Genomic DNA, 114,658 nt, shown 5'->3' with positions numbered 1-114,658 from the left:
GCTGATCTCCCCCAAGAGTCCACATCGACGGGGAGGTTTGGCACCTCGATGTCGGCTCATCGCATCCTGGGGCTGTAGTCGGTCCCAAGGGTTGGGCTGTTCGCCCATTAAAGCGGTACGCGAGCTGGGTTCAGAACGTCGTGAGACAGTTCGGTCCCTATCCGTCGCGGGCGCAGGAAATTTGAGAGGAGCTGTCCTTAGTACGAGAGGACCGGGATGGACGCACCGCTGGTGTACCAGTTGTCCCGCCAGGGGCATCGCTGGGTAGCTATGTGCGGAAGGGATAAGCGCTGAAAGCATCTAAGCGTGAAGCCCCCCTCAAGATGAGATTTCCCATCGCTAAACGCGAGTAAGATCCCTTGAAGATGACGAGGTAGATAGGTCCGAGGTGGAAGCGTGGTGACACGTGGAGCTGACGGATACTAATCGATCGAGGACTTAACCAAGAAAGAGCATCTATTCGTGAAAGAAACGTTATCTAGTTTTGAAAGAATGACATTCCGATGTCATTTGACAACAGGAAGGAAAACAGAAAAGGCTGCTTGGTGGCAATGGCGAAGAGGTCACACCCGTTCCCATCCCGAACACGGAAGTTAAGCTCTTCAGCGCCGATGGTAGTGAGGGTTTGTCCCTTGTGAGAGTAGGACGCTGCCAGGCTGCCTTTAAATTCTTTTTGAAAGCTGGGCTTATTGTAGAGAACCATACAAGAGTACATTCTTTTGAAGTCATTTTGATATACTGATTGAGCTGTATGTGAACCAAAATATGGTTTATTAAAATATTCCGCAGTAGCTCAGTGGTAGAGCATTCGGCTGTTAACCGAACGGTCGCAGGTTCGAATCCTGCCTGCGGAGCCATGCTTCCATAGCTCAGTTGGTAGAGCACTTCCATGGTAAGGAAGAGGTCACCGGTTCGAGCCCGGTTGGAAGCTTTGATGAAAAACGTTGAAATAACAAGGTTTTCTCGATGTGCGAGGGAGCCTTTTTTTGTTTTTATATTATTCTTCAACAACATTTTGACGGCAATAAGATCTTTTATATTATTTTTAAAAAAATATAAAAGACCTCGATAAAATTTATGTCGGCCAAAAGGATGATGTATAAAATTTTGTGTAAAGCATAAGGTAGGGTATTTTCTGATTTGGCCAAATATTCCAGAGAACCCTACCTATGTCTAAAAGAATACCGAATGGTGACTGGGCTAATCAACAGGAAAGTGCCATTCGTCAGTTTGTGAATGAAAAATTAGAGCTGATTAATGTGGGAAGAAATGAAACATTCCTCGAGATTGAACAAGCTGGAACATCGAATATGAGAAACGGCTACTATTAACGAAATCCAGATACACAATAAGGTCGGATCACCGGAACGGAGAATTTCAAACGCATTTGTTCCCCCTTACCAACGCCATACCGGCTGGCTCGAGGAAGCGATCATCAAGATGTATCAAAGTGACATGAGTACACGTGAAATTGGCAAGTTTATCGAACGAATTTTAGGAAATGCCAATCGTTTTGACTTGAGTTCCAAAGAATTCGGTGACATCTGCCGTTTAGCCATTGAACTGTCTTTTCAAGTGCTTCAAGTAGCACGTATGAATTCAACCCTTTTTCGGAATGACTGATTAAGTGAAATCTAGAGTTTATTTACTTCCACAAGTGTTTTATTATCAAATTCGTACACTTTATCACATAGTATGTGAATATCCTCACTGATATGACTCGCCAATAAGATGGTTGTCCCCTGTTTTTTCAATGACAACAGCAATTCTCTTATCTGTTTGACTCCTGTTTTATCCAGACCGTTCATTGGTTCATCTAGTATGAGTATTTTCGGCTTCTCCATAATTGCTTGTGCGATACCCAATCTTTGTTTCATACCTAAAGAATATTTTTTCACACTTTTCTTGCTGTTCGGATCTAGACCGACACTTTGAATTGCTTCTATAATCTCCTTATCACTAATCTTATTGCGTATAGAAGCTAAGTATTTTAAATTTTTAAATCCGGAGTAATCGGACAAGAATCCTGGTGTCTCGATAACAGCACCAACTTCAGTGGGAAAGTCAATATCCTTCCCTAAAATATTTCCAAAAATTTTTATTTCTCCTTGGTCTGGGAGTAAAATGCCGCAAAGTATCTTAAAGAAAACTGATTTACCACTCCCATTATGCCCGACAAACCCGTAAATCTTTGCTTCTTCAATATCAAGATTTATATTATTAAATACTTTCTCCTTTTTAAATGTTTTGCTCAAGTTCCTTACCTGCAATACAACTGCCATAGTTTATCACCTTTCCTTGAAAATTCAGCAATCTAACGTCGCGTCATAACGCGATACGACAAATAAATGAACAGAAGAATCCATAAAACATGAAAAAAGACAAAACCAGCGATTGAATGACTCCCGCTACCTGGAGCCAACACGTCATAGTTTACAAGTCTGCCATGGCTTCCAATCCATAGATTCACATTCCCAAAAATGAAAGGAATGATGTACATTAAAGCAGCAGAGAAGTACCCGTAACCGCTTTTTTGGGTAAGGAGGTTGATATATACTTGCCACAAACTAATACTAAAAGAGCCGATTAGCTGGATAATCCATGAAAGGAATAGAAATAACCATTGTGAATATACATCTTTTGACGACAATTTACCTGCCCAATACTGGACTGTAATATCACCTGACTTATAAATAGAATGCAAAATGAACCAGGACAGACTGTAATAAAAAAATAGGTACACAACATGAATGGCAAATAAGACGGTCAAATGGGCCAATGCCCACGCGTTCCTGTTAGATATCCGCAGCAAAGTATACAGTAAATTCTCATGAAAATTGTTTTCCATGTATAAGTCAACAATATACGCTAATACGAAAAAAGGGAGCAATGTATGAATGATCGTTAAAATATCCGCCCCCTCGAACACGGCAAAGTGGAAGATGAATGCATCTATAGTGGATGAGACAAGATCTCCATAATATAGAAGTGTGACCAAATTAGAGATGACGAACACTGCGATCGCCAGAAGCCACTGATGATAAGTAAAGTAGCGCATATTAAACTGAACAAGGGCTTTCCATTCTCTGATCATATTCAAGATCCCCCAAATTCCAGCTTTGATTTTCTCATCCACAAGACGAGAAGCATTAAAACTATAGGAGAAACGGCTGCTGCATTCAACACCATTGCCGATTGGAATCCGTTTTCATTCAGCCTAAGCGTCACGAGATAACCGTTATGGATATACAAAAACGGAGCATACGATACAAAAAACCTATAAGCAAATAAATGGTTAATAACAAGAAGCATCACCGTCACCGATACTGCTTTGACGATGCGATAACCATCTGCTGACGCATAAACAAACAAATATAGGATGCTGAGAAACCAAATACTTAAGACATATCGTATAGCTAACAGAATAAAACCAGTAACTGGTTGTATATGCCCAATAAGCTCCCCGTGGTAAAGATTGGAGGATCCTGGACTCCAATGGATGCTATAACCGTATAATAAAAGAGAAATTAGAGTAATAATACAAAGATATACGAGCGTGTACAGTGTACTTATTAAAAGTATTAGGAATATTTTGGAAAGTAACCAAGTCGATTTTTTATTTAAACGCAGCAGAACATAGAGAGTTATCGGCCGATCATCGCAAATATCACTTAACACAAACAGGAAGAACAGCAAAAACAAGAACAATTGGTAGTAAGGATGATACAGCATATCGAAGATTAAATCCCACATATTGAGGAAACGGTTGTCAATATGCTCTAATTTGCTATTGGCCAGAAAAGTTGCTAAACATACGAGCAATACAAACAAAACAGCTTTTCGAGTCAGAACTACGTGCTTCACTTTGTGTTTCATACAGTTTAAAAGAATGGTCTTAGTGCTCAGGGGATTGGCATTAGTCATCAATTCTCACCCGTCTCGTTCTCCAAATAAAAATTACATAACCTGTAATCAAAATCGTGATCATTGACCCGTATACATAGAATGGCGAAACTTCAGGCCATAAATCATACCAGGTGGATGGAGAAAACTGATATTGATCCAGAATGGCTCCTGCGGTGATCTCCCAAATACCGAAAATCAGAAATGGCCCAACGTATACAATTGCTTTCTTCTTGACGAAGGTGGAAAGGCATAAAGCGATACAGGCGAAACACGCCCCAAGCAAAAAATGCGTTAAAAATTTGATCCAAATATACAATTCAGGCTGTGTGTTGAACAATGTGTAGAATATGCCTTCTTCCTGCAGTTGTCGATAGGGGGAATCGGCATCATTATTAAAAAAAATAGAAATTATAGCGTAAAAGATAAACTCTGGGATGAAGATAGCAAGCCCCCCAGTTAAAGTGGCGGCCAAGAATTTGTTCCTAACATAATGGTCAAAAGATTTCCTTGTTTGTATAAAGTAATGAAACTTCTGATTCTTTTCTTCTAAATAGGAAGCGGCATATGGAAACACAACAATTAAAGGAAAAAATATACCTATGTATGAAAAACTGCTCTCCCAAATATTATATTTGTTGTGTATTTCACCTATAATATCTTGAATCGCTTGATGATTACCTCGTATATCAGGAGCTTCGGGGTCAAAAAATAAAACATCATACAAATACCTGTCATAAGCTGTCAAAAATATTAATACAAGAGCAAACATACAGGAAACTAACATGCACTTATTCAATAAACCCCTTTTTAATTCCAGTAAGAGCATTATCTTTCACTCGCTTTCTGATTGATAACTATCAAAACTACTTTAAAAGCATATCGCATTTCTACATTGCAGAAATGCGATATGCTACGGAATCGAAATTGAAAGAGTTAAGTTAATACGTATCTGGGTTCCATTTCCCTTTCATCGTAAAGCGGTCAAATTTACCTCCTTTTTCTTTCCAGATTTTCAAACGGTACTTATAACTGGCCTTAGCTCCATTATTTGTTAATGTGTAATTACCAGCCTTTTTAGTATAAAGATTACTACTTCTTTTCGCACCTTCCGAATTTTCCATTCTTACTCCTGCTGTCCAATTCGAATCTATACTAGTAATCTTAACAACTGGATTCTCTTTATCTGTAAATTTCCATGCATAGTTAGTATAAGCACGTCCAGTTAAAAAGTTTGTTGTCACATCAAAATGAAATTTGTAGTTAGCAGCTGATGCAACAGGCACTAATGCTCCTACAGCTAGAATAGAAGTTAAAGCAATTTTTAACCATTTTTTTTTCACATAAAACCCTCCTCGTTTTTCCGCATTAAAATTCCTGAATTCCCGCGAGAATCCTTCGAGTAAGGTGCTAGCTACCTGTTTTTACAGTTCACATTTTCTAACAATACAGAACGGTGATCACCTAAACTTATGATAGAGTAGAATCCACATTTGAAAAAAGTCCCAAATTTTCTTGCCACCTTTTAAATTAACCCCCATTCCCGGGCCTTTCGGGCTGCTTCTTTGCTTCTTTTTTCCCCCGTCTTTTTCAAAATATTAGTAATGTGCTTTTTTATTGTATTAATTTCTACCATTAATATTTCTGCTATTTGTTTTTGCTTATAGCCTTCAGCAATCAGCTTTAATATTTTTTGTTCTGTTTGTGTTAATCTCTCCTTCATATAGTGGATCTCTAGTTGTCTTAAGCGACAAAACTCCTTACGGATAACAGATTCAACATAAGCACTTTTAAGTGACCATTTTTGATACGCTAAGCGTATTACATTTGGAATATGATTATAGGATTTGTCTATGTAACAGATTGCCCCGGCAATAAAAGCTTCAAAAATCAATCGATTGTCAATCTGATCATTTAAAATAATCAGCTGTGCTTTTGTTTTTTCAGTAACAGATTTTATTACTTTGATTTTTTCTGTATCTTTTACTAATCTGATATTCATTAGTACAATATTCACATGTATACGGTTAATAAAATCACTTAAACATTTCAGCTCGCACGTGACTCCTACTATTTCTATGTCGGTCTCATTTTTAACGCTAGAGCAAATTTTTAACAACTCATCTTTGTCTTTCTCAATCAACAGTACACGTATTTTTTTCATAACGCACCTTTTTACACCTCTCTTCACGCTCGTTGCCTTAAAAAACATGGATAATTCGAAATATCGGACATAACTTCTAGTGAAGGACTTTCTACTTATTAAAACGTCAGATCTCTCAGAATTGTTTCTGATTTTTATAATTTTAACCTTTTTTGGAACGTTTCCCCTTAAAAGTAAGCGTCAAATTTAGCCAATCTTCTAGACTCTGTAAGATTATGAGATAATCTCCTCAAGAATAGATATAAGGAGGTTTTTTATAGCAAATCCAGAAATAGCTGAGAGAAAAAGGAATAGACATGACCGGAATGCGTCCAATGGAGAGTACAGAAAGAACGATGAGTGTGTTTGCGAAACATTTGAAAATGGGCGGAACTGGGTGGATCAAGGTACCGGTGCGATGATGACGGCCTTGGTGGCAGCATTAGAAAAAGTTAGCCATCAAAACGCTTATTGGACAAGTAGAAAGATGGAAAAAATCTCAAGAAGCCCATTCAAACACTACATCGAAAAGATCACGAGAACAATAAACGAAGCCCACGTGACCGTACCATGTACCTAAAAAATAAAGTGAAAACCCTTATCCATCAAGCATTGAAGAGATTAAGTAGGACTGGGGAATTACTTTGGGGCTATCTTTATCATTTGTATGCATTATTATGGAATCCCTCCTGCAAATGCTTGGCTCAATCTTCATATTGACAATAAACCATTTTTTCTCTATACTAATACTCGTCGATTGCTTAATAAAAAACTTGTGAAGGAAAAATGATTTTATAATTGACAAAAAGTAAATTGTTATATATAATTTAATTTGTCTTTTTGATAATGATGTTATTGGCCCGTTGGTCAAGTGGTTAAGACACCGCCCTTTCACGGCGGTAACACGGGTTCGAATCCCGTACGGGTCACCATGGAGGATTAGCTCAGCTGGGAGAGCACTTGCCTTACAAGCAAGGGGTCGGCGGTTCGATCCCGTCATCCTCCACCATGTACTAAACAAGCTTTTCTTAAGCAAGTTTAATGAGTTTGGCATAACAATTTAAACAAAGGTAAAAACTGAGTGTGATTTAAAGTATTTATTGCGCCGGTGTAGCTCAATTGGTAGAGCAACTGACTTGTAATCAGTAGGTTGGGGGTTCGATTCCTCTCGCCGGCATTTTTAATAATCGGAGGGGTAGCGAAGTGGCTAAACGCGGCGGACTGTAAATCCGCTCCCTTAGGGTTCGGCGGTTCGAATCCGTCCCCCTCCACCATGCCGAAGAATGTTATGAAACATTGAAATCACATTAAACAACAAAATGTTGTATAAAGTGATTTTTTTATTGGTACAATATAATTAGTCAAGAGATGAATGGTGATATTGGGCTATAGCCAAGCGGTAAGGCAACGGACTTTGACTCCGTGATGCGCTGGTTCGAATCCAGCTAGCCCAGCCATTTATTATAAAAAGACAGTTCATGTCTGTTCTTTTTTTTGTAAAAATGTTAGATAGAAAGTAAGATTTAACTAGATTTTACAAAGGGCGAAGCCTCGTCGAATAAGCAGCGAGTTGTCCCGACGCATCTAACATCCTCGAAAAATCAGGAAGAGGAAGGGACATCTGACAAATTTTAAAATGGATTAGAAGAAAAAAATTTTTTTATGAGCCATTAGCTCAGTCGGTAGAGCAACGAGCAAGGCTTCATCGAATAGGCGACGAGTTGTCCCGACGCATCCAGCATCCTCGAAAAATCAGGAAGAGGAAGGGACATCTGACAAATGAAAAATGGATTAGAAGAAAAAATTTTTTATGAGCCATTAGCTCAGTCGGTAGAGCATCTGACTTTTAATCAGAGGGTCGGAGGTTCGAATCCTCCATGGCTCACCATTTGTGCGGAAGTAGTTCAGTGGTAGAACACCACCTTGCCAAGGTGGGGGTCGCGGGTTCGAGTCCCGTCTTCCGCTTTTTAAATTCAACGGGGAAAACTTTATAAAATAAGATGAACTTAATTCCTGACAAGAAATTGTCAGGATTTTTTATTTGAAATGTTACTAATCCTTCGATTATATCTAATCCTCGCTTTTGAATCTCAAAATAATGTAATAGACTATATGCAGGAGCATTCGCCTTTTTAGTCCCATAACAGCCTTTTAAATTTGGATATACCATTGAAGGCGAATTGTATTTTTCCATTTAAGAATGGTAATGCGGTTGTTCCGAAATGGAACCATGACCTAAATGATTTTTTGGTTGATTTTAAAAATTAGTCTCTTTTCCAGAAGATTGTTGCTGTAGAGGATGATTTGTGTAAAACATTTGCATACAATGACTGCCCAGCAAAGGTTTTTACGGGCGTTGTGACGAAGTATATCGACAAACTTCTGTCTTGTTTCATTTTTTGAAATAGCACAGATCCGGATGAGGACGAATAAATTTCGACACCATTTATAAATTCAAATGGCTTAAAGGGGGTGTGATTCGATGCCTTTTATCAACGTAAAGCTGGCTAAAGGAAGAACCGCAGAACAGAAACAGCAGTTTACTGAGGCAATAACAAAAGCAGCAGCGCAAATACTAAACGTGAAAGAAGAATGGGTTACAGTAGTTTTCGATGAATATGAAAGAGATAATTGGGCTTCCGGCGGAACACTTCACTCGATAAAATTTGGGGAAGGTTTCGGGAAAATGGGAGCTGAATGAATATCCATCATCCTGTAATTCAAAGATAAAAAATGACCTCCCCAATTGGAAAAGGGGAGGTGAAGTTTTTTCATTTGCCTAAAGTCGGTCAATATTTTCATCTTGGAGAAACCCAGCTTTCATCGCATAATGTTCCATCACTTGCTGAAGCCACTCCTCTTCCTCCTGTGTAAATGGAGATGCCAATTTATTTTCAATAGTTTTAATTTCAGCTTCATCTAAATTCCCGATAGCACTAATTAATTCTTTTCCGATAAATTCTAATATTGTTTTCATATATTTTTCGACTAACGCTTCTACCTCAGGATCATCGACAGGTCTTCCTGCCAATCTTTTTGTTTCTTGGGATAATTGGATGTATTCTTTGTCAAGGGAGATCATTACCTCTTCAGGCTGATCAAAAAGCTTTTCAGCTACTTCTTTTGATGTATAATGTTCTAACCATTTGCGCTGTTCTTTTTCTGTTTGTATGCTCTGAATAAGACTCATTAAAACATTGCTATCCACTTCTTTTTCTTCTTCTAAAATCGTGAGAATTCGTTTAATGGCTTTGAGCACTTCTTCAATATGTTCCTTTCGTTCTTCAAGCGCTTCTTTTTGGAACTGTAAAGTTTCCTTTAAGTTTAAATCGAAGTTGGTTTCATTCATTAACTCTTTGATTTGTTCTAAACTGTATCCTAAAAATTTAAGACTGACTATTTTTTGAAGTGTCAATACATCATGAGCAGAGTATAATCGGTGTCCAGAACGAGGATTTTTTTTCGGTTTGAGCAGTCCAATTTGATCATAATAATGCAATGTTCGGATTGTTGTTCCCGTCTTTTTAGAAAATTCGCCAATCGTAAAGTAAGACTCTTCCTTCACTTTAACATCGCCCCCAAAACACTTATCTTTATAAACCTATTGTGATCATAATACCTAACGCAGCGTGAGGTGCAACCCCTCTGAAAAAAATTTGTAATGTCATTTTTCATTATGACAAGTTGGACGTTTCTTTATAAAAAGCCCAGAAATGGGAATAAGAAAGGTTTTTGCTACAAAAGGAAAAAATTTTTCTTGCAGATGAAAACATAAATTCCTAAAATTTGCTAGAATAGATTTATAAAAAAATGAAACCTTTGGGGAACGAATTCGTATCATGATGTACCCGCAACTGCGGAGGTAGAAAAATGGAAGAATTTATAAATAAAAAGATCAAACAAATTAAAAAAGGCGACCAAAATGCATTTGCAGAAGTTGTTGAATTATATAAAGATAAAATTTTTCAACTTTGTTATCGAATGCTGGGAAACGTCCATGAAGCTGAGGACATAGCACAGGAAGCATTTATAAGAGTGTATATGAACATCCATTCATTTGATATGAACAAAAAATTTTCTACATGGATTTATCGGATTGCAACCAATTTATCGATTGATCGTATTCGGAAAAAGAAGCCGGACTATTATTTAGATGCAGAAGTTGCGGGGACTGATGGCTTAACAATGTACTCCCAAGTATCATCTGATATTGCAATGCCTGAAAAAGAAGTTGAAGCAATTGAACTGCAAGAAACGATTCAAAAAGAAATTTTAAAACTGCCGGATAAATATCGATCAGTCATCGTATTGAGATATATTGAGGAGCTATCCTTGCAAGAAATCGCAGAGATATTGGAACTTCCAATCGGAACAGTTAAAACAAGAATACACCGGGGACGGGAGGCTTTACGCAAACAATTAAGGCATTTGTGATTGGGGTGAGTAAGATGAAATGTCCTAAGCATGTAGAGGAGATGATCCATAAGTATTTGGACGGGGATTTGCATGAGGATGAAGGCCGTGAGTTAAAAAAACACTTGCAATCTTGTGAGGATTGCAAGGCACATTATCAAGAATTGGAAAAAGCTGTAGCGTTTGTCAAGAGTATCTCACATGTTGAAGCACCGACAGATTTTACGCAAAAGGTGTTAGAAAAACTGCCGAAAGAAAAGCGTACGGTCTCAACTAGACGCTGGTTCCGAAATCATCCTTTCTTTTCAGCCGCTGCACTATTTGTTATTCTAATGACTGGAAGTTTATTTGCTTCTTATGAAGAAAGCCAATTCAGTGTAACAAAGTATGATAATTTGGTTGTTGACAACCGTACTGTTATTGTGCCTGAAGGAGAAACGGTGAAAGGTGATATTACTGTTAAAAACGGTGATATTAAAATAGAAGGAAAAGTTGAAGGAAATGTAACGGTGATTAACGGAGACCAATATTTGGCTTCTGCCGGTCAAGTTACCGGAGAGGTTGAGGAAATAAACGAATTGTTTGAGTGGCTGTGGTATGAAGTAAAATCGACTCTGTCAGAGGTTTTTAAACAATAGGCCATCTTTAGTAGGATGGTCTATTTTTATGTTTAAGTGCATTTAGGAAAAGTTATGATATAATAAAGTGGAATTTTGATTAGAGAGATTTTCAAACCTAGAAGTTTGATTAGAATAGATCAATCGCGATTTGATGAACTATTGGAGGAAAACAATATGACCTTAGGGGATTTTTCTCTTTTGCATTACCTCATAGATGTCATTGATATTCTCCTCGTTTGGTTCGTTATCTATAAATTGATTATGGTGATTCGTGGAACGAAAGCTGTTCAGCTTTTAAAAGGAATTATCGTAATCATTATCGTTAGAGTGTTAAGCCAATATTTAGGCTTGAATACTTTGCAATGGTTAATGGACCAAGTGTTGATTTGGGGTTTTTTGGCTATCATCATTATTTTCCAGCCGGAGTTTCGCAGAGCCCTTGAGCAATTAGGAAGGGGGCGTCTATTTGCAAGGGCAGCTAGCCAGGAAGATGATGGGCAAACAAACATGACCGAAGCAATAGCAAAAGCTGTTGAGTATATGGCGAAAAGGAGAATCGGTGCTCTCATTTCGATTGAACGAAAAATAGGAATGGAGGATTATGTTGAGACCGGTATACCGCTAAATGCCCATATTTCTGCTGAACTATTAATTAATATTTTTATCCCCAATACCCCTTTACATGATGGTGCAGTTATTATACAAAAAGATCAAGTGTCCGCTGCTGCCTGTTATTTGCCGCTTTCCGAAAGCCCGTTTATATCGAAGGAGCTGGGCACACGCCATCGCGCTGCAGTGGGAATTAGTGAAGTAACCGATAGTATAACTATCATTGTTTCTGAAGAAACAGGCGGTATATCGATTGCCAAGGATGGTGAGCTGCATAGACATTTAACTCCAGAAACGTTAAAGGAGATGCTCTTGGCTGAGTTTAACCGTACGAAAGCTGCTTCCTCTAGCCGCTGGCAATGGAGGGTGAAAAAGAATGGATAAATTAATGAATAGCAACTGGTTTATGCGCATCATTGCATTGTTGCTAGCGCTCATGCTATATGCTTCAGTGAATATAGAATCGCCTGCTTCGAATAATGAAGAAAAATACAATATATTTCAGTCGCCATCCACAACCGAAACAGCTACAATTACAGATGTGCCCGTAAACGTATACTATGACGACCGTGCATTTGTTGTCACCGGTATTCCCCAAACCGTCACCGTTACGATTGAAGGGCCCAAAAGTATTGTCACTACGACAAAACAAGTCAAGGACTTTGAAATTTTTGCAGATTTAACGGATTTATCCGTTGGCACACACAGTGTCCGTTTGAAACATAAAAACTTGTCTGACCAATTGGAGGTTGACATTGATCCGGCTGTCATTACAGTAGGTATTCATGAAAAGGTATCTGAAAATTTTCCGGTTGAAGTGGATGTTATTAATAAAAACAAAATGAAGGAAGGCTACATTGCGGAGCGTCCGATTGTTAAACCGGACAGTGTAAAAATTACAGGCGCAAAAGAGCATATTGATGCTGTAGCTGTTGTGAAAGCAACAGTAAGTTTGGAAGGTGCTGATGGAACAGTTGTACAGAAGTCAAAAGTGGCAGTATACGATGCAAATGGGAACATCCTGCCTGTTACAATCGAACCGTCAGCGGTTACCGTAACAGTGCCGGTAGAAAGCCCAACGAAATCGAAATCTGTACCCTTAAAAATCAAAACAACAGGAAAGCTTTCTGATGGACTGAGCATATCATCGATTCAATCGATCCCTAGCCAAGTGACAATTTATGGTCCAAAGGATGTGCTAGAGCAAATAGAGTCTATTGATGATGTATCTGTCGACTTAAGCAAAATCAAAGAAAATGCGACAGTTGAAGCTGATGTTCCGGCTCCGGATGGAGTGACAAACGTAGTCCCGAATAAAGTTCAAATTAAAATAGATATTGAAAAACGAGAAGAAAAGACGTTTAAACAGGTGCCGATCAAAGTCATCGGTTTAGGAAACGATCAGGAAATTGAATTTATTGATCCGGATACAGGAAAGCTGGATGTTGTTTTGCGAGGAAAAGACAGTGTTTTGAAAAACGTAAAAGAATCTGATATCGAATTGTATGTGAATGTTGCAGGGTTAGATGAAGGAGAACATGAAGTAAATGTGGAGGCCAAAAACCGTTACAACCTCTCGACAGTTTTATCGAGTGAAAAAGTGAAGATTCGCTTATCCAATAAAGAAAACTCGTTGGAAGAAGCAGATAATGAAAGAAGAAATCAAATAGAAGAAAATAACGATTCAGTTGAACCATCTGAACAGAAAAAGTCTGCTGAAGAAGCTTCAAATTAAGTGATATTTTTTAAAAGGAGCGATGATTCATGGGAAAATATTTCGGTACAGACGGAGTAAGAGGAGTTGCCAACAGTGAACTCACTCCTGAATTAGCGTTTAAAATAGGACGCTTTGGCGGGTACGTGTTAACAAAAGATAAAAATAGACCAAAAGTGTTGATTGGTCGGGATACCCGCATTTCAGGTCATATGCTTGAGGGTGCTTTAGTTGCCGGGCTTCTTTCCATTGGCGCCGAGGTAATGAGGCTTGGAGTCATTAGCACCCCAGGTGTTGCTTATTTGACAAAGGCATTAGGAGCCGAAGCAGGCATCATGATCTCCGCTTCGCATAATCCTGTTCAAGATAACGGAATAAAATTTTTTGGCCCTGATGGTTTTAAGCTTTCCGATGAACAAGAAGAAGAAATTGAAGCGCTGCTCGATCAAGAAGAAGATAACCTTCCTAGACCGACCGGCTCTGATCTGGGGCAAGTGAGCGATTATTTTGAAGGCGTACAAAAATACTTGCAATATTTAAAACAGACGGTTGACGAAGAGTTCACTGGTTTACATATCGCTTTGGACTGTGCGCACGGAGCCACATCATCACTAGCTACACATCTTTTTGCCGACTTGGATGCAGATGTTTCGACAATCGGTGCATCTCCAAATGGCCTGAATATTAACGATGGGGTTGGGTCTACTCATCCAGAAACGTTAGCGGAATTTGTGAAAGAAAAAGAAGCAGATATAGGTTTAGCGTTTGACGGTGATGGGGACCGTTTGATTGCCATTGATGAGAACGGAAAAATTGTTGATGGGGATCAAATTATGTTTATTTGCGCCAAATATTTAAAAGAGCAGGGAATGCTGAACGGGGACACTGTTGTATCGACAGTTATGAGCAACCTAGGCTTTTATAAAGCTTTGGAGGCAAATGGACTAAAAAGCGTTCAAACCGCTGTCGGCGATCGCTATGTTGTCGAAGCGATGAAGAAGAACAACTACAATTTAGGTGGAGAGCAATCCGGACATATTATTTTTCTTGACTACAATACGACGGGTGACGGTCTTTTAACAGCGATTCAGCTTGTCAACATAATGAAGACAAAAGGCAAAAAGCTCTCTGAACTTGCGAGTGAAATGAAAAAATTCCCGCAGCTTTTGATCAATGTAAAGGTGCAGGACAAGCAGGCTGTCATGGAAAATGAAAAAGTAAAAGCTGTTATAGAAGAAGTAGAAAAAGAAATGAACGGAAATGGAAGAATTCTCGTACGTCCTTCCGGAACAGAACCGCTCGTTCGTGTAATGGCCGAAGCGCCGACGGAAGATGAATGCCAGAGGTACGTGAAAAAAATTGTGGAAGTTATCAAAGCGGAAATGGGCGTTGAATGATGAAGAGACGGGGCTGTCCGGTAAGTCTCTAAAATAAATAAGTGGAGAAAAACAATGCGTTTTTCTCCACTTGCTTTTATTTTTCGATTTTTATCTGAAAGTAGCTGGCGGATGCCGGCTACTTTCAGGAGGTTGTGGGGAGGCAAGCTCCCTTTCTTTATTGAATATTCATTGTATCGAGAAAACGCTTGAAATCATATAATACAATATGGAAAGACAGAAATGAATTGACGAACTGCTTTTCCATATTGTAATATATAAATTGTTTTAGCACATTCTAGAATAGAAAGGTGGGCAGTTAGAAAATTTTTTATTGTAAAGCGCCTGGACTAAGCAGGAGCGGACATCTGCTTAGTTGACGAGGAGGAGGTTTATCGAAGTTTCGGCGGATGCCTCCCGGTTGCCTTCCCGTACAGCCGTAAAGTCACGTCTTAAAACAAAGAGGCGACTCTTTGCACAAAAAGACTGTGACATAACGGGATACATTTTACAAAACATGTGTGAGGGGACAGAGAAGCTTTGATGGCTGGAAAGAGATCTGTCCCCAGTTGTTCAGGCTTCTTTTGTCCCCTTTAAATGGGGAGGAAACTAAGACTATGTGCGGAATTGTAGGATATATCGGACAACAAGACTGCAAGGAAATTTTATTGCGCGGTTTGGAAAAATTAGAATACAGAGGCTACGACTCTGCAGGTATTGCAGTATTAAACGGAGAAGGAACATATGTATTTAAAGAAAAAGGACGCATTGCGGAGCTTCGTGAAGGTGTGGACAGAAGTGTTTCAGCTTCCATCGGAATTGGCCACACACGGTGGGCTACTCATGGAGCGCCTAGCAAAGAAAATGCGCATCCTCACCAAAGTGCATCCAAACGCTTTACACTTGTGCATAACGGTGTCATTGAAAACTATTTGCAAGTAAAGCGTGAGTATTTACAAAATGTTGAATTAAAAAGTGAAACGGATACGGAAGTTATTGTTCAAACAATTGAACAATTTGTCAACAAAGGTTTAAGTGTCGAAGAAGCATTTCGCCAAACATTATCCTTGTTGAAGGGATCTTATGCGATCGCTCTATTAGATGAAAATAACCGAGACGTGATCTATGTTGCGAAAAACAAAAGCCCTCTTCTTGTGGGACTTGGCGGAGACTTTAATGTTGTTGCTTCAGACGCCATGGCAATGCTGCAAGTAACAAATCAATTTGTCGAATTAATGGATAAAGAAATCGTTATTGTCACCCGTGATCAAGTGACAATCAAAAATTTAAACGGGGACGTAATAGAACGCGCTCCATATACTGCTGAACTTGATGCAAGCGACATTGAAAAAGGAACATACCCTCACTACATGTTGAAAGAAATTGATGAACAACCGCTTGTTATACGTAAAATTATTCAAAAATATCAAGACGAACACGATCAATTAAAAATTGATCAAGAAATTGTTCAAGCTGTTCATGAAGCGGACCGCATTTATATTATAGCGTGCGGAACGAGCTATCACGCAGGGCTTGTAGGAAAGCAATTAATCGAAAAATGGGCAAAAGTACCGACAGAAGTGCACGTTGCCAGTGAATTTTCATACAATATGCCGCTTTTATCAAATAATCCGCTGTTTATTTTCATTTCACAAAGCGGAGAAACGGCAGACAGCCGTGCGGTGCTTGTTCAAGTGAAGGAGCTTGGACATAAAGCATTAACTATAACGAATGTTCCGGGTTCAACTCTTTCCCGTGAGGCGGACTATACGCTGCTGCTTCATGCCGGACCTGAAATTGCGGTTGCGTCTACAAAAGCATATACAGCACAAATTGCGGTTCTTGCCATTTTAGCAGCTGTTGCAGCTGAAACAAAAGGAATCAAGCTTGATTTTAACCTATTGCAAGAACTTGCCATTATTTCGAATGCAATGGAAACACTATGCGGCCAAAAGGATGAAATGGAACAAATTGCCCGAGACTATCTTTTGACAGCTCGAAACTGCTTCTTTATCGGCCGTGCCGTTGACTATTACGTCTGCTTAGAAGGCGCGCTCAAATTAAAAGAAATTTCCTACATTCAAGCGGAAGGATTTGCCGGCGGCGAGTTAAAGCATGGAACCATTGCGTTAATTGAGAACGGAACACCGGTCATTGCTTTATCAACCCAAGAGCATGTAAACTTAAGCATTCGCGGAAATGTAAAAGAAGTTGTTGCCCGCGGTGCATATCCATGCGTTATTTCCATGAAAGGACTTGAAGAAGACGATGACCGTTTCATCTTGCCAAAAGTTCATGAAGATCTAACACCGCTTGTTGCCGTCATTCCAATGCAGCTCATTGCATACTACGCTGCCCTTCACCGCGGCTGCGACGTCGACAAACCACGCAACCTAGCCAAAAGCGTAACAGTCGAATAAAGCAATTGGGCAGTGGATATGTGGCTTTGAATAAAGTCATACCGTTTATAAAAAATTGCACAGTTTTACCCCTTTAGATTATGATTGTCTAAAGGGGTGTTTTTATGTCCAAAAGAAGAACATCTAAAGCTGATTAAAGTAGATCGTGGCTCAGGTATAGGTTTTGATATTGGCACTGGTTAAACATTCAAGACGACCTTTACTAGATCGCTCTGCTCGATTAAAACGAATAACAGCACAGATTTAGAACGAAACCACTTTTATTTAACTGAATATTCTGATTTTCATCATTGATATTGGAGAACAGTTTCCTTTATTGCCGTTGGAAGAAACAATTGTCATTTCCAATTGTAGTGCCCGGATTAAGCGATAAACCGTTTCCCATCCAGTAATTCCGTCTTCAGTCACTTCATTAAAACCAGCTCTACCGCCATAGGTTTTATTCAGTCATCTTTGAACCTCTAAAACTCTTTCATCCATTCTCCTTTTCTCCTTTCTTTTCTATTAACTTACAATTCAATCTTATTTTGTTTAGAAAAGAGAAAAATATAGTAAAAATCTTTAAAAAGTCAGGAAAAAGTAAACAATTCATTTAATCTTTTTTACGGTGATTTATAAAATTTTTGTAAAGTTATTACTAGCTCAAAAAGTTTAGTTTGTTTTCTGTAAGAAAAAAATACAGAGTGTTGCAGTATATCTTTATCAAAATTTTGAATAAATATACATATATGTATGTGATCTATCCACAAGGGCTTGACATGGATTCTCTAACGAGAAGCGTGCTTAAATGAAATGTCAGAGAAACAACGTGAAATGTTGATTTATAGGGTGATAACTTCAAAGAAGGATTTTGAATAGTGGAACATATAAAAGATTGATCAAAGATGCAAATATCGAATATAAGTAAGCAATCCGAAGATTTTTCCGAGGCTTTTCCGTCAGACTTTCTTTTTCTTCTGCCTAAAATCTCTATAATCCCTTTATCGATGAGATCTCAGACTTTGTTGGTCTTTTTCCTGTGGTGTTTCTCACGGTATAGAATCGACATTTGAAAATAAGTATTGCAAAAGAATGTTGAGACTTAAGGATCTAAATGTAACTAACGTTTAAATCCCTCATTTCAAAAGTGGAACGAATACTTCTTCTATTAATTATTCATGAAAGGTTTCAATTCCTCATAGTTAAGATAAAAACGCTTCCAACAGCTGGGAGCAGCATTAGCGCAGCTAGGGTTTCAATTCCTCATAGTTAAGATAAAAACGCATTCAAATCCTCCAGGAAAGATTCTTCTGTCAGAGTTTCAATTCCTCATAGTTAAGATAAAAACCCCAAAAAACGTTGTTAAATAAGCATTTCATTTTTAATGCTTGACTGGTTATTTTTATTTTAACGAAAAGGGGAATTTTTATCAAACCTTTGATTTGCTTGGGCTCAATAAAGATTTGAAAGAGTCGTCGATCCCCGGGGATTTTTGCACGATTGGGGGTCGACGACTCTTTTTTATTTCCGTTTAAAACAGATTTCAAAGTTTGCCTGCCGACAATGAAATCCATGTTGTATCAACCATTTTACCTGACCCATCTGTTTTAATAAAGTAAACATCCGGCTCATTCCCTTCTCATTCAATTGAAGGAAGAGTGAGACCATATTTAACATTTCATTCTGGGAAAATTGGTTTAGGTCTATTCGATCGGTTCCTACGATCTAAAATAAGAACATGATCTGAAAAACGAATGGTATTTTTTACTTAAAATTCCCTTTTTTTCTTTCAATTTACCAAAACTTCCATTATTCTCTTATATAATGAAACAGACAGCTATTCCACATATTGGAATCCATTTCGTTTCAATCGGAGGCATAAAGGCAGTGGATGTCAAGTATATCCCTTCTGAATGGGAAAAGACGAAGAAAGGCATTGGCGATCTGGTCGGTCTCGGTATATGGGGCAAAGGCATGATTGATAAATTAAAAGATCTAAACGATCTTCTCGAAGACGTTCAAGCAGACATCGCCAAATATGACACAGATGGTGTCATCTCTTTCACCCACACAGACCGAAAAAAACAATATCAACAATTATATGAAGATTATCTCGTCTTGCACCGCTTTAGCAGCCGTGTCGGAGAGATTGTTGACCGCACCATCGATGATCCGTTTTATCAAGAGATCGATGCTTTTGTGGAAGCGATGCGCAACTTATCCATATCAAAGATCAAAACGAAAAATCACATTGGCGCCAAAAAAACGGTCGTCGCTCCCGGAGCATACGGCACGCAACAAACAATCGACGTGCCGAAAGCGGAAGTTGGACTAGAAGATCTGTTCATTGGCAGCAACTACTATGCTAAGTTGATAGAACGGGAATACGCTTCATGGAAAGAACTGAACCCTAAAGCAAATTTTTCGAAACAGGAATATATACAGAAAGCATTGAATTCCCAAGCTTTCCAGTATGAATCGATCAAAGACGGGCAGATGAACAAAGAGTTTTGGGGGCAAATAACAGCACTTGCTGTCATAGTAGGCACTTCTTTCATTTGTCCGCCAGCAGGGATGGCATTGGGGGCAGCTTATGGTACACTGGAATTAAGTTCAGCCGTTTCCGGAAAAGACTGGATTTCAGGGAGAGAGTTGAAAACAGACGAACGAGTATTTCGTGGTGTCCTTTCTCCACTGGATATCGTCCCTGGTGTAAAGGGGCTTTCTAAATTCAGCAGCGCCGCCCGGTTCGCACCTCTTCTAGAAGCAATGGATCCCAAGCTATTTACAAGCTTGAAAGCTGGCTTGCACCAGAAATCACAACGTGCCTGCGACCTGGTTGTCCATGCGGAAAACAGCATATTGGCCCGCATCAGGAGTGCCAAGGCATGGACGAAAGAAATGCCGCAGCATTTAAAAACCGGTGCGAGAAAAGGTTCGTTGCAAGTCGGTCGGTTCGTAGACAACGCCGCAACAAACTTAAGACACCTCCTGCCAAGCCGGCAAATGGGATTGGCCATAGAAGGGGTTGGGAATGTTAAGGTTCCGGTGGAGAATAAGATTCAAGCTTGGTTAAGTAAGATGGATGGGATAAATGTAGGCGGAAGTAAAGCAGGCAACGATGGCGTTGAACTTGGCACTAAGGGTACGGGAAATGTTGCGCATAATGCAACACAATATGCTAAATTAAAAACCCATTATAAGCAATGGGAGAAGTATGGAAAGGCCGGAATAAGAGAACTACCAGATGGAAGGATTAGATATTACGGTAAGATAACTCCCGCTTCAAAACCAGGTGAAATGGCAGGCCGAAGAGTAGTTAGAGAATGGAACCCTACTACTGGTCAAAAGAGAACATGGCATGAGACTGTAGACCATAATGGTAGGATTAGACAAGTTAGACCAGATACCAAATTTACTGGTGGTGTCAAGGTTCACTATCGTTTTGATAGCAATGGGAATTATATTGGAAAGTGGTGAAAAAATGAGTCAACCAACAAGAGAAGAAATAATTGATAAATTAAAAATGATTTTACTAGGAAAGCTAACACGAGAAGAAGTAGCAGATTGGGCTTCAGAATATGTGATGCAGGATGAGCCAAATATATCAGATGAAACTGTTTGGGAACTTTTACAAATTGTTTCCGGAGTTGATTTAAAAGATAGTCCAGATGAATATCTACATGTAGAACAAGACATTATAGATTGGATAAACAAGTATAGCAATTAAAAAAGTGTTAAATAACCTCGATTGGCTATAAGCCTTTCGAGGTTTTTTATTAGTTATAGTTAACCAAATATTAACTTCAGAGCCCATGATGGTTCTACCTACATGGAGTTTGGCAGATATGCATGGTAAAGCGACTAAACCATTAATACCCTTCGAGTACACTTTAAAACACGTGAGAACGCATTCTCGTGGCGAGAAAGTGGGGGTAAGCTTTTAACTGGTTGTGACAATAATAAACTGTCAAATTATTATTGTATTGTATTTTCACTAGAGACGGTCGTATAATACTCGTCATTGTTAACAAGCGTTACATAAATTGTAATTTTCGTAACGGGGGGATGTAACATTGAATGTTGTCGGGTATATACGAGTCTCGACACAGGGGCAAGCAAAAGATGGATATAGCTTGAAATACCAAGAGGAGGAAATACAAGCGTATTGCGAAAAACATGGTTGGAATTTGATACATATATTTAGAGATGAAGGAATCAGCGGGGCAAAAATTAATGAAGAAGCGTTGGAAGTGGACAGGGTGGGCTTACAAGAGATGTTAGCCCACCTTTCTTCTCTCCAAATTAAGTATGTCGTGGTGTTAAACACAAGCCGGTTGTGGCGCTCTGACATGGTGAGAGTGTTGATTCATCGAGAGTTACAGAAGTATGGGGTGGATATTAAAAGTATTGAACAGCCAAATTACAGTATCTACAAAAAAGACCCAAGTGATATATTGGTCAATGGACTAATGGAGTTATTAGACCAATATCAGCGATTGGAAATTGCTTTAAAACTAAAGAAAGGTCGGCATAAAAAAGCAAAAGAAGGAGGATATGCCGGAGGAAGAGCGACTTTTGGTTATAGGAAGTTAAGGGGAGAAAAAGAGTTAAGAGTCGACGAGGATAAAGCCAAAGCCGTACAACGAGTGTTTGAGTTAAGAGAGCAACATCCTACATGGTCTTTTACTCGAATTGCCGATGTATTAAACAGGGAAGGGCATTTAACGACACAAGGTAAGCCCTTTACCAAAGTACAAGTGAAACGGATTTTAGACCGAAAGGACTTTTATAAAGGGATGTATACTTATGGAAGCATACAGGCGAAAGGGAAACACCAAGCCATTCTTTAAAGCGGTCACTTAAAAAATACATGAAACTTCTTATATATCCGTATAGATGATACATCCATGGACAGGCTGATGTACCAATGCGCACCGGAAGGTGAACGCTCGAACTAAGGTTGCCGCCATGGGAGTCATCATCAAACTCAATGGATTGGGGGAGGATGTATGCATCACAAACAACGGCATATTTACGTGGGGATTGATTTACATAAACACCATCATACGGCGGTTATCATCAACTGTTGGCATGAAAGATTAGGGGAGATTCAATTTGAAAATAAGCCCGCGGCTTTTACGGATTTTTTCATCAAGGTTCGTCAATTAGTACCTGAGAATATGACACTGGTCTTCGGTTTAGAGGACGTTGGTGGATACGGACGGGCATTGGCAACGTTTTTAGTCGATCATGGGCAAATGGTAAAAGAAGTGAATCCCGCTTTGTCTTATGCCGAACGTAATAGTTATCCTACGATGCAAAAAAGCGATAGCTGGGATGCGGAATGTGTAGCGAGAGTTCTTGTAAACAAACTAGATTTTTTGCCGGATGCAGAGCCAAAGGATGTATATTGGTCTATTAAACAGCTAGTCACAAGAAGAAACGCCCTTGTGAAAGCCCAAGGGGCGCTGAAAAACCAGCTTCATGTACAATTAAGCCATCATTACCCCAGCTATAAGAAATTTTTTGCGGAAGTAGACGGAAAAACAGCATTAGCATTTTTGGGAAAGATATCCGTCACCATCGTGTTTAGAGGAAGTAAGGATAGATGAGCTTACTGCTTTTTTACAAGCTGTTAGCCACAACACTTGTTCAAGAAAGAAAGCAAAAGAAATACTAGAACTTGTGAAAACAGATGGAACCACCACCAAACAATACCAAGAAACACGGGATTTCCTCGTGCAAAGCATGGTGAGAGATTTGCGCTTTAAAAAGCAAGAAATGGCATTGGTCGAAGGAGAACTAAGAAAATTAATGAAATTACTCGATTACCAACTGGAGACAATGCCGGGGATTGATGTAGTGACAGCATCCGCCTTGGTTGCCGAGATTGGAGATATTCAGCGTTTTCCAAATGCCAATAAACTTGCTCGTTATGCGGGAATTGCGCCTGTGCATTTTGGCTCTGGAGGAAAAGGAAAAGACCACAAAAGCAAACAAGGCAATCGAACGTTACATGCGTTATTTTATCAATTAGCGATACAACAAATACAAGTGGCAAAAGAAAGTAAAAAGCCAAGAAATCCTATATTTTATGAATACTACCAACGCAAGCGAAAGGAAGGCAAAACAAAAGGACAAGCGTTGGTTTGTATCATGAGAAGGCTGGTAAATATTATTTATGGCATGATGAAGCATAAAACGGCTTATCAATTGCCGAATATAACAGAGCGAAAGGTAATTTAATAGGTGGTCTTTTTTTATAATAGCTTTTAAGATTACTACATAGGGTACGGGTAATACTTCTAAAAAGGTAAGCTATGGAGAGCATTATACAAAAGTTGATGGTAAGAAAGCATTGAAACCTAATATTGAATATACAACCAAAGAAGGTTACCATTATAAAACTGATGGTAATGGAAGAATATCAAGTGTAGAAGCTAAGTTGCAACTTGGTAAAGCTGACCGGAATCCGTATGCACAAAGGACAGTTGGTAGGGAAGATAGATTATCAAATGATGATGGAGGACATTTGATAGCTAGTATTTTCAAAGGTTCAGGTGAAATTGACAATCTAGTACCGATGAATGCTAAATTAAATAGGAGTGAGTATAAATCGTTAGAAAACGCATGGAAAAAGGCGTTACAAGAAGGTAAAGAAGTAATAATTAATGTGAAACCCATATATGAGGGAAATTCAGTTAGACCAAGTGAATTTAAAATCAATTACACTATAGATGGAAAAAAATATTCAGATAGATTAACAAATTATACAGGAGGTAATTAAGTTGGAAACTAAAAAAATGGAGCAAATATATCAAAAAATTGCGAACACATTAGTTAAGATGATTCCAGAAGATTGGAGTAAGATTTATTTGTATGCTGAGTTAAGAGAAGGTTATAAAAAAGTTTTTTTCTACTATTATCCTGAAAATGGAGTGAAACCAGTGTATAGTCTTGACATAAATGATTTATTTTATGTCAATGAAGAAGAGTATGATGGGTTAGAAAATGATTTGTATAACTGTTTTTCTAAGTTACGTGAAGAATTTATAGAACAAGACCAAGAACCGTGGACAAACCTAACTTTCATTTTAGATAACACAGGTAAAATGAAGATAAATTATGGATATGAGGATATTTCTCACCTTTCTCCTGTAGAAAAACAAGAAAAATGGGAAGCTGAATATTTAAAGTAGAGCATTCTACTAATATGAAGTTTGAAATGCTTAGTTGAATAAGCATTTCAAACTTTTTTAAGGTATGCAATCTAAAAAGAAAGTTTTTAAATTGGGCAGAATGATGCCCCTTTAAAAGTCAAAAACTCATGAAGGCTGTACCATCATAGAGTTTTGTTTTAATACTAGGGTAAGATAATAAGAACGAGAATTAGGCGAGATGACATTTTTTAGACAGGAATTGTTATGACATTGCATAAGCAACAAATGAACGAGAGCGAACAAGTTCGAGGGTTTAAACATAACACTTGTCAAGAAATAAAAAAGATGTCATACTGTCGATATAGAGTACATTAAACTTAAAACCTTAAAGAGATTGATAAATTTAGATAACGAATAAACTTAAAGCACTTGATTGCCTATTACAGGCGACAAGTGCTTTTTGCATTTTCGTATGAAATGTTTAAAAACGTCATATTTGAATTAAAAACTTATGAAGGCTGTACCATCATGGAGTTTTGTTTTAATACTTAGGTAGGGTGAGAAAAACGAGAAATAGACGAGATGACATTTTACATAGGAGAGATAGTTATGACATGGCATAGCTAACAAACTAACGAGAATGACAAAGCTCGTGGCGATAAACAAGGGGGAACGTAAAAAGGTGTTCGAAGACAGCGCTGGCCAATAAATTTTGGGTTGTATTTTTAATTGAGACGGTCGTATAATACTCGCTATTCGTTTAAAAAGCGTTACACAAATTAAAATTTATGTAACGGGAGGGTGAAAAGTTGAACGTTGTCGGGTATATACGAGTCTCTACACAAGGGCAAGCGAAAGACGGATACAGTTTAAAATATCAAGAAGAGGAAATCAAAGCATACTGTGAAGAGAATAGCTTGAACTTGGTACATATTTTTAGAGATGAAGGAATCAATGGCGCAAAACTAAACGAAGAAGCACTAGAAATCGATAGGGTGAGCTTACAGGAGATGTTGGCTCATCTTGCGTCTACACAAATACAGTATGTGGTAGTGCTAAACACAAGTCGATTATGGCGGTCAGATATTGTAAAAGTACTGATTCAACGAGAACTGAAAAAATATGGTTGTGATATTAAAAGCATTGAACAGCCGTTTTACAGTATTGATATTAGGTCAATAAAGTAGACACAAAAATTTATAGATTTTTTTTCGCAGCTACCGCGCTATCGCTTGGTGGCCTTTTAAAAGTAATTACGACGTTGTCCTAATTATTTTTAAAAGGTAAATTTTCGGGTCTAACTATTCTATTAATATGCTCATTAAGCTCCCTTTTTGTCGTACATACGTTCGTATTCAGATGGTGAAAAATACTCTGTTGCGGAGTGAATACGTTTATTATTGTAAAATATTTCTATATACTCAAATATGCTCTTTTTTGCTTCTTCCCTTGTTTTATAACGAGTCTGATAGATTAGTTCTTTTTTTATTATCCCATGAAATGATTCAATACAAGCGTTGTCATAACAATTTCCTTTGCGGCTCATGCTACATTTCATTCCGTATTCCATTAGCTTAGCTTGATAGTCATTTGAAGCATATTGACTCCCTCGATCAGAATGATGGAGGATAGAACCCTGTGGTTGTTGACGCTGATAGGCTTGCTTTAAAGCACTTAACACTAGCTCCTTTTTCATTGAACAGTCTATATGCCAGCCGACTATTTTCCTTGAATACAAATCCATCATACTAGCTAGATAAAGCCAACCTTCATCCGTTGGAATGTATGTGATATCAGCTACCCATACTTCATTTGGTTTCGTAACAGTAAAATGTTGGTTTAAGACATTTTCGTGGACCGGATGGTTATGTTTTGAGTTAGTAGTTGCCTTATGCTTTTTCACGGTACGAGACTTCATTCCCTCTTCATTCATTATGCGGGAAACCGTCTTCTGTGAAACCTTAATTCCTCCATGATTAAGCTTTTTGGTAACCTTTGGACTCCCATACAGTTGGCGGGATTCGATATACACACGACGCACTTCCTGCGTCAATTCTTCTCGACGCTCTTGTCTAGCACTTTTGGGACGATCACGCCATTTATAATAACCGCTTCGAGAAACTTTCAATACTTCGCACATCTTCTCCAATCGGTAATCGAAGCGATGTTTATGGATAAATGAATATTTTACCGATGGTCTTTCGCGAAGAAGTGCATCGCCTTTTTTAAGATGGAGTTTTCCTCCTCCAGATCCCGAATACGTTTCTTCAGTTCACGAACTTCGTGGTCTTCGGATCGAAACGTTTGGGTTTCTGATATTTCAGGTTCTTGCTTATATTTTTTCATCCAGCCGTGAAGAGTATTTTCGTTAATTTTGAGCTCACGAGCCACTTGTGCAACGGATTTCGCTTCCTCCAAAATATAACGAACAGTTTGACGCTTAAAGTCTTCCTCGTACCGCCTTTGTTTTTTTGTCATGTAGACACCTCATTTTTCAGTCTATTATTACTATAATAATCTGTGTCTACTTTTTAGTCTAACATCATATTCATAAAAAAGCCCCAAATGATTTCTTAGTAAATGGTTTGATGGAATTGTTAGACCAATATCAACGGCTTGAAATAGCACTCAAACTAACGAAAGGAAGAAATAAAAAAGCAAGGGAAGGAGGATATGCAGGAGGTCGGGTAACATTTGGTTACACTAAGCAAAAAGGCGAAAAGGAACTCAAGATACATAATGTTCAAGCAGAAGCAGTGAAATGAGTATTTGAGCTTAAGTAAAGATATAAGCATTGGTCTTTGTCTAGACTGGCAGAAGCATTAAATGACGAAGGTTATCGAACAACAAAAGGTAAACGATTTACGAAAGTACAAGTGAAACGGATTTTAGATCGAGAAAGATTTTATCAAGGGATTTACACATACGGACAAATACAAGCAAATGGTAAACATCAAGCAATAATTTAACAAATGAATTTAAAAAAAGTGCACATTTTCTTATAGGTTACCATGTAACGTTGAAAATGGATAGGCTTTCGTACCAATGCGCACCAGAAGGTGAACGCTCGAACTAAGGTTGCCGGCATTTTCATCTAATGATTGACAACTGAATCGGAGGATGAGCGATGCACAAAAAGCAGAGGTACTTGTATGTGGGTGTTGACTTACATAAACAGCATCACACGGCTGTCATCATGAACTGTTGGCAGGAGAAGCTTAGGGAAATACAGATTGAAAACAAGCCATCTGCTTTCTCTACGTTTTTATTAGAAGTGAATCAGCTCGCTGGTGAACAGTTAACACCTGTGTTTGGATTAGAAGATGTGGGAGGATATGGTCGAGCATTAGCGAAATATTTAATGGATCATGAACAAATCGTGAAAGAAGTGAATCCGGCTTTGTCGTTTGCCGAACGGAAAAGTCACATGACGACACAAAAAAGTGATAGCTGGGATGCAGAATGTGTGGCACGCATACTCGTCAACAAACTAGACCATTTACCAGATGCAAAACCGAATGACTTATATTGGTCAATACAGCAATTGGTGACAAGAAGAAATGCATTAGTCAAAGCACAAAGTGCTTTAAAAAATCAACTGCACATTCAATTGAGTTACCACTATCCAAGCTACAAAAAGTTTTTCTCAGAGGTGGATGGAAAAACGGCATTAGCATTTTGGGAACGATACCCGTCACCTTCATGTTTAGACGGAGTAAGTGTGAAACAGTTGACATGCTTTTTATTAGATGTCAGTCATAATACATGTTCAGTAAACAAAGCAAACGAAATACTAAAGCTTGTGAAAGAAGATGGACATACAATGAAAGAACATCAAGATACACGAGACTTTCTCGTGAGAAACATCGTGCAAGAGATTTCGTTTATAAAGCAGGGAATCGGCAAGGTGGAAAGAAAATTAAAAGAGTTAATGAGTTTACTAGATTTTCAATTAGAAACGATGCCGGGCATCGACCTCGTCACAGCATCTGGATTTATAGCAGAAATAGGTGACATCAGACGCTTTCCCAATGCTAACAAATTAGCACGATTTGCGGGGATTGCACCTGTTTACTTTGGTTCTGGTGGGAAAGGTAAGGAACAAAAAAGCAAACAGGGAAATCGGACGCTACACACTTTATTTTACAATCTAGCCGTACAGCAAGTACAAGTGGCAAAAGGAAGTAAATTGAAGAGGAACCCTGTGTTCCATGCTTACTACCAACGCAAGCTTAAAGAAGGGAAAACAAAGGGACAAGCATTGGTGTGTATCATGAGAAGACTTGTGAATATTATCTACGGCGTGATGAAGCACAAAACAGCTTATCAAATGCCAAAAATGAAAGGGAATGAAGTAGTTTAATAAGGGTTTAGATAGGTTGTTTTTTATTTTTAACTTTTAAGATTACAACATAGGGTACGGGTAATGTTAGACCGTATGATGTCGTACCGTATCGTCCAAGCAATGCACCACTAGAAAATCACCATGGTATATTAGATGTCTGGGCTAAGCATAATGTACCAAACTATGTAAGTAGAGGTGCTGATACCCCTACAGTTGCTTTGACAAAAGCACAACATGATGTCACAAAAGCAGTATATAGACAATGGTTATACGAAAAAACCGGTAAAAACGTTGGAGGAAAAGTAGATTGGAAAACAGTTTCGCCGAGAGAAATGCAACAATTAACAGAGAGAATGTTCGATGCTGCTGGTGTTCCCCAGTCTGCTAGAAGAGGGTATTATCGTGCATTTCATCAATATATTTATCGGGAGTAGTGAAGAAAAATGAGGATTGAGAATTTAATTAATAAAATAAAAAGTTTAGGGGATTGTGTAGTTTATCCTCCAGCTGGTATTCCAAATGTGAGTACATCGCATATTTTACCTGATGATGTGTATAAGTTTTATGAGTTATGTGGGGGGGCGCTTTTATTTGAAAAGGCTGATTATTCCATTTTAATAGTCCCTCCTCTGGATTTTCAGTTAGCTAACCCTATTATTGTAGGGGAGTTATGTGAAGAAGATATTTCATCCGATTGGTATATCTGTGCAACGGATAGAAATGGAGAGTACATTACGATTGATTTGAATCCGGGTAGGCTCGGTAGGTGCTATGACAGCTTTTATGATAGGCATGGGGTGGTAGGAGAGTGTTCTATTATAGCGACTTCTTTTACCGATTTATTAGAACGATTGATAGAAAATAGAGGTAGACATTGGTACTGGCTACAAGAAGATTTTATACCGTTAGGTGATGCTTACGATGATTTTTAAAGCCATTTTTGAGAAAGGATGCTTCTCAGGATTCCTCCCCGGATTTAAAAAATTATATAAGGTATTTAACAATAAATTGAAAACCTTGACTGGCTATATGCCTTTCAAGGTTCTTTTTATTATTAATGGTTTCACTTAACAAGCAGGAAATGGCATTGGTCGAAGGAGAACTAAGAAAATTAATGAAATTACTCGATTACCAACTGGAGACAATGCCGGGGATTGATGTAGTGACAGCATCCGCCTTGGTTGCCGAGATTGGAGATATTCAGCGTTTTCCAAATGCCAATAAACTTGCTCGTTATGCGGGAATTGCGCCTGTACATTTTAGCTCTGGAGGAAAAGGAAAAGACCACAAAAGCAAACAAGGCAATCGAACGTTACATGCGTTATTTTATCAATTAGCGATACAACAAATACAAGTGGCAAAAGAAAGTAAAAAGCCAAGAAATCCTGTATTTTATGAATACTACCAACGCAAGCGAAAGGAAGGCAAAACAAAAGGACAAGCGTTGGTTTGTATCATGAGAAGGCTTGTGAACGTTATATATGGCATGATGAAGAATAAAACGGCTTATCAATTGCCGAATATAACAGAGCGAAAGGTAATTTAATAGGTGGTCTTTTTTTATAATAGCTTTTAAGATTACTACATAGGGTACGGGTAAAGTTAAGCTATTGCCTTCTTCTAAAGTACATGATGCAATAGGGAAACTTAACAGTAATCAGATAAAGTATATTATAAATGGAAGTAAAAAATCTAATCATCAATGGGAAAAACTTGTGCCTGATAAGAATTGGGGGAAAATAAAAGAAATTATCATCGATGTAATGCATAATGGTGCAGATATACCTTATAAATCTGTTTCTTCTAGAGTTAAAATGGTTAATGGACAATTGGTACAGGTGACATACAAAAAACTACCTGATGGAACAATAAGAATATCTGATGCGTGGGTGAAATAACTATGAAGGAAAAGATAAAGCAATTAATAACATCGGGTGATTTTCAAAAAGCAAAAGAATATATTGAGAATGAAGATAGAAATACTTTAGAGCAAGTTGTTCTTGAATTAGGATTTGATGAAGAGAGTATAAGTGCTTATTCATTTGTCTGTTATTTGATAAATAATAATGAGACTGCATATTATCATTACTTAGCTTCAGAGTTATTAAGTACTGCATTGTGCCATTTACCAGACGCTTACGCAAGTGCATTATACCATTCTAAAAGAGCAGTTGAATTAAGCCCTGAAGATGTTAGCTTGAAAGAACATTTGTTGTTATTCCATGACATTCCAGAAAAGTTAATTAGTAAAGAAGAAGCTAAAGCAATTGCTCAAGAAATATTAAAGATAATGCCAAATAGCGAAGCTGCAAAAAATGTGTTACACAATGCATAAATTTAAAGACCTTGAAAGAGTATTAAAAAGCCAAAATATAAAAATCAAGTTGCTCAGCGTGGATGGACTAAAGAAAGTATAGCTAAAGCAATAAACAATCCATACAAAACTGCTAAATCGGTAAACAAATATACAGGAAACTCAGTAACTGTATACTATAAAGATAAGATACACTATGTTGCAGTAGATGATGGTACAGGGAAAGTAATACAGGTTTCGGATTTAAATAAATCAAATTGGGTATTTGACCCTACGTTTTCTAAATAGGAGGTGATTTCATGATAATAAAAAAAGAAGGCAAAATTAACGAGATAGTCTATGAATATACAACATATCACAGCGGAAAATATAGGCTTTATCCAACAATTACAGATTTAAAAATTATTTTAGAAAAAATAATTGAATCCAATTCAACGACAGAATATTTAAGAATTAATCCATTTTATATTAATGAAAAGGCAAATATGCAGATTGAATTCGATGAATATATGTTTTATTTGGAATGTAGGGAACAGTTCGATGAGAAAGAACTGAAAGAACATATTTTAGATTGCCTGGATGCACATTATCCAAGTGTGTCTACTGAGCAATTTGAGATGGGGAAAATACTATATCCACTATGTCAACACAATGATGTAGAGAGTTTTAAGCTATCATTAGAAAAATATCGTGATTATTTAGATACGCTTTTACCGAGGTTATTTGATATTGCTAAAAGAAAAATGCAATTAAAAGACGAAGATTTAGCTTTTGGATATTTTTGTTTTGAAGTTCATAGTGAATAAGAATCGAACCTTGATTGGCTTTATGCCTTTCAAGGTTTTTATTTTAAAACTAACAGATGTATCAAATAATAAAGTGCAATTACGAGAAAATTTATATATCGTTTTTACCAACATTTTAATTCAGACTTCATAATGGTTCCGCCTACTATGAGTTTGGCTGTGATGCATGGTGAAACTATTAACAACACTAATACCCTTCGCGAGTATGCTTTGAAACACGTGCGAACGCATTCTCGCGGCGAGAAAGAGGGTATAAACTTTTAACTGACTGTGACGATACTAAACGGACACATTATTTTTATTATATTGTACTTTCTACCCAAGTTGAAAAACGATTAAGTGATTTGCCGAGAGGTACTAAACAAACTGTTATTATCGATATACGGGGACAAAACGTATCGGAAGAAATACTAGATGATTTGTATGATAGAATAATGAAAAAAACAAATGGTAAAGTAAATATTAGATTTAAAACTAATGAGTGAGGTGACAGAATTGGCTGTAGGTTTGAAAGTAAAATATTACTGGTATCCAATTGGTCATGGTGATTTTTTACATTCGTTTTTTTCAACAGTAAGCTATCATTTAGAGCCAAATGGTTGGGGAACAAAGTATCCTCTTTTATTAAACAAACTATATAATGGTAAACTTGAGTATAAATATATTAAAGATGTTATTAAAGAAATAGATGAAATTCAAGAAAGTTTGAAAAATTACAGTCCATCACAAGTCGTTTGGGATATCGAAGACCTTTCAAAAACACCTCCATGGGGAGATAATATAAGTGATGAAATTACAGACTTATCTAACTATTTTGTTACAAGTGATGGGGAAGATTTAATAACTATTTTACAAAAAGCATTAAATAAAGCTTTAAAAATAAAGTCAGACATTGAAATAGAAAGTATTTAAGAAAGTTTAAACTATGATTTTTGATAACCTTGAAAGGCTATAAGCCTTTCAAGGTTTTTTATTTTAAGGCTGATTATCTAAACGATACACTCGTTCAAGAAGCAATGAGAAGACCTTCTCGCCAGCGTTCCGTCTGTCCAATGGCAGCCGGCCTTGGCAGGAGTCGGCCGGCGCCCCGCATGTGGATGAGCAAAGCTAAGGAAGAAGTAAAAGAAACTACGATGAACATGGTTGGCAAAATTGGGGATGGTTGGGAAGGGTAAGGGAAAAGCTAATTTTGTAAATATAGCTAGTAAAAAACGAACAAAGCATATACTTTACGGAGATAAAACAGGTGGTGGGCATTTATGCCTGGAACTGGAAACCCTAAAAACTGGAGTGCGGAAAGAGTAATGCACAATGTATCAGATATAGCTACCGACCCTACACTAAAATGGAAGAGGGGAGAGTTGTTAAGAGTGTCCAAAGATATGAGGTTATAGGAATTAGGGATGGAATTAAAATAAAGGTAATTACAGATGGAAAAGATATAATAACTGCATTCCCTATTAAATAACTAATTTTAGGAGGGCGATTTTATGAATTTAAATATTCTTTTAAAAGAAATAGTAAGAAATATTACTAATCTTCCATTGAAAGATGAAAAAGACATTTTAGAGTTTATAGAACATGAAGAGTGGGGATTAGCTCGGATTAGCTCTAGAAACAATATGCAGTGTAATTGAACAAGAGGATATCACTATTGATAAAGATATTTTTAGCAAAATCGAAGAAGCTGGAATATACATGGAAATGGACAAATCACTTTGGGAAGGAATAAGTAAACAAATTAGGTAAATATGCTTGTCTTTAGAGAAAAGTATATTTCTAGTCATAACATCATTTTGCTTTAAGAAGCAAGAAATCAAAAAAGTGGATAAAGAGTTAAAAGCACTTATCAAGCCATTAGGGATGCAGCTTGAAACGATGCCAGGCATTAATACGGTGACCGCATCCGCTTTCATTGCAGAAATCGGGGATATTCATCGTTTCTTTCATTCTGACAAACTCGCAAGATACGCAGGTATAGCCCCTGTCAGAATGGGTTCGGGCGGCAAGGAAACAGGAAATTATACACTATCTTTTATAACTTGGCTGTTCAAAAAATACATATTTGTAAAGGCAGTAAAACTCCTCGAAATCCTGTGTTTTACGAGTATTATCAGAAAAAGCTAGCAGAAGGTAAAACCAAACAACAAGCGCTTATTTGCATTATGAGAGGACTTGTCAATATTATCTATGGTATGATGAAACACAAGACCGCTTATATCATGCCTGAACGGAAAGTCAGTTGATATAATGGGTGGTGGTTAGTGAAACTGCCACCCGTTTATAAAATACATTTTTATAATTTCCTAAGGGTACGGGTAAAACTGTTAAGCTACCAAGCCAAGGGACTGTGGACGCAGGCGTTCCGGGAGCACCAAAAGTAGATGCTGGTAAGTAAGGAAAGCATGTTTTAGGTCATCCTGATAGTATGCCTGGTAAGAAAACTCAATGGGCAGAAGGAGAAGATGGAGTTAAATTGACTCAAGAAGCATGGGTAAAGGGAACTGTAGTTAAGCCAGATGGTAGTGTTAAAATTTATGACTTTCACAAACCAATTGGGGTGAATGGAGAAACTAGAGTAAAAGTTCATATGGATAAAAAAAGAAACATCCATGGTTACCCAGTAAAATAACGGAGGTATATCATGAAACAAAATGTATTAAATACAATTGAACAATTATATCACCATGGTGATTTTGGATATGTTTTATTGAATTATGTCGATACTAATGTTTGGGCTAATAAAATCACTCATGAAATAAAAGGAATAAACGTTGAGAATTTAACAGATTTTAATTATTCAAAATGTTTCACATTATATATTATGCCTTCGATCCATCCTAAGATAAAAATTGGTACGGATGAATTTAGAGCATATATCAGAGAACACACTTATTTAAACGGATTATTGGTTTATATTTCGGCAATTGCTCCATTTGCAGCAATAAAATATGTTAGGTATGAATATGTTGATGGAGAGATTGAAATGCAAGAACAATACCAGCCATTCGATGAAGAAACAGAACAAATCGGCAAAGATATTTTGAAATTTTTAGAGAATGAGGGGATAGAAGTTCTTGAAAAAAGCTTATTAGAAATAGAAGTACCTAATATTTCGTTAGAACTTAGAGAGGAAAAGGTAACAGTATTTCATTGCCTATTTGAAGATAGTTATTAAAAAGAAATTATACTTGGATTGGCATTAAGCAAGAGACTTTAATGGTTGTAGATTATTTGAACAAAGAAGACAATGAGAGCATTAGTTTTGGAGTTTTTAAAAGATAAAGTAAATTTTAAACTCTATGAGCATAATGACGATGAATGAAGGAGTTACCTCTTGAGCATTTTATGAATAGTTTCGAGTTGTCACGACAAATTGCTGAAGAGAGAAAGAATGGATGAATTGTTATTTGATGATGAAGACCAACAATACTACCCCAAAACGAGTACTCAAGGCTCGTCTGGGGTTTTTTTATCTAATCAAATGTTAATGTTAAAATGTGTAAAACTCTCTCTCCTGTTAACACTGTTCACGACCATCACTTCAATGTCCCATTGTATTGATGTTAGTCTAAAAATTGGACACGGAGAACAGGGAGATTATAATAAACTTAATTACAATAGGTTCGAGGTGTCCAATCATGAAAAAGAGAACATTTGATCAAGAATACAAGATTCAAGCTGTTGAGTTATGCTTGGAGGGGGACAAGTCCATCGCCCAAGTGGCAAAAGAGTTAGGTTTGGCTTACAACACTCTTCATCGTTGGGTCAAAGAATACAAAGAAAGCAACGGAAAGAGTTTTGTGGGTTCAGGCAACATCAAGCCACAAAATCAAGAAATCATCGAGTTACGCCGTCGCAATCAAGAGTTGGAGGAGGAATTAGCGATCCTAAAAAAGGCGTTAGGCATCTTCACTAGAAACCAGAAGTAATTTGCATTCATTTTTCAACACCGTAATGAATTTCGCATGGTGAAGATGTGCCAAGTTTTCGGTGTTTCAAGAAGTGGGTATTACGACTGGCTCAAGCGTGCGAAAAGTAAACAGAAAGAACGAAAAGAACAACTCACTCAACAAATTCGAAATGAGTATCTAAAGTCCCGTAAGATTTACGGCAGTCCGAAAATTACGCAAGAACTACGCAAACAAGGGATTCGTGTGTCTCAAAAGACGGTCGCTCGCATCATGAGCGAAGAAGGCTTGAGATCCATTACCGTCCGTAAATTCAAAGCCACTACGAACAGTAACCATCCTTACAACGTATATGCCAATCTATTGAAACAGAACTTCCAAGCAACGGCTCCGAATGAAATATGGATGGCAGATATTACGTACATTCCTACCGACGAAGGCTGGTTGTATTTAGCGAGTATCATGGATTTATATACTCGTAAGATTGTAGGATGGTATATCGATACACGAATGACGAAAGAGTTAGTCATCAAAGCGTTACAACGGGCTCTAAACAGCGAAAAACCAACGGGACGAGTGATTCATCATTCGGATCGTGGGAGCCAATATGCTTCGAATGACTATCAGCAACTTTTACAGGAACATCATTTTCAAGTGAGCATGTCGAGACGTGGGAACTGTTACGACAATGCTTGTATGGAGTCGTTTCATAGCCTCATCAAGAAAGAGTGTATTTATCTGAATCGATTCCGCACGCGAAAAGAAGCGAAACAAGCCGTTTTTGAGTACATCGAATGCTTCTACAACCGCAAAAGAAGTCATTCAGCCCTTGGCTATGTATCGCCATGTGAATTTGAAGCTGCATATTACGCTAACCAGAGAAAAGTAGCTGCCTAAATTCAGCTATTTCTCTCTGTTTAACGTGTCCGTTTTCTTGACATAACACCACATTTTTATAATTTCCTAAGGGTACTGTTAATCTTAATTCAGTTCCATCTGTAAAGAATGGTGAATTTAATAGATGGTTTAATTCACTAGCTCCTGATAAGTTTGATAAAGTATGGTCTGACCCTAGGTTAAGAAAAGCCATTGAAAGTAGACTTAGACATCCAGGTGGATTTCATGAGTGGCATTTAGTATCTCGAGCTCCTACTTTTAAACGGTGGGGTATAACAGCAGAACAAATTAAGGAATTAAGAACTGCTATAGAAGATGTGAAGTTTGTTAATCCAAAAGGAGTTCATGGCGGGAAGGGTTCTACGAAAGCTCATAATGAATTGTTAGAGATTATTGATTCTTCACCAGATTATGCAACATTTAAGAGACGACTCCAAAATTGGGCTAATTATAGACTAGAAGGTGGAGTGGAATCTTTACCGGAAAGTCTTAGACCGTAAAAAAGCTAAGGAGGAGTATGAAATATATGGAAAAGGAAGGGTTTGTATCATTATTTATTGGCAACTCTAAGTCATATAAGGATCTTCAAAACTATATTTTGAATAGTTATACAGAAGATGGAGATTTACTACCTTCCGAATTTGAAAAAGACTTTAACATTGATTACTATAATGAAGATTTTAGAGAAGTAGAATTCTATGATGAACCATCGAATGATTTACGTGTTCTACTTGAAGGTTTTTCTTATGATGAGGAGATAATTCCAAAATTTATAGAGCTTTGCGGTGAGCGTTTAAATCAAGAAGCGAACTCAGTTATTTTACTTTATAACTTTCAATATAATGGAAATGTCAATGAAAAAAATCAGTTTAGATTTTTAGGAACCGTACAATATAAGTAATTATAAACACCTTGAATGAGTGTGCGACACTCTTTCAAGGTTTCTTTTTTTATTTTATAAGAGGGGTGAGTGCCAAATAAACCACTATTGATACAGCCTATACTCATAACCTACGGAACTTGGAAAGAAGCATTGATGTTTTATTCAGTAAATTTAATCGAAATTTTTTACAAAACTAGATAATTTTGTACACGAATAATAAAACTGTTTAAAAATATATAATAATTGTTTAAAAATCAGGGCGATATAAAAGTTTTAACGCCTTACCCATTTACATGGCAACGATTATTTGTCTCTTTACAATTTTTCATAAACTGAGTAAGATAATTTCTGTAAAATTGAATATGATTAAATCGCTGAATCCTTTTAAGGAGCGGGGGAACCATTTTGTAACGTTTTGTTACTTGGGGTGAATCCTTGAAAAAGGAGGGGCTACTCTCATAGTCCTAATCCGACAGCTAACCTCGTAAGCGTTTTGGGAGGGATGTAAGTTGAATGATGTCTTTTTGGCCACTGAGTACATCCTCAGTGGTTTTTTATGTTTATGAAGATGCACATAAAAGTCCATACAGTTCATCAAGCTATAAGAGAGGAAAAAGCCTAATACTTTTAAGAAAGAAGGATTCTTGAAAATGGCTTATTTGAAACGGTTATTCATCGGTTCGCCAATGGAAACGAAACGATTGAAACATGAAAAATTACCAAAATGGAAAGCATTGGCAGTATTTTCTTCGGATGCATTGTCTTCCGTAGCGTATGCAACAGAAGAAATATTATTAGTATTGATGATATTAGGAACCAGCGTGTTTTTTTATTCCTTACCCATAGCTTTGGCGATTGTAGGGCTTTTAGTCATTGTGACTTTATCCTATAGACAAATCATTTATGCCTTCCCATCAGGAGGCGGAGCTTATGTAGTGGCAAGAGACCACATCAATACCACCACAAGCCTAGTAGCAGGCGCAGCATTAATGATTGATTATGTTCTTACGGTTGCGGTTAGTATTAGCTCAGCCGTTGCGGCTCTTACTTCTGCTTTTCCAGCCTTGCTTACTTGGAAGGTGGAAATAGCCATCGCTCTTGTATTATTGCTCATGATTTTAAATTTGCGGGGAATTACCGAATCAGCCACTGTATTTGCCTATCCAACCTATTTATTTATTATTTCAGTACTAGTTCTCATTATTGCAGGAGGATGGAAATTATATAATGAAGGATGGCATGGTTTTAATTATGCAAATCACGCTACACCTGAACATTTCTTCGCTAGTGGATACGGAGTGTTTATTTTATTAAGGGCTTTTTCATCCGGTTGTTCAGCAATGACAGGAGTGGAAGCCATTAGCAACGGTGTGCCATCGTTTAGACCTAACAGTTCCAAAAATGCTGCAATTACAATGGGATGGATGTCTTTACTGTTAGGCATCATGTTTCTAGGTATTACAATTTTAAGTGCCGGCTTTGGAGTGACTCCAGCCGAACATAAGACTGTCATTTCTCAAATTGGAAGTCACGTCTTTGGCAATAGCATATTATTTTATATTTTTCAGATGATCACCATGTTAATTTTAGTATTAGCTGCGAATACAAGTTTTGCCGGATTTCCGCAGCTTGTTTCGATTATAGCTACTGACCGTTATTTGCCGAGAAGTTTAGCAGCGCGCGGAGATCGTTTGGTGTTTTCCAATGGAATTATTCTCTTAAGTATTTTAGCGATCATTTTAATTATCATATTCCATGGTAAAACACATTCTCTGATCCCGCTGTATGCAGTCGGAGTATTTCTTTCCTTTACGATCGGTCAATACGGTATGATTAAAAAAATATGGAAAGAAAAATCGAAAAGCAATATGGCCACATTGTCGATCATTATCACTGGAACAATTGCTACAGGATTAGTAACGATCATTACCGTTATAGCGAAATTTACACACGGTGCATGGTTAGTGATTGTAGCCATTCCATTAATCGTTGTCTTGTTTAACAAAATTCATGCTCATTATGAAACATTAGCTCAGCAATTAAAATTGGATAAAAGTGATCGGACTGAAACAAAAGAAATTGTGACTCCAAAGGTGATCATCCCGATTTCAGGCATTAGTAAAGTCGTTGATCAATCTGTACAATATGCAAAAAGTATTTCAGACGATATTACAGCCATTACAATTGTTTTTGCCGAAGAAGAAGAACAGAAAATACGCGACAAATGGTATAAGTTGTATCCAGATATCGAGCTGAAAATTATTTATTCACCTTATCGGACAATCCTTTCTCCATTATTGGATTACATTAATAAAGTAGAAAAAGAAACAAAAGGAGCAACCATAACTATTTTAATGCCTCAATTTATTGTGAAAAAATGGTGGCATACTTTACTTCATAACCAAACAGCGATCTTTTTAAGATTCTTTTTGATCCTGAAAAAAGACATCGTCATTGCAACGCTTCCGTACCATTTAAAAGAATAACATCTGGCTTTTGGCACTTGCTTAGGCGTTGTAAGTGTATATGAATCCGAGGATATATGTTCGAATTTCAAGAGCATATATCCTCTTTTTTTCATACGTACATCTATCCGAATCGATTCTGTATGCGGATATTCATAATTTGCCTCTCAATAACAGTTTTGATCATTAATTAAATGAAAACCATACGCACAGCGGTGTATGGTTTTCGGAAAGCTTTAAGCGAGGTATAAAAAAGCCCCTCCTAGTATTTTGGCTCGCCAACCAAATTTTATCTAGCTAGAAGAGAACTTTTTATGTCTTCTGACTTAAATAGTTAGTCACATACAAAATGTAATTGTAAGTAATCATATCATCTTTGCTGATGAGTTATAATAAATTGAAGAAGATAGAACAGCCAAAGCCGAAATCACAACTGAAACATGATGGAAAGCTCTTTTAAAAAGTTTAAGTTGGTGTATTTTTCGGATCCCAAAAATGCTGAACGATTAGCCCAAGAACCTTATCTTTCCATGACATGAACCATATTTTCTTTTTCGATACAATAAAGTCTATTGATTCTCTTCGTTTCCGTAAAAGATAGGACTCTTTATTTCTTCTGCTTTTATCAAAGTCTGTAATTGTTCATCTGTAATTTTATTTTCGTCATTATTTTTTTCAATAAACCCCAATATATCCAAGTATCGGGTTCTCCAATTTACAAAGGTAATGAAGTGATGAAGCCAAAGAACATTGAAATAACCCATTAAAATTGGTTTTTAGTCCTGGGAAAGATATTTACATTTTGAAATATCAGCTCTATCAATCCCATATGTTTCTAATACCTCTCGAATATAATCATCTGGATTCATGTTAAATAAAAAATCTAAGTTCCAACTACAATATGCTTGTGCTACATGACCTAATAAATTTTCGGTTAACGCTGCTATTTCACTATGTTCTATGTTTAATTCCTCTATATTTCTATTTGAAATAAATTGAACCTTTATATAGTTTTCTCTCGGCTCAAAAAATTGCTTATCTGTTTCACTAAGCCAAGAATAGTCCTTCAATGTACTTTGCCTCTTTTTATCTTCAATAATCAAAAAATTTGTACTTTCTATGTCGGGTATTTCAATTTTCCAAATTTCAAGTGAATTAGATTTTAGTTCTCTACTAATTATCATTTTTTTGATTCCACTCCTTTATATTATTTCATAGTAATTGTCAATCTAGTAAATTTTAAAAATATATATCCCGAAGATAAGTATAATTCATCACCACTTTTTGTGATTTTGGCAAAAAAGAAGAAAACACTTACGAAAACCTGGCAATAATGTTAGCTACCACACAAACATAAGGAGGTTTCGTAAGTGCTTTCTATATCACTAGAATTTCCAGAATTTGAAGTGATTAAACAACTTTCTTTCTCCAATCAATATTTTGTTCATGTTCAAAAAAAAGTCATGAGGAATTGACAAGGGAAATTCGCTTATGGCTGCGAACTGCACCGACTCTCTCTGCTGGATAATAATCAAAATACCCGGCCATTTCAATTCCGGGGCGAGAAATATTACTCGTCGTGATCGGGCGGTTAATCACCTCTTCTCCGCTGATGAGCTCTAATTGAAACTTTTCAATTATGTCTCTCGTTCGTACCTTTGGCAACCTTTTAACCTCCTTTATCACAGCAATCCAATATATCATTTTTTATTTTAGCATTTTTCACTCTGAACCAAATTTTCATCAAAACACAGTGCCTTTTCGTTTTTACTGCTCATTGCGTTATATACAGTATCCAATTGTTAGAATGCTTTTTGCTCTAGTTTGATAGATAAATATTTTTGGAATGGTCTAGACAACTATACTAATAGCTGATAACATGAAATTGTAAACGGATTCATATTGTTTAAATGATTATCCTTACAATAAGGGGGAAAAGCTGTGCATAAAGAAGAGCGTTTGGCCAAAGAAATTATAGAACAGTTAGGTGGAACGGAAAATATTGCTGATCTTGCTTCCTGCATGACTCGTCTCCGAGTTAAACCTATTGATTACGAAAAGGTAAACCTCAATGGGTTAAAAAATGTTGATGGTGTCATGGGCGTAGTTGAAGCAGAAACATTACAAATTATTCTTGGACCCGGAATTGTCACTAAGGTTGCGAATGAGGTTTCAGACTTAACAGGTCAAAATATAAGGAACATTGACGATGAAAACAATAATCCCTTTGAAGGATTGGCAGCCAAAACAAAAGCTGAATTGAAAGAGAAAAACGCAACTCCTTTCAAGTTATTTTTACGAAGAATTGCCAGTATTTTTATTCCATTAATTCCTGCAATTGTTGCTTCTGGTCTTATTGCTGGAATAACAAATGTAATTGTCCGTTCAGGTGCAGATCCTGAATCAATCCTTATTCAGATACTAAACTTTATCGGATGGGGATTATTTAATTACCTCGGTGTCTTTGTGGGAATTAATACTGCAAAAGAATTTGGAGGATCTCCTGCTCTTGGCGGTGCGGCAGGTATTTTAATCATTAACCCTGGACTTGCCAACATTACATTATTCGGAGAAGAACTGGTGCCGGGAAGAGGCGGTTTAATTGGAGTCATGCTTGCAGCTGCATTTATCGCGTTTCTCGAAAAGCGGATCCGCAAATTTGTCCCTTCAGCTGTAGATATCATTGTCACGCCGACTCTAGCTTTACTCATTACCGGTATCGTAACACTGATCGTCCTGCAGCCTATCGGCGGCTTTATATCTGACTTGATTACAAAAGGGCTTTTAGGGCTTATTGATATGGGAGGAATAATTGCAGGGCTTATTCTCGCCGGAACATTCCTTCCTCTTGTTGTAACAGGTTTGCATCAGGGTCTAACTCCAGTTCATATGGAATTGATCAATACAATCGGAGATGACCCTCTACTCCCGATACTTGCCATGGGCGGAGCCGGCCAAGTTGGTGCCGCATTTGCAATTTACTTTAAAACGAAAAATGAACGTTTGAAAAAAGTAATTAAAGGGGGTCTTCCAGTTGGAATTCTTGGAATCGGCGAACCTTTAATTTTCGGTGTAACCCTGCCTCTCGGACGCCCATTCTTAACAGCTTGTCTCGGGGCAGCCGTCGGCGGGGCATTTCAGGCATTCTTTAAAATTGCCACCATCGCAATTGGAGTCTCGGGAATTCCGTTAGCTTTCCTTGTACACACGGATCAAATTATTCTTTATCTGTTAGGATTACTCGTTGCTTATTTCTTCGGATTTATTTTTACCTGGATATTTGGATTTAAAGAAGAAATGGCGAAAAATATCTAGCTGATAAACTTATTTTTTGAAGGAGGATACATAATTCCTCCTTCTTTCCGTATTGATTCATTTTCGTAAAATTCTGACTATAATGAGGTGATCATATGATCGGAATCTCCATTTATTTAAGTGAAGAACGGACAATACAGAACGTTCAATGGATTGAAAAAGCAGCATCTCTGGGATTGCGTTCTATTTTTACATCCCTTCATATTCCTGAGGATGATCCAAACACTTACCTATATCTTCTCAAAGATTTAGGAAGCTTGGCGAAAAAGTTTAACATGGAGCTTTTCGCAGACGTTTCCCCGAAATCTCTAGGCTATCTCGGTCTGGATTTTCAGTCGTTGGATGAATTGGTTCAATGGGGACTGACGGGAATCCGTGTTGATTATGGATTTACATCCGAGGAGATTGTTGAGCTTTCGAAAAAAATGAAAGTCGGTATTAATGCAAGCACCGTATCAGAGACGGAAATTGACATCTTGATAAACAAAGGGCTTATCGTTAAGAATGTCGAAGCGTGGCACAATTTTTACCCCCGTCCAGAAACTGGATTAGACACTAACTTTCTCATGAACAGAAACCGGTTTTTAAAATCGAAAGGTTTCACAACAGTAGCCTTTATCCCGGGAGATAAAGAGATGCGGGGACCTGTCTATGCCGGATTGCCGACCTTGGAAAAGCACAGGACCGCATCACCTGTTACTGCTGCAGCTGAATTATTCCATTCATACGATACAGACAAGGTTCTAATTGGCGATCTTTCTGTTACAAATGATACTCTAAATCGCTTATCAATTATCGGAAACGGTATGATTCCATTAAGAATGAAGCCTATTAATGACCGAATCGAGAAGCAATTATTTAACCAGATCCATACAAATCGAATGGATCCAGCCAGGGATGTAATTCGTTCAGTTGAATCCCGTTCCTATGCTCAAAAAGGTACTGTACTTATTGCACCATCAAATCAGATGGAGCGGAAGAGAGGAACGATTACCATTGATAATCAATTATATGGACGCTATGCAGGAGAACTGCAAATTACCATTCATGATTTGCCAAAAGATGATCGTGTAAATGTAATTGGACATGTTATCGAAGAGGATCTCCCCCTTCTATCATTCATAAAAGCCGGAGGAAAATTTCAATTTATGGTGAGGGATTGAATATGAATATTTCAAAATTAAACACGGAACAACGTAATCCGAAAACAATGGATATTGACTTGATGTCTACCGAAGAAATCATTTCTGTAATTAACCAGGAAGACACACTTGTTCCAAATGCCATCGCAAGAGAAATTCCAGTCATTGCGAAAGTCGTTGATCTGATTATTGATTCCTTTAAAAAAGGAGGACGGTTAATTTATGTTGGGGCCGGAACCTCAGGTAGAATTGGAATCCTTGATGCATCTGAGTGCCCTCCTACTTATGGAACGGATCCGAATATGGTCATCGCAATGATTGCCGGAGGGAAAAAAGCAATAACCGAAGCCATCGAAGGAGCGGAAGATGATTTGGAGCAAGGTAGTAATGACTTAAGGAATTTACATTTAACTCAAAAAGATGTAGTTGTTGGAATTGCTGCAAGCGGCCGCACCCCATATACAATAGGAGCATTGCAATATGCAAATGAAGTAGGAGCCTTAACTGTTTCTGTTGTTTGTACAAGGGACTCAAAAATGGAAAAAATCTCAAAATATACGATTGCCCCGATTGTTGGTCCTGAAGTCATAACAGGCTCTACAAGAATGAAAGCCGGAACAGCACAAAAACTTGTTCTTAATATGCTTTCAACAGCTTCTATGATTAAGATGGGAAAAGTATACAGTAATTTAATGGTTGATGTCCAAATGAAGAATGAAAAGTTGTTTAAAAGGGCTGAAAATATTGTTAAAATGGCTACCGGTGCGGATTCAGAGGAAGTTAAAAAGGCTCTAGCTGAACAAAACTACAATACAAAAGCAGCTATTTTACAAATTGTAACTGGCTTAAAAGGAAACGATGTCATAAACCTATTAGAAAAGCATTCCGGTTATTTGCGGAATGCAATTGAGGGATTTTATTCTTTAAAATAAATTCATTACTAACCATCTATAGATCTGCAAAAGAATGGAGATGAAGTCTATGAACCGACTTCTTTTAAAAAACGGAAAAGTGGCACTAGAAAAAGAGATCATAAATAAAGGCTTTATCTATATAGAAGGTAACAAAATTATTGATATTGGTAATTTAGACAGCCTTCCCAGTCTGAGCAAAGATATACAGGTTATTGAATTGCCAGAAGAATACATTTCAGTTCCCGGTTTTATCGATCTTCATATTCACGGAGCGGGTGGAGCAGATACGATGGACGCAACGACAGAAGCATTATCAACGATGTCGGGCATTCTTCCGGCTGAAGGAACGACAAGCTTTTTAGCAACAACCATTACACAGGAAATAAAGAGCATTGAAGATGCCTTAAAAAACGTTGCAAATTACCGGAAACATCATAATGAAGCCGGAGAAGCTGAAATTCTCGGCATTCATCTTGAAGGGCCGTTTATCAATGAAAAACGGGCCGGAGCTCAGCCTGTCGAGCATATACTCGCGCCGGATATTGACCTTTTTAAACGATGGCAAGAGTTGGCTGAAAACGGGATAAAACTTGTAACGATGGCACCTGAACAAGAAAACGGCTTGGAGTTTGTCCGTTATCTGGATCAATCCGGAGTCGTTGCCTCAATCGGCCATTCGGATGCGACATACGAAGAAACAGTAAAGGCTGTGGATGCCGGCGCGAAACATGTCACCCATTTATTTAACGGAATGAGAGGACTGCATCATCGCGAGCCCGGAATCGCAGGAGCAGCTCTTCTACTGAAACAATTGATGGTCGAAATCATTGCAGACGGAATTCATGTCTGTCCTGAAATGATTCAACTTTCTTTGCAGACAAAAGGAACAGACCGAATGATTTTAATTACAGATTCTATGAGGGCGAAGTGTTTAAAAAATGGAACATATGACCTCGGAGGCCAGGATGTGACCGTAAAAGATGGGAAAGCACTGTTAGAAAACGGAACCCTCGCCGGAAGCATTTTAAAAATGAAAGATTCGATTCAAAATATGATACAATTCACAGGGATTTCACTTTTAGAAGCTATTCAGCTGGCAAGCGTAAACCCGGCGAAACAAATGGGTGTCTATGACCGTAAAGGAAGCTTGGCACCCGGAAAAGACGCTGATATCGTCATTCTTGATGAAAACAATGAAGTGTTTACGACTTTCTGCCGCGGAAAATTAGCATATAAAAAGGGAGGAGAGAACTGAGTAAAATGAATATTATAAAAGCTGAAAATTATGATGAAATGAGCCATATGGCTGCAAGAAAAATCATTGAAAAGGTAAGGATCAATCCAAAAATAACACTTGGACTTGCGACCGGGAGCACTCCTATAGGCGTTTATAAAAAATTAATTGAAGACCACAAAACGAACGGAACAACTTATAAACAAGTCACAACCGTCAATCTTGATGAATACAGCGGAATCGACCGAAACGATCCAAACAGCTATCATTATTTCATGTGTGAACAATTGTTCAACCATATTGATATCCCGCATGAACAGACTTACATTCCGGACGGGATGGCGAAAGATCTTCAACTCGAATGTTCACGATTTGAGAGCGTCGTTCAAAAACTTGGCGGTGTGGACGTTCAGCTTTTGGGAATCGGCCATAACGGTCACATCGGCTTCAATGAACCGGGGACTTCGTTTAAAAGCCGCACTCATGTCGTAGCACTAACTGAAAGTACACGAAAAGCAAATGCTCGATTTTTTCCTTCTATAGAAGACGTGCCTGCTCATGCGATCACAATGGGAATTGCAACGATCATGGAAAGCAAGGAAATTATTTTACTAGCATCAGGCACATCAAAAGCAGAAGCAATTGCAAGACTAGTAAATGGCGAAGTAAATGAAGATTTCCCGGCATCCTTACTAAAGCTTCATAACAATGTGACAATCATTGCGGACAAAGATGCATTGCAATTGGTTTAGCTTCACAACAAGGAGAGTTTTCAATGATTGATAAATCATCACCAATTCCGATATATTATCAGCTGGAAGAATTTATAAAAAAACAGATTGAAAATGGTGAACTGCAGCCGGATCAAGCAATTCCTTCAGAACGGGAATACGCGGAGCGCTATCAAATCAGCCGGATGACAGTCCGCCAGGCCATCAACAATCTTGTAAACGAAGGGTATTTGTACAGACAAAAAGGCCGTGGAACATTCGTTAGCAAACAAAAGGTGGAACAGCGGCTCCATGGTCTGACCAGTTTTACAGAAGATATGCTCGAACGTGGAATGAAACCAAGCAGCAAGTTATTATCCTTTGAAGTGATTCCGGCCGGCTTGGAAACAGCCAGCCATTTAAAGCTAAAGAAAAACGCTCCCGTATATGAAATCAAACGGGTCCGTCTTGCGGATGACGTTCCGATGGCCTTAGAAACTACTTATGTTCCGGCCAATCTAGTAAAAGGGCTTACGGAAGAAATTATCCATCAATCCCTTTACAGTTATATCGAAGAAAAATTAAACCTGGTGATCAGCGAGGCATTCCAGCAAATTGAAGCATCAATTGCCAAGGAGTCAGAGATAAAGCATTTGCAAATCGAAAAAGGATCGCCGATATTGTTAATATTACGAACCTCTTATCTTCATGACGGGACGCCATTCGAATTTGTAAAATCAGCATACCGGGCGGATCGGTATAAATTTGTGCATACTTTAAAAAGGCAAAGGTTTTAATATCAAAATCAAAATTTTCTCAATGATTAAGGGGCTGTCCAGAATGTCAAAATCCACTGAAAGAAACATCATAAGTATTGATATATCAGCGTTTCTAAAACATTAAAGGGGCGTCTATAAGCCGGAAAATCGACTTATTAGACACCCCCTTCTTACGATTAGTCAAGAGGTTTATCAATAGTTATTTGAGATAATGAATCTTTTTTTGGTGGAAGGGGTACCCCCTCCGCCAAAAAAAGATTTTCGCATACCAAATAGACCTAGCGATTTTTGCCTTTTTTCGCTAGGCCCATTATGTTATACTTTTCCTACACAATTACGAAGATACTGAAGCGATTTCGTAATTGTACGTTAAATTGTGTGTAATAAGGTGGAAGAGGCACTTCAATAACTTATTCACACATGCGATGGACGCAACTTTATGACTTTTGTTATAGGGTTGCGTTTTTAATTTGTCGTAGTATTCTACAAAATGATTGTGTCCAAAGCGTCGTTGGCGGATCATATTTTGAATCGTAAAATAAAGGATTTTGCGCAGATGACTGTTGCCACGCTTATTGATTTTATCTTTGTAAAACAATGTGCCTGATTGAAAACGCCTTATATCAATTCCTGCATGGGCATTGAGTTGCTTATGATTTTCGAAGCGTGTCATGTCGCCTATTTCTCCAATTAAACGAACGGCTGTATTTTTCCCTATACCAGGAATACTGATTAAGATTTGATATTCATTTCGTTCTTCTGAAAGAACAACCATCTGCTGAATCAGTTCCTCACGTTTTCTCAAAATAGCTAAAGTATGTAGAAGTCTTCACTTCACCTTATCGATTCCCTTTTCTTATACACGATCTCTAGGATCCAACATACTGAAACTGATTCTTATAAGGGCAGTGAAGTAGGCCAGTTTTTCACTACGAACTCAAGGTTCTGGGGCTGTCACGCCCTATTCTCCACTTCTACTATAAAAAAATAGTAGCACAGACCACGGCCATGGTCTGTGCTACTAATCTTAGTATGTTTCGTTTTAATTTCCCGCTTACCAATTCATGCGTAAAGTAATCCCCACCTGTATTCAGATGGGGATTTCATGTATGCTTTATTTAGATTTTTTAGGAACACGGCATTCCTGCGGAAGCGTCGGTGACCATGGCAGGAATTCAGCTAATTTTGTTTTATCTGTCGTATCTATATTGGTAAGCTCTTGAAACAGGTAGCAAGGTAGTTGAATGAATCCAACTCGCTCCAATTTTCCTTGGCTGTCTCCACAACACTATATAGATGATCGTACTGGACCTTGCTCCTTTTGACGTATTACTGAAGAGCCAGTTTTTGCGACCGATCACAAAAGGTTTAATTGACCGTTCCCCGCGATTATTATCGATCTCCAAATGGCCGTCCTCTAAAAATGTCTCCAACCGCTCCCATTGGGTACGACAATACTTGATCGCTTTGCCAAGTGCGCTTTTTGGCAGTACGCGCGGCATTTGCTCTTTAAGCCATGACAAAAAAGCCTCAAGCACGAGTTTGCTGTGCTCCAGCCGTGCTTGATAGCGCTCCTCTGGACTTGCATCTTTTAAGCTTGCGCTCAATTTCAAAAAGTTTATTGCAATAGGCCAGACCTTCCTTTGCTTTGACGGTGGAAGTGCTCGCCGATTCAGGCAGTACCTGCAGGGCTTCTGTGAATTTGCGGCGGGCATGGGCCCAGCACCCGACCAATTTCACATCGGGGAGGACGTTATAACCCGCATACCCGTCCACATGCAAATATCCCCGGAAGCCGTCAAAAAAAATGCGTGGGTGCTTGCCTGAACGGGTTTGCTGGTAATCGTATAAGACGATAGGTGTATCCCCGCGACCGGTACGATAAAGCTATATGTAGGAAGTCGACGTTGCTGGCCGATCCGGTTCAGACAGGACCTGCAAGGTTGTCTCATCCTCTGGAAAGGTGGGATATTTGATTGGAGAGAGATCATTATTAGAAAAAAGTTGGACAAAATGCCAAAAACAAAGGCATTTATTGAGGAAGTCGTTGAGTCTGCCCAAGATTTCCGCTTACGTAGGGTTAAGCAAATGCTAAATGAAATAAATGAGGTGGGAGAAGTAATCAAAGAGTGGAAAGTATTAAGGGAGTCTGGGGATTAAAAAACAATTTTATGGTGAGGTAAAGGATATAATCCAAAAATATAGGATCAATTAAATTTTTAATCTTGTTTTTCGCATCTTGTTCTATTTCATTTATGGAAGATCTTATTGCTAAGTCAGCATTTTCTTTTACTTCTGTTTTGGTTTGACCAAAAATCCAGTACAGGACTATTTAATTCTTCTAAGCAATAAAAGAGAAAACTAAAGATTAGATATTTCTTTCACTATTGAGAACAATGGATCAAGAATAAAAACAACAGAAAAGAGAATAGACGCTTTCCAGGGTACCTTCAAGAATTTTGTGTAATGTAAGTCTGATCAGAAGAATAATTGTATAAAAATTTACAATTTTGTGAAGGTCAAAGTATAACGTTTGACTGTACAGTTTGATTATAATATGATCTTATTAGAAGGGTAAAAAGGGGGTATAGATGGATGGGGTCGTCTATAAAATTGGTGAACTAGCAAGTATAGCAAATGTTTCTAAAAGAACAATCGATTATTATACAAAACTAGGCTTGCTTAAAGCAGAACGGTCCAAATCGAATTATCGATATTATGATTCATCTGCTCTTGAGGATTTAAAATTAATTGACCATTACAAAAAACTGAATTATTCATTAGACATGATAAAAGAGAGGCTAGAGTTGCATAGAAAAAAAACAGCAGCAGAGGAAGAACTTATTCTTAAACAAGCCAAAACAATTGCTGAACATATGAAATTATTGGAGGATGAAATTAAAGAAATTCATGATCTTTTAGGCAAATTGGATGATGAATGTAAGAAAAAGATTTCGAATCAATTGTCTCCACAGACGATGGCATTATTACAATCATTAATCATGTTTTTAGGATGATAAAGAGAGATCTATACAAGGGAATAGTGAAAAAAGCATAATTACTGTTGACATTTCGTTATTAGGAGGTGTAAGTCGTTCCTTTTTCTAGGGGAACGGCCGTAGTTTGGAAATATTTAATTTATTTATGGTTGCTGTATTAATTGGTTTCACAGCATTTTTCGTCGCTTCTGAATTCGCCATTGTAAAAGTCCGATCTTCAAGAATTGATCAGCTTATCTCGGAAGGAAATAAAAATGCTGTTGTAGCTAAAAAAATCATTTCCAATTTGGACGAATATTTATCAGCGTGCCAGCTTGGAATCACCATAACAGCATTAGGTTTAGGCTGGCTAGGAGAACCGACTGTTGAGCATCTTCTTCACCCCGTTTTTGAAAAAATGGATTTTTCCCCATATGTGTCTAATATACTGTCATTTGGAATTGCTTTCGCTGCGATTACATTTTTACATGTCGTGATTGGAGAATTGGCTCCGAAAACGGTAGCCATTCAAAAGGCAGAAGCTATTACATTATTAACAGCAAGACCCTTAGTTTTGTTTTATAAAATCATGTATCCATTTATTTGGGCATTAAACGGTTCTGCAAGGGGCATTATCCGTTTATTTGGCTTAAAACCAGCTTCCGAACATGAGCTTGCACACTCAGAGGAAGAACTGCGGCTTATTTTATCTGAAAGCTACAAAAGCGGCGAGATTAACCAAACGGAATACAAATATGTGAATAACATCTTCACTTTTGATGACCGGATCGCAAAAGAAATCATGGTTCCCCGAACAGAAATTGTTGCACTTGATAAAAATAAAACCATTAAAGAAAACTTGGAAATCGTCAAAAAAGAAAAATTTACAAGATATCCGGTAATTGACGGAGATAAAGATCATGTTATTGGCCTTATCAACATCAAAGAGGTATTTACAGAAATCTCCTCTTACGATAGCTTAAATACCGAAAAATCCATAGATGATTTTGTCCGTCCAATTATTCAAGTCATTGAATCCATTCCAATCCATGATCTGTTGCTGAAAATGCAAAAAGAACGAATACACATGGCGATTTTATATGATGAATATGGCGGTACATCCGGTTTGGTCACAGTTGAAGATATTCTTGAAGAAATTGTCGGTGAGATTCAAGATGAATTTGATGAAGATAAAAAACCCATCATCCAACAAATAAATCATGATCGAGCCTTAGTTGATGGCCGCATCTTAATTAGCGAGATAAATGATTGGTTAGGGTTGAAAATTGAAGAAACGGATGTAGATACACTTGGCGGATGGATGTTAACTGAGCGTTATGATATTAAACAAGGGGAAAGTATTGAATTTGGACCGTACACCTTTCACGTAGTGGAAATGGCCGGGAACCATATTAAAACGATTGAGATTACTAAAATTGATAAAGGCTCGCCAGTTCTAGTAGAAGATTAATCATAATAAGAATTGGCGACAAGATCCCCCGCTAGTAGAATACAAAAAAGTCTGCCAAAAGGTTTCGATATTTCAACCCACAGGGGAATACTGTAATCCCCAAAACGTGCTTATAGTTGCGGCGAAAATAAAAATCTGTCATCCGCCAAACTCATTTAAACGAAGCTCTCTAAATTGAGTTCACTCCTTCTAATGGTCGCATATCTCAAGCGAATCAGTATCATTAAAATTTAAAATAAGTGGAATGGGATGTCGTTCCTTAGAAAGAAAAATTTTTAAATAAATGGAGGGAGAATTTCAAAAATGCTTAAAAAATTTTTAGCGAAATTCGGCAAGGGAGCAGCGACAGTAGATTTACAATTCGAAAATCGTCCTTATCAGATTGGTGAAGTAGTACAAGGAGAAGTTGTCATTAAGGGAGGCGAAGTAGATCAACAGATCAACCAGTTGGCAGTTCAATTCATGATGACTGTTAGAGCAAAGAATGGCCAGTCTGTTTCACGGGAGGTTGAGAGGATTCCTTTAAACGGATCATTTGTAATTTCAAAAAAAGAAGAAAAACGCATCCCATTTAATTATCGAATTCCGCAAGCCTTGCCTTTATCTAGAGGCCCTGTATCTTATTATTTTGATACCCATCTTGATATTGAGGGAGGCGTAGATCGGACAGATATTGATTATATCACCATTGGAGCATCGAAAGAGATCCAATCCATTTTTCATGCTCTTTCCCGTTTAGGCTTCCGAGAAAAATCTACTTCAGGAAAGCTCGATCAATATGGCCAAGAATTTGAATTTTTTCCGACACAGTTATTCGCAGACAAAGTTCATGAATTAGAAATTCGTTTTGCTTATGTAGAAGAAGGAGTCAAAGTTTGGATGGAAGTGGAATGTCGATCTGGCTATGGAAAAATCGAAGCGAAACGAGAATTTGTTTTGACTAAAGAAATAGTAGAGAACGAAGACAAGCTGGTGTCCTCGTTCGAAAAATATATTGCAGAAGCAGTCCAGCAACCGGAATTGTATAAACAACCTTTTACCTATCCTACCTATCAGCCTCATCATAAAGGCAGTATGGCAAGCGGCATTGGAAGCATGGTTGGAGGATTGGCGATGGGTGTTTTAGGTGGTATGGTATTAAATGAACTAATGGATAACCTCGGTGTAGATGAAATGTTAGAAGATGCGGCAGAGGCCATAGGTTTGGACGAAGAGAATTTTGATTTAGCTGGCATGGATTTTGGTGATTTTTTTGATGAAAACTAATAAAAAAGCGTATTAACGGTCAGAAGAATGATTATTCTTTTAAAAAAAAACAATTTTATGTTTGATGGAAGAATCCATTTGATCAAGCTTTTTTCCAAATGGATTCTTTTTTATTTACGGTTCAATATTTGTTTGATATTTATAAACAAACTTAATTTTCATTAAGAACATAAATAACAACATTAACATGAATTTTATTAGTATCTAAACTTTTGTTTAAAAAACATATGTCATGGAGTAAAATGGAAATAACTCTAAAAGACTGTGTTTTATTTTAATGAGATAATCATAGCAAAGCATGAAATGCAAATAAAAATGATAAAAATTTAGGAAAGTTTTGAATAAACGTTATCAGTAAAACATCGAATGTTATACTCCCTTATAAAAATTACGAAACGATATGCTTCTTCTTCGAGGATACAATGGATTTTTACTAAGACATAGGTGCTGACGACAATTTATAGTTGAGCTCTATTGTTCAACTAGAACAAGGGGCATTAAACATTTTGTTTTTTAATTTTTAGCATTTTATCAATTAGCTAAGGGAAAATGACTACATAAAACTAAAAAGGAATGTTCATTTTGGATAATAAGAATAAAAAACTTAAAATTATTATTGTAAGCGCAATTTCAGCAACCATTCTTTGTTCAATCATTGTATTGGCTTCACTTTCTCCAATATCTAATTCAGGACCTAATGTCAATCAATTTGGAGACATCGGTATGTGGATGTCTATAGTTCTCATTCTTATATCTTATGCAATCCCTTTAATTATTTACAGTTTAGGGGTTGATGCATTTAAGTATGTAATGGCTGCACTCTGTGGCTTAGGTCTTCTAATAGGGATGGCTGTTATATTTACTACTATTTTATTTATATTTACTTCTACAACTAGTATGATATTATATGCTTTATTATGTCTTTCCGTTTTATATATTATGTCAAGTATAATTTGGATTTTTATTACCTTTTCAACTAGTAATAAAAGCAAAAACACAATTCTTCAATAGGCCTTATTATGCAAATGAGAAGTACAGGAACGGTCCGATAAATTCTAAAATGAAGCCAGTAGAGAAAAATAGTTGTTTTTCTCCGCTGGCTTTTGTAATTTTTCGATTCTTGTCTGAGTTGAAAATGCGGACCCATATTTTCAGGATGCTGTGAACTATTGCCACAATTCCAAACTCGCCCTCCTGCAAGGATCATCTGCAGATCACCCTTGATGTGTCTGAACATTTTTTTACTTCGACTTTGAGTCGAATGTAAAAAAATCACATCTTTCTTCCTGCGTTTTAGGAACTGCTATTTCTTTCATTTTTCTTTGAACCAACTGGTCAAGTAAGTTCCCGAGAAAGGTGCAATCGTGGAACGACTTGAATATTATGGACTTTTCAAGCAGGGGTCGGAATGTGCATTATACGACCAATGCGATCGAAAGAAATTCGGAAATAGTTGAAATCGATGGGCATTTGAGCAGTTTAGAAATCGTGGGGAAAAGTTGTATATTTGATGATATAAGACTTTCATGAAAAATGGGCAGAGCAAAAGTAGAGAGGAGTACCGAAGCAAAGGAAGTCTTTCAGCAAATGTTTGGTAAATGTTGCAATGAACCATTATTGCAAAAAGGCCATACAGGAGACTTAAAATTTAGCCGCATTGTGTGAAGAAAACAGCCCTCTATTCTAAATTTCCATCAGAGGTACTTTATTTATCTTGCATTATACAAAATTATTGACGTTACCGAGTCAGTATCATTACAATAAAAAGGTTAACTTTTCCATTTGTCCTGCCTGACATATTTATTTTTTAAAAACTGTTCCTTATAAACAAAAAATTATTTTCAAAATAAGTTAGGAGGCTATATAAATGGAAATATATTTGAAATACTTTTTAATGGGGTTAACGATTGCTTTACCGATAGGAACCATCACAATTGAAATGACTAAACAAGGGATTAAACATGGTTTTTTACATGGTTGGGCGGTGGGGTTAGGCGGGATGACAGTTGATTTTCTTTTAATTATTGCCATTTATTTAGGGTTGGCTCCCCTATTATCGGCCCCTTTAATACAAATTCCATTATGGCTGCTGGGCGCTGTTTTTTTATTTTATTTAGCCTATGATTCGATAAAAAATGCAAATCACGATATGACAATGATTGGCGAACCAACTTATAAATCGATTGGAAAAACATATCGAAATGGTATATTTGTTGCAATCTCGCCAAGTAATTTAATTTTTTGGATATCAATTTTTGGTGTAGTGTTGACAGATTCATTTTCTCAAGCGAATACAGCTGATTTTTTTATTACTGCATTAGGAATCTTATCAGGAATATTGGTACATGACATTATACTTCTTACTATCATTTCGGTTACACGAAAAGCAATGAATAAAAAAGCAATAATGACTGTTTCGATTATTGCCGGAATTTTGTTGTTTGGTTTCGGTTGTACTTTTCTCTATAAATTTCTCATAACATTACAAGCGAACTATCCGTTTTGGTAGGTGCAAATAAATAATGACATTAGTGTAACAGGTTCGAATTGGATCGAAATTGAAAAAACTGCATCTTCAATTTTAGTCCTTCCTTCTATCACGGAACGATATTTTTATTTGAAAAATACGCTTTCCTCGTGGTAATGAAACGGTGAATCATAAAGGAATTTCAGTTTCATTCGATAAAACATCATTAACACTTGAATCTAAAAAATCGGTGATACGGCAGTAGCTCTATTTCCCATTAGCTCAAGGAAGAGCAATAGAAACACAGGAGAATCTCCTGAAGCGATGAAAGGATCAAGTTGAACAATTGAGAAAGAGTCATAAGTGTTTAACTCTTTGAGTCTCATACATTGCTTCCGGCAAAACAAACTTTAATACGATTCGCCAAGTATTTTTGGAGAAGTGCATTTTCTCCCTTAAAAAACACGTATTGATTATTCGGCTTGTTGCGTTTTGCTTGTGCAACATTAAAAAAACACGTATTGGTTATTGACAAAACAAAAATCCAAGCTATATAATATCTAGTAATCAACTAGGAATACTATGTTTCGGTTGCGTAATTTTCGGAAATACATTCAGACGTTCCGCTCCCTTTGAAATGGAATATCTCATTCATGTCGAACAGCGAATTTACAAAGCTATCTGGATTTATTTGTTTATCAATTGGGCGATTCTTTAACCTTAGAGCATACCAGCAAAAGAAGCAAAATAATCACTGATTGGAAATCTGAGCATATCTTGCATGGATACATGATAAAGTCCAATAGCAAGCTGATGAAGTGATGACAATCATTAGTCCACCAGACCACTGGAGACTTCCTTTCATTTTTAAGGGAGTCTCCTTTTTTATTTTAAGCACCTCAAGACATATTTAATCGTCCATATTCAAGGAGGAATTATAAATGGAAATCTTTTGGTTTATTCCCACAAATGGCGACTTTCGTCAATTAAATTATCAAGAAGGTTCACGTCCTGCAACCTATAACTATTGCAGACAAATTGCACAGGCTGTCGATGATTTAGGCTATAGCGGCGTGTTAATTCCAACAGGAAAAACATGTGAAGAAGGCTTTATTGTCGCTTCAACGCTTGCACCCGTAACAAAAAATTTAAAGTATCTTGTAGCGGTGCGGCCAGGATTAATGTCACCGAGCTTTGCAGCACGCATGTCGGCGACATTGGATCGATTTTCTGACGGTCGGTTATTAATTAATGTGGTGGCTGGCGGAGATCCGGTCGAGCTTGCAGGAGAAGGTGTGTTTTTAGATCACGATGAACGATATGAGTTAACAGATGAATTTTTAACCATTTGGCGTCAATTATTTACAGAAGAAGAAGTTGATTTAGAAGGAGACTATTTACAAATTCGAGGTGGGCAATTGCCATACCCGACAGTTCAAAAACCATATCCGCCGCTATATTTTGGAGGATCTTCACCTGCTGCGATGAAGGTGGCGGCAAAGCATATCGATGTCTATTTAACATGGGGAGAACCACCGGCACAAGTGGAGAAAAAAATCAATAAAATGCGGGCATACGCTGCTGCCCAAGGAAGAACAGTAAAATTCGGCATCCGGCTGCACGTCATTGTCCGTCCAACAGAAGAGGAAGCATGGGAAGCTGCCAATAAGCTCATTGAACATGTGGATGAGGAAACTATTGCGCAGGCGTTGAAAGTATTTAAGCGGATGGATTCTGAAGGCCAGCGCTTAATGACGAGTTTGCATGAAGGTGATTGTACAAGATTAGAAGTGAGTCCAAATCTTTGGGCCGGTGTTGGATTGGTACGGACCGGTGCAGGCACGGCGCTAGTAGGAGATCCTGATACGGTTGCTGCCCGTATGAAAGAATACGCTGATTTAGGCATTGAGACCTTTATTCTTTCAGGCTATCCGCATTTAGAAGAAGCCTATAGAACAGCGGAATTATTATTCCCGAAACTTCCAATTGATAAAAAGGATACTTCTCATCAGAAGACATTCCTTAGCCCATTCGGAGGAGATATCAAATCGGCTGTTGCGAAATAACAGGTTTGTATTTGATAATTTAAAATTGAGCCACTTTTGAAGGGTTCGATCACATAAAAAATGAGCCACCTGATTTCCAATTTTCATTACCTCCCTTATGATTGAAAGTGCCTAAACTTTTCATCAGAGGGAGAGAAAAAGGATGATCAAGATGGCTCAATTTCATCATATCAAATTCTTGCATGAGGTAGAAGGGCTATCCCAACGACAAATTGCTCAAAAATTAGGGATTTCAAGAAATACCGTAAGCAAATATCTAAAACAGAATGAGGCTCCAACCACCATTCATCGGCAGAAAAACTATCATGGAAAGGAGTATTCCGATGAAACGAAGCGAGTCTTGCCCATTATTGATCAATGGCTCGAAGACGATCTAAAACGTTGGGGAAAACAACGTCATACCGCTGCCAGAATTTATCGAAGATTGGTCGATGAGTACGATTTCAAAGGATCTGAGTCCAACATCCGTAAGGTTGTAGCCAAACGTAAGAAGAAGCTACAGGAAGTCTTTATTCCCCTTGACTTTCAACTCGGCCACCAATTCCAATTCGACTGGGGAGAGGCGGATATTATTCTACAGGGTCGAACACAACGAATTTACCTCTTTTGTATGCAACTTTCGGCAAGTCGAATGCGATTTGTACGAGCATACCTGCATGAGAAACAGGAGGCTTTCTTAGATGGCTTTGTCCATGCGTTTGAATTCTTTGGAGGAGTACCTACCGAAGGGGTATTTGATAATTTAAAAACAGCCGTAGTAAAAATACTCCAAGGGAGAGATCGTCTCGAACAGGATGCTTTTCTAGCCTTACAATCCCACTATTTGTTTAAGGCAGAGTTTTGTAATATTCGTTCCGGGAATGAAAAAGGACGAGTGGAAGGGACGGTCGGATACGTAAGAAGAAACGTCTTCGTTCCGCTTCCGGACGTACAATCGCTGGAGGAATTAAACGCTTATCTATTGGACTGGTGTTTGAGAGAGGCGGAAGAAAAAACCGTTCCGTTCACTAAAGAAACGGTTGCGCAAATGTGGGCGAAAGAAAAGGAGTATCTACACCCACTCCCTGAAAAGAAGTTTGAAGCTTGCCGATTAGTCTCTTGTCAGGTGAATAAGACCTCTTTAATTACAGTGGAGACCAATCAGTATTCTGTCCCTTGTAGTTATGTAGGTCAAGCTGTATGGGCAAAAATATTTGTCGATCATGTGATCGTTGTGGCTCAAAATCAAGTGATCGCTGAACATCCTCGTTCTTACGAACGGAACCAGATGATCACCAATCTAGATCATTATCTGGAGGCATTATTAAAAAAACCGCGAGCGATTCGGGATGCCCATGCATTTCAATCATCTGACCTTCCGGATGTATTTAGGCGTTTTCACCGAAAAATGAGGGAACAAGAAGGAGCCGCGGGCGACCGTAAATTTATCCGACTCCTTCTCCTTCATCGAGAGATCGGGATGGAAAAATTGACACAAGCATTACGAGAAGCTGAACAAGCGCAGGTCTATCGGTATGAAGTCGTCCATGAAATCATTCAAAGACTGACGAATAACTACTTGCAGGTCCAAGATCTATCTAAGGAGAAAACGCCTGTAAATCTACTAGACTATAAAATTCAAAAGGCAAACGTAGCTCAATACGGACAATTAACGGGAGGTCAGATGAAATGACAACAGAAATCCTTTTAGACCATATCACGAAGCAATTGAGAATGCCTACAATTGCGAAACAATATCGCTCTCTCGCAAGAGAGGCAGAAGAAAGAAATCTACGGTATGAAGAATACTTATTGGCACTATTAGAAGCAGAAGTGCAGGCAAGAGAGGAAAATCAAAGACAGCGAAGGCTCAAACAAGCTGCCTTTCCCATCCACAAAACTTTAGACACCTATGATTTTACTTTCATGCCGAGCTTAAATCGAAATCGATTTCTCACACTCGCAAAAGGTGAGTTTGTAGAGAGAAAAGAGAATATTATTTTTCTAGGGAATAGTGGCACAGGGAAAACCCATTTGGCCATTGGGCTTGGAATCGCCATGATCCAAAATGGCTACAAAACCAAATTCATTACTGCTTCCGAGTTAGTGGAAGAGTTGCTTATTGCTAAAGAAGAGCACAAACTTGGTGCGTTTGAGAAGAAGTGGCTCAAATATGATGTGATCATCGTAGATGAACTGGGATATATCCCCTTTTCCAAAACAGGAGCAGAGCTATTATTTCAGTTCTTTTCCAATCGCTATGAACGTGCAAGTGTCATCATTACAACAAATCTTGAATTTGTAGAATGGACGAACATTTTTGGGGATGAAAAGATGACAGCAGCGTTGCTTGATCGGCTCACTCACCGTTCGCACATTCTTCTTCTAAACGGAGAATCTTATCGATTCCGTCAAAGTATGAAACAGAGGGAAAATGGGGAGTGGTAGCCAGGTGCGCGAAGCGTTTGGATGAGTTGCCCCTAGGGGCAACTCATCCAAACACCCACCTTCTCCCATTTATGGGAACTCTGATTCTAAAAGTGGCTCACTTTTGAAGTGATCGCTCTGGCTCAATTTATTATTGACAAAAACAAGGTTCATTAAACAATTTGAGGTGACAACAAGAGGATTGTGAAAATGCTTGATTTTAATTGGTGATAACCATCATGTCTCTTATAGGATGATGCAGAAAGATTTTCATCTGTCACATAGAGGACAGCGGCTCTTTTTGGTTAAAACCAAAGTAAATAAATATGTTTAATTTGAAATAAGACAGTATGAAAGCGGGCAGCTCATCAGCAAGGAAAGGTTTGGCTTTACAGAAAACAGCAGCTCCAAAGTGGATCAATTAGTGAAAATTACGGGATTTAGTATGAGTTGACCAGACGACTGGAGACTTCCTTCATTTTATGGAAGTCTCTTTTCATTTTTTATGGGAATTTCAGTTTAAAAAAGTAAAAACGATTTTAAATGATGAAAAGGGGATGGATAAAATGGCATTCAATCATTCTGAAAAATTAATCAATCAAATATATGATGTAAGTTTTAAAGCAGATGTTCTTGTTATAGGCGGAGGGCCTGCCGGCGCTTGGGCTGCATTATCAGCCAAAAAGAACGGGGCAACGGTTATCTTGGTGGATAAAGGTTATTGCGGCACTAGCGGGGCGACGGCTCCTTCAGGCAATGGAGTATGGTATATACCGCCTGATAAAGAGAAAAGAGAAGAAGCGATGAGAAGCCGTGAAGCCTTAGGAGGGTTTCTTTCTGAACGGAAATGGATGAAAAGGGTACTACAACAAACATATGAAAGTGTCAATCAGCTTGCTGAGTGGGGATATCCTTTTCCAGTAGATGAAAATGGCGTAGTACATAAGAGAAGCCTTCAAGGACCTGAATATATGAGATTGATGAGAAGAAAATTGGTGAAATCGAAGGTAAAAATTTTAGATCACAGCCCTGCGCTGGAGCTTTTGTATGACAGCAATGGAGTAGCCGGAGCTGCGGGCGTCAATACACAAACTGGAGAAACCTGGTCTGTTCAAGCCAGTTCTATCGTTATCGCATCAGGCGGATGCGCCTTTTTAAGCAAGGCGTTAGGATGCAATGTATTAACTGGTGATGGGTACTTATTGGCCTCAGAAGCTGGTGCTGAGTTTTCAGGCATGGAATTTTCCAATGCATATGCCATTACTCCAAAATTTTCTTCCATTACAAAAACGGCTTTTTATCAATGGGCTTCTTTCACTTATGAAGATGGAACCATTATTGAAGGGGCGGGTTCACATAAAGGGCGTTCGATCATTGCCAAAACATTGCAGCAAGGAAAAAAAGTGTTTGCACAGCTGGATAAGGCGAAGGATAACCGTGAGCTACAAAAGTGGATGAGAATTGCCCAACCGAATTTCTTCCTTCAATTCGATCGAATGGGCATTAATCCTTTTGAGGATCGCTTTGAAGTGACATTACGGTTAGAAGGGACAGTAAGGGGCACCGGCGGCATCCGGATTATTGATGAAACTTGTGCAACATCAGTTCCCGGATTATTTGCCGCAGGTGATGCTGCGACTAGAGAGTTGATTTGCGGCGGATTTACAGGAGGGGGAAGCTACAATGCGGCATGGGCCATTTCCTCTGGCTATTGGTCCGGGGAAGCAGCAGCGAAGTATGCCCTTTCCTTTAATCGAAATAATCTGGATAGAACCTTGTCAAGAAAACATGTCATTGGAATAAACGAACAGCGCACAAGTCATAATGGCCTTGATGCAAATGAGGTGATTCGGCATGTTCAAGCGGAAGTGATGCCTTTTGATATTAATTTGTTTAGAACAGAAGAAAAGTTATCCGCCTCCTTGCAGCGGCTTCATTCAATATGGCATGAAGCAAAAACAAGTCTGAAGGAAAATAAAGGAAACATCGTAAGGGTTCGGGAAGCAGCCGCAATGTTAGCCACCTCCCGTTGGATGTACACAGCAGCACTAGAGCGAAAAGAAACTCGAGGCATGCATAAACGGCTTGATTTTCCTAAAATTGATGAAAACCAGCAGCATCGTCTGATCACGAGCGGTTTAGACGAAATAAAAGTGACTGCTGATACTCATAATTTCCAGACTGTATAAGGAGGAAGAAAATTGATACAGGTTCTGCTTGAGGAACGATGTGTAAAATGCAATCTTTGTGTCAATATTTGCCCCACTAACGTGTTTGAAAAAAGAAAGGGAGAGGTACCCGTTATATCAAGGCAGGATGATTGCCAAACGTGTTATATGTGTGAATTGTATTGCCCTGTTGATGCACTTTATGTAGCTCCAAACGCTGATGAGGCCGTAGAAATTTCTGAGCAGGAATTATTAACAACAGGTTTAGTAGGAAGTTATCGAACAAACATGGGATGGCAGAAGGGACAAAAACCGGTCGCTGCCCAAGACCCAGCTTATAAATTTTATTTGCCTAGCGGAGTGTGACTAGAATGGGAAAATCATCAAAGAAAAAATCCTTCATATTCTTTATAGCAATTTTTGCACTTTTAACAGCGTGCAGTTCCAATAATACTTCTACAAACAAAAATGCGGAAACGGAGAATCATTCTAATGCAGGGGTTGAGGAGAAAGGAAAAACATTAAGGCTCGGATATATTAACTCAACCGGAAACAAAGACAAGGACAAACCTGCCGTTTCAGGAGCTGAAGGGTGGGCGCTTAATAAAGGATTTTTGCAGGAAGAATTAAAGAAAATTGGAATTACAAATATTGAATATTTTTCTTTTCCTAACGGCCCTAACCTAAACGAAGCAATGGCTTCAGGAGAAATTGATGTAGGAATTTTAGGTGATACACCTGCTTTATTGGCGAGAAGCTCAGGACAAAAAACAAGATTAATAGGATTTGCTAATATTTTTCAAGATATTTGGTTAGTTACTAATAAGAAAAATGGAGTATCTTCCTTGGAGGAATTAAAAGGAAAAACAGTTGCAACATCAAATGGATCTTATATGTTTCGCTATTTAACAGGTCTATTGGAAGAAAATAATCTGCTTGAAGATGTAAAAATTGTTCATTTACTTCCGCCAGAAGCAGCTGCTGCTTTGGAGCGCGGCGATATTCAAGCATATGCATTTCCAACATATATGGGTCCAAAACATGTAAAACTTGGTTTTCCTTTGCTTCACCAAGCAAGTAAAACGACACCGCATTTAACCGGAACATCTGTCACCATTGCGTCAGAAAAATTTTTAGAACAGAATCCGGAGTTTTTATCAGTATGGACAGATACCCGTGAAAGGGCAGTAAAAGATTTAAAAGAACATCAAGAAGAATTTTATCAATATGTGGCTGAAGTGACCAAACAGGACTTAGATGTTGTGAAGGAAAGCCTCCCTCTTAACAATATTCGAGAAGAGAACTTCCCGAAAGAGGGGTTGGAATTATTGGAAGGAACGAAAAAGTTTTTAGTAAAACAAGGATTGATTAAAAATGATTTTGCCATAAAAGATTGGATGCTAAAAGATCAGTAGCTTTTGTAGAAGGCTTTGTCTTAAAAGCCTTCTATCCTGTTTATGCAACTGAGGTGGTTAGATATGAAAAAAACGTATGATCATTATATTTTGCCGGTTGTTTTGCCGCTCCTGCTTGTTTTTCTTTGGATTTATTTGACGGAACGTGAATTGATTGCCCCATACCTAATTCCAGCTCCGAAAACGGTTATCCACACAATCGTTCAATTTATAGAGGATGGAACCCTTTTGCAGGATTCATGGGCAAGTGTCAAAAGAATGCTGCAAGGCTTTTCCTTAGCGGTTTTCTTTGGTCTGCTATTCGGGGTATTAATGGGTTTATTTGCTAGAGTCGATCAATTTTTTGCTGGAATTCTGAATGCGATCAGAGTAATTCCGCCATTAGCCTGGATCCCGATCATTATTCTTTGGTTTGGTATCGGTGAAACTTCTAAAGTCATTATTATTTTTAAAAGCGCCTTTTTCCCCATCCTGTTAAATACAATTCAAGGAATCGAAGGAGTGCCTAAAGGATTTCTGGAAGTGTCAAAACTGATGGGAGTAAGCAAAAGAAGAACGTTATTTAACGTGATTTTTCCTGCTGCATTGCCTTCTATATTTGTTGGGCTTAGATTGGGATTAGGAGCGGCTTGGATGGCTGTGGTCGCTGCGGAATTGATTGCTTCCGATTCAGGACTCGGTTACCGAATCACACAAGGCCGGGAGCTTTCCCAGCCCGATGCCATGATCATTGGAATGATCATGATTGGGATAATTGGAGTCGCAATGGATGCTGTTGTTAAGTTTATCCAGCAGCGCATCCTGTCTTGGCAAGCAGGCATTAAATCTTAGGAGGTTGCTTACATGCCAATAAAGGAAAACGTTCAGTTTCAGGTAGCGAAACCGAAAATAAAGATTACTAATTTGTCAAAATCATTTAATCAAGGAAAGAATACGTTAAACGTATTAGATGATATCAATTTAGAGGTTCAAGAAGGCGAATTTTTGACCATTGTTGGATCCAGCGGATGCGGAAAAAGTACGTTATTGCGAATAATTGCTGGTCTTGACAGCTCTTTTGAAGGAACGATTGCCATTGATAATCAAAATATAAAAGGTATAAGAGCCGACATAGGCATGGTTTTTCAGGATCATCGGCTGTTTCCTTGGATGACTGTTAAGCAAAATATAGCCTTTGGTCTTGAAAAAGTGCCTGCATCTGAACGTGAAAAACTAGTGAATGAATATATTGAATTAGTCGGATTAAAGGGATTCGAAAAAGCAAGGCCCGGAGAGCTTTCAGGCGGTATGTCTCAGCGGGTTGCATTGGCGCGTACATTAGTAAAAAAGCCCAGCATTATTTTGCTCGATGAACCTTTTGGGGCGCTGGATGCACTGACCCGGATTCAAATGCAATATGAAATTTTAAGAATACGAGAACAGGCCAATGTTACTATGATTTTAGTGACTCATGATATTGATGAAGCTGTGTTATTAGGTGACAGGGTGATTGTCATGTCCAAAAAACCAGGCCGCATCCAAAAGACGATTCCAGTTTATTTATCAAGACCGCGAGACAGAAATAGCCGTGATTTTGTAAAAATACGTGAAAAGATTTTAAATTTATTTTTTGACACAAATGTTTCGTTGAATAAATCACAAGAAAAAATTTCATTAGAGGGATAGGTTCCTTCTGCAAAAAGCTTATTGCTTTTGCATGAAAATAGAAATCCTCTATCGTCTTATGCAGATACAACGACATATTAAACTATAAAAATATAATAATCTTGACAACAAAAAGTTGGCATGTTAATTTATTCGCATATGAATAATTAGATTTCCGACCAGAACACTGGAGGCACTTGGTTTACATACTAAGTGCCTTTTTTACATATCTTAAAAGGTGAATATACAGTGTCTTCGTTCAAGTTGGATTGAAACATTCATTCCTAATCTATCTTTATTTATTATTATTTGTACAAAGACTATAAAAAGTTGATGCTGATGAAAAATCGGATCAATAAAAGCAATTATGATAGAAATACAAGAAAAAAATTTCATAAAAGTAACTTGACAGATAGGTTTAATTGGTTTTAAAATCTTATTAAAGATTTTGAAAATTTAAATAAGCTGACTGGAAAACCGGAGGCTCTCAATTCAAGTTGAAACTTATCTTGAAATGGGGTGCCTCCTTCTTTTACATCAAATTATTCTAAAATAGAATAAACATTGAAAAATAAATGATAGTTGACTGGACAACCAGAGACTCTTTTTCAAGTTTAATTTAGCTTGGAAATGGGTCTCTGTTTTGTTTAACAGCAACTTTTTAACACCAATAAAAAATGAGAGTTTGAGGTAAGTAACATGAAGAAAAAACGAATCTATTTAAATGCGTTTGATATGAATTGTGTGGCCCATCAATCACCAGGCTTATGGGTACATCCTGAAGATCAGTCGTATCGTTATAAGAATATAGATTATTGGGTTGAATTGGCTCAAACTTTGGAAAGAGGTCGGTTTGACGGCCTGTTTATTGCTGATGTAATCGGGATCTATGATGTGTACGGGGGAGATAAAACTACAACAGTACGTGAAGCGACACAGGTGCCCGTAAATGATCCGATGATGCTTGTCTCGGCGATGGCGAACGCAACGCAACACTTAGGCTTTGGAATTACATGCTCGACAACATTTGAACATCCTTACACGTTTGCACGCAGGATGTCCACATTGGATCATTTAACAAAAGGAAGGATTGCTTGGAACATTGTGACTTCGTACTTAGAAAGCGGGACAAGAAATATTGATATTGGAGATCGATTTATCCATTCGGAAAGATACAATGTTGCGGAAGAGTATATCGAAGTTTGTTATAAATTATGGGAAGGCAGCTGGGAAGATGATGCGGTCATAAAAGATAAAGAAAAAAGAATTTTTACAGATCCGACAAAGGTTCATGAAATTCACCATCACGGTAAATATTTTCATGTGCCTGGTATACATTTATGTGAACCGTCGCCGCAAAGAACTCCTGTCTTGTATCAGGCTGGAGGTTCAACTAGAGGCCGTCAGTTTGCTGCTAAACATGCAGAATGCACCTTTATTTCTGCTCCTGGAAAGGAAGCGATCACTTTATATGTCAAGGATTTAAGAGCTCAGGCAGCTTCATTGGGAAGAAACCCTCAAAGCATTAAAGTGTTTGCATTAATGACGGTAATTGTTGGCCGGACGGAGGAAGAGGCGCGGGCTAAATATGAGGATTTATCCCAATATATCAGTTATGAAGGAGCACTTTCCTTGCTGAGCGGCTGGTCGGGAGTGGATTTCTCTAAATATGAACCTGATCAAGAAATTGAATACATTGAGACAAATGCCGTTAGATCCATGCTTGAATCACTAACAAAGGCAAGCCCAAATAAGAAATGGACCGTTCGCGAGCTGGCAAATTTCGCAGGCATTGGCGGCATGGGACCAGTGATAGTTGGAACACCTGAACAAATTGTTGATACGTTTGAAGAATGGATTGATGAAACTGATATTGATGGATTTAACTTGGCTTATGCAATTACACCAGGAACATTTAAGGATATTGTGGATCTCGTAGTGCCTGAACTTCAGAAACGAGGTTTGTTGAAAAAAGATTATGAAGAAGGAACTCTTCGAGAGAAATTATTTGGAAAAGGAAATTCTCGTTTATCAGAAAATCATATAGGTGCAAAATATCGAAACCTCGGGTGCCTGTTGCAGAAAAAATAATTACACTGAGAAGTATAGATTTTACCGAGATTTTTACTCAAAAATTCGACTAAATATATATGAATAATTATATTTCAGGAAGGAGAAATGAATAAAATGCTTCATCAAGTCAAACTTCATTCAAGTAAGCTTGGAACAACGCATCTCTGCTGCTAGAAAAGATGCTGAAATGAAAGATATGCTGGTTAAGAAGCCCAGCGATTTTATGCAATGGAGATGCAAGCTCTGAGAAGAAGCTCGGAAAACGATCTTGGATAAAATTGAAAGCCAATTTAACGGCGCTTATAGGTACACAAAAGCAAGTGTCCGATCGAATTTTACATTATTTCGACGGAAGGGGGATTCCATTTCCCTTTCGTACGGGATAAGGAAAAAATGACGCAGCCTATTGAGGCGCAAGTTTGAAACCCTATTAAAAACTACTTTTGAATAAAAACTATGAGGAGGTGGAGAAATGGAAGAAAATTTAAAAATCCAGCTGAAACCAAAGAAAAAACTAACTGCTTTTGATGCCATAAGTTCTACGCTGGCGCAAATGGCTCCAGCAGCAGCAATATATTATGGATTCCCAGTTATATTTGCGGCTTCGGGAATTGGATCTCCGTTAACACTCTTACTTGCTACAGTAGCGATCACAATGGTTGGGCTCAGCTTAACAAATTTTTCAAAAATTCATCCTAGCAGCGGATCGCTCATCAAGTATATTAGTATGACTTTTGGTGATATTGTCGGCACTACAGCTTCACTTGTTTTTTTAATCGGTACTATCTTTTTAGCCGGCTCAGCTTTTATTGAGCTTGGGGGATGGACATCTGATTCACTAGCCTTATATAACATTCACATTCATTGGATCGTCCCTACTATTATTTTAGGTTTAATCGTTTGGGCCATTACAGTGGTGGGAATTTATAGTTCGACTAAAATTGCTGCGGTGGCATTATTCATTGAGGTTGCAGTCCTTGTTTTCGTTTCAGTGTTAGTTTTATTGCATCCGCCAGCGCCGTTATCTTTAAAGCCTTTTGCATTTTCTTCAATTCAGAATGGCATAGCAGGACTTAGCTTAGCCTTTCCGCTTGCGATCTATTTGTTTATTGGCTTTGAAAACTCAGCTGCTTTGGCAGAAGAAACGGATAATCCAAAACGAAATACTGCTCGTGCAGTTCTCGTAAGCATTGCGATCATGTCGGTCTTCTATATATTTGTCAATTATAGTATTATTCAAGGATTTTCGAATCATATTGACGATTTAGTTAAAAGTACTAATCCGTTTATTGATCTTTCTAATCAGTATTTAGGCAGCTTTTCTGTATTAGCTATTATTGCAGGATTCACTAGCATACTTGGAATGACCATCGCCTGCTTGAACGGCTTCTCCCGAATTGCGTTTAACTCAGCTCGAGAAGGATTAATTTATAGAAAATTATCAAGGGTTTCAAAATGGGGGACGCCTATCGGCACACTGACACTTCTTTTTATCTTAGGAATGTTGGCTGCGATTTTAATTGGTTTGCTTAGTAAAGGATGGGTAACTGCATTCGGTTATCTCAGTACAATTGGCACGATCCCGCTCTTGCTCATTTATTCTTTATTAAATCTTGCAGTTATATTTTATAAAAAAGAAAAATGGCCTTTTCATAAAAAATATTTGTTTCCATCATTAGGCTTGCTCAGTATTCTTATCCCTATTTGGGCGATGGTGCAGCCCGGTCAGCCGGAACCGGTAAGCTATTTTCCTTGGATTGTTCTTGCTTTATGTGTGGTCAGTTTCATTTACTCATGGTTTACTGTGAAAAAGAAGTCGCCAATTTCGGCAAACTTCAGACCGTTGTTAAAAAAAGAAGAATTATAGGAAAAAGGAGGACAGGGTTGGAAACGAAATCGTGAAAATGAAGTGCGGTTTGGCGGGGCAAACTGACTGCGGAATTCAAAGGCCGAAAACGAAATTGTGAAAGTGAAGTTGTTTGTAAAATTGGTTAGTTAGCAGTTAAAGGAAGGGATCACAGAACAATCAGTAATTTTAAAATTTAAAATCAACTGAGGGAGTGGATCAAAAATGGCAATGGTTCTTAATCGTAGCGCAGAGCAAAAGGAAATCGCAGACCAAAATAAAATTGAAGTTAAATCCATTTATTTTGAGTACGACGGCTTAGAAATCCTGCAAGATATTAATTTAACGATAAAAGAAGGAGAATTTATCGTCTTTATGGGACCGAGCGGCTCGGGAAAAAGTACACTTCTACGATTGCTAATCGGATTATCCCGGCCTAATAAAGGAGAAATTTTCGTCAATAATCAATTACTTACTGACTCTATACCAGATTGCTCTGTTGTTTTTCAGGACTACTCGCTATTTCCTTGGCTGACAGCGAAAGAAAATGTCATTCTGGCATTAAGGCAAAAGCTGAAAAAATCAAAAACAAAAAAGGAATTAGAACACTTGGCCCAAAGTTATTTGGAATTAGTTCAGCTTAGTCATGCTGTTGATAAATATCCAGGGGAAATGTCCGGCGGGATGCGCCAGCGTGCGGCGATTGCGAGAGCATTATCAATAGGGTCAGATTTGATGTTCATGGATGAACCATTCGGGGCACTTGACCCGTTGACAAGAATACATTTGCAAAATTTAATCCTTCAAGTGAATAGGGAACAGCAGAGAACCATTGTGTTTGTCACACATGATGCAGAAGAAGCGATTTTCTTAGCGGACCGCATTGTCATGTTTACCCCGGGGCCGCCAGGGAGAATTGCGGAAGTGATTGACGTTCCTTTTCCTAAGCCGAGAAATCGGAAACAGCTATATCAAAGCTTAGAATTTGTAAAATTCAGAGATTATGTTTTAGGTGTCATGAACCAAGGCATTTTCGACAAATTAGAGGAAAGTAAGGAAGCTCTTGTGGATGGTTCAGGAATTTAAACAAATAATGTCTTAAAATCTGTAAAAAAAATATACCGTATTCCTTACAAAGACACATGAATTTTTAGAGTATATAGTTGGAGTGTATTAGAGGAGGAAAAAAATGAAAAAGAGAAATTGGCTAATCGGGATTGGTTTATCAGCTATTTTAGTTTTATCCGCTTGCGGCGGTAAAGAAACTGCAAATGAAGCAGCATCAAAACAAAATGCATCGTCAAGTGAAAAAGCTGAAGAGAAGGATAACGAAAAAACATATGAGTTAAAAGTTGGTTATGGTTCAATATATGGTGCACCTCTTGCGGATATTGCCATCGATCAAGGATTTTTTGAAGAAGAGAATTTAAAAGTGGAAATGGTGCCATTTCAAAGTTCAGCAGACGGATTAAATGCATTGCAGGCAGGAAAAATTGATATCGGCTTAACTTTCGGTTCAACTGCTCCGCTGAATTTTATTGCCCAAGGTTCAAATTTTGAGCTGATTGGCGGTCATATGGAAGGTGGACATCCGATTGTTGTAAAAGAAGAACATAAGGACGAATATAAAACGTTACAAGATTTTAAAGGAAAAACAATAGGTTCTATACCTTTGCATACGAATGATGTTTACTTTAAATCGGAGCTTCAGAAAGCAGGCATTGATATCCATAAGGATGTAAAATTTGTAGAATTTAAAACGTTGTCTGCCATACTTGAGGCTGTAAAAACAGGGAAAATTGATGTCGGGGTATCGGGTACAGCTCATTTAACAAAAACATTGAAATTAGGTTTAGCTCCTATTCTATGGATTAATGATCTGGATAAAAATGCTGCTTGCTGCCGTGTGACGGTAAGAGGCGAGATTTCAGATGATCAAGCAATTGCTTATAAAAAATTTATGAAGGCCCTCATTAAAGCTGAACGTGTGAAATTGGAAAGCCCTGAAAAAAATCTAGAAGCTTCATTAGACAGATTTAAAAATTTACCTAAAGAGCAGATTAATGAAATTGTTAATGAGCCGCATTTAATTAACTCAGCTGATCCGAATAAAAAAGAAACTTTAGAAGTGTGGGAAAGAATGATAAAAATTGGATATGTGAAAGAAGAGGATGCAAAGAAAATCGATGTTAATTCTCATTTGAATCTGACTTTTTATGAACAGGCATTAGACGAACTAATTAAAGAAAATCCAAATGATGAATATTACAAAAAGGTATTAGAAAGATTTAAAAAACAAAATTTATAGGGGAGGAGAGATACTGTGAAAAAGTTTTTACATGTTTATATTTATTCAACTCTGATCGCCGTAGCCCTTCTTGGGCTATGGATTTACATTACAAATTTCACTGAATTGCTTGATCCAGTTATTTTTCCATCTCCTGAAATTGTTGTCATGGCGTTTGTGAAAGCCATTAAGGAATTGTTGCAAGGGTTTGTCAGTTCAATGGGGTTATTAGTTCCTGGTTTTGTGTTATCGCTCGTATTAGGGATTGGCGGCGGTTTATACTTTGGTTTGCATCATCGATTCCGTGCCATTTTAGAGCCGTTTTTCCAGACTTTCAGCCCGCTTCCGCCGACATTGTTTGTTCCGTATGCAATTGCATTGTTTCCATCTTTTAAATCGGCTTCGATTTTTATCTTATTCATTGCAACGTTTTGGCCTATTTTTCTCGGCACGATTCAAGGGGTGCTTTTAATAGACAAACCATACTGGGACAATGCAAAAACAATCGGATTGAAGGGAAAAGACTTGTTTTTGAAAATGATTCTTCCAGCAAGCTCGCCGTTAATTTTGAATGGAGTCGGGACATCTCTCGCATTCGCGTTTATTGTCTTAATAATGGTAGAGATGTTTGGTGCTGAATCAGGAATGGGTCGCTTTATACAGTATTACACCGATTTTACTCAATATGATTTAGTTCTGGCAGGAATTATTTTTAATAGTATTGTCATTCTGATTACCATGATCGTTTTTGAAAAAATCAAAAAGCGTCTGTTGTTCTGGACAAATTTAAAAAATGAAGCCAATTAAAAAAATATAATAATTGTAAGACTCTTCTTTTTCCCGGCAATGCGCTGATGAGAAAAGGAAGAGTCTTCGTTCCATAAAGGAGTAGTATGATGCGAATAATAGTTACGGTTCTTGTTCTGTTCATGCTATTGCTGGCTGGATGTTCCAATTCAGCTAATCAACAAAAAAATAGTGAAGAGCCACAATTAAAAGTGACATTAGAAAGTGATCCAAAACAGATTCAGCTGAATGAAAAAGTGACATTTACTTCAAAAGTGACATACGGGACTGAAAATGTGAGCAAAGAAGCCAAAGTTACGTTTGAAGTGATCGAAAATGGAGTATCTTTCGGCAGATTGCCTGTTGAGCCAAACGAAGATGGAATCTATCAATTAGATGTGAAATTTGTTGAGCCAGGTGAACATCAAGTGATTGCTCATGTCGATTATCAAGGCCTTCATGAAATGCCCATTCTCTCATTTCATTTAACGGAGTGAAAGGAGTCAGACTATTTAAATGAATAATAAAAGAAAACAGGTGGTGCTATTCATACGGGGGGTCATCGCTTCCATATTAGTTTTAGGAATTGGTTACGCAATTTATAGTAATTTTATTAAGGACAAAGGAGCAACTGCTTCAACTGGAACAACCCTTGCTCCTAATTTTATTTTAATTGATTTAAAAGGGAATGAAGTCAATTTAGAAGATTATCGAGGAAAAGGGGTTCTGCTTAACTTTTGGGCAACCTATTGTCCTCCTTGTGAAAAAGAAATGCCGTATTTGGAATCGGCTTATAAAGAATATAAAGATAAAGGAATTGAAATTCTGGCCGTTGATGTAGGTGAACCAAGAATATTAGTGGATCAATTCGTATCTAAAAAAGGATTGAGTTTTCCCGTTTTGTTGGATTGGAAAGGAGATACAGCCGATCTATACAAAGTTCAAACCCTTCCGATTACTTTTCTCATTAATGAAAAGGGAGAAATCGTGGATAAAATTACCGGCGAAATGACCGAAGAGGCTGTTCGTCAACATTTAGACAGTATCGTTCCGAAATGATGGAATTAAGTGTTGCAGGTATTGAATAATTTGTTCCAAGTGTCATCGCTTCCTCGGCTTTATTATGGCTAATAGCCTGTAAACCTAATAAATGTAATTGAACTATTCAAAAATTTGCAGTCCCCCTTAAAAAGTTTTAAATGCAGCTTGAAAGATCGTTTGAAAATATAGACTCCTTTTCGAAAGATACCAGATCAAAACGAAAAGAGAACCCCTATCAGAGATGGGGGCCTCTTAACGATTGATCAGGCGGTTAGAAAATTGTAAACCGCATTTTTAAAAGTAAGACATTCGATAGCGAACCGCTGTCCAAAACGATCAAGTCTCTTTCACTTCAGCTTCGTTTTGTCTTTTATTCAAGTTGGCAGCGTAATATGCAATGACTAAAATGGCAACCCAAAGCGGACCGACTATTAAGGCGATTCTTGTGTCTGGATAGTAGCCGAGCAGAATTGCGACAAATATGAGAAACGCCCCTGCAATGAAAGTGGATAACGGGTATAGCGGGGTTTTAAATTTGATATTTTTTTGTTGTTCAGGTGTAATCGATTTTCGGAATCGCCATTGTGCTAATAAAATAATAAACCAAGTCAATAAAGCGCCAAATGTTGAGATAGATGCAATCCAAGTAAATACTTTAGCCGGTACTAAATAGTTGAGCAGAACTCCGAATAATAAAACGGCTGATGTAACCATAACCCCTCTAAAAGGAACGCCTTTTTTGTTTAATGTGCCAAATGCCTTCGGAGCTTGTCCATTATGGGAAAGGTTGTATAACATACGTCCCGAACTGAAAATTCCTGTATTACAGGAGGAAAGGGCAGCGGTTAAAACGACAAAGTTGATAATGCCTGCTGCGGCCGGGATACCGATTTTGTCAAAGGTTAAAACGAAGGGGCTTCCACTTGTCCCGATTTCATTCCACGGATAAATGGACAAAATGACAAACAACGCACCCACATAAAAAATTAATATACGAAGTAAAGTAGAATTAATGGCTCTAGGCAGCGTTTTTTCCGGATCTTTTGCTTCACCGGCTGTTACGCCGATCATTTCGATTCCTAGAAAGGCAAACATAACCATTTGAAATGACATTAAGACACCTTCAAGACCGTTAGGAAGAAAGCCGCCGTGCTCCCACAAATTGCTGATTCCTGTAGGAACTCCGTTATTGCCGAATCCGAACAAAATCATGGCTAAGCCAATAATAATCATAAAGATAATCGCAATAATTTTGATTAGGGCAAACCAGAATTCCAACTCACCGTAAGCACTGACTTGAAGAAAGTTAAAGCTCATCATGATGATTAATGCTGCCAGAATCCAAATCCATCGCGGAACCTCCGGAAACCAAAATTCCATATAGATTCCAACGGCTGTCAGCTCGGTCATACAAGTAATGACCCATACAAACCAATAATTCCACCCTGTAATATATCCTGCCAGATTACCAAGATAATCATTGGCGTATTGGCTGAATGAACCGGCAACGGGATGATGGACAGCCATTTCTCCTAACGCTCTTAAAATGAAAAATAAAATGATTCCGCAGAAAAGGTAGGATAACATTATACCGGGACCTGCCAGCTTGATTGAGCTTGAAGATCCTAAAAACAGCCCGACTCCGATTGCAGAACCTAATGCAATCAGTGTAATATGTCTTTCTTTTAAACCTCTTTGCAGCTGATTTTCCATGATCGTTCCTCCTTAAGTTTATAAATGAAATCCCTTTCAATGTTCTGTTGCGAAGGTCATCTTATGTCAGATTTCATGATCGAAAAATTTAAGTTATTATTCCCCGCAACTCCTCTTGATAATCAAATTGTGACGCTTACATTTAGATTTGAATAAATTTTATCATACTATATTTCAATTTCTTTTTGTATAAAACGACAAATTTAGACGTTCAATTTGTTGAATGATACAAAGGAAAAATGTTCAAATCATTTTCCTTACTTCCGTTATTATGATCAAATAAACCTATAGATAAACTATTTAATTCAAGTTTTCCTGCCCTACTGGTTACAAACATGTAAGGCAAAATCGCGAATAAATACTCCGAGAAATCTGCCAATTCCTATTACAACCGGCTGGGAAATTGACAGATGTAATGAAGGCACGGTTTGTTTAAGAACAGAAAAATAACAAAGTTCAAGTATTACAAGCAAGGCACAGTTGAAAAAGTGTAAAAAATATGAGTGAAACCTTGCTTCAAAAATTAATGTAACAAGTCAAACTGAATTTATTTGTGAAAATGTGCACAAAAAACGAGACAAGCACCTCAATTTTTGATAATACAAAAATAGCGGCAAGTCTAGACTTCAACCGCTTGCCATCCATCGAGAAAAATGCCAAAGATTCATGGACAAGGTGTTATATAGAGTTACAAGCCATGTTTTTAAAATGTTTCGCTATTGGATGAGCATCACGATTTTGCTGTGACTATGAGAAAAGTGAAACAAAACCTTTTATTGTCTATTTATTGCTTCTTGACTTTCGTTTACTCTATTAGAGTGGCAGTATCCTGCCTCTTATTGCGATAAATAGTGCAGTAGCTAAAATGTAAAATAAACATGCTGCAATATTCAATATATTACCATAAATTTTGTTCATAGTGGTGATTATATTTGGAAAATAGGAAATTCGTGGCAGTTCCTTTCAAGATTAGAAAATGAAGCTGCATTTCACAAATACTGATTTAGGTAAAAATTAGTACAAAAGGAGAGGCAAAATTAAAGTTGTGTTGATCACACCGTAAAATATGAACAGCTGATCCAATTAATTAAAAATTCGAATTAAAAGATGTTAATACAATCTCTAAAAGGTTTTGCAAGGTTTGTAAATTTCATCCATCTAAAATTTTTTGCTTACTTGAATAGGCTGATAAGCTATAGATATTTAAGAGATGTTCCCTCTCCCGCATGATGTGGCCTTTTTACCGCTGTGAAGAAAAACAGAAACCCCATTGATTCTGAAACACGGTCCTCGACAGTTTTTCAAATAACAATTAGCACGAAAAAATTATTGGATCTGACAAAAAGAAAAAATACCGAAAAATTTGAAATCGAAAGAGGAAAGGAGTCACTTATCAAAAGAAAAGAAAGCAATTTTATGAATTCAATCATTCATGATTTTCTTGAAAAAACTTGTTGCTTCATTTTTATAGAGTTAAAAGTTCAACAAATTTGTTAAAAGCTAATGTTTTGGCAAGTGACTTACGAGTGATAAACACAGTATCTACGTTTACGTAGTCCTTATCAATGGGATATGTGTATAGACTTTTTGTTAATTTTGACATAGACTCGGGAATCAAAGAAATTCCAACTCCTGCACGAACACAATTTAAAATAGCTTGTGCGGCGTCTACCTCTATGACATTTTGAATCGTTATATGATAGTCGTTCATGATTCTGGTAAACACTTCTCGATAGTAACACCCTTCTTTAAATACAACTAAAGTGCATTCCTTGTTTTTAAGAGGATTGTCAGGAGTATTGGTGATAAGTACCAGTCTTTCTTTAAAAATAACGTTTTCGATAAGATCCGGATGATTAACAGGTCCAGCAACAAATGCACCCTCTATATCATGATGTAAGACCTTATCTATTAATTCTTTTGTGGTACCGGTTTGCAATTTAATTTTTACGTTAGGATAATTAGCTGAATATTGTTTTAATATGTGGGGAAGACGTACATAGGAGGTTGTTTCCATGGAGCCTATGTTTAATTCTCCATCGGGGATTGCCAGTTTATTCATTGCTTTTTCAGCTTCGCGACACAAATTTAAAATCAAATTAGCATAGTTAAGAAAGACTTTGCCGTTCGGTGTGAGAATAACCTCTTTTTTGGTTCTTATAAATAATGGAAAACCTAAACAGCTTTCTAATTTATTTAGTCTAGCCGTAACATTGGGCTGTACATATCCAAGCTCTTTTGCAGCCTTCGTAATCCCCTTATTTTTTGCTATTGCTGCAATGATTCTTAAATCTTGTAGCTCAAACATTATTTCTCCCCCATCACTCAAATTGATTCATAACAACAATTATCATTTTTTTCTATTTTACACCATCAAAATGGGGTCATAAACTATTTATAGAAGACAATTTGCGAAATATTAAAAAATAAATTTTCATCTTTATACAAGTCAATTTCAGATGAATGTAGAAGCAGCTTGAATGAACAACATGATTTCAGTCCAATAATGTGAATTTTAGGATGGAAGGATGGGAACAAGAGAAATAAAAGAGCCGGGCAACTGATGTTTCACTAAGTTTTGGGTGATCGTTTTTTTCTGCTGCTGACCAAATCGTATGAATGGCATTATTAATTGAATGCCAACAGCTATGATTATTGTATTGTTAACCTATAGATTTGACGGAAAGAGTTATATAAAAGGCAAGGAGGAACATGGCATGTGGAATCATACAAAAATAACAGACAAACTATCAATTAAAATTCCGATTATACAAGCGGGAATGGCGGGAGGGATCACGACTCCCGAGCTTGTTGCTGCTGTATCCAATGCAGGTGGTCTAGGGATGATAGGGGCGGGTTATATGACGCCGGAAAAATTAGAGTCGGATATTCAAAAAATAAAGGAATTGACTTCAAAACCATTTGGTGTCAATCTGTTTGTTCCTGAACATCCGGCAGTCATTCAAGAAGAAATTGAAAGAGCGAATCAACTGCTGGAACCTATCCGCCAAATGTTAGGGATCGAAAAAAAGAATGATGTTCCGCAAATCAACACCTCTGTTTTTGATGAACAAATTCAAATTGTTTTAAAATATGAAGTACCCGTTTGCAGCTTCACATTTGGCATTCCTCAGAGAGAAATTATTCATCAATTAAAGAATAATGGTATTGTCACAATTGGAACAGCCACAACAGTCAAAGAAGCCATATTGAATGAAGAGGCCGGGATGGATATGATTGTCGTTCAAGGCAGTGACGCTGGGGGACATAGGGGCAGTTTTGCAGGATCCTTTGATGATTCAATGATCGGAACAATGGCCCTTATTCCGCAAGTAGCGGATCATGTTTCAATTCCTATTATTGCAGCTGGCGGTATCATGGACGGCAGAGGAGTTTTAGCTTCTCTTGTATTGGGAGCGCAAGCGGTTCAAATGGGGACAGCCTTTCTTACTTGTATAGAAAGCGGAGCAAATGAACTCCATAAAGAAGCAATATTAAACGGTACCGAAGATCAGACGGTTATCACTTCGGCATTCAGCGGCAAGCCAGCAAGGGGATTAAAAAATGAATTTATCATCAAAATGAAAGAGCATGAAGATGCTTTGCCAGCTTATCCGATTCAAAATATGCTCACTCAAGATATCCGGTCAGAAGCCGCAAAGCAGAAAAATAAAGAGTGGATGTCGCTTTGGTGCGGGCAAAATCCTCGACTAAGCAAAAATTTGCATGCCGCCGAACTGATCGAAACAATCACCAATCAAATAGAAGAAATTATAAGTAACTTCCTATTAATAAAAGGATGACTATGAAACCGCGGCTTACTTTATGCGGCGGTATTATTGCATTGATTATTGTAATGGGGATCGGAAGATTTGCTTATACCCCTATCCTCCCCTTCATGAATATAACTAAATCGATGGCTGGATATTTGGCTGGAACTTTATTTGTTAGCTTTTTTAATTTGAGAAGATATGAATCAATTTATTTAATGATATTTTTAGTTTTGAACATTTTTACGACTCTGCTCATGGGAATGGTCAGTAAATAATATATTTTGGTACCTGTTCAGGTTTTTTTCAGGCCTTAGCAGCGGTGTAGTCTTTGTCTTAGTTTCTAGTATAGTGCTTCAAGTATTGAAAAAGCAAAATATGCAAATATTTAACGGTTTGTTTTATAGTGGTGTAGGGATTAGGATTTTCTTGTGTAGTATTCTAGTTCCTTTCTTCATTAGTATAAACGGGTGGAAACCATAAACAGCTGTTAAATATCCAATTAATTTGCTGCTGTTGTTCGTTGACATATATTGTACTTTTGAAACAGCTAACGTTTGAACTTCCAGGCATGCGTGTTTAAGTGTTGTTTTAAGCGCTATTCTACCCAAGAACTGGATTTCTTTTCCGAGGGCTATCATTTCGGGCTATTCTGAATAATAAGATTTTCCGCTGCCGCTTGTACCATATTTCTTCCAGATACAAAATAATTTTTGTTCAAAAGAGGCTGTTTGGAAAGGACCATAAAAAAATTCTTTTTCAATTCAGTCTCTTTTTTACGTTGATAGGATATTGCAGGGAAAAAAAGATAGGTCGGCTATACATCAGATCATCTTGACGTACGGCAAGTTTAATAGAATTTCATTTTTCTTATTTTTTTGTAAATTCGAAAAATTCGTTGAAAAATCTTCATAAGAGTGCTTTAATAATTGTAAACATATAACATATCAAATATGTGTAATAAGAGAAGTGTTGCAGTCGATTGAAAGAAAATGATTTAAAACGCTTGTTCTTTTGCGCATTTATAGAAACGGTGTTTCTTATTACAAAACATAGGAGGTGCTTGATTTGCTCCAAGGAGAGTTGTACACAGAATTAAAAGATGTTTTCCCCGAAAGTCAAATGGAAGTAAAGGAAAATGAAGGTCATCCACTTGGAAATGGCGGAAAAGTCGCAGTCTATCCAAAAACTGAAAACGAAATTTCACACATCTTGCAATATGCAAACAAAAATGGGAAAACCGTTTCCATTGTGGGCGGAGGAACAAAGCGGGGGTTTGGCGGTCTAATTGATTCGGCTGATATTTTGCTTTCCTTAGCAAATCTAAAAGGAATCGTCGAGCATATAGTGGGAGATATGACATTAACAGTGAAAGCAGGTACACCATTTCAAGAATTGCAGCAGTACTTAGAAGAACATAACCAAAAAATATCTCTAGATCCTGCTTGGCCGGATTATGCGACCATCGGCGGTATTATCGCCGCGAATGAAAGCGGTCCCAAACGTTTGGCATATGGATCCGCCAGAGATGCAGTCATCGGGCTTCGAGTTGTTTATCCAAATGGCAAGGTCATCCGAACAGGCGGAAAGGTCGTGAAAAATGTCGCCGGATATGATATGAACAAACTTTTTGTCGGTTCCATGGGCACTTTGGGGGTTTTGACGGAAATCACTTTAAAACTCCGTCCTTTGCCAAAATATGAAAGCAATGTTCTTTTATCATTTACAGAAGGAGATTTTACTGAAATGCGATCATTTGCCGCGGCGTTTTTAGATTCGCAGATGGAACCTGTCTCACTGGAGCTGATAAGTCCGTCTTTGGCTGAAAAGCTAACGGGTGAAAAATTTTATACATTGGCCATTAGTTTTGAAGATAATGAAAGTTCGGTTCATTACCAAGAATCTTTTCTAAAAAGCATTCAGCCTCCTAAAACGAAAATGACCATTCTTGCTCAAGAGAAAGCGCGCAAGTTTTGGCAATCTTTTTATACAATCAGCCCGAATGGCAGGGTGTCTAATCAGACAGGGGAGACTGAAGCAGTATTGAAAATCGGAGTTGTCAATTTAGATGTCCTAAAAGTTATTAGGGAAAGCCATTTATTACAGGATACGCACAATTTGCTTATCGAAGCCCACGGTGGATTAGGCCACGGATTGTGTCAAATCGTTTTAAGAGGCGGCAGCGAAAACGTCATTTCAGCAATTCAGCATTTAAGGAATTTTGTAAAGCAGCTCAATGGGTATGCAGTCATTAAACATTTGCCGTTTATGTTACGCCAGAAAATAGAGGTTTGGGGGGAAAATCCGCCATATTTCTTTCTTTTCAAAGGAATCAAAACAAAGATTGATCCGAACAACATTCTCAATCCGAAGCGATTTGTGGGAGGGATTTAAATATGGGATTAAATGAAAGTGATCTTATCAAAGAACCAGCCTGTCAAACCAACAGCTTCAGCAATTACCTTTGGAGTGATCCGCCTGATGAAAACAAATGGGCGGATTGTGTCCATTGCGGTATGTGTTTAGAATCGTGCCCAACTTATGAGATCACGGGTCAGGAACAGCATTCTCCCCGCGGACGCGTCCATTTGATTAAATCAGTCGCAGAAGGAAAGCTTGAAGTGAACGAACATTTTATGGATCCTGTCTTTGCTTGTCTTGATTGCCGCGCTTGTACTACCGCTTGTCCTGCGGACGTCGATGTAGGGGGATTGATAGAAGAAGCGCGCGGTCAAATCCGCCAAGCCATGCCGTTAAAAGGCTGGAAAAAGGCGGTCAGCCATCTGTTTTTGCATAGTTTGTTTCCGCACCACAATCGCTTGTACACGTTAGGAAATGTGTTGAAATTGTATCAAAAAAGCGGCATGCAAACGTTTGTCCGTAAAACAGGGCTGATCAATATCATGCCGCAGCATTTAGCCGAAATGGAAGCGATCATGCCGGAAGTGAAAAAGCCTGTGCGGAAAAAGTACAAACATGAAAAAGTCATTAAAGCAAAAGGAGAAACGAAAAGTACGGTTGCGTTTTTAACTGGCTGCGTAATGGATGTCATGTTCAGCGAAATTAATGAAGCAACAATTAATGTGTTAACTCGAAATGGAAATGACGTTATGATTCCGCAAAATCAAACTTGCTGCGGGGCTCTTCATGTTCATGCAGGCGACCGGGAAATGGGGAGAAAATTAGCGAAACAAAATATTGAAGCATTCCAACATGCTGAAAAAGTAATTGTAAATTCTGCCGGTTGCGGATGTATGTTAAAAGAATATCCGGAGCTGTTCCGTGAAGACCCCGTTTGGCGCCAAAAAGCTGAAACATTTTCAAAAAAGGTGGAAGACATTTCAAAATACCTTTATGACACTGGTTATAAAAGGCCCATCGCCGAAATCAAGGCTCGTGTTGTCTATCATGATGCATGCCATTTAGCTCATGGACAGGGCATTCGTGACGAACCTCGCAGCCTTCTTCTTGATATACCTGGGGTCGAAATGGTTGAAATGGCGAATGCCGACCGATGCTGCGGCAGTGCTGGCATTTACAATATAACAAATCCGGAGATGGCTAAAGAAGTGCTTGATAGCAAAATGAAGAATGTTCCAAAAGAAGCAGAAATGATTGTAATGGGAAACCCCGGCTGTATGCTGCAGATGGCGATGGGTGTTCAAAAAAACGGAAGAAATCAAAAAATTGTTCATACCGTACAGCTGCTGGATTGGGCGTACCAAAAAGAAGATCGGCTAAAGGAGGGAGAGGAATGTCTCTAAAAGGGATAAGAACAAATGACAAACATATAAAAAACCTTGCAAACATTGTTGAAGGAAACCGTTCCATCTTGTATAAAAAAGAAGATTTATTAGCTTATGATTGCGATGGCTTTACCATTCATCGTCGTTTGCCGAGGGCAGTCGTTTTCCCGAATAATACAGAAGAAGTCGCAAAGATTGTGAAATATTGCCACGAACATGATTTGCCGTTCCTTGCCCGCGGTGCCGGAACTGGTCTCAGCGGCGGGGCGATCCCGTTGAATGGGGAAGTAATCATTAGTCTTGTAAAAATGAAACGCCTTATAAGCGTTGATTTTGAAAACAGGCGTGCAGTAGTGGAACCTGGATTTGTCAACTTAAAACTGACGAACTCCATTTCGGACAAAGGATATTATTATGCGCCTGATCCATCAAGCCAATATTGCTGCACCATCGGCGGAAATGTCGGTGAAAATGCGGGCGGTGCACACTGTCTAAAATATGGTGTGACGACAAATCACATTTTAGGGCTTGAAGTGGTATTGCCAAATGGCGAAGTCATTGAAATAGGCAAGGATGGAATACCTGATGCACCGGGCTATGATTTATTAGGACTTTTAACAGGATCAGAAGGAACTTTAGGAATTGTGACGAAAATAACGGTTCGTATTTTAAAAAACCCGGAAGCAAAGCAAACGGTGCTCGCTTATTTTGACAACGTTGCGGATGGCAGTCAAGCCGTATCGGACATTATTTCTGCCGGAATTGTACCAGCAGCCCTTGAAATGATGGATCAAATAGCAATAGAAGCGGTTGAAGCGGCAGCGTTTCCTGTCGGCCATCCAAAAGACATTGAAGCGCTTTTGCTCATTGAAGTGGATGGAATATCCGCAGGTATAGACGAGCAAATCCATCAAATTTTAGAAGTTTGCAAGAGAAATCATGTTCGAGAAGTAAAAGTGGCACAAAGTGAAGAGGAAAGAGCTAGATGGTGGGCAAACCGCAAAACTGGATTTGGCGCAATGGGGGCGATCTCTCCTGATTATTTAGTTCAGGATGGTGTGATTCCCCGCAGCAAATTACCCGAAGTGTTAAACAGAATTCACGAAATTAGTCGAGAGTATGGTCTGCGCATCGCAAATATCTTTCATGCTGGTGATGGCAATCTGCACCCGCTTGTACTTTTTGATGCCAGAAAACCGGGCGAAACAGAAAAGGCTTTAAAAGCTGGCAGCGCCTGTTTGCAAGCATGTGCAGATGCCGGCGGATCGATTACAGGTGAACATGGAGTAGGGATCGAGAAAAGAGAAGAGATGCGCTTCATTTTTAGCGACGAAGAAATAGCGGCGCAAACGGATATTCGGGAAGTATTTAATCCGAAAAATTTATTAAATGCCGGGAAGCTCTTCCCAACTCCGGGACGTTGTTTGGAAGTGAAAAAAGAGGGGAAATCTGTTACAGCATCATAAAAAAGAATTTTAAGAAAATTATTGAAATGATTCCATCATCATGTTATCCTTTTTTAAACAATAACGAAACAGTGTTTCGTAATAACAAACAACAATTATAACATTTAAAGGAGGAATTGTGCCCATGAAAACAAACTATGTAAAAGTCGGCAATTTGCAAGTAGCTGAAAATTTGTATGATTTTATCAACAATGAAGCATTGCCGGGAAGCGGTGTGGAAAAAGATGAATTCTGGCTTCGGTTTGAGAACCTTGTTTATGAACTGACACCTATTAATAAAAATTTGCTTAAGCGTCGTGATGAAATCCAGCAAAAAATCAACGAATGGCACAAAGAACATCGCAACAAATTCAACTTTGAAGCCTATAAATCATTTTTGCAGGAAATCGGCTATTTAGAACAAGAAGTGGAAGACTTTAAGATTACAACAGAAAATGTCGATGACGAAATTGCTCTACAAGCCGGGCCGCAGTTAGTAGTGCCGATTAATAACGCACGGTACGCTCTTAACGCCGCCAATGCCCGATGGGGAAGCCTTTATGACGCTCTTTATGGAACGGATGTCATCAGCGAAGAAGATGGGGCTGAACGAAAAGGAGAGTATAATCCGATTCGCGGGGAAAAAGTCATTGCCTTTTCGAAAAACTTCCTTGATGAAGTAGTGCCGTTGCAAGAACATTTCCACCGAGACGCTGTTCAATACGCAGTTGAAGACGGGAATTTGCTTGTCACTTTAATGAATGGCAAGACAACCGCTCTTAAAGAAAGAGAAAAGTTTGTAGGCTACAGAGGAGAGTCGGATAAACCATCTGCCATTTTATTGAAGAACAACGGTCTTCATATTGAAATCCAGATCGATCGAAGCCATCCAATTGGAAAACATGACGATGCGGGAATTAAAGATATTCTATTGGAAGCGGCTGTTACAACGATTATGGATTGCGAAGATTCTGTGGCGGCAGTGGATGCGGAAGACAAAGTGCTTGTTTATCGCAATTGGCTTGGCCTCATAAAAGGAGATTTGACAGCTACTTTTACAAAAAACGATAAAACGATTACACGTACGCTTAATGCTGACAGAACATACACATCCAAAACAGGAGAAAAGTTCACTCTCCCAGGTCGTTCACTTATGCTCATTCGTAACGTTGGGCATTTGATGACAAATAGTGCAGTGCTCATTGGAGAGGGAGAAGAGATCCCAGAAGGAATATTGGATACGGTTGTAACAAGTTTGATTGCTAAACATTCCCTTTTAGGAAATGGCAAATTTGAAAACTCCAGGAAAGGTTCGATCTACATTGTAAAACCTAAAATGCACGGGTCTGAGGAAGTGGCGTTTGCCAACCTGCTATTTAACTGCGTCGAAGATTTGCTGGGATTAAAACGGAATACGCTGAAAATTGGTGTGATGGATGAGGAACGGCGCACAACTTTGAATTTGAAAGCTTGTATTCGGGAAGTAAAAGATCGTGTTGTATTTATTAACACAGGGTTTTTGGACCGAACTGGCGATGAAATCCATACATCAATGGAAGCAGGTCCGATGATTCGGAAAAATGATATGAAAACATCTCAATGGCTGCAAGCCTATGAACGCTCAAACGTCTATATCGGTTTACAAAGCGGCTTCCAAGGCCGTGCGCAAATTGGAAAAGGCATGTGGGCAATGCCGGACATGATGGCGGAAATGCTCAGGCAAAAGATTGGCCATCTAAAAGCAGGCGGCAATACTGCGTGGGTGCCATCACCAACAGCGGCTACATTGCATGCTCTCCATTATCACCAAGTAAATGTAACAGATGTCCAAAACAAATTGGCTGAAACGATTGAAGATCTCCGTGATGAAATTTTACAAATTCCGGTTGCAGAAAACCCGAATTGGACCCCTGAAGAAATACAAGAAGAGTTAGATAATAATGCACAAGGAATTTTAGGATATGTTGTTCGTTGGGTGGAGTTAGGAATCGGCTGTTCAAAAGTTCCGGATATTAATAATATTGCTTTGATGGAAGACCGGGCAACGTTGCGGATTTCAAGCCAGCATATCGCAAACTGGCTGCATCACGGCATTGTTACGAAAGAACAAGTTCTTGAAACACTTAAGCGGATGGCGAAAATAGTCGACAAGCAAAATGAAAATGAACCTGGCTACCGCCCGATGTCAAAAGATTATGACCGTTCCGTCGCATTTCAAGCTGCGTGTGACCTCGTATTTAAAGGTTATGATCAACCTAACGGCTACACAGAACCGATTTTGCATCGCCGCCGTCTTGAAGCAAAAGCAAAATATGCTGTAAAACAATAACTTCTCATCATGAAGGCATCCTACCAAAGGGTGCCTTCTATTTAAAAGCTACATCTTCCATGCACAAAAACCGATCAAAATCTTTAGTTGCGCGGCTTTGGTTATGAATGAAAAGTTTTATTATGAAGGAGTTGAATGTATGAAAAACCTTCGGGAAAAGGCGCTGGAAGTTCATAAAAATCCGTTATTTGTCCTGAAGAACAGATTGTTATTCCAGAGGGAATAGACAGGGTAAAGTTTGAATCTAAGCTGGCAATTGTCATCGGTAAACAAACGAAAATGGTGCCGGAATCAGAAGCATTGAATTATGTATTTGGGTACACGGTGGGCAACGACGTAACGGCGCCGCAGTTTTCCATGAAGATGGCCATTGGACAATCGGTAAATCGTTTGACACATTTCCTCCCCTTGGCCCTGTCATTGAAACAGAACTTGATACATTTCGCATTCATGTTGAAGCAAAGTTGAACGGTGTTAAAAAACAAGATAGTTCAACGGAATTAATGATTATTTCCATTCGGAAAATGATTTCCTATTTATCATCTGTCATGACACTTAAACCCGGTGATGTCCTTTTAATAGGAAGTCCGGTTGGAGCCGATTTAGTTTAAGCAGGAGATGTAATTGAATGTGAAATGAAAGGAATCGGCACATTAAAAAATACCGTTGTTGCTGCAAAAAAACGTGTTAACACGTTATGAAGGAAACAATCTTAGTATTCAAATGATAAAGTGAATAATGGAACAGAAAGAACTTGGCAGTTTTTGTTCTTCCTGTCATAATATAAGGGAATCAAGAAAATTTATATGGCGGAATTTGCACTCTAGCAAATTCCGCCAAGATTTTAGAAGGTGAACGGCTGTGGAAAGGGACAATATGGTCAAGTCTGTAAGCAGGGCGTTGGACATTATTCAACTTGTCAGCTTAAAAAAAGAAGGTTTAGGCGTCACAGAGATTGCCAATCAGATTGATATCAACAAAAGCTCCGTGTATCGAATCTTATCTACACTTGCCCGGTACGGCTATATTGAACAAGATTCCGAAACAGGACGATATAAACTGGGGTATAAATTTTTGGAAATCAGTTCGAAACTATTAGAATCGATTGATCTTCGCAAAGAAGCAAAACCTTTCCTGCAAAAATTAGAAAATGAGACGAACGAAGTCATCCATCTGGTTGTTTATGACCAAGGAGAAGTCGTTTATATTGAAAAATTGGAAGGAAATGAAACGCTGCGCATGCATTCAAAAGTCGGAAAGCGTGCCCCAATGCATTGCACCTCTGTAGGGAAGGCCATTCTCGCCAATTTGCCGTCAAGTGTCGTTTTAGACATCCTTGACAGAAAAGGGTTGCCGATGCATACGAAAAATACGATTACGAATAAGGATGCATTTTTGAAAGAGCTCATTCGAGTAAAACAACAAGGATATGCACTAGATTTAGAAGAAAACGAATATGGGATTCGTTGTATTGCCGCCCCAATTTTTGATCATTTGGGGAAGGTCATTGCTGCCGTGAGCGTATCAGGACCAACCATTCGAATGACAGATGAGAGGCTCAAACAACTTCAGCCGCGGATGATTGAAATAGGAAAGCAAATTTCTGCTCGGCTTGGTTTTGTTGAATATGCTTGAGTAATACCTTCGCCTTATTTGAATTGGATTTCGCTCCAACTTTTCAAATAGGGCAAGGGTTTGATTATTACATAACAAAGGAATTAGTTAATGATAAAAAATTCAGAAAATATTGATAATTAAAAAAATAAAAGATATAATGAGTGTACAATGATTTTCCATTCATGTGGGTGAATTACATTTTGAATAAGAGAGGGGAAAATCTCTTGTGAGTACTGGATTGTTGGCTTTTTTATCGCTTCTTCCAATTTTAATCGTCGGAATTTTCTTGGTTGGGTTTCGATGGTCAGCTAGCAAAGCGATGCCGATTTCATATGTTGTGGCCGTCATACTTGCGCTCTTTGTTTGGAAAGTATCAGCAGCCAATGTAATAGCTGCCTCCATAAATGGTTTGGTTGTAGCTGCTACACTATTGTACATCATTTTTGGCGCCATTTTGCTTTTAAATACTTTGCAAGAAAGTGGGGGAATTAAAACAATCCGGCAAGGGTTCACCGATATTTCTCCAGACCGGCGCATTCAAGTAATTATTGTCGCATGGTTATTTGGTTCGTTTATTGAAGGATCCGCAGGCTTTGGTACACCAGCTGCAGTTGCTGTTCCATTATTAGTAGGATTGGGATTCCCAGCGATGGCAGCCGTTGTGGCGGGCATGGTCATACAAAGCACACCCGTTTCATTCGGTGCTGTCGGCACACCGATTCTTGTCGGCGTACAATCAGGATTATCCGCTGATGCAACGATTACTGATAACTTGTTGTCGTTGGTCACTTTGATTGGAGCGAAAGTTGCTATTCTTCATATGATAACGGGCACTCTTGTTCCATTATTTGTTGTAGCCCTAATGACCAAATTTTTTGGAAAAAACAAGTCGTTTTCTGAAGGAATTAAAGTTTGGAAATTTGCCTTGTTTGCGGCTTTTACAATGACGATACCATATCTCATCGTTGCCAATGTCCTTGGCCCTGAATTTCCTTCCATGGTTGGCGGCTTGGTCGGATTAGCAATCGTTATTGCCGCTGCGAAAAAAGGTTTTTTAATGCCATCTCAAGAAGAAGTATGGGATTTTGAAGAAAAGTCTAAATGGGATCCGGATTGGATAGGAAAAATTGAGATTAAAGATATCGCACACAAGAACGGCAAGATGAGCATGATTCGCGCTTGGACTCCGTATATTTTAGTTGGCCTGTTTTTAGTGGCAACCAGGTTGAAATCGCTTCCGATCGGCGGATGGCTGCAAGCGTGGACGATTGAGATTCGGAATATGTTTGGAACAAATATTACGGCTAGCTTTCAACCGCTTTATTCACCAGGAACAATTTTTATTGTTGCGTCACTGATTACCTTTTTTATTCACGGTATGAATGGAAGCGCATACAAACGTGCTTGGATGCATTCAGGGAAAACGATGATCTCAGCTTCAACCGCGCTAATTTTTACCGTTCCAATGGTTCAAGTGTTTTTAAATTCAGGCGGCGGTGCTGCAGGTTATGATCAAATGCCAATTGAATTGGCGAACGGAGTAGCAGCGCTGGCGGGCAATTATTGGCCCTTTTTCTCCACATTTATTGGTGGACTGGGCGCTTTTATAGCTGGCAGCAACACGGTCAGTAATATGATGTTTTCTTTATTTCAATATAATGTAGGTTCCCAAATTGGTGTTGATCCCACTTGGATTGTTGCCCTTCAGGCGGTAGGTGGTGCGGCTGGGAATATGATTTGTGTACACAATGTCGTCGCTGCTTCGGCAGTAGTCGGGTTGGTAGGAAAAGAAGGAGAAGTTATTAGAAAAACATTGCTCCCATTTACGTATTATGCTTTAATGGCCGGTTCGATTGGATACTCGATTGCATGGTACTCCGAAAAGGGAATATTTAATCTCGGTTCCTTGATTGCAGTCTTGATCGCAGTTGCCGCCGTTTACATCATTGCAACAAATAAAAAACGGGCAACATGGCCCGCTCATAATAAGTCATCATTTGGCGCAAAACAATAATCCTAACAAAAAGAATGGATATAATAATTTTTTCAGAAAAAGTAAAGGCTGTCTTAAAATATATGCTCCCCTTCACTAGGGGAGTTTTTCTATGACAAAAAAACATACTAATCTTAGTATGTTTTGTGAAGAGTGATCATAGGACTTGTATACTTTACAAAGTTGCTCTCACAATATCGCCCTATATTAAAATCCAGCTTTTTCTATGCAGATATAAGATGTGCTTGGTTGCACGTAAATATCAACGAAGTTTACATCAATAAGAAACCCCTTGGAGCCTAAAGGGTTTTTTGTGACCATTATGTTAACTATAAATTGAACAGCATATTTATATTTTGAAAAGGTAAAAAAAATTTAAAATGACATATCCCCCCTAGGGGGATATTATTATAATAAGGAGGAATGAAATATGTGTCAAAACCACCATCATCAAAATCACGAACATAAATATCGCAAGCAGGTCATTAATCGATTAGCGCGAATTGAGGGACATGTTCGTTCCATTAAAGAAATGGCGATAGAAGGAAGAGACTGTCCTGAAATTCTTCTGCAAATTGCGGCTGTAAGGAAAGCGTTAGATAATGCAGCAAAAGTAATTTTTGTTGATCATATGGAGAATTGTCTAGTAAATGCTGTTCATCAAGGAAATGAGGAACAAGTATTAAACGATTTAAAAAAAGCATTAGAGAATTTCATTCGATAAGGGGATTAACTTTTTGATGATTCCAGAGGGTATCAGTCAGGAGCGATCAACAAAACAAAAAATAAAGATCATCCTAGCATTAGCTGTTCCTGCCATGATCGAAAATATTTTGCAAACAGTGGTAGGATTTGTAGACACACTTTTTGTATCAAAATTAGGATTAAACGAAGTCACAGCAGTAGGCGTGGCAAATGCTGTTCTAGCCGTATATATTGCCATTTTCATGGCAGTTGGAGTAGGGGCTTCTTCTTTGATCGCACGTCATGTCGGTGCTGGTAATATTGGCCAAGCAAAAGCCGTTGCTAAGCAGTCAACCATTCTTTCTTTTTTTATAGGTTTATTTTTTGGTCTTATCACCTTATTTTTCACAGAACCTTTACTTCGTATTATGGGAGCAGAACCAAGCGTTTTAGTAGACGCTTCTGTTTATTTTCGGATTGTAGCTGTCCCGTCTGTCTTTATTTCTTTAATGTTTATCTTTGGAAGTATTTTACGAGCTGCTGGCGATACAAAAACACCGATGAAAGTAAGCTGGTGGATTAATATCATCCATATCGTTTTGGACTACTTTTTCATTTTTGGTTTATTGGGATTTCACGGGTTGGGCTTAGCAGGAGCAGCCTGGGCGACAGTCATTGTAAGAGTGCTGGGAGCCATCGCTCTTTATTATTACATTCAAAAATCGTCTATATCATTTTCTTTATTTCAGAAATCTTCTTTGGATATAAAGAAATTCACATTGCCTATTTTGAGGCTGTCTGCTCCTGCAGCAATTGAACGCTTAATTATGCGTTTAGGGCAAGTGTTTTACTTTGGATTAATTGTTCGAATTGGAACGGAAACGTATGCAGCTCATACAATTGCCGGGAATATCGAAACATTTTCCTATATGCTAGGATATGGCTTAGCTGCGGCAGCATCAACACTTGTAGGGCAGCATATTGGGGCAAAGCTTGAAAAAGAGGCTTATACATATGGAATGCTGACGACTTATATCGCCATGTTATTTATGTCTATTATAGGTGTTCTGTTGTTTTTTCTTTCTCCTTGGCTTGCTACCTGGTTTACAACAGATAAACAGGCTATTGAGATGGTTACTACGGCATTAAGAATTGATGCTTTTGCCCAACCAGCATTAGCTATGGGATTGGTGTTGACTGGAGCTTTGCAAGGAGCAGGAGATACAAAAAGCCCCATGTACAGTACAGCGGTCGGCATGTGGGTCATTCGTATTGTAGGTGTATATGTATTGGGCATCCAATTAAATTTAGGAATAGCAGGAGTATGGCTATCCATTGTAATCGATCAAGTCATTCGAGCCCTGATTTTATGGTGGAGATTTAAAAAGCAAATCAAACATTGAACATACAATTATATGTATAGAAAACTATGATTCTCAAATACTTTAGTATGCTAATGAACTAAAAATATCCATTGACATTCATTTTTATGTTGTGTTATTTTTATTTTATGTTAATTTATTACTCTAATATATTATCGAATTAAAGTACACTCGCAGATATCTTCATAGATGCGTTTTTATAGCAATTATCGTTATGCTTTTTTGAGCTTATTTGATGCAAATGTTGTCCGAACTATTGCAGATGCATTTACGGATGGTTTAATTGTGATTAGTAGTGGGGGACATTTAAATTTTTTGGACATGCAATAGGTTAAAAACAAAATGAAAATAAATTAAAGGTGGTTATCTACAGTATGAAACGATTAGCAATGTTTATTCTAACTATGGCAGCGTTATTCTCGCTCCTGATAGGATGCTCCAAATCGGAGGAAAAAGACAAAACGCTAGTAATTGGAATAGATGATAAATTTGCACCTATGGGGTTCCGGGATGAGAATAATGAAATTGTAGGGTTTGACATTGACTACGCCAAGGCAGCTGCCGAAAAAATGGGAACAAAGGTAAAATTTCAGCCGATCGATTGGAAAACAAAAGAATCTGAATTAAGCAGCGGACGGATCGATCTCATTTGGAACGGGTATACCATTACGGAGGAGCGCAAAAAGAAGGTTCTTTTTACAAAGCCTTATATGAAAAATGCACAAGTTGTGGTCACACTTGCTGATTCAAACATTTCTAAACTTGATGATCTAGAAGGCAAAGTGGTTGGTCTTCAATCTCTATCTTCTGCAGCCGATGCGTTGGATAAAAATCCGATTAAATCGAAAATCAAGACGGTTACGGAGTATGCCGACAATGTTCTGGCATTGAAGGATCTAAAGCTAAAACGTGTTGATGCAGTAGTGATTGATGAAGTTGTCATTAAATATTACATGTCGAAAGAAAAAGATACTTATAAACTGCTCGATGAATCCCTTGCACAAGAAGAATATGGAATTGGTGTTAAAAAGGGTAATGAGGAACTGCTGAATAAACTGCAAAAAGCTCTCGATGAGCTGAATGAGGACGGCACTGCCGCCGAAATCTCGCAAAAGTGGTTTGGCGAAAATAAGGTATTAAAGTAAAATAGACCAAACTTGGATTTCCTTGAGAAACCCTGTTTTGCTGTTGGAGGAATTCTTTCATGTCCGTAGATTATTTCAACTCAATCATTAAGCCGATGCTGCTAGGCGCACAGATGACGGTTCTCCTGTTTTTGATCGTCATTGTGTTGTCAATTCCGCTCGGCTTCATACTAACACTTGCTGTAAGAAGCAGGTTTAAGCCTTTATCGTGGCTTACACAGATTTATATATATGTGATGCGGGGCACCCCATTGCTGCTTCAGCTGCTTTTTATATGTTTTGGACTGCCGATGATCCCTGTGATCGGAGATTATTTGGTATTAGACCGCTTTGTCGCAGCTTGTTTGGGTTTTATATTGAACTATGCTGCATATTTTGCCGAGATTTTCCGCGGCGGTTTGCTGGCTATTGATAAAGGTCAGTATGAGGCATCACAAGTCCTAGGCTTGAATAAATGGCAGACGATGACGCGAATCATACTTCCACAAATGTTCCGCATCGCACTTCCTGCCGTCGCTAACGAATCGGTTACACTAGTTAAGGATACCGCACTGCTCTATGCTGTTGCCGTACCAGAATTATTACACTATGCACAGACTGCTGTGAACCGTGATTTTACAATCGTGCCTTTCTTCATCGCAGGCATTATTTATCTGATCATGACGCTCTTATTAACTGTTCTCTTTAAGTGGCTCGAACGACGGTTCAAATTTGATTAAAAAGGAGTAGTGAGTGTGGTTCTCATTGAAGTATCCAACCTCAAAAAATCATATGGCAAGTTGGATGTATTAAAACAGATAACATTTGATGTTAACAAGAACGACGTAATTGCTGTGATCGGACCATCTGGCTCTGGTAAAAGTACAATGCTCCGTAGCCTAGTCCATCTTGAGGAAATTGACGGAGGCAGCATTTGTATATCCGGGGATTATTTGGTGAAGGACGGGATTTACTCAAAACCGCAGGAGATTAAGCGGATCACCTCTAAGATGGGAATGGTTTTCCAACATTTCAATCTCTTTCCTCACCTCACGGTTAAAGAAAATTTGGAACTTGCTCCTAGGCTAGTAAAGAAGGAGTTAAATGCGGAAATTGAACGACGCAGCACAGAACTTCTGAAGAAAATCGGGCTCTCCGATCGGGCATCAGCTTATCCTGCAAAACTTTCGGGCGGTCAAAAACAAAGAGTCGCCATTGCTCGTGCGCTTATGATGAACCCTGAAATCCTGCTGTTTGATGAACCTACTTCCGCCTTGGACCCGGAGTTAACCGGCGAAGTACTGCAAGTAATGAAGCAGCTGGCTGAAGAGCACATGACGATGATTGTGGTGACACATGAGATGGGGTTCGCCAAGGAGGTTGCAAACCGAGTCATTTTCATGGACAACGGGGAAATCATCGAATCCGGACTTCCGACTGAGATTTTTACAAACCCGAAGTTTGAACGAACGAAAGCTTTCTTGAACCGCAGTTTGAAATAATCCGGGACGCTGTCTATTAGTAGATTACTTGACACTTGCTACTTAAAATAAATAGTAACTGATCAACAAATAAAACGTACTTTTAGCACACCCCAAATCCGTTTTAAATAAAACATATTAAGATTAGCAGCACAGACTACGGCCAAGTCTGTGCTGCTATTTTTGTACGCCCGGCAGAGTGTAATAATCTCTAGGGTGAAAGCCCCGAGCCGTGAAGGCAGAAGTAACGGTACGTACGGTGGTGTGAGAGGTCGGGGGTTAGTCACCCCCTCCTACTCGATTAGTAGAAGCGGTGAAAAGGTCATGAGCCCCGGAACCATAAGTTTGTTGTACAAATTCATTCGATGGGGTATGGAGCAGGATCATTTAGAAAGAGCCTTGCCTTTTTAGCATTCGTTCCTAAGTGCTTTTTCTCAGTTTATTGATGAATTGCTCAGACAAAATGTTGAAGGAAAGAATATGGTCCATATACACTTCACCGATTAGTTGTATCTCTTCATTTTCATGCTGTAAAGAATATGGGAGAGTTTTTTCTATTAATGGTATATGTTTTTCTGGTTCTTGAACAATGGTGTTCCATGCACGTATGATCAGCTCTAAGTCTTCACTGAACAGTGCGCTTTCCAATTCTTCCGTCGGTAACGGCTCTGATAATAGGGGCATTTCATCCACGAACTGTTTTGAATAAAGTCCTTCTAAAAATTTTTCAAAGTTTTCAGCTAGCTCCTCTGTATTTGCACCAAGATAAAATATTTTCTGAGTTTCAAGGTGAAGGACAATATTTCCATTGGTACAAACTGCAATCGGGATGACGCTGCCTTCTAATTTCAATTCCTCAAGAGATAAAAAGCGGTCGATTTCTATAGCTTCCTTTTCCGTTAAAAAATACATTTTCTCCGCTTCTCCTTCGTGTAAAGCAGTCACGAAAGACGCATACTGATCCGGCAGTTTGTAAGGAAGACTATGTCTCTCTTTTTTTGCTTTATGGCGGCTATGATTTTCCTTCTCAAATTCCTGATCGTGGTGAAAAATTTGTGTTTTATAAAAATGGGTAATGGAAAATTGTTTTGCAGCTACCTTCCATTCCGTCATCGGATTGTCAAATAAAACACTTAAGATGAAGCTTTTGTTATTAAGATCCCCTTCTTCATAAAGCCAAAACATACCTGGTGTTAAAGGTATTTCGGATTGTTCCTCCTTGATTCCAGTAATCTCAATAACGATGGCATCCCCCTTGCTGAAACTGCCTTCCCCATTTAACGTTAATCTGAGTGCATCGTAATCGCGATGGATATATTGTAATTCTGCGTCATGTAATCCATCTTCCAAAATGCTGATCAGCTCTTCCGGCAGATTTTCGCGAATATGTTCAAAATGATTATTCGCTTCATCTAACACTTTTTCGCATTCCTCAATTTTAGCCTTCAACCAAATGATGAGTTCGTCCCGCACTTCCTTTGGCAGTGTCGGCTGATTAATGGTGCCGTCCAGAATATAGGGATGAAATGTTTCCGGCAATGTTTGCAATAATTCGTCTTTAATAGATTCAAGATCTTGCCGCAAATAGTCGTAAACATCCTCGCCGTCTTCTTCAAAGCTTTTGATAAAATCCATCCATTCTTCATCAGACTCGGGAATTGTAAGCAGGTGCGCCTTCTGCATTTTGTCATACCATTCTTTTGTAAAAAATTTCATTATATCTCTCCTTATATGCTATCTGCCATTTTTCCTCATATAATGAATTCACTTCTTATAAGCGTTTCACCTGCTAAAAAGGAGAAATTTAACAAAATAGGTGATGGGGGTGTCTAATAATTCGTTTTTACGGCTTATTGACGCCCCCATTAATGTTTTAGAAACGTTGATATATCGGTGTTTATGATTTTTTGTTTTCAATGGGGATCTGACTTTCTGGACAGCCCCATGATTGTACAGAAAAATATCCGGTTTTAACGGGCAGGATATAAAAAAGAATTACTATCATGCATCTGAACTTAAAAGTAATTACTGTACAGAAATAGTTAAACTAATAGTTGAATAAATTCAAGTTCTATACTTACTAGACAACATCTTTCAAGCCTAACTGATCTGACGCGAAGAGAAATAGTTCGTCTACTGCCTCTCATGACCGAACAGTATGGGAATTGGCGGAACCTTTTTGATATGTCTTTAGCAGCTTTGCTAAGCATATCAAAACATTAGAACGGTCAGCCCTGCTTGAAAGGACTGTGCAAGGACGAACGCATATTTGTCGTCTTACCTCCAAATCGTTTTCTACTGCTACAGATGGCTTCGATTTTATGAACGTTTTTGGAACAGACAGTTTGACGTTCTTGAACATGAGCTGAATAAAGCAAAAAAGGAGAAAAAATAAAGTATTTGCAACAAATTCATTATTTTGTAAAGGGTGATGAGAATGGTTAGTACATCTACAATAACCTTAACGATGAAACGTTCTTTTGATGCCTCTGCAGATAGAGTATTTGACGCTCCACTTTGCATTACCCCTGTTAATCCGAAATAAGAACGGGCTGGTCGTTGAGATAACGGATGGCACGGCAGAATACAACGAGAAAAACTACCGTTTATCACTGTTCTACGATCTAGCCAAGATGTCTGTCATTCGTATGGTAAAGTCTTTAGTCCATAAGCTTTTACCATATCAATGCACCGCCGTAGCAGACTCCGGGTTGGATGCGTTCTGAAATTATGCTTGATCACTATGGTATGACAGAAGAAAACTGGCGTGATGCCCTTGTAAAGGAACCCCAATTCATCATCTCGGAAACGCCGCGTTTTGCCGGCCGCTTTAGCCGGTGATCCGAAGGTTGCTCGCTGGAACGGTCAATCTGTGTCAAGCGGTCAGCTCGCGCAAGTGTATGGTTTTTATGATCTTGATGGCTCACAGCCAGATGCCTGGCGATATATCGGAGAAGTACAGGATGCTGGAAAGCCAGCGAATGCTTCCGAGTACCACTAACGGGAAGCGATAGCTCGATATGCACCGCAGTGCGGATCTTTATTTTCATGTTTAAAAAAGTGTCCAAGAAGTCGAACTTGATCACCAGGCGCATGTTCGGCTTCTTCTTTTGTGGAAAATTGATGATATCTTCTATTCTCTCGAAGCCTTGTAGCTGTATGGGAGTCGAAGGGTGAGGGGGGAGAAGGTGGATAGATAAGAGGAAGAAAGAATGATGAAAACCTGTGATAAAATATGCGTAGAAGGAAATTCTTTTTCAATTAATGGGAAGCAGTATAAAGGATTTGACAAAGATGGAGAGAAAAAATGACTTATTCGTTTATTTTTAAAGATTCATTTATGGATTTAACGAAAACTCGTATCCGTGAAATACAGACTGATGAAGAAGTGTTGCTTCATCCTAAATGGAGCTTTCCAATTGGAAAGTATTCGTTTTTTTCTGGAAAAGAAGAATATAAGGCAATATCTACAAAAGAACATTTCATACATAACGCCTTTGTTGTGCTTCAACCAGACGGAAAAGAAATTGTACGAATTAAAAATTTGTCACTTCATAAGAAAAAATCTATTTTTAAAGAGCTTCGAATGGTTTATAGCCAGAACAGCTTTCATATAAACTCTACTCTTGCATTTAAAACGATAACGATTAGTAATGGAAAAGAGGTCATTCTGACAGCGAACAAAATTTCTTCGATATTTAAAAATCTTTTAGAAATGTATGATTACGAAGTTCAAGTTCATCAAACGATGAACTTACCATTTATAGTGTGGGTGGCCATTTTCAAGGGGATCCATTTATTGATTAGACGTTAGATCCATTGTAAAAATCTCCTTGGACCTTTCTGGAATTCCTTTTTTTCTAACTCTTCTCCACGTAATGTTGCGGACATGATTTTTCCTAGTATTTTGTACTAGTTGCTGGTGAAAAGACGAGAGTCTGCGTGCATGACTGTGAGTAAGCGATGGATTGGATTTTATCAGGTCAGTCAAAACGTATTTTTCAAAGACTATCAAATTGTTATATCAAAAAGGACAAAAGTGCGAAGGACCGTTAAGTTTTAGGAGGATTCACATGAAGGAATATGTAATTTTGGCAGTAGCCATCATAAGTGAAGTATTTGCAAGTTCAATGCTGAAAGTATCAAATGGATTTAAAAAGTTGTTTCCTTCCATCGGAGTCGTAATGGGGTATGGTGCAGCTTTTTATCTCTTATCTTTATCTCTAAAAGCAATACCGCTTGGTACGGCTTATGCGATATGGTCAGGCGTCGGTACGGCTTTAACTGCATTAGTCGGTGTTATCTTTTATAAAGAAAGTATTGATCTTAAAAAATGTTTAGGCTTAGTTCTAATCATTTGTGGAGTGGTTGTTTTGAAACTCAGCAGTTCTCATTAACGATGAGAGAGGAGGCAATTGTATGAAAGGTTATATCGCATTAGGAATTTCTATTATCAGCGAAGTATTTGGTACGACAATGCTTAAATTGTCAGATGGATTTACAAGTTTTTTCCCTTCCATTGGTGTTATAGTTGGTTATGGATTATCTTTTTATTGTTTGTCGTTATGTCTTAAGACAGTTCCGTTAAGCTTGGCCTACGCGATTTGGTCGGGGCTGGGGACAGCTTTTACAGCGTTAATTGGTGTTCTAGTATGGCGGGACCCATTTAATATTATTACATTAGTTGGTCTAGTATTGATCATTGGCGGGGTGATTTTATTAAATGCTCCAAAAAGTCCAGATAAAGTTTTATAAAACTGACCCCCTGTCTGAAGGGCGCAAGGAGTCAGCTATAGGTCTAAACGTTTGTATTTCGTTTATAGGCTGACTGCCGGTTCGTATTCTTTAATTCGCTGACGGACGAAATCAGGAATCGCTCTCGATTTTCCAGCGGCGGCATCATAATTGACATAGATCACTTCAGCCTGAACCAGCGGGTCTTTTTCTCCCGCTTTTGTGATGATAAACTCCATTGTCAGGCTAGAGCCGCCAATTCGTGATGTTCGGCACCAGATCTCAAGCGTATCTTTAAAACGGGCTGGCTTTTTATATTCCAGCGTTGATTTGACCATTGCAATATCAAATATATTTTCTTGGGCAAGCTCCTCGAGATCCCGCCCAAACACTTCCTCAAAATAGTCAATAACCGCAACGTCAATATATGTCAAGTAATGGGCGTTAAAGACAATTTTTTGTCCGTCAATTTCTGAGTAGCGCACCCGCAGGCGGTGTGAAAAACGGAATCCTTCCATTATGTACCCTCCTGAAAAAATGTTATTTTCATTATATAATGAAAATTCTATCAATTAAAGCGGGAAATAAGACTTTGTAAAGAAGTTCGAAATAAGCTGAGCATCTGTCAAAAATTCAAACATTGATGCTAAAGTTGCGTTCACCTCTTTGATTAGGACAGAGGTAGGAAATAACATAAAGAACAAAAATCACTAGCATTGCACTAATTAAATCTGATGATTCAAAATACTAAGAATGTTCAATTTTTTATTGATTTCGAAACAAAAAAATCCTTTACAATGGAAGTACAGGTGGTTCCTGTCCAAATCCAATCGTAAAGGATAACCATTATGGACAAGAATACACTAATTTCATCATTTGGTAAATGGGTTTCACCCATAAATATTCAAAAACTTAGCGAACAAGTCAAAGAATTGAAACAGGACTATTACACAAAAAAGCTGACAACAGAAGCCTATATTAAACTTTTATTGGTAGCCCAGCTGCTCGAATTTACGAGCTTAGAGGAAATGAGTGATGCACTTGTAGACGAAGATCTTCAAAAAGCACTCGGATTTGAATCGATAAGTGCCTCTCAGCTATCCCGAAAAAACAATCAGATCAACCCACTAATTCTTGCAAATTTGTTCTTGGATCTTGTTTGGAAAATTCAACGGCACCATTATCAAAACGGAAAGAATATGCCACTGAAAATCATTGATTCAAGTACACTCCCGTTGAATTTGACCCATTATAAATGGGCAAAATTCCGTAAAACAAAAGCTGGTGTAAAGCTACACTTACGGCTCGTTTTCATGGATAAAGACACCGTCTATCCTGAAAAAGCAGTGATTACGACAGCAAAAGAACATGACCGAAATCAACTCGAAGTCCTAGTGGATGATCAAGAAGCCATGTATGTGTTTGACCGCGGTTATGTGGACTATGAACGTTTTGATCGGATGACAGATGATGGCTATTTCTTCGTTTCAAGACTGAAGAAAAACGCAGTCATTCGTGAAGTCTATACATTTTCACTTCCTGATGATTGTCACGTTCTATCCGATAAAATGGTCTACATTGGTACCACACAAAATCGTACTGAAAATGTCTTTCGTCTACTAGAAGTTACGGACACAAAAGGGAACTTACTTCGTTTCATCACCAACCGATTTGATTTAAAACCAGAAGAGATAAGTGATATTTACCGATCTCGCTGGGCTATTGAGCTCTTTTTCAAATGGCTCAAGCAACACGTGGAAATTAAGCACTTTTATGGGATGAGTGAAACAGCTATTCAAAATCAAATTTTCTTAGCCCTTATCACGTATTGCTTACATGTTCTCATTCAATTGGAGATGAAAAGTAAGAAATCTCTACTTCGAATTACTCGTTGGTTAAAGAGAGCTCTGTGGAAACCAGCTTATGTTTGGTTGCGAAAATTTGATGGGCGAGCCAGTCCATAATCTCCCTTTTGTCGTTGTCCCTCTGGTTTAACTGTATATATTTACCAAATGGGCAGTGCCACCTTTCTTTAGGTTTTGTCTTTTTGGCACAAATTCACAAAAATTAATTAACAGAAAATTCTAACTATATTTATGCAATGCTAATGAACAAAAATAAAAAAATATATTCAATAACAAACAAAAGTGTTATATAATTGAAATTACAGTAAAAACCAACTAGTATGTTTGGAATATTTTTATATTTATGCAAAAAGCGAAAATAAAAAATGTCATGAACTCTTCCCCCTTTCCTTGGCGCCGACGCTGGCATTTATCAAGCTAAAGAATTTAATTTGTCCAAAGGTGAAGGAATGTTCGACAGTTAGTGAAGAAAATTGAAACCGTTTACTTTAAAATTTCTAAATTTTCATAACAGTTCATAAAAACAGCATAAGGTACATTCATAATGTATTAGAAAAAAGTACTAGTTTACTAAAGGAGATGGATAATTTATGGTTATAAAAGAATCTTTTGAGCTAGCAAGGCAAGTCTATGAAAAATGGGGAATAAATATTGAAGAAGTATTAGAAAACTTGCAGCAAGCGTCAATCTCTATCCATTGCTGGCAAGGTGATGACGTAAAAGGATTTGAAGCAGATGCAAGCGAGCTTTCAGGGGGGATTGATGTAACAGGAAATTATCCGGGGAAGGCAAGAAATGCTGAAGAATTAAGGCAGGATTTAGAGAAAGCGCTGTCATTAATTCCAGGAAAACATCGTGTCAACCTACACGCCATTTATGCAGAAACAAATGGTGAAAAAGTGGAAAGAGATCAGTTAGAACCGAAACATTTTGAAAACTGGGTTAATTGGGCGAAAAAAATTGGTATAGGGCTGGATTTTAATCCTACCTTATTTTCGCATGAAAAAGCAGCAGATGGACTGACGTTGTCTCATCCTGATCCGGGAATTAGAGAATTTTGGATCAACCACTGTATTAGGAGCCGAAAAATCGGTGAGTACTTTGGCAAGGAGCTTGGAACACCATGCTTAACAAATATATGGATTCCGGACGGCTATAAGGACATTCCAAGCGACCGATTGACTCCAAGGAAGCGATTAAAAGAATCATTGGATAAAATTTTTAGTGTAGAGATCAATGAGAAATATAATTTGGATGCAGTCGAAAGCAAATTGTTTGGAATAGGATCTGAGTCTTTTGTTGTCGGCTCGCATGAATTTTATCTAGGGTACGCCTTACAAAATAATAAAATATATTTATTAGATACAGGTCATTTTCATCCTACTGAAACAGTCTCAAATAAAATTTCATCGATTTTGCTTTATAGCGACAGGCTTGCTTTACACGTATCGAGACCGGTTCGGTGGGACAGCGACCATGTCGTGATTTTGGATGATGAATTGCGTGAAATAGCGCTTGAAATCGTGCGCAATGATGCGCTGCATAAGGTTTTAATCGGACTTGATTTCTTTGATGCCAGCATCAATCGTCTTGCTGCATGGGTCATTGGAACGCGTAATATGATTAAAGCTTTATTATATGCAATGCTTATGCCGCATGAATATTTAAAGCAATTGCAAGAAAAGGGAAACTTTACGGAAAGATTGGCGGTTATGGAGGAATTTAAAACTTATCCTTTCGGTGCAATTTGGGATTATTATTGTGAGAAAATGAATGTTCCTGTAAGAGAAGAATGGTTAAAAGAAATTCAAAAATATGAGGAGGAAGTATTAACTAAGAGACAGTAGTCGTAAATATGGCAAGAGTATGAATTCTCTTGCTGCTCAAATTAGCCGATCAGTGAATTAAAAGAGCTGAAAAATTATAAAGACTTCGTGGATTAAGGAAAGCTTCACTCCTAATGGAGAAAATAAAGTAAATATAGGAAGTGCTCGATTCGGCAATTTCACTTAATAGCTTTAGCATCCGAAGCATCAGTAGATAATAGAAAGAGAAAAAAATGTGTGGCAGAGGTTGATGAAATGAACAAATCACAGCCAATTTTTATAGGAATTGATATTGGAACACAGGGCATTCGCACAATTGCAATCGGTTATAACGGAACTATTTATGCAGCCAGTACTGTAACTTTTAACTTGGCGAAAGGAAACGAGTTAAGAATGGAGCAATCGCCGTTTATGTGGTGGCAGCATACCGCTGAATCTATTCGACAAGTAGCAAATAGTTTGAAGGAGCAAAAAATTCTTAATCAAGTTGTTTCCTTGTCTGTCACTTCCACATCAGGTACTGTAATTCCCCTTGATAAACAATATGAACCGCTATACAATGCCTTAATGTACAGCGACAGCAGGTCAGCATCTGAGGCAGCGCTTTGCAGAGAGGCTGCCTTTGCAGCAGGGCATTATACGGCATTTTCCAGCTCGTATGGTTTGCCGAAAATTGTTTGGTTCCATAAACATTTTCCGCAAATAGCAAAGGATGTATGTTTATGGGCGCATCCTACTGACTATATTATCGGGAAATTAACGGGAAAATGGGGAATAACCGATTATACGAGTGCATTTAAAAGCGGTTATGATTTAAATAATGAAAAATGGCCGGAATATATTGAAAAAACTTTAAAAATACCTGTTAAATCACTTCCAGTCGTATTGCCTTCAGCGACTTTTGCCGGGAAAGTGTCAAAGGAATGTATGGAGGAAACAGGGTTGCCAGAAAATGTAAGCGTTACACTCGGGCTGACTGACGGTTGTGCGTCGCAGTTCGCATCCGGTTCATTATCACCTGGAAACTGGAACACGACAATTGGCACAACTTTAGTAATAAAAGGGATTACATACGAGCCCATAATAGATGAGAAGGGAATACTTTATAACCATCGCCATCCAGATGGATATTGGATGCCGGGCGGTGCGAGCAACACAGGGGGAGATTGGATTTCAATTGATTATTCAAAAGATGAATTAGCTTATTTAAACAGTAAAGCATATGAATATTTCCCAAGCCGGTGGATTTCGTATCCGCTCCGGCAAAAGGGAGAGCGTTTTCCTTTTGTATTTCCTGACATACAAGGCTTTGACGAACCAGGTTTAACAAAAGAACAGCTCTTTATTTCCCGTTTAGAAGGTGTTGCCTATCTTGAAAGAATGGCTTACGAGATGATTGAAAAGCTGTCAAGTGAGAAAGTGAAGGCTGTCTTTACAGCAGGCGGAGGAAGCAGCAGTGATGTATGGCTGACTATACGGAGCAATGTCTTAAAGAAGCCTATTATTAAAATGAAGCATAGCGACGGTGCTATTGGGGCTGCGATTGTTGCAGCAGCTTCATATTTTGGAAGTATTCAAGAAGCCGGGGAGAGCATGCTGAAAAGAGAAAAAGAGGTGATGTTTGAAGAACATATAAGTGAACAATATGAAGAAGGATATGAACGCTTTATTCAAGCACTTAAAAAGAGAGGAGTTGTGCTGTGACAAGATTTTTCCTTTTGCGCCATGGAGAAACGGAATGGAATCGGGATGGCAACAAATATTGCGGAAGGACGGATGTTTCACTGTCAGAGCAAGGGATTAAGCAGGCGGAAGCAGCAGCTAAAGCGCTGAAGCACGTAAAGTTTCACGCGGTCTTTTCTTCAACTCTAGTAAGAGCATCGGCAACAGCTGCAATTATAAGCAAAGAGTTTGGTTTGCCAGTTATTGAAGATCAGCGTCTTGTAGAAATTGACTTCGGGAAATGGGAAGGAAAAACGGTACAAATGATTGAGAGAGAACATAAGGATTCATGGACAGATTGGTTAACGAATCCGGCAGAGTGTTTTGCCGGGGAAACGGGAGAATCTGCAAGTCAAGTTTATAATCGGATCCAATCTTTTTTTGAAGAGGCATCGAAAACATATCCAGATAAAAATGTGCTTGTTGTAGCTCATAACACAGTAAACCGTATTGCTGCAACGCAATGGTTTGGATTACCTTTTTCGCATTACCGCAAAATAAAAATGGACAATACAGGGGTTTCTATTATTGAATATCACGGTAAAGGAAAGGCATCCATTATTCAATGGAACAGTATTTTGCATCTTCTTTGAAGCAGGAAGTTTCCGATAAGCATCAAATCGATCTTAAAAAATTTCCTTTTCGGAAAGGTATGGAGAAAATTGAACAAAACGTTTAAGTTTTTCGCCCTTGCTTTTTTCCTGTTCCTTTTGGCATCCTGCTCTTTATCAAAAGAATATGAGGTTATTTATGTAGATAAACCAACTGAACAAATGAATCATGAAAGCAACAGGAATCATGAACATGAGATTGTCATTGGACTTGTTCCTAAAATCGCTAATATTCCTTATTTTTTAGCAGCAAAGGAAGGAGCCTTAGAAGCAGCGAAGGATTTGAATGTTACAGTCATCTATAAAGGGCCATCTGCGGCAACCGCAGAGGAACAAACTGCCGTTATTCATGAGCTGATAGAGCAGAAAGTAGATGTGATTGCTGTTTCAGCAAATGACCCGAAAAAATTGGGTACGGTTCTGCAGCAGGCCCGTGAAAAAGGGATAAAAGTCATCACTTGGGATGCAGACACAGACGCAAAATATCGTGACTTTTTTGTCAATATGGTCGATGCCGAGCAAATGGGAAGACATATTATGGATCTTTTAGCATTAGAAATGGGAGAAAGGGGGAAATACGTTATTTTGACCGGCTCGCCGACTGCTGCGAATTTAAACAATTGGATTAGGTGGTTAAAGGTGCAGCAAGAAGAATATTATCCAGAATTAGAGCTGCTCGATGTGGAGTATGCGAATGAAGATATTCACAAAGCTTACAATTTAACAGTTAACCTATTAAAAAAATACGATGATCTAAAAGGGATCATTGGTATATCGACAGTGAACCCGCCTGCTATTGCGCAGGCGTTAAAGGATTACGGAAAATCTGGAGACATTAAAGTTGTTGGAACATCGACTCCGAACATGACAAGACCATATTTGAAAGAGGATGTGCTGCAAACCATCACATTATGGAGCCCGCAAAAGCTCGGTTATTTAACCATTGCGTTAGCCAAAAACTTAGTGTTGGAGGATTTGCCGTATGATGGACAGTTTGTGGAGAATATAGGGAATATTAGTTTTGACGGCGACATGGTGATTATGGGACAGCCAATCGATTTTACAAAAGAGAATGTGGATCAATATGATTTTTAAGAGAAGAAACGATTCCAGCCGAAAATCTTTGTCTTTAACACATAAACTAATTATTTCCTATGTTCTGCTGACTGTTATTCCAATGGCTTTGCTTGGTCTTTTAGCGTATTCGCAGTATACATCCTCTATCGAGAAAGAAGTCGGAAAATACACTCCGCGATTATTAAAGCAAGTGAATAATAATATCGAAAGTGAAATCAGGAAATTGGAAGCGCTTCCAAATCTAGTGTATAATTCGAGCGATGTGATGACAATATTACGGGAATCGGAAGAAACTACCCAATCTAAAAGACTCCGAGATAAGTATATTGTTGAAAGCTATTTAACAAGAACATACTTGCGAAACCACACAGACAATATTTTAGGAGTGTTCCTTATATCGAAGAACCGTGTTTTTTCAAGCACTACTTTACCTTATGAGAATTTTGGCTTTCATGACGGTTCGTTGCCATATTTGAATTCTTTAAGCAAAGTTGGAAGTATGGAAGTAGTGTTATCAAGTCAAATTAACTTGACTTTTGAAGGGTCTCCTTCCTATTTTATGCTAATAAAAGAAATCACCGACTTCGATAATAGAAAAAAGCTGGGAACAATATATATTGTGGTAGATGTAACATTCATAGAGCAGTTCGCTAAGGATTTGCTGCATGAAAAAGATGCGGAAGTATGGATGATGACGAAGGACGGAATGATTATATATCATTCAGATCGCTCCAAAATCGGCACAATCGATAAGAGAATTGACAAATATCCAATTTTAAACGGCAGCTTTACTATAAAAAAGAACGGCGAGCGCCTGCTGGTCAGCTTAAATGAGTCGAGTGTATTGCCGTGGGTGATGGCTCATAGCATGCCAATAAAAAATTTAACAGAAACAACGGATTTAGTAAGAAACGTGACAATCCTCATTTTCATAGCGTTTGCCCTAATAACGACCGCCATTTCCATATTCTTTGCAATGAATGTAACCCGTCCTTTAAATAATTTAAGCAAAATGATGAAGGAAGTTGAAAAAGGAGATTTAAGCGTTAATATACCTGTTCATTCAAATGATGAAGTCGGGCAGCTGGCTAAAAGCTTTAATTCAATGCTGATGGAAATTCGCGAGCTGATTAAGCAGAAATATAATGTAGAGCTTAAACAAAAAACAGCCGAATTATATGCATTGCAATCTCAAATTAATCCTCATTTTATGTATAACACATTAGAAACAATTAGCATGTCCGTCGAAGAAGAAAAAACAGAAGATGTTGTAACAATGCTGACTTTGCTTGGAAGAATGCTTCGGTATTCTTTAAATAACAAAGATAAATTAGTCACGATACGGAATGAACTGCAGCATATAGAAGATTATTTGCGCATACAGAAATTCCGGTTTGAAGAACGACTGCACTTTGAAATTGAAAAAGAAGAGAAATTACTAGAATACTATATTCCTAAATTTGTGCTGCAGCCAATCATTGAAAACTCAATCAAATACGGACTTGAAAAACAGAAAGAGCTGAAAGTGAAAATTTCAGTTTGTGAAGAGCATCCGGACCTCATTTTAACTGTTTTGGACAGCGGTCCTGGAATCGCCAAGGAAAAGCTGGAAGAGTTAAATGAAAGATTGATGGCTGATCCAATGTTAGGAAGGGATTCCGGTATAGGAATTATCAATGTAAATGCCAGAATTACAATGATTTTTGAGGATCAATACAGATTATCGATTACTAGTCATGTAAATAAAGGTACTATGATTAAAATTCGAATACCAAAAATAAACGCCTATCAAGCAAACCAGCTTCTTTTGAAAGGAGGAGGTGATTAATGATCACGGATCAGGTAAAGGTTGTAATTGTCGATGACGAGCCGCGGATTAGACAGGGGCTGGAAAGACTAATTAAAAAGTTTAGGCCAAACTGGCACATTTGCGGGGTATTCTCAGATGGGGATGAGGCTTTTAGAGAAATTCATGAAAAAATTGGCGCCTTCGATCTTATATTTACCGATGTGCAAATGCCGATTATAAACGGATTGGAATTAATTAGTCTACTGAAAGAAAAAGGGTATAACTTTTATTCCATTATTATCAGCGGGTATGATGATTTTAAATATGTCCAGACAGCACTGCGGGAAGGGGCAATTGATTACATTTTAAAACCGATAGATCGAGAGAATTTTGAATCCCACTTACAAAAAGCAGAGGAGCTTATAGTAACTGACAAGAAAAACAAAAGACTAATCGAAGAGGCTGAAGAAATTCAAACAAAATTGACGTATGAAAAGCAAATCCAATTATTAAGCGATACAACGGCAGTTGAAAATATGGATGTGTCGTATTTGGACTGGACACGTGATTTTCCAGATGGAAAGTATAACTTGCTTTATATCGGTATAGATAATGCGTTTTCTAAAAACGGCTTCGAAAATAAGGGTGAATGGAAGAAATGGGATGTCATCATCAAAGAATTGATTCGAAAATCGTTTATAAAGGAACGCAATTGGATATGGAAAAACAACCAATATTCGTATTGGGTGCTTATTTATAACGGGGAAGAGGCGAAGATTGAACAAAGCTGTTTGTCGCTCAAAACAACCATTCAGAGGACAACGCCTTTTACGGCATCGATTGCTTTCGGACAGCCATTTGTGGATTTATCAATGTTAGTGGATGTGAAGAACGAGCTGCGAGAGGCAATGAAATATAGGATGATTCAAGGAGGGAATAAGCTTTTTAAAACGGAATCTTTAAAGCACCTTACTTATAATAAGATTACGGATGTTCCGCCGGCAGTGTACAAATGGGCTGAACAAACGGTTGAAGCAATGGAATATGAAGAGCAAACTGTTTTAACAGCAATCAACTCATTTTTTGACGAGCTTAAAAAAATGACCTCACCTTTTTTGCTTCAAGAATCAGTTCGTTATTTGTGCATCCGGGTCATAAACCAATGGATACAGGATGATGGGATTAGCGAGCTTCCTACACTGCTTAGCGAGGCGTTTTCGATTACGGATGAACCGGCTTCCTTTTCTGTTTTGAGACAGGAAATGATTAACTGGATCATGAAAATTAGAAAAATGAGAGAATATTATCGGAAAAATACAATTGACCCAATTGTTAAAGCAAAAGAATGGATTCATTCTAATCTTGGCGAAAATATTACCATTAAACGTATTGCGGAACATGTTCATTTAAACCCAACCTACTTTTGCGAATACTTTAAAAATCAGACAGGAGAAACAGTTCTGGATTATGTAACGAATGCGAGAATTCAAAAGGCGAAACAATTATTGGCTGCTACGGAAATGAAAATTTATGATATAGCTGTTCATGTCGGATATCAAGATGCAAAATATTTCAGCAGATTATTCAAACAATGGACCGGCTTATTACCGTCGCAATACAGGGAAAAACGGGGGAGCTTTTAAAAGGACGCACTGAAGGCGTTGAAAACTGATCGTTGAAATACAAAAATACTTGAAACCTTTTTAAAAGAACGTACTGAAGACGGTTGGCACATACCGAACTTTGTATCGGCAGCTGTGCTGAATTTGTTTTCAGTACGTTTTTTATTTTTTTTAAATTTCCTGAATATTGTCACACCAATCCGAATTTTAACTCCTATCCATAAGTAAGCGATTTCATTAATATGTTTATAAAAAGAAAACACTTGAATTTATCTGTGAAAACGGGGGAATTTTCAGTGACGATGATAGGGCCGTCGCTAATGTGTGCAGACATGGGAAATTTAAAAAGGGATGTGCAAGAACTTGATCAGGCCGGGGTCGATTTTTTTCACATTGACATTATGGACGGTTCGTTTGTTCCGAATTTTACGATGGGGCCGGATATGGTCAACGTCATCCGTGCGGCAACGGATAAGCCGTTAGATATTCATCTCATGATTATGAGGCCGGAGGAGCATATAAATTTATTCGCTGATGCCGGTGCGGATATGATTTCGGTTCATATTGAATCAACTATTCACTTGCAGCGCGTTTTGCAAACGATCAAATCTAAAGGCATAAAAGCGGGAGTGGCCTTAAACCCCTCCACTCCAATTGAATCGATTGAATATGTGATGGATGTGATTGATTATGTCACATTGATGACAGTGAACCCCGGTTTTGCCGGTCAAAAATTCATACCGACGATGTATAACAAAATCAAGAAACTTCATCAATTGATTGAAAAAGAAAGCTACAATATATTGATTCAAGTTGACGGCAATATAGGTTATGAAACGATCCCAAAGGTTTTGGAAAATGGAGCAAAAATGCTCGTTTGCGGCACATCCAGCTTGTTTAAATCCAAAGGGTCTCTTCATGATGCTGTTATTCATCTTCGTCAATTTATTGAAGGAACAGCCAAGGTAAAAACGGGGGATTAATATGTCTTCAATTACAGTAGTTGGCAGCATTAATATGGACATTGTTGCGATGACAGACAAATATCCGAGCCATGGTGAGACAGTTTTCGGGAACAGCATGGTTTTGTTTAGTGGAGGAAAAGGCGCCAACCAAGCAACAGCTTGTGCAAAGCTTGGAAAAAAAGTTTATTTGATTGGTGCGATCGGAGAAGATGCTTTTGGCGCCGAACTAACAAAAAGACTAGTGCAAAACCGTGTCGACACGACATTAATCAAAATAGTGCCGAACGTTCCTACAGGCAGCGCCTTAATTACAGTTGATTCATCAGCTGAAAACACAATGCTCGTGATAAAAGGCGCAAATGATTCATTAACCGCTGAAGATATATTGGAAAGGATCAATACGATTGAGGACAGCAAGGTGCTTCTCATTCAAATGGAAATACCTGTTGAAGCCGTTATCCAGGCGATGAAAGCAGCAAAACGAAAAGGGATGTTTGTTATATTAGATCCGGCTCCTGCAGAAGGCATAGTACTCGAGGCTCTCCAGTATGCCGACATTATAACGCCGAATTTACAGGAAACCTATACATTGACAGGCATTAAAGCTGATTCAGAAGAAAGCGCAATCAAAGCAGCAGAACATTTCCACCTTCATTTTGGAATGAAAAAGAGCATTATTAAAATGGGCGGAAGCGGTCTTGTGCTTTATGATGAAGGCAAGACTTTATTCATACCGCCGTTAAAGGTAAAAGCTATTGATACGGTTGGAGCTGGAGATTCCTTTGCCGGGGCTCTTGCATGCGCAATTGCTGATGGAAAAACATTAGAAGAAGCTGCCAAATTTGCTGTTATTGTTTCCGGCATCAAAGTAACTAGAAAGGGTGCGCAAGACGGCATTCCGACACTTGAGGAAGTAAAGCAATATTGCAAAGAAAATGGAATAACAACTGGTTAGAAATAAGGTGATAGCATGAGTGAATACTTGCTTCAAATGTTAAATATCAGCAAAACATTTCCTGGTGTAAAAGCATTAGATGACGTGAAGCTTGAAGTAAAGAAAGGGGAAGTTCATGCCCTTATTGGAGAAAACGGCGCCGGTAAATCCACACTCATTAAAATACTAGCTGGAGTTTATCAGCCTGATCCAGGAGCTCAGTTTTTCTTTGAAGGAAAAGAAGCAAAAATACGAAGACCAATTGATGCCACTATGCGCGGCATATCAATTATTTACCAGGACTTAAGCTTATTTCCGAATTTATCGGTAGCAGAAAACATTTATATAGGAAGAGACAGCGATAAGCATTCTTGGAAAAAAGTTGATTGGGCTCTTATGGAAAAAACGGCCAAAAAGGCTTTAAAAGAGCTTGATTTTGAGATTGATGTTTCAACACCGGTAGAAAAACTGAGCATAGCCCAGCAGCAGATGGTCGAAATAGCGAGGGCGCTTGCGTTTGATGCGAAATTAATCGTCATGGATGAGCCGACATCATCACTTTCCGCCGGTGAAGTAGAGAAGCTGTACGAAGTTATATTTTCTTTGAAAAAAAGAGGGATTTCAATTATTTTTGTAAGCCATAAATTAAAAGAACTGTTTACAGTTTCTGATCGATTCACCGTTCTAAGAGATGGCAAATATGTCGGTACGTATCATGCAAATGAATTAACAGAAGAAAAACTAATTACGTTAATGGTTGGCCGGAAAATTTTATATGAAAAAAATAAAGAAAAGGCAGCCTCAGGCAAAACATTGCTTGAAGTAAGAAACCTTGCGAAAGAAGGAAATTTCAAAGATATTTCATTTGAACTGAGGGAAGGGGAGGTTCTTGGAATTACAGGGCTTGTAGGCTCTGGTCGAACCGAGCTGGCGCAAGCTATTTTCGGCATTAATCGTCCTTACAAAGGGGACATCATCATTAACGGTCAAAAGACTGTGATCAAGTCTTCAGAAGAGGCAGTAAAAAAAGGAATTGCTTATATTCCTGAAAGCCGGAAGACACAAGGGCTTATTTTAAGGCAATCAATCATTAACAATATTTCGCTTCCTGTGTTGAAAAAATTAAAAAATAAATTTTTGCTGATTAATCGAAGAAAAGAAATAGAATTAGCTGAGCATTATATACAATCATTAGATGTCAGACCGCCGCTGCCATACAGGGCTGCCGGCGATTTGTCAGGTGGAAATCAACAAAAGGTAGTCATAGGAAAGTGGCTGTCAACAAATCCTAAAATTTTGATTATCGATGAGCCGACTAACGGAATTGACATCGGTGCCAAGTCAGAAATCCATAAGCTTTTAAGAGGATTAGCGGCAAATGGAATGGGAATCATTGTGATTTCTTCTGAACTTCCTGAGGTGCTTGCTGTTAGCGATCGCATTATCGTTATGCGCCATGGACGAATTGCAGGCGAACTCGGGATTCATGAAGCGACACAGGAAAGCATCATGAACCTTGCATTGCTTGGGCAAAAGGGTAAGATCCGCGAGGAGGCACAATTATGAAAGCGTTTTTAAAATCAAAAGAAATGAGCGTTGCTGTCATTATTTTACTTCTATGCATCATATTGGCCTTCATTAGCCCGGTATTTTTAACAGCAGATAATTTGTTGGATGTTGTGAAAGGAAATGCAGTATTAGGCATTTTGGCTATTGGAATGACGCTTGTCATCATTACAGGGGGGATTGATGTATCTGTTGCAGCAGTGACAAGCGCGGTATGTGTCGTTTTGGGCAAGACGATGATGTTTTTGCCTGATAGCCCACTGACCATTGTGTTAATTTTTGTCATTGCTCCGCTTTTCGGAGTGCTGTTAGGCTCCATCAATGGAATTTTAGTTGCAAAAATTCAAATTCCGGCGATTGTCGTTACTTTAGGGATGATGAGTATTATTAACGGACTTGTTCTGTATATTACAAACGGCCAATACTTGAACAGCAGCAACTTCCCAACTGTTTTCTTAAAATTTTCGAATTTCTCTGTTTTTGGAATATCCATTATTATTTGGCTTTTTATCATTACAGCAGCTTTGACATGGTACATTCTTAAATACACATTAATCGGCCGCGAAGTAATGGCTATTGGCGGAAACAAAGAATCGGCTGTCCGAGTCGGAATTAACTACAGCAAAGTTCAAATATTTGTTTTTTCTTATATGGGCTTTTTAGCAGGGATTGCTGCGATTGCTCAAACTTCTTA

At 38.2% G+C, this 114,658-nt stretch carries 94 protein-coding genes, 9 tRNA genes, 2 rRNA genes, 13 pseudogenes and 1 riboswitch (2 of these 119 cut by a window edge); of the genes and pseudogenes, 101 read left to right on the top strand and 17 right to left on the bottom strand.

What is annotated here, in order from left to right:
• From NSQ61_RS14835 to NSQ61_RS14815, 5 genes and pseudogenes are all read left to right on the top strand, one after another.
• A 23S ribosomal RNA gene (locus tag NSQ61_RS14835) occupies positions 1-446 on the top strand; it begins 2,486 nt to the left of the window's first position.
• Between the two features lie 95 nt (positions 447-541).
• A 5S ribosomal RNA gene (rrf, locus tag NSQ61_RS14830) occupies positions 542-657 on the top strand.
• A gap of 125 nt (positions 658-782) precedes the next feature.
• Positions 783-857: transfer RNA gene (locus NSQ61_RS14825), tRNA-Asn, on the top strand.
• A 1-nt stretch (position 858) separates the two neighbouring features.
• Positions 859-931 (top strand) — tRNA-Thr (locus NSQ61_RS14820).
• Between the two features lie 238 nt (positions 932-1,169).
• Positions 1,170-1,506 (top strand): annotated as a pseudogene (locus NSQ61_RS14815) (transposase); the annotation flags it as partial.
• Between the two features lie 128 nt (positions 1,507-1,634).
• Here NSQ61_RS14815 and NSQ61_RS14810 read toward each other — a convergent pair.
• From NSQ61_RS14810 to NSQ61_RS14785, 6 genes are all read right to left on the bottom strand, one after another.
• A complete protein-coding gene (locus NSQ61_RS14810; protein WP_130158826.1) occupies positions 1,635-2,282 on the bottom strand; it encodes an ATP-binding cassette domain-containing protein in 648 nt (215 codons plus the stop codon).
• Positions 2,283-2,314: 32 nt separating this feature from the next.
• Positions 2,315-3,094 carry a hypothetical protein gene (locus NSQ61_RS14805; protein WP_066251743.1) on the bottom strand — a complete coding sequence of 260 codons (780 nt, stop codon included), beginning with the start codon at positions 3,092-3,094 and terminating at the stop codon, positions 2,315-2,317.
• 2 nt (positions 3,095-3,096) lie between these two features.
• Entirely contained in the window at positions 3,097-3,864 is a 768-nt protein-coding gene (locus NSQ61_RS14800) for a hypothetical protein (protein ID WP_133309187.1), read from the bottom strand.
• Positions 3,865-3,916: 52 nt separating this feature from the next.
• Positions 3,917-4,675, bottom strand: a complete 759-nt coding sequence (locus tag NSQ61_RS14795; protein WP_066251739.1) for a hypothetical protein — start codon at positions 4,673-4,675, stop codon at positions 3,917-3,919.
• Positions 4,676-4,844: 169 nt separating this feature from the next.
• Entirely contained in the window at positions 4,845-5,246 is a 402-nt protein-coding gene (locus NSQ61_RS14790; protein ID WP_066251736.1) for a hypothetical protein, read from the bottom strand.
• 182 nt (positions 5,247-5,428) lie between these two features.
• A complete protein-coding gene (locus tag NSQ61_RS14785) occupies positions 5,429-6,067 on the bottom strand; it encodes a response regulator transcription factor (protein WP_066251734.1) in 639 nt (212 codons plus the stop codon).
• Between the two features lie 836 nt (positions 6,068-6,903).
• On the opposite strand from NSQ61_RS14785, the gene NSQ61_RS14780 reads away from it, so the two are divergent.
• The 8 genes from NSQ61_RS14780 to NSQ61_RS14745 all read left to right on the top strand — a co-directional run bounded on the left by NSQ61_RS14780 (position 6,904) and on the right by NSQ61_RS14745 (position 8,747).
• Positions 6,904-6,978, top strand: a tRNA-Glu gene (locus NSQ61_RS14780).
• Position 6,979: 1 nt separating this feature from the next.
• Positions 6,980-7,055, top strand: a tRNA-Val gene (locus NSQ61_RS14775).
• Positions 7,056-7,150: 95 nt separating this feature from the next.
• Positions 7,151-7,223, top strand: a tRNA-Thr gene (locus NSQ61_RS14770).
• Between the two features lie 12 nt (positions 7,224-7,235).
• Positions 7,236-7,320, top strand: a tRNA-Tyr gene (locus tag NSQ61_RS14765).
• 108 nt (positions 7,321-7,428) lie between these two features.
• Positions 7,429-7,503 (top strand) — tRNA-Gln (locus NSQ61_RS14760).
• Between the two features lie 355 nt (positions 7,504-7,858).
• Positions 7,859-7,934 (top strand) — tRNA-Lys (locus tag NSQ61_RS14755).
• A gap of 5 nt (positions 7,935-7,939) precedes the next feature.
• Positions 7,940-8,011: transfer RNA gene (locus tag NSQ61_RS14750), tRNA-Gly, on the top strand.
• A gap of 517 nt (positions 8,012-8,528) precedes the next feature.
• Positions 8,529-8,747 carry a tautomerase family protein gene (locus NSQ61_RS14745; protein ID WP_066251730.1) on the top strand — a complete coding sequence of 73 codons (219 nt, stop codon included), beginning with the start codon at positions 8,529-8,531 and terminating at the stop codon, positions 8,745-8,747.
• Positions 8,748-8,825: 78 nt separating this feature from the next.
• Here the strand turns inward: NSQ61_RS14745 and NSQ61_RS14740 are convergent, their stop codons facing one another.
• Positions 8,826-9,611, bottom strand: a complete 786-nt coding sequence (locus NSQ61_RS14740; RefSeq protein WP_340807446.1) for a MerR family transcriptional regulator — start codon at positions 9,609-9,611, stop codon at positions 8,826-8,828.
• Between the two features lie 305 nt (positions 9,612-9,916).
• Between NSQ61_RS14740 and sigW the strand changes: the two genes are divergently transcribed.
• From sigW to NSQ61_RS14675, 13 genes and pseudogenes are all read left to right on the top strand, one after another.
• A complete protein-coding gene (gene sigW, locus NSQ61_RS14735; RefSeq protein WP_340807444.1) occupies positions 9,917-10,480 on the top strand; it encodes an RNA polymerase sigma factor SigW in 564 nt (187 codons plus the stop codon).
• Between the two features lie 14 nt (positions 10,481-10,494).
• Positions 10,495-11,097 (top strand): anti-sigma factor family protein, encoded by a 603-nt coding sequence (locus NSQ61_RS14730; protein WP_311066747.1) that lies wholly within the window; start codon positions 10,495-10,497, stop codon positions 11,095-11,097.
• A gap of 156 nt (positions 11,098-11,253) precedes the next feature.
• Positions 11,254-12,072 (top strand): diadenylate cyclase CdaA, encoded by an 819-nt coding sequence (gene cdaA / locus NSQ61_RS14725; RefSeq protein WP_063388714.1) that lies wholly within the window; start codon positions 11,254-11,256, stop codon positions 12,070-12,072.
• Entirely contained in the window at positions 12,065-13,423 is a 1,359-nt protein-coding gene (locus tag NSQ61_RS14720; RefSeq protein ID WP_311066748.1) for a CdaR family protein, read from the top strand. The genes cdaA and NSQ61_RS14720 overlap by 8 nt, the downstream gene beginning before the upstream one ends.
• Before the next feature lie 29 nt (positions 13,424-13,452).
• On the top strand, positions 13,453-14,799 hold the full coding sequence (gene glmM, locus NSQ61_RS14715) for a phosphoglucosamine mutase (RefSeq protein WP_063388716.1): 1,347 nt from the start codon (positions 13,453-13,455) through the stop codon (positions 14,797-14,799).
• A 596-nt stretch (positions 14,800-15,395) separates the two neighbouring features.
• Positions 15,396-17,198 carry a glutamine--fructose-6-phosphate transaminase (isomerizing) gene (gene glmS / locus NSQ61_RS14710; protein ID WP_066251722.1) on the top strand — a complete coding sequence of 601 codons (1,803 nt, stop codon included), beginning with the start codon at positions 15,396-15,398 and terminating at the stop codon, positions 17,196-17,198.
• 1,803 nt (positions 17,199-19,001) lie between these two features.
• The gene (locus tag NSQ61_RS14705; protein WP_340807440.1) at positions 19,002-20,657 is read left to right on the top strand and encodes a hypothetical protein; all 1,656 of its coding nucleotides are present in this window, start codon (positions 19,002-19,004) and stop codon (positions 20,655-20,657) included.
• 4 nt (positions 20,658-20,661) lie between these two features.
• On the top strand, positions 20,662-20,907 hold the full coding sequence (locus tag NSQ61_RS14700; RefSeq protein WP_144598446.1) for a DNA-binding protein: 246 nt from the start codon (positions 20,662-20,664) through the stop codon (positions 20,905-20,907).
• 346 nt (positions 20,908-21,253) lie between these two features.
• Positions 21,254-22,030, top strand: a complete 777-nt coding sequence (locus NSQ61_RS14695) for a recombinase family protein (RefSeq protein WP_340807435.1) — start codon at positions 21,254-21,256, stop codon at positions 22,028-22,030.
• 159 nt (positions 22,031-22,189) lie between these two features.
• Positions 22,190-23,426, top strand: a pseudogene (locus NSQ61_RS14690) (IS110 family transposase).
• 112 nt (positions 23,427-23,538) lie between these two features.
• Positions 23,539-23,967, top strand: a complete 429-nt coding sequence (locus NSQ61_RS14685; protein WP_144598443.1) for a DNA/RNA non-specific endonuclease — start codon at positions 23,539-23,541, stop codon at positions 23,965-23,967.
• 1 nt (position 23,968) lies between these two features.
• Entirely contained in the window at positions 23,969-24,379 is a 411-nt protein-coding gene (locus NSQ61_RS14680) for an immunity protein YezG family protein (protein ID WP_144598442.1), read from the top strand.
• 770 nt (positions 24,380-25,149) lie between these two features.
• Positions 25,150-25,506, top strand: a pseudogene (locus tag NSQ61_RS14675) (recombinase family protein); the annotation flags it as partial.
• A 155-nt stretch (positions 25,507-25,661) separates the two neighbouring features.
• Here the strand turns inward: NSQ61_RS14675 and NSQ61_RS14670 are convergent.
• A protein-coding gene (locus NSQ61_RS14670) for an IS3 family transposase (protein ID WP_445659443.1) occupies positions 25,662-26,818 on the bottom strand; the annotation gives its coding sequence in 2 pieces (ribosomal slippage) (positions 25,662-26,557 and positions 26,557-26,818; 1,158 coding nt in all).
• A gap of 77 nt (positions 26,819-26,895) precedes the next feature.
• Here NSQ61_RS14670 and NSQ61_RS14665 point away from each other — a divergent pair.
• The 19 genes and pseudogenes from NSQ61_RS14665 to NSQ61_RS14580 all read left to right on the top strand — a co-directional run.
• Positions 26,896-27,309, top strand: a pseudogene (locus NSQ61_RS14665) (recombinase family protein); the annotation flags it as partial.
• A 158-nt stretch (positions 27,310-27,467) separates the two neighbouring features.
• Positions 27,468-28,703 carry an IS110 family transposase gene (locus NSQ61_RS14660; RefSeq protein ID WP_340807431.1) on the top strand — a complete coding sequence of 412 codons (1,236 nt, stop codon included), beginning with the start codon at positions 27,468-27,470 and terminating at the stop codon, positions 28,701-28,703.
• Positions 28,704-28,768: 65 nt separating this feature from the next.
• Positions 28,769-29,119, top strand: a pseudogene (locus tag NSQ61_RS14655) (pre-toxin TG domain-containing protein); the annotation flags it as partial.
• Between the two features lie 9 nt (positions 29,120-29,128).
• Positions 29,129-29,617, top strand: coding sequence for an SMI1/KNR4 family protein (locus NSQ61_RS14650; RefSeq protein WP_340807429.1), 489 nt, complete (start codon positions 29,129-29,131; stop codon positions 29,615-29,617).
• 140 nt (positions 29,618-29,757) lie between these two features.
• A pseudogene (locus tag NSQ61_RS14645) lies at positions 29,758-30,231 on the top strand (transposase); the annotation flags it as partial.
• Positions 30,232-30,295: 64 nt separating this feature from the next.
• Positions 30,296-30,583 (top strand): polymorphic toxin type 35 domain-containing protein, encoded by a 288-nt coding sequence (locus NSQ61_RS14640; protein WP_327856369.1) that lies wholly within the window; start codon positions 30,296-30,298, stop codon positions 30,581-30,583.
• Between the two features lie 2 nt (positions 30,584-30,585).
• Positions 30,586-31,020, top strand: coding sequence for a hypothetical protein (locus NSQ61_RS14635; protein ID WP_063389142.1), 435 nt, complete (start codon positions 30,586-30,588; stop codon positions 31,018-31,020).
• A 21-nt stretch (positions 31,021-31,041) separates the two neighbouring features.
• On the top strand, positions 31,042-31,287 hold the full coding sequence (locus tag NSQ61_RS20355; protein ID WP_445659462.1) for a colicin E5-related ribonuclease: 246 nt from the start codon (positions 31,042-31,044) through the stop codon (positions 31,285-31,287).
• Between the two features lie 11 nt (positions 31,288-31,298).
• Positions 31,299-31,805 carry a hypothetical protein gene (locus NSQ61_RS14630; protein ID WP_063389141.1) on the top strand — a complete coding sequence of 169 codons (507 nt, stop codon included), beginning with the start codon at positions 31,299-31,301 and terminating at the stop codon, positions 31,803-31,805.
• Between the two features lie 495 nt (positions 31,806-32,300).
• On the top strand, positions 32,301-32,717 hold the full coding sequence (locus tag NSQ61_RS14625) for an immunity 70 family protein (protein ID WP_063389140.1): 417 nt from the start codon (positions 32,301-32,303) through the stop codon (positions 32,715-32,717).
• Between the two features lie 29 nt (positions 32,718-32,746).
• Positions 32,747-32,980: a hypothetical protein gene (locus NSQ61_RS14620; RefSeq protein WP_340807423.1), complete on the top strand. Its 234-nt coding sequence runs from the start codon at positions 32,747-32,749 to the stop codon at positions 32,978-32,980.
• A gap of 315 nt (positions 32,981-33,295) precedes the next feature.
• Positions 33,296-33,442 (top strand): hypothetical protein, encoded by a 147-nt coding sequence (locus tag NSQ61_RS14615; protein ID WP_235600495.1) that lies wholly within the window; start codon positions 33,296-33,298, stop codon positions 33,440-33,442.
• Entirely contained in the window at positions 33,426-33,554 is a 129-nt protein-coding gene (locus tag NSQ61_RS14610) for a hypothetical protein (protein ID WP_327019723.1), read from the top strand. The genes NSQ61_RS14615 and NSQ61_RS14610 overlap by 17 nt, the downstream gene beginning before the upstream one ends.
• A gap of 33 nt (positions 33,555-33,587) precedes the next feature.
• A pseudogene (locus tag NSQ61_RS14605) lies at positions 33,588-34,051 on the top strand (transposase); the annotation flags it as partial.
• Between the two features lie 182 nt (positions 34,052-34,233).
• Positions 34,234-34,437, top strand: coding sequence for a hypothetical protein (locus NSQ61_RS14600; protein WP_144596934.1), 204 nt, complete (start codon positions 34,234-34,236; stop codon positions 34,435-34,437).
• Positions 34,438-34,449: 12 nt separating this feature from the next.
• Entirely contained in the window at positions 34,450-34,983 is a 534-nt protein-coding gene (locus NSQ61_RS14595; protein WP_144596932.1) for a hypothetical protein, read from the top strand.
• 463 nt (positions 34,984-35,446) lie between these two features.
• Positions 35,447-36,613: pseudogene (locus tag NSQ61_RS14590) on the top strand (IS3 family transposase).
• A gap of 526 nt (positions 36,614-37,139) precedes the next feature.
• Positions 37,140-37,514, top strand: coding sequence for an immunity 22 family protein (locus tag NSQ61_RS14585; RefSeq protein ID WP_063386469.1), 375 nt, complete (start codon positions 37,140-37,142; stop codon positions 37,512-37,514).
• 344 nt (positions 37,515-37,858) lie between these two features.
• A riboswitch (cyclic di-AMP (ydaO/yuaA leader) is annotated at positions 37,859-38,002 on the top strand.
• A gap of 144 nt (positions 38,003-38,146) precedes the next feature.
• Positions 38,147-39,982 (top strand): APC family permease, encoded by a 1,836-nt coding sequence (locus NSQ61_RS14580; RefSeq protein WP_311066750.1) that lies wholly within the window; start codon positions 38,147-38,149, stop codon positions 39,980-39,982.
• Positions 39,983-40,530: 548 nt separating this feature from the next.
• Here the strand turns inward: NSQ61_RS14580 and NSQ61_RS14575 are convergent.
• From NSQ61_RS14575 to NSQ61_RS14565, 3 genes and pseudogenes are all read right to left on the bottom strand, one after another.
• A complete protein-coding gene (locus tag NSQ61_RS14575; RefSeq protein WP_268753447.1) occupies positions 40,531-40,659 on the bottom strand; it encodes a hypothetical protein in 129 nt (42 codons plus the stop codon).
• A 78-nt stretch (positions 40,660-40,737) separates the two neighbouring features.
• Positions 40,738-41,145: a hypothetical protein gene (locus NSQ61_RS14570; protein ID WP_340807419.1), complete on the bottom strand. Its 408-nt coding sequence runs from the start codon at positions 41,143-41,145 to the stop codon at positions 40,738-40,740.
• Positions 41,146-41,470: 325 nt separating this feature from the next.
• Positions 41,471-41,626: pseudogene (locus NSQ61_RS14565) on the bottom strand (HPr(Ser) kinase/phosphatase); the annotation flags it as partial.
• A 276-nt stretch (positions 41,627-41,902) separates the two neighbouring features.
• Here NSQ61_RS14565 and NSQ61_RS14560 point away from each other — a divergent pair.
• From NSQ61_RS14560 to NSQ61_RS14535, 6 genes are all read left to right on the top strand, one after another.
• Positions 41,903-43,276, top strand: coding sequence for a PTS transporter subunit EIIC (locus tag NSQ61_RS14560; protein WP_327847850.1), 1,374 nt, complete (start codon positions 41,903-41,905; stop codon positions 43,274-43,276).
• Between the two features lie 95 nt (positions 43,277-43,371).
• On the top strand, positions 43,372-44,439 hold the full coding sequence (locus NSQ61_RS14555) for a DUF871 domain-containing protein (RefSeq protein WP_327847849.1): 1,068 nt from the start codon (positions 43,372-43,374) through the stop codon (positions 44,437-44,439).
• A 2-nt stretch (positions 44,440-44,441) separates the two neighbouring features.
• Positions 44,442-45,350, top strand: coding sequence for an N-acetylmuramic acid 6-phosphate etherase (gene murQ / locus NSQ61_RS14550; protein ID WP_327847848.1), 909 nt, complete (start codon positions 44,442-44,444; stop codon positions 45,348-45,350).
• Positions 45,351-45,399: 49 nt separating this feature from the next.
• Positions 45,400-46,587: an N-acetylglucosamine-6-phosphate deacetylase gene (gene nagA / locus NSQ61_RS14545; protein WP_339193877.1), complete on the top strand. Its 1,188-nt coding sequence runs from the start codon at positions 45,400-45,402 to the stop codon at positions 46,585-46,587.
• Between the two features lie 5 nt (positions 46,588-46,592).
• Positions 46,593-47,318, top strand: a complete 726-nt coding sequence (gene nagB, locus NSQ61_RS14540; protein ID WP_311066756.1) for a glucosamine-6-phosphate deaminase — start codon at positions 46,593-46,595, stop codon at positions 47,316-47,318.
• Positions 47,319-47,341: 23 nt separating this feature from the next.
• Positions 47,342-48,073 (top strand): GntR family transcriptional regulator, encoded by a 732-nt coding sequence (locus tag NSQ61_RS14535; protein ID WP_311066757.1) that lies wholly within the window; start codon positions 47,342-47,344, stop codon positions 48,071-48,073.
• 316 nt (positions 48,074-48,389) lie between these two features.
• On the opposite strand, the pseudogene NSQ61_RS14530 reads toward NSQ61_RS14535, so the two are convergent.
• A pseudogene (locus NSQ61_RS14530) lies at positions 48,390-48,815 on the bottom strand (transposase); the annotation flags it as partial.
• Between the two features lie 354 nt (positions 48,816-49,169).
• Positions 49,170-50,008, bottom strand: a pseudogene (tnpC, locus tag NSQ61_RS14525) (IS66 family transposase); the annotation flags it as partial.
• 638 nt (positions 50,009-50,646) lie between these two features.
• On the opposite strand from tnpC, the gene NSQ61_RS14520 reads away from it, so the two are divergent.
• The 20 genes from NSQ61_RS14520 to resA all read left to right on the top strand — a co-directional run bounded on the left by NSQ61_RS14520 (position 50,647) and on the right by resA (position 73,987).
• Positions 50,647-51,072: a MerR family transcriptional regulator gene (locus tag NSQ61_RS14520; RefSeq protein ID WP_063386472.1), complete on the top strand. Its 426-nt coding sequence runs from the start codon at positions 50,647-50,649 to the stop codon at positions 51,070-51,072.
• Between the two features lie 106 nt (positions 51,073-51,178).
• Positions 51,179-52,504 (top strand): hemolysin family protein, encoded by a 1,326-nt coding sequence (locus NSQ61_RS14515; RefSeq protein ID WP_063386473.1) that lies wholly within the window; start codon positions 51,179-51,181, stop codon positions 52,502-52,504.
• Between the two features lie 303 nt (positions 52,505-52,807).
• Positions 52,808-53,770, top strand: coding sequence for a sporulation protein (locus NSQ61_RS14510; protein ID WP_063386548.1), 963 nt, complete (start codon positions 52,808-52,810; stop codon positions 53,768-53,770).
• Positions 53,771-54,352: 582 nt separating this feature from the next.
• On the top strand, positions 54,353-54,781 hold the full coding sequence (locus NSQ61_RS14505) for a DUF5391 family protein (protein WP_339212168.1): 429 nt from the start codon (positions 54,353-54,355) through the stop codon (positions 54,779-54,781).
• An 856-nt stretch (positions 54,782-55,637) separates the two neighbouring features.
• A complete protein-coding gene (locus NSQ61_RS14500) occupies positions 55,638-56,279 on the top strand; it encodes a LysE family transporter (protein WP_094244904.1) in 642 nt (213 codons plus the stop codon).
• Between the two features lie 899 nt (positions 56,280-57,178).
• A complete protein-coding gene (gene ssuD, locus NSQ61_RS14495) occupies positions 57,179-58,303 on the top strand; it encodes an FMNH2-dependent alkanesulfonate monooxygenase (protein WP_339212169.1) in 1,125 nt (374 codons plus the stop codon).
• Positions 58,304-58,445: 142 nt separating this feature from the next.
• Positions 58,446-59,975, top strand: coding sequence for an IS21 family transposase (istA, locus tag NSQ61_RS14490; RefSeq protein WP_066251714.1), 1,530 nt, complete (start codon positions 58,446-58,448; stop codon positions 59,973-59,975).
• A complete protein-coding gene (gene istB / locus NSQ61_RS14485; RefSeq protein ID WP_066251710.1) occupies positions 59,972-60,730 on the top strand; it encodes an IS21-like element helper ATPase IstB in 759 nt (252 codons plus the stop codon). The genes istA and istB overlap by 4 nt, the downstream gene beginning before the upstream one ends.
• Positions 60,731-61,275: 545 nt before the next feature.
• Positions 61,276-62,898, top strand: coding sequence for an FAD-dependent oxidoreductase (locus tag NSQ61_RS14480; RefSeq protein ID WP_339212717.1), 1,623 nt, complete (start codon positions 61,276-61,278; stop codon positions 62,896-62,898).
• A 12-nt stretch (positions 62,899-62,910) separates the two neighbouring features.
• Positions 62,911-63,243, top strand: coding sequence for a 4Fe-4S binding protein (locus NSQ61_RS14475; RefSeq protein WP_063386477.1), 333 nt, complete (start codon positions 62,911-62,913; stop codon positions 63,241-63,243).
• 5 nt (positions 63,244-63,248) lie between these two features.
• Positions 63,249-64,292, top strand: coding sequence for an ABC transporter substrate-binding protein (locus tag NSQ61_RS14470; protein WP_339212170.1), 1,044 nt, complete (start codon positions 63,249-63,251; stop codon positions 64,290-64,292).
• Positions 64,293-64,355: 63 nt separating this feature from the next.
• Positions 64,356-65,123, top strand: a complete 768-nt coding sequence (locus tag NSQ61_RS14465; RefSeq protein WP_339212171.1) for an ABC transporter permease — start codon at positions 64,356-64,358, stop codon at positions 65,121-65,123.
• 12 nt (positions 65,124-65,135) lie between these two features.
• Complete coding sequence (locus NSQ61_RS14460; RefSeq protein ID WP_130157017.1) at positions 65,136-65,957, top strand: ABC transporter ATP-binding protein; 822 nt, start codon at positions 65,136-65,138, stop codon at positions 65,955-65,957.
• A gap of 678 nt (positions 65,958-66,635) precedes the next feature.
• Complete coding sequence (locus tag NSQ61_RS14455) at positions 66,636-68,027, top strand: LLM class flavin-dependent oxidoreductase (RefSeq protein ID WP_327856019.1); 1,392 nt, start codon at positions 66,636-66,638, stop codon at positions 68,025-68,027.
• A 454-nt stretch (positions 68,028-68,481) separates the two neighbouring features.
• A complete protein-coding gene (locus NSQ61_RS14450; RefSeq protein WP_063386482.1) occupies positions 68,482-69,876 on the top strand; it encodes an APC family permease in 1,395 nt (464 codons plus the stop codon).
• Positions 69,877-70,080: 204 nt separating this feature from the next.
• Positions 70,081-70,941 carry an ABC transporter ATP-binding protein gene (locus NSQ61_RS14445; RefSeq protein WP_063386483.1) on the top strand — a complete coding sequence of 287 codons (861 nt, stop codon included), beginning with the start codon at positions 70,081-70,083 and terminating at the stop codon, positions 70,939-70,941.
• 103 nt (positions 70,942-71,044) lie between these two features.
• Entirely contained in the window at positions 71,045-72,163 is a 1,119-nt protein-coding gene (locus NSQ61_RS14440; RefSeq protein ID WP_063386484.1) for an ABC transporter substrate-binding protein, read from the top strand.
• Positions 72,164-72,178: 15 nt separating this feature from the next.
• Entirely contained in the window at positions 72,179-72,949 is a 771-nt protein-coding gene (locus NSQ61_RS14435) for an ABC transporter permease (RefSeq protein ID WP_327856021.1), read from the top strand.
• Positions 72,950-73,038: 89 nt separating this feature from the next.
• A complete protein-coding gene (locus tag NSQ61_RS14430; protein ID WP_327856022.1) occupies positions 73,039-73,425 on the top strand; it encodes a FixH family protein in 387 nt (128 codons plus the stop codon).
• Between the two features lie 19 nt (positions 73,426-73,444).
• The gene (resA, locus tag NSQ61_RS14425; RefSeq protein ID WP_327856023.1) at positions 73,445-73,987 is read left to right on the top strand and encodes a thiol-disulfide oxidoreductase ResA; all 543 of its coding nucleotides are present in this window, start codon (positions 73,445-73,447) and stop codon (positions 73,985-73,987) included.
• A 318-nt stretch (positions 73,988-74,305) separates the two neighbouring features.
• Here the strand turns inward: resA and NSQ61_RS14420 are convergent, their stop codons facing one another.
• Both NSQ61_RS14420 and NSQ61_RS14415 read right to left on the bottom strand, forming a co-directional pair.
• Positions 74,306-75,682, bottom strand: coding sequence for an amino acid permease (locus NSQ61_RS14420; protein ID WP_327856024.1), 1,377 nt, complete (start codon positions 75,680-75,682; stop codon positions 74,306-74,308).
• Positions 75,683-77,147: 1,465 nt separating this feature from the next.
• Positions 77,148-77,990 carry a LysR family transcriptional regulator gene (locus NSQ61_RS14415; RefSeq protein ID WP_063386489.1) on the bottom strand — a complete coding sequence of 281 codons (843 nt, stop codon included), beginning with the start codon at positions 77,988-77,990 and terminating at the stop codon, positions 77,148-77,150.
• Positions 77,991-78,399: 409 nt separating this feature from the next.
• Between NSQ61_RS14415 and NSQ61_RS14410 the strand changes: the two genes are divergently transcribed.
• The 15 genes and pseudogenes from NSQ61_RS14410 to NSQ61_RS14345 all read left to right on the top strand — a co-directional run bounded on the left by NSQ61_RS14410 (position 78,400) and on the right by NSQ61_RS14345 (position 95,274).
• A complete protein-coding gene (locus NSQ61_RS14410) occupies positions 78,400-79,485 on the top strand; it encodes an NAD(P)H-dependent flavin oxidoreductase (RefSeq protein ID WP_340807418.1) in 1,086 nt (361 codons plus the stop codon).
• A 2-nt stretch (positions 79,486-79,487) separates the two neighbouring features.
• On the top strand, positions 79,488-79,730 hold the full coding sequence (locus tag NSQ61_RS14405) for a hypothetical protein (protein ID WP_340807417.1): 243 nt from the start codon (positions 79,488-79,490) through the stop codon (positions 79,728-79,730).
• Between the two features lies 1 nt (position 79,731).
• Positions 79,732-79,935: a YbfB/YjiJ family MFS transporter gene (locus NSQ61_RS20350; protein ID WP_144596949.1), complete on the top strand. Its 204-nt coding sequence runs from the start codon at positions 79,732-79,734 to the stop codon at positions 79,933-79,935.
• Positions 79,936-80,574: 639 nt separating this feature from the next.
• The gene (locus tag NSQ61_RS14400) at positions 80,575-81,846 is read left to right on the top strand and encodes an FAD-binding oxidoreductase (RefSeq protein ID WP_340808137.1); all 1,272 of its coding nucleotides are present in this window, start codon (positions 80,575-80,577) and stop codon (positions 81,844-81,846) included.
• A gap of 2 nt (positions 81,847-81,848) precedes the next feature.
• Complete coding sequence (locus NSQ61_RS14395) at positions 81,849-83,216, top strand: (Fe-S)-binding protein (RefSeq protein WP_066250396.1); 1,368 nt, start codon at positions 81,849-81,851, stop codon at positions 83,214-83,216.
• Positions 83,207-84,664, top strand: a complete 1,458-nt coding sequence (locus NSQ61_RS14390; RefSeq protein WP_311066762.1) for an FAD-binding oxidoreductase — start codon at positions 83,207-83,209, stop codon at positions 84,662-84,664. Before NSQ61_RS14395 ends, NSQ61_RS14390 begins: the two co-directional genes overlap by 10 nt.
• A 124-nt stretch (positions 84,665-84,788) precedes the next feature.
• Complete coding sequence (locus NSQ61_RS14385; RefSeq protein WP_340807416.1) at positions 84,789-86,972, top strand: malate synthase G; 2,184 nt, start codon at positions 84,789-84,791, stop codon at positions 86,970-86,972.
• Between the two features lie 186 nt (positions 86,973-87,158).
• Positions 87,159-87,583 (top strand): annotated as a pseudogene (locus NSQ61_RS14380) (fumarylacetoacetate hydrolase family protein).
• Positions 87,584-87,833: 250 nt separating this feature from the next.
• On the top strand, positions 87,834-88,607 hold the full coding sequence (locus tag NSQ61_RS14375; RefSeq protein WP_063386495.1) for an IclR family transcriptional regulator: 774 nt from the start codon (positions 87,834-87,836) through the stop codon (positions 88,605-88,607).
• Positions 88,608-88,815: 208 nt separating this feature from the next.
• Positions 88,816-90,603 (top strand): L-lactate permease, encoded by a 1,788-nt coding sequence (locus tag NSQ61_RS14370; protein ID WP_144596922.1) that lies wholly within the window; start codon positions 88,816-88,818, stop codon positions 90,601-90,603.
• 409 nt (positions 90,604-91,012) lie between these two features.
• Complete coding sequence (locus NSQ61_RS14365) at positions 91,013-91,306, top strand: metal-sensing transcriptional repressor (RefSeq protein WP_063386497.1); 294 nt, start codon at positions 91,013-91,015, stop codon at positions 91,304-91,306.
• A 16-nt stretch (positions 91,307-91,322) separates the two neighbouring features.
• Positions 91,323-92,669: an MATE family efflux transporter gene (locus NSQ61_RS14360; protein ID WP_340808135.1), complete on the top strand. Its 1,347-nt coding sequence runs from the start codon at positions 91,323-91,325 to the stop codon at positions 92,667-92,669.
• 353 nt (positions 92,670-93,022) lie between these two features.
• Positions 93,023-93,793 carry an amino acid ABC transporter substrate-binding protein gene (locus NSQ61_RS14355; protein ID WP_063386498.1) on the top strand — a complete coding sequence of 257 codons (771 nt, stop codon included), beginning with the start codon at positions 93,023-93,025 and terminating at the stop codon, positions 93,791-93,793.
• Positions 93,794-93,852: 59 nt separating this feature from the next.
• The gene (locus tag NSQ61_RS14350) at positions 93,853-94,512 is read left to right on the top strand and encodes an amino acid ABC transporter permease (protein ID WP_063386499.1); all 660 of its coding nucleotides are present in this window, start codon (positions 93,853-93,855) and stop codon (positions 94,510-94,512) included.
• A gap of 15 nt (positions 94,513-94,527) precedes the next feature.
• On the top strand, positions 94,528-95,274 hold the full coding sequence (locus NSQ61_RS14345) for an amino acid ABC transporter ATP-binding protein (protein ID WP_066250409.1): 747 nt from the start codon (positions 94,528-94,530) through the stop codon (positions 95,272-95,274).
• A gap of 399 nt (positions 95,275-95,673) precedes the next feature.
• Here NSQ61_RS14345 and NSQ61_RS14340 read toward each other — a convergent pair whose 3' ends face one another.
• The gene (locus tag NSQ61_RS14340) at positions 95,674-96,969 is read right to left on the bottom strand and encodes a DUF4085 family protein (protein ID WP_066250413.1); all 1,296 of its coding nucleotides are present in this window, start codon (positions 96,967-96,969) and stop codon (positions 95,674-95,676) included.
• A gap of 791 nt (positions 96,970-97,760) precedes the next feature.
• Between NSQ61_RS14340 and NSQ61_RS14335 the strand changes: the two are divergent.
• The 4 genes and pseudogenes from NSQ61_RS14335 to NSQ61_RS14320 form a co-directional block, all read left to right on the top strand.
• Positions 97,761-98,254, top strand: a pseudogene (locus tag NSQ61_RS14335) (short-chain dehydrogenase); the annotation flags it as partial.
• A gap of 306 nt (positions 98,255-98,560) precedes the next feature.
• Positions 98,561-99,067: a hypothetical protein gene (locus NSQ61_RS14330; protein ID WP_066250419.1), complete on the top strand. Its 507-nt coding sequence runs from the start codon at positions 98,561-98,563 to the stop codon at positions 99,065-99,067.
• 259 nt (positions 99,068-99,326) lie between these two features.
• Positions 99,327-99,650: a DMT family transporter gene (locus tag NSQ61_RS14325; RefSeq protein WP_066250422.1), complete on the top strand. Its 324-nt coding sequence runs from the start codon at positions 99,327-99,329 to the stop codon at positions 99,648-99,650.
• Between the two features lie 22 nt (positions 99,651-99,672).
• Positions 99,673-100,008, top strand: coding sequence for a DMT family transporter (locus tag NSQ61_RS14320; protein WP_066250425.1), 336 nt, complete (start codon positions 99,673-99,675; stop codon positions 100,006-100,008).
• Positions 100,009-100,070: 62 nt separating this feature from the next.
• On the opposite strand, the gene NSQ61_RS14315 is transcribed toward NSQ61_RS14320, so the two are convergent.
• Entirely contained in the window at positions 100,071-100,505 is a 435-nt protein-coding gene (locus tag NSQ61_RS14315) for an acyl-CoA thioesterase (RefSeq protein WP_311066768.1), read from the bottom strand.
• 330 nt (positions 100,506-100,835) lie between these two features.
• Here NSQ61_RS14315 and NSQ61_RS14310 point away from each other — a divergent pair, with 330 nt between their 5' ends.
• From NSQ61_RS14310 to NSQ61_RS14260, 11 genes are all read left to right on the top strand, one after another.
• The gene (locus tag NSQ61_RS14310; RefSeq protein WP_340806227.1) at positions 100,836-101,951 is read left to right on the top strand and encodes an IS4 family transposase; all 1,116 of its coding nucleotides are present in this window, start codon (positions 100,836-100,838) and stop codon (positions 101,949-101,951) included.
• A 491-nt stretch (positions 101,952-102,442) separates the two neighbouring features.
• Entirely contained in the window at positions 102,443-103,699 is a 1,257-nt protein-coding gene (rhaA, locus tag NSQ61_RS14305; RefSeq protein ID WP_340807415.1) for an L-rhamnose isomerase, read from the top strand.
• Positions 103,700-103,933: 234 nt separating this feature from the next.
• The gene (locus NSQ61_RS14300) at positions 103,934-105,382 is read left to right on the top strand and encodes an FGGY-family carbohydrate kinase (RefSeq protein WP_340807414.1); all 1,449 of its coding nucleotides are present in this window, start codon (positions 103,934-103,936) and stop codon (positions 105,380-105,382) included.
• Positions 105,379-105,993 (top strand): histidine phosphatase family protein, encoded by a 615-nt coding sequence (locus tag NSQ61_RS14295; RefSeq protein ID WP_340807412.1) that lies wholly within the window; start codon positions 105,379-105,381, stop codon positions 105,991-105,993. Before NSQ61_RS14300 ends, NSQ61_RS14295 begins: the two co-directional genes overlap by 4 nt.
• Positions 105,994-106,062: 69 nt before the next feature.
• On the top strand, positions 106,063-107,106 hold the full coding sequence (locus tag NSQ61_RS14290; RefSeq protein ID WP_340807410.1) for an autoinducer 2 ABC transporter substrate-binding protein: 1,044 nt from the start codon (positions 106,063-106,065) through the stop codon (positions 107,104-107,106).
• Positions 107,096-108,916 (top strand): sensor histidine kinase, encoded by a 1,821-nt coding sequence (locus NSQ61_RS14285; RefSeq protein ID WP_340807408.1) that lies wholly within the window; start codon positions 107,096-107,098, stop codon positions 108,914-108,916. The genes NSQ61_RS14290 and NSQ61_RS14285 overlap by 11 nt, the downstream gene beginning before the upstream one ends.
• Entirely contained in the window at positions 108,916-110,520 is a 1,605-nt protein-coding gene (locus NSQ61_RS14280; protein WP_340807406.1) for a response regulator transcription factor, read from the top strand. The genes NSQ61_RS14285 and NSQ61_RS14280 overlap by 1 nt, the downstream gene beginning before the upstream one ends.
• Positions 110,521-110,801: 281 nt before the next feature.
• A complete protein-coding gene (gene rpe / locus NSQ61_RS14275; RefSeq protein ID WP_311067313.1) occupies positions 110,802-111,482 on the top strand; it encodes a ribulose-phosphate 3-epimerase in 681 nt (226 codons plus the stop codon).
• A gap of 1 nt (position 111,483) precedes the next feature.
• Positions 111,484-112,419, top strand: coding sequence for a ribokinase (gene rbsK, locus NSQ61_RS14270; protein WP_340807404.1), 936 nt, complete (start codon positions 111,484-111,486; stop codon positions 112,417-112,419).
• 15 nt (positions 112,420-112,434) lie between these two features.
• Entirely contained in the window at positions 112,435-113,964 is a 1,530-nt protein-coding gene (locus NSQ61_RS14265) for a sugar ABC transporter ATP-binding protein (RefSeq protein WP_144596907.1), read from the top strand.
• On the top strand, positions 113,961-114,658 hold the 5' portion of the coding sequence (locus NSQ61_RS14260) for an ABC transporter permease (RefSeq protein WP_063386514.1). 286 nt of this gene lie beyond the right edge of the window; only the first 698 of its 984 coding nucleotides appear in the window; its start codon is at positions 113,961-113,963; its stop codon lies beyond the right edge, outside the window. Before NSQ61_RS14265 ends, NSQ61_RS14260 begins: the two co-directional genes overlap by 4 nt.

The organism is Aeribacillus sp. FSL K6-1121, assembly GCF_038003725.1.
GTDB lineage: Bacteria > Bacillota > Bacilli > Bacillales > Aeribacillaceae > Aeribacillus > Aeribacillus composti.
Note: the sequence above shows the minus strand (reverse complement) of the source record. Positions and strands in the feature narration are given on the sequence as shown.

What these genes read in the sequence shown, in the direction of transcription:
- NSQ61_RS14810 (WP_130158826.1), bottom strand. Translation starts at nt 2,282, where the DNA reads ATGGCAGTTGTATTGCAGGTAAGGAACTTGAGCAAAACATTTAAAAAG.
- NSQ61_RS14805 (WP_066251743.1), bottom strand. Translation starts at nt 3,094, where the DNA reads ATGATCAGAGAATGGAAAGCCCTTGTTCAGTTTAATATGCGCTACTTT.
- NSQ61_RS14795 (WP_066251739.1), bottom strand. Translation starts at nt 4,675, where the DNA reads ATGTTTGCTCTTGTATTAATATTTTTGACAGCTTATGACAGGTATTTG.
- NSQ61_RS14785 (WP_066251734.1), bottom strand. Translation starts at nt 6,067, where the DNA reads ATGAAAAAAATACGTGTACTGTTGATTGAGAAAGACAAAGATGAGTTG.
- NSQ61_RS14745 (WP_066251730.1), top strand. Translation starts at nt 8,529, where the DNA reads ATGCCTTTTATCAACGTAAAGCTGGCTAAAGGAAGAACCGCAGAACAG.
- sigW (WP_340807444.1), top strand. Translation starts at nt 9,917, where the DNA reads ATGGAAGAATTTATAAATAAAAAGATCAAACAAATTAAAAAAGGCGAC.
- NSQ61_RS14730 (WP_311066747.1), top strand. Translation starts at nt 10,495, where the DNA reads ATGAAATGTCCTAAGCATGTAGAGGAGATGATCCATAAGTATTTGGAC.
- cdaA (WP_063388714.1), top strand. Translation starts at nt 11,254, where the DNA reads ATGACCTTAGGGGATTTTTCTCTTTTGCATTACCTCATAGATGTCATT.
- NSQ61_RS14720 (WP_311066748.1), top strand. Translation starts at nt 12,065, where the DNA reads ATGGATAAATTAATGAATAGCAACTGGTTTATGCGCATCATTGCATTG.
- glmM (WP_063388716.1), top strand. Translation starts at nt 13,453, where the DNA reads ATGGGAAAATATTTCGGTACAGACGGAGTAAGAGGAGTTGCCAACAGT.
- glmS (WP_066251722.1), top strand. Translation starts at nt 15,396, where the DNA reads ATGTGCGGAATTGTAGGATATATCGGACAACAAGACTGCAAGGAAATT.
- NSQ61_RS14705 (WP_340807440.1), top strand. Translation starts at nt 19,002, where the DNA reads ATGAAACAGACAGCTATTCCACATATTGGAATCCATTTCGTTTCAATC.
- NSQ61_RS14700 (WP_144598446.1), top strand. Translation starts at nt 20,662, where the DNA reads ATGAGTCAACCAACAAGAGAAGAAATAATTGATAAATTAAAAATGATT.
- NSQ61_RS14660 (WP_340807431.1), top strand. Translation starts at nt 27,468, where the DNA reads ATGCACAAAAAGCAGAGGTACTTGTATGTGGGTGTTGACTTACATAAA.
- NSQ61_RS14650 (WP_340807429.1), top strand. Translation starts at nt 29,129, where the DNA reads ATGAGGATTGAGAATTTAATTAATAAAATAAAAAGTTTAGGGGATTGT.
- NSQ61_RS14635 (WP_063389142.1), top strand. Translation starts at nt 30,586, where the DNA reads ATGAAGGAAAAGATAAAGCAATTAATAACATCGGGTGATTTTCAAAAA.
- NSQ61_RS14630 (WP_063389141.1), top strand. Translation starts at nt 31,299, where the DNA reads ATGATAATAAAAAAAGAAGGCAAAATTAACGAGATAGTCTATGAATAT.
- NSQ61_RS14615 (WP_235600495.1), top strand. Translation starts at nt 33,296, where the DNA reads ATGAATTTAAATATTCTTTTAAAAGAAATAGTAAGAAATATTACTAAT.
- NSQ61_RS14600 (WP_144596934.1), top strand. Translation starts at nt 34,234, where the DNA reads ATGCCTGGTAAGAAAACTCAATGGGCAGAAGGAGAAGATGGAGTTAAA.
- NSQ61_RS14595 (WP_144596932.1), top strand. Translation starts at nt 34,450, where the DNA reads ATGAAACAAAATGTATTAAATACAATTGAACAATTATATCACCATGGT.
- NSQ61_RS14585 (WP_063386469.1), top strand. Translation starts at nt 37,140, where the DNA reads ATGGAAAAGGAAGGGTTTGTATCATTATTTATTGGCAACTCTAAGTCA.
- NSQ61_RS14580 (WP_311066750.1), top strand. Translation starts at nt 38,147, where the DNA reads ATGGCTTATTTGAAACGGTTATTCATCGGTTCGCCAATGGAAACGAAA.
- NSQ61_RS14570 (WP_340807419.1), bottom strand. Translation starts at nt 41,145, where the DNA reads ATGATAATTAGTAGAGAACTAAAATCTAATTCACTTGAAATTTGGAAA.
- NSQ61_RS14555 (WP_327847849.1), top strand. Translation starts at nt 43,372, where the DNA reads ATGATCGGAATCTCCATTTATTTAAGTGAAGAACGGACAATACAGAAC.
- murQ (WP_327847848.1), top strand. Translation starts at nt 44,442, where the DNA reads ATGAATATTTCAAAATTAAACACGGAACAACGTAATCCGAAAACAATG.
- nagA (WP_339193877.1), top strand. Translation starts at nt 45,400, where the DNA reads ATGAACCGACTTCTTTTAAAAAACGGAAAAGTGGCACTAGAAAAAGAG.
- nagB (WP_311066756.1), top strand. Translation starts at nt 46,593, where the DNA reads ATGAATATTATAAAAGCTGAAAATTATGATGAAATGAGCCATATGGCT.
- NSQ61_RS14535 (WP_311066757.1), top strand. Translation starts at nt 47,342, where the DNA reads ATGATTGATAAATCATCACCAATTCCGATATATTATCAGCTGGAAGAA.
- NSQ61_RS14520 (WP_063386472.1), top strand. Translation starts at nt 50,647, where the DNA reads ATGGATGGGGTCGTCTATAAAATTGGTGAACTAGCAAGTATAGCAAAT.
- NSQ61_RS14510 (WP_063386548.1), top strand. Translation starts at nt 52,808, where the DNA reads ATGCTTAAAAAATTTTTAGCGAAATTCGGCAAGGGAGCAGCGACAGTA.
- NSQ61_RS14500 (WP_094244904.1), top strand. Translation starts at nt 55,638, where the DNA reads ATGGAAATATATTTGAAATACTTTTTAATGGGGTTAACGATTGCTTTA.
- ssuD (WP_339212169.1), top strand. Translation starts at nt 57,179, where the DNA reads ATGGAAATCTTTTGGTTTATTCCCACAAATGGCGACTTTCGTCAATTA.
- istA (WP_066251714.1), top strand. Translation starts at nt 58,446, where the DNA reads ATGATCAAGATGGCTCAATTTCATCATATCAAATTCTTGCATGAGGTA.
- istB (WP_066251710.1), top strand. Translation starts at nt 59,972, where the DNA reads ATGACAACAGAAATCCTTTTAGACCATATCACGAAGCAATTGAGAATG.
- NSQ61_RS14480 (WP_339212717.1), top strand. Translation starts at nt 61,276, where the DNA reads ATGGCATTCAATCATTCTGAAAAATTAATCAATCAAATATATGATGTA.
- NSQ61_RS14470 (WP_339212170.1), top strand. Translation starts at nt 63,249, where the DNA reads ATGGGAAAATCATCAAAGAAAAAATCCTTCATATTCTTTATAGCAATT.
- NSQ61_RS14465 (WP_339212171.1), top strand. Translation starts at nt 64,356, where the DNA reads ATGAAAAAAACGTATGATCATTATATTTTGCCGGTTGTTTTGCCGCTC.
- NSQ61_RS14460 (WP_130157017.1), top strand. Translation starts at nt 65,136, where the DNA reads ATGCCAATAAAGGAAAACGTTCAGTTTCAGGTAGCGAAACCGAAAATA.
- NSQ61_RS14455 (WP_327856019.1), top strand. Translation starts at nt 66,636, where the DNA reads ATGAAGAAAAAACGAATCTATTTAAATGCGTTTGATATGAATTGTGTG.
- NSQ61_RS14450 (WP_063386482.1), top strand. Translation starts at nt 68,482, where the DNA reads ATGGAAGAAAATTTAAAAATCCAGCTGAAACCAAAGAAAAAACTAACT.
- NSQ61_RS14445 (WP_063386483.1), top strand. Translation starts at nt 70,081, where the DNA reads ATGGCAATGGTTCTTAATCGTAGCGCAGAGCAAAAGGAAATCGCAGAC.
- NSQ61_RS14440 (WP_063386484.1), top strand. Translation starts at nt 71,045, where the DNA reads ATGAAAAAGAGAAATTGGCTAATCGGGATTGGTTTATCAGCTATTTTA.
- NSQ61_RS14430 (WP_327856022.1), top strand. Translation starts at nt 73,039, where the DNA reads ATGCGAATAATAGTTACGGTTCTTGTTCTGTTCATGCTATTGCTGGCT.
- resA (WP_327856023.1), top strand. Translation starts at nt 73,445, where the DNA reads ATGAATAATAAAAGAAAACAGGTGGTGCTATTCATACGGGGGGTCATC.
- NSQ61_RS14420 (WP_327856024.1), bottom strand. Translation starts at nt 75,682, where the DNA reads ATGGAAAATCAGCTGCAAAGAGGTTTAAAAGAAAGACATATTACACTG.
- NSQ61_RS14415 (WP_063386489.1), bottom strand. Translation starts at nt 77,990, where the DNA reads ATGTTTGAGCTACAAGATTTAAGAATCATTGCAGCAATAGCAAAAAAT.
- NSQ61_RS14410 (WP_340807418.1), top strand. Translation starts at nt 78,400, where the DNA reads ATGTGGAATCATACAAAAATAACAGACAAACTATCAATTAAAATTCCG.
- NSQ61_RS14405 (WP_340807417.1), top strand. Translation starts at nt 79,488, where the DNA reads ATGAAACCGCGGCTTACTTTATGCGGCGGTATTATTGCATTGATTATT.
- NSQ61_RS14400 (WP_340808137.1), top strand. Translation starts at nt 80,575, where the DNA reads ATGGAAGTAAAGGAAAATGAAGGTCATCCACTTGGAAATGGCGGAAAA.
- NSQ61_RS14395 (WP_066250396.1), top strand. Translation starts at nt 81,849, where the DNA reads ATGGGATTAAATGAAAGTGATCTTATCAAAGAACCAGCCTGTCAAACC.
- NSQ61_RS14390 (WP_311066762.1), top strand. Translation starts at nt 83,207, where the DNA reads ATGTCTCTAAAAGGGATAAGAACAAATGACAAACATATAAAAAACCTT.
- NSQ61_RS14385 (WP_340807416.1), top strand. Translation starts at nt 84,789, where the DNA reads ATGAAAACAAACTATGTAAAAGTCGGCAATTTGCAAGTAGCTGAAAAT.
- NSQ61_RS14365 (WP_063386497.1), top strand. Translation starts at nt 91,013, where the DNA reads ATGTGTCAAAACCACCATCATCAAAATCACGAACATAAATATCGCAAG.
- NSQ61_RS14360 (WP_340808135.1), top strand. Translation starts at nt 91,323, where the DNA reads ATGATTCCAGAGGGTATCAGTCAGGAGCGATCAACAAAACAAAAAATA.
- NSQ61_RS14355 (WP_063386498.1), top strand. Translation starts at nt 93,023, where the DNA reads ATGAAACGATTAGCAATGTTTATTCTAACTATGGCAGCGTTATTCTCG.
- NSQ61_RS14350 (WP_063386499.1), top strand. Translation starts at nt 93,853, where the DNA reads ATGTCCGTAGATTATTTCAACTCAATCATTAAGCCGATGCTGCTAGGC.
- NSQ61_RS14340 (WP_066250413.1), bottom strand. Translation starts at nt 96,969, where the DNA reads ATGAAATTTTTTACAAAAGAATGGTATGACAAAATGCAGAAGGCGCAC.
- NSQ61_RS14330 (WP_066250419.1), top strand. Translation starts at nt 98,561, where the DNA reads ATGACTTATTCGTTTATTTTTAAAGATTCATTTATGGATTTAACGAAA.
- NSQ61_RS14325 (WP_066250422.1), top strand. Translation starts at nt 99,327, where the DNA reads ATGAAGGAATATGTAATTTTGGCAGTAGCCATCATAAGTGAAGTATTT.
- NSQ61_RS14320 (WP_066250425.1), top strand. Translation starts at nt 99,673, where the DNA reads ATGAAAGGTTATATCGCATTAGGAATTTCTATTATCAGCGAAGTATTT.
- NSQ61_RS14315 (WP_311066768.1), bottom strand. Translation starts at nt 100,505, where the DNA reads ATGGAAGGATTCCGTTTTTCACACCGCCTGCGGGTGCGCTACTCAGAA.
- NSQ61_RS14310 (WP_340806227.1), top strand. Translation starts at nt 100,836, where the DNA reads ATGGACAAGAATACACTAATTTCATCATTTGGTAAATGGGTTTCACCC.
- rhaA (WP_340807415.1), top strand. Translation starts at nt 102,443, where the DNA reads ATGGTTATAAAAGAATCTTTTGAGCTAGCAAGGCAAGTCTATGAAAAA.
- NSQ61_RS14300 (WP_340807414.1), top strand. Translation starts at nt 103,934, where the DNA reads ATGAACAAATCACAGCCAATTTTTATAGGAATTGATATTGGAACACAG.
- NSQ61_RS14285 (WP_340807408.1), top strand. Translation starts at nt 107,096, where the DNA reads ATGATTTTTAAGAGAAGAAACGATTCCAGCCGAAAATCTTTGTCTTTA.
- NSQ61_RS14280 (WP_340807406.1), top strand. Translation starts at nt 108,916, where the DNA reads ATGATCACGGATCAGGTAAAGGTTGTAATTGTCGATGACGAGCCGCGG.
- rpe (WP_311067313.1), top strand. Translation starts at nt 110,802, where the DNA reads ATGATAGGGCCGTCGCTAATGTGTGCAGACATGGGAAATTTAAAAAGG.
- rbsK (WP_340807404.1), top strand. Translation starts at nt 111,484, where the DNA reads ATGTCTTCAATTACAGTAGTTGGCAGCATTAATATGGACATTGTTGCG.
- NSQ61_RS14265 (WP_144596907.1), top strand. Translation starts at nt 112,435, where the DNA reads ATGAGTGAATACTTGCTTCAAATGTTAAATATCAGCAAAACATTTCCT.